Source organism: Actinoplanes cyaneus, from assembly GCF_016862095.1.
GTDB lineage: Bacteria > Actinomycetota > Actinomycetes > Mycobacteriales > Micromonosporaceae > Actinoplanes > Actinoplanes cyaneus.
Map to the genome: position 1 here is coordinate 111,535 of NZ_BOMH01000039.1, position 95,121 is coordinate 206,655.

General features: G+C 71.5%; 79 protein-coding genes (1 of these 79 only partly in view). 26 read left to right on the forward strand and 53 right to left on the reverse strand.

The annotated features are described in order from the left end of the window. Positions 1-1,110: the 5' portion of a bifunctional acetate--CoA ligase family protein/GNAT family N-acetyltransferase gene (locus tag Acy02nite_RS26305; protein ID WP_203745119.1), read on the reverse strand. Its footprint begins 1,437 nt before the window's first position; the window shows 1,110 of its 2,547 coding nt (coding positions 1-1,110); the start codon lies at positions 1,108-1,110; its stop codon lies beyond the left edge, outside the window. A gap of 5 nt (positions 1,111-1,115) precedes the next feature. Further along, positions 1,116-2,300 (reverse strand): acetoin utilization protein AcuC, encoded by a 1,185-nt coding sequence (locus Acy02nite_RS26310; protein ID WP_203745122.1) that lies wholly within the window; start codon positions 2,298-2,300, stop codon positions 1,116-1,118. 128 nt (positions 2,301-2,428) lie between these two features. On the opposite strand from Acy02nite_RS26310, the gene Acy02nite_RS26315 reads away from it, so the two are divergent. Next, a complete protein-coding gene (locus tag Acy02nite_RS26315; protein ID WP_275407301.1) occupies positions 2,429-3,118 on the forward strand; it encodes an iron-dependent transcriptional repressor DtxR in 690 nt (229 codons plus the stop codon). A 29-nt stretch (positions 3,119-3,147) separates the two neighbouring features. Here Acy02nite_RS26315 and Acy02nite_RS26320 read toward each other — a convergent pair whose 3' ends face one another. Then, positions 3,148-3,702 carry a hypothetical protein gene (locus Acy02nite_RS26320; RefSeq protein WP_203745126.1) on the reverse strand — a complete coding sequence of 185 codons (555 nt, stop codon included), beginning with the start codon at positions 3,700-3,702 and terminating at the stop codon, positions 3,148-3,150. Between the two features lie 144 nt (positions 3,703-3,846). Between Acy02nite_RS26320 and Acy02nite_RS26325 the strand changes: the two genes are divergently transcribed. After that, the gene (locus Acy02nite_RS26325) at positions 3,847-4,359 is read left to right on the forward strand and encodes a hypothetical protein (RefSeq protein ID WP_203745128.1); all 513 of its coding nucleotides are present in this window, start codon (positions 3,847-3,849) and stop codon (positions 4,357-4,359) included. Continuing rightward, positions 4,356-5,261, forward strand: coding sequence for an alpha/beta fold hydrolase (locus Acy02nite_RS26330; protein WP_203745130.1), 906 nt, complete (start codon positions 4,356-4,358; stop codon positions 5,259-5,261). Before Acy02nite_RS26325 ends, Acy02nite_RS26330 begins: the two co-directional genes overlap by 4 nt. A gap of 489 nt (positions 5,262-5,750) precedes the next feature. On the opposite strand, the gene Acy02nite_RS26335 is transcribed toward Acy02nite_RS26330, so the two are convergent. Next, entirely contained in the window at positions 5,751-6,929 is a 1,179-nt protein-coding gene (locus Acy02nite_RS26335; protein ID WP_203745132.1) for an MFS transporter, read from the reverse strand. A 158-nt stretch (positions 6,930-7,087) separates the two neighbouring features. Between Acy02nite_RS26335 and Acy02nite_RS26340 the strand changes: the two genes are divergently transcribed. Beyond that, positions 7,088-7,609, forward strand: a complete 522-nt coding sequence (locus Acy02nite_RS26340; protein ID WP_203745134.1) for a hypothetical protein — start codon at positions 7,088-7,090, stop codon at positions 7,607-7,609. A gap of 63 nt (positions 7,610-7,672) precedes the next feature. On the opposite strand, the gene Acy02nite_RS26345 is transcribed toward Acy02nite_RS26340, so the two are convergent. Both Acy02nite_RS26345 and nrdR read right to left on the reverse strand, forming a co-directional pair. Further along, positions 7,673-10,564, reverse strand: coding sequence for a vitamin B12-dependent ribonucleotide reductase (locus Acy02nite_RS26345; RefSeq protein WP_203745281.1), 2,892 nt, complete (start codon positions 10,562-10,564; stop codon positions 7,673-7,675). Positions 10,565-10,620: 56 nt separating this feature from the next. Then, positions 10,621-11,142 (reverse strand): transcriptional regulator NrdR, encoded by a 522-nt coding sequence (nrdR, locus tag Acy02nite_RS26350; RefSeq protein ID WP_203745137.1) that lies wholly within the window; start codon positions 11,140-11,142, stop codon positions 10,621-10,623. A 690-nt stretch (positions 11,143-11,832) separates the two neighbouring features. On the opposite strand from nrdR, the gene lexA reads away from it, so the two are divergent. Then, positions 11,833-12,612 (forward strand): transcriptional repressor LexA, encoded by a 780-nt coding sequence (lexA, locus tag Acy02nite_RS26355; RefSeq protein ID WP_203745139.1) that lies wholly within the window; start codon positions 11,833-11,835, stop codon positions 12,610-12,612. A gap of 488 nt (positions 12,613-13,100) precedes the next feature. On the opposite strand, the gene Acy02nite_RS26360 is transcribed toward lexA, so the two are convergent. Continuing rightward, a complete protein-coding gene (locus Acy02nite_RS26360; RefSeq protein ID WP_203745141.1) occupies positions 13,101-14,990 on the reverse strand; it encodes a hypothetical protein in 1,890 nt (629 codons plus the stop codon). 103 nt (positions 14,991-15,093) lie between these two features. Further along, the gene (gene hflX / locus Acy02nite_RS26365) at positions 15,094-16,506 is read right to left on the reverse strand and encodes a GTPase HflX (RefSeq protein WP_203745143.1); all 1,413 of its coding nucleotides are present in this window, start codon (positions 16,504-16,506) and stop codon (positions 15,094-15,096) included. A gap of 151 nt (positions 16,507-16,657) precedes the next feature. Between hflX and Acy02nite_RS26370 the strand changes: the two genes are divergently transcribed. Next, complete coding sequence (locus tag Acy02nite_RS26370) at positions 16,658-18,118, forward strand: NAD-dependent malic enzyme (protein ID WP_203745145.1); 1,461 nt, start codon at positions 16,658-16,660, stop codon at positions 18,116-18,118. Positions 18,119-18,394: 276 nt separating this feature from the next. Here Acy02nite_RS26370 and dapF read toward each other — a convergent pair whose 3' ends face one another. Beyond that, on the reverse strand, positions 18,395-19,243 hold the full coding sequence (gene dapF / locus Acy02nite_RS26375) for a diaminopimelate epimerase (protein WP_203745147.1): 849 nt from the start codon (positions 19,241-19,243) through the stop codon (positions 18,395-18,397). Between the two features lie 8 nt (positions 19,244-19,251). Further along, the gene (gene miaA, locus Acy02nite_RS26380) at positions 19,252-20,163 is read right to left on the reverse strand and encodes a tRNA (adenosine(37)-N6)-dimethylallyltransferase MiaA (protein ID WP_239175221.1); all 912 of its coding nucleotides are present in this window, start codon (positions 20,161-20,163) and stop codon (positions 19,252-19,254) included. 179 nt (positions 20,164-20,342) lie between these two features. Between miaA and Acy02nite_RS26385 the strand changes: the two genes are divergently transcribed. Continuing rightward, positions 20,343-21,554 carry a DUF349 domain-containing protein gene (locus Acy02nite_RS26385; protein ID WP_203745149.1) on the forward strand — a complete coding sequence of 404 codons (1,212 nt, stop codon included), beginning with the start codon at positions 20,343-20,345 and terminating at the stop codon, positions 21,552-21,554. A gap of 107 nt (positions 21,555-21,661) precedes the next feature. Here the strand turns inward: Acy02nite_RS26385 and Acy02nite_RS26390 are convergent, their stop codons facing one another. From Acy02nite_RS26390 to Acy02nite_RS26400, 3 genes are read right to left on the reverse strand one after another with little or no spacing between them, the layout of a single operon-like run. Continuing rightward, positions 21,662-22,153: a hypothetical protein gene (locus Acy02nite_RS26390; protein WP_203745150.1), complete on the reverse strand. Its 492-nt coding sequence runs from the start codon at positions 22,151-22,153 to the stop codon at positions 21,662-21,664. A 50-nt stretch (positions 22,154-22,203) separates the two neighbouring features. Further along, on the reverse strand, positions 22,204-23,982 hold the full coding sequence (locus Acy02nite_RS26395; protein WP_203745152.1) for an NAD-binding protein: 1,779 nt from the start codon (positions 23,980-23,982) through the stop codon (positions 22,204-22,206). A gap of 47 nt (positions 23,983-24,029) precedes the next feature. Continuing rightward, positions 24,030-24,989, reverse strand: a complete 960-nt coding sequence (locus Acy02nite_RS26400) for a threonine ammonia-lyase (protein ID WP_203745154.1) — start codon at positions 24,987-24,989, stop codon at positions 24,030-24,032. Positions 24,990-25,074: 85 nt separating this feature from the next. On the opposite strand from Acy02nite_RS26400, the gene Acy02nite_RS26405 reads away from it, so the two are divergent. Then, a complete protein-coding gene (locus tag Acy02nite_RS26405) occupies positions 25,075-25,968 on the forward strand; it encodes a LysR family transcriptional regulator (protein ID WP_203745155.1) in 894 nt (297 codons plus the stop codon). 67 nt (positions 25,969-26,035) lie between these two features. Here Acy02nite_RS26405 and miaB read toward each other — a convergent pair whose 3' ends face one another. The 3 genes from miaB to Acy02nite_RS26420 all read right to left on the reverse strand — a co-directional run bounded on the left by miaB (position 26,036) and on the right by Acy02nite_RS26420 (position 30,613). Then, positions 26,036-27,523 (reverse strand): tRNA (N6-isopentenyl adenosine(37)-C2)-methylthiotransferase MiaB, encoded by a 1,488-nt coding sequence (gene miaB / locus Acy02nite_RS26410; protein ID WP_203745157.1) that lies wholly within the window; start codon positions 27,521-27,523, stop codon positions 26,036-26,038. An 84-nt stretch (positions 27,524-27,607) separates the two neighbouring features. Further along, positions 27,608-30,010 carry a carbohydrate binding domain-containing protein gene (locus Acy02nite_RS26415; protein WP_239175222.1) on the reverse strand — a complete coding sequence of 801 codons (2,403 nt, stop codon included), beginning with the start codon at positions 30,008-30,010 and terminating at the stop codon, positions 27,608-27,610. Between the two features lie 135 nt (positions 30,011-30,145). Continuing rightward, positions 30,146-30,613, reverse strand: coding sequence for a hypothetical protein (locus Acy02nite_RS26420; RefSeq protein WP_239175223.1), 468 nt, complete (start codon positions 30,611-30,613; stop codon positions 30,146-30,148). Between the two features lie 135 nt (positions 30,614-30,748). Between Acy02nite_RS26420 and Acy02nite_RS26425 the strand changes: the two genes are divergently transcribed. The 4 genes from Acy02nite_RS26425 to Acy02nite_RS26440 all read left to right on the forward strand — a co-directional run bounded on the left by Acy02nite_RS26425 (position 30,749) and on the right by Acy02nite_RS26440 (position 34,088). Further along, on the forward strand, positions 30,749-31,492 hold the full coding sequence (locus tag Acy02nite_RS26425; RefSeq protein ID WP_425548138.1) for an amino acid ABC transporter ATP-binding protein: 744 nt from the start codon (positions 30,749-30,751) through the stop codon (positions 31,490-31,492). 66 nt (positions 31,493-31,558) lie between these two features. Next, positions 31,559-32,494 (forward strand): glutamate ABC transporter substrate-binding protein, encoded by a 936-nt coding sequence (locus tag Acy02nite_RS26430; RefSeq protein ID WP_203745161.1) that lies wholly within the window; start codon positions 31,559-31,561, stop codon positions 32,492-32,494. Positions 32,495-32,577: 83 nt separating this feature from the next. Further along, positions 32,578-33,234: an amino acid ABC transporter permease gene (locus tag Acy02nite_RS26435; protein ID WP_203745163.1), complete on the forward strand. Its 657-nt coding sequence runs from the start codon at positions 32,578-32,580 to the stop codon at positions 33,232-33,234. Further along, positions 33,231-34,088 carry an amino acid ABC transporter permease gene (locus tag Acy02nite_RS26440; protein WP_203745165.1) on the forward strand — a complete coding sequence of 286 codons (858 nt, stop codon included), beginning with the start codon at positions 33,231-33,233 and terminating at the stop codon, positions 34,086-34,088. The genes Acy02nite_RS26435 and Acy02nite_RS26440 overlap by 4 nt, the downstream gene beginning before the upstream one ends. A gap of 300 nt (positions 34,089-34,388) precedes the next feature. On the opposite strand, the gene rny is transcribed toward Acy02nite_RS26440, so the two are convergent. The 7 genes from rny to Acy02nite_RS26470 all read right to left on the reverse strand — a co-directional run bounded on the left by rny (position 34,389) and on the right by Acy02nite_RS26470 (position 42,140). Next, complete coding sequence (gene rny / locus Acy02nite_RS26445; protein ID WP_203745167.1) at positions 34,389-36,113, reverse strand: ribonuclease Y; 1,725 nt, start codon at positions 36,111-36,113, stop codon at positions 34,389-34,391. A 1,486-nt stretch (positions 36,114-37,599) separates the two neighbouring features. Continuing rightward, positions 37,600-37,728 (reverse strand): hypothetical protein, encoded by a 129-nt coding sequence (locus Acy02nite_RS47270; protein ID WP_264653321.1) that lies wholly within the window; start codon positions 37,726-37,728, stop codon positions 37,600-37,602. Between the two features lie 52 nt (positions 37,729-37,780). Then, positions 37,781-38,455, reverse strand: a complete 675-nt coding sequence (locus tag Acy02nite_RS26450; protein WP_203745169.1) for a regulatory protein RecX — start codon at positions 38,453-38,455, stop codon at positions 37,781-37,783. Positions 38,456-38,469: 14 nt separating this feature from the next. After that, a complete protein-coding gene (gene recA / locus Acy02nite_RS26455) occupies positions 38,470-39,516 on the reverse strand; it encodes a recombinase RecA (protein WP_203745171.1) in 1,047 nt (348 codons plus the stop codon). Between the two features lie 177 nt (positions 39,517-39,693). Further along, a complete protein-coding gene (locus Acy02nite_RS26460; RefSeq protein ID WP_203745173.1) occupies positions 39,694-39,894 on the reverse strand; it encodes a DUF3046 domain-containing protein in 201 nt (66 codons plus the stop codon). A gap of 132 nt (positions 39,895-40,026) precedes the next feature. Further along, positions 40,027-40,692, reverse strand: a complete 666-nt coding sequence (locus tag Acy02nite_RS26465; protein ID WP_203745175.1) for a UdgX family uracil-DNA binding protein — start codon at positions 40,690-40,692, stop codon at positions 40,027-40,029. Positions 40,693-40,796: 104 nt separating this feature from the next. Beyond that, positions 40,797-42,140 carry an aminotransferase class I/II-fold pyridoxal phosphate-dependent enzyme gene (locus Acy02nite_RS26470; RefSeq protein ID WP_203745177.1) on the reverse strand — a complete coding sequence of 448 codons (1,344 nt, stop codon included), beginning with the start codon at positions 42,138-42,140 and terminating at the stop codon, positions 40,797-40,799. 64 nt (positions 42,141-42,204) lie between these two features. Here Acy02nite_RS26470 and Acy02nite_RS26475 point away from each other — a divergent pair, with 64 nt between their 5' ends. Next, positions 42,205-43,446: a bifunctional pyridoxamine 5'-phosphate oxidase family protein/GNAT family N-acetyltransferase gene (locus tag Acy02nite_RS26475; protein WP_203745179.1), complete on the forward strand. Its 1,242-nt coding sequence runs from the start codon at positions 42,205-42,207 to the stop codon at positions 43,444-43,446. A gap of 142 nt (positions 43,447-43,588) precedes the next feature. Here Acy02nite_RS26475 and Acy02nite_RS26480 read toward each other — a convergent pair whose 3' ends face one another. Continuing rightward, positions 43,589-45,916 (reverse strand): serine/threonine-protein kinase, encoded by a 2,328-nt coding sequence (locus Acy02nite_RS26480; protein ID WP_203745181.1) that lies wholly within the window; start codon positions 45,914-45,916, stop codon positions 43,589-43,591. 109 nt (positions 45,917-46,025) lie between these two features. Here Acy02nite_RS26480 and Acy02nite_RS26485 point away from each other — a divergent pair, with 109 nt between their 5' ends. Then, positions 46,026-50,834 (forward strand): Lhr family helicase, encoded by a 4,809-nt coding sequence (locus Acy02nite_RS26485; RefSeq protein WP_203745183.1) that lies wholly within the window; start codon positions 46,026-46,028, stop codon positions 50,832-50,834. Positions 50,835-51,048: 214 nt separating this feature from the next. On the opposite strand, the gene Acy02nite_RS26490 is transcribed toward Acy02nite_RS26485, so the two are convergent. Then, complete coding sequence (locus tag Acy02nite_RS26490; protein WP_203745185.1) at positions 51,049-51,975, reverse strand: LLM class F420-dependent oxidoreductase; 927 nt, start codon at positions 51,973-51,975, stop codon at positions 51,049-51,051. Positions 51,976-52,046: 71 nt separating this feature from the next. Here Acy02nite_RS26490 and Acy02nite_RS26495 point away from each other — a divergent pair, with 71 nt between their 5' ends. Next, a complete protein-coding gene (locus Acy02nite_RS26495) occupies positions 52,047-52,838 on the forward strand; it encodes an SAM hydrolase/SAM-dependent halogenase family protein (protein ID WP_203745187.1) in 792 nt (263 codons plus the stop codon). 481 nt (positions 52,839-53,319) lie between these two features. Further along, a complete protein-coding gene (locus tag Acy02nite_RS26500; protein ID WP_203745189.1) occupies positions 53,320-54,258 on the forward strand; it encodes a DNA-formamidopyrimidine glycosylase family protein in 939 nt (312 codons plus the stop codon). On the opposite strand, the gene pspM is transcribed toward Acy02nite_RS26500, so the two are convergent. The 6 genes from pspM to rimO form a co-directional block, all read right to left on the reverse strand. Continuing rightward, the gene (gene pspM, locus Acy02nite_RS26505; RefSeq protein ID WP_203745191.1) at positions 54,203-55,000 is read right to left on the reverse strand and encodes a phage shock envelope stress response protein PspM; all 798 of its coding nucleotides are present in this window, start codon (positions 54,998-55,000) and stop codon (positions 54,203-54,205) included. The two genes, Acy02nite_RS26500 and pspM, sit on opposite strands and share 56 nt — an antisense overlap. A gap of 16 nt (positions 55,001-55,016) precedes the next feature. Next, on the reverse strand, positions 55,017-55,886 hold the full coding sequence (locus Acy02nite_RS26510) for a PspA/IM30 family protein (RefSeq protein ID WP_203745193.1): 870 nt from the start codon (positions 55,884-55,886) through the stop codon (positions 55,017-55,019). Positions 55,887-56,311: 425 nt separating this feature from the next. Next, positions 56,312-56,710: a helix-turn-helix domain-containing protein gene (locus Acy02nite_RS26515; RefSeq protein ID WP_203745195.1), complete on the reverse strand. Its 399-nt coding sequence runs from the start codon at positions 56,708-56,710 to the stop codon at positions 56,312-56,314. 160 nt (positions 56,711-56,870) lie between these two features. Next, positions 56,871-57,362, reverse strand: a complete 492-nt coding sequence (locus Acy02nite_RS26520; RefSeq protein WP_203745197.1) for a CinA family protein — start codon at positions 57,360-57,362, stop codon at positions 56,871-56,873. 29 nt (positions 57,363-57,391) lie between these two features. Continuing rightward, positions 57,392-57,982 carry a CDP-diacylglycerol--glycerol-3-phosphate 3-phosphatidyltransferase gene (gene pgsA, locus Acy02nite_RS26525; protein WP_203745199.1) on the reverse strand — a complete coding sequence of 197 codons (591 nt, stop codon included), beginning with the start codon at positions 57,980-57,982 and terminating at the stop codon, positions 57,392-57,394. Further along, positions 57,979-59,436, reverse strand: a complete 1,458-nt coding sequence (gene rimO / locus Acy02nite_RS26530) for a 30S ribosomal protein S12 methylthiotransferase RimO (RefSeq protein WP_203745201.1) — start codon at positions 59,434-59,436, stop codon at positions 57,979-57,981. The genes pgsA and rimO overlap by 4 nt, the downstream gene beginning before the upstream one ends. Before the next feature lie 88 nt (positions 59,437-59,524). Between rimO and Acy02nite_RS26535 the strand changes: the two genes are divergently transcribed. Both Acy02nite_RS26535 and Acy02nite_RS26540 read left to right on the forward strand, forming a co-directional pair. Next, positions 59,525-60,187 carry a helix-turn-helix transcriptional regulator gene (locus Acy02nite_RS26535; protein WP_203745203.1) on the forward strand — a complete coding sequence of 221 codons (663 nt, stop codon included), beginning with the start codon at positions 59,525-59,527 and terminating at the stop codon, positions 60,185-60,187. Between the two features lie 32 nt (positions 60,188-60,219). Further along, positions 60,220-60,678 carry a DUF3291 domain-containing protein gene (locus Acy02nite_RS26540; RefSeq protein ID WP_203745205.1) on the forward strand — a complete coding sequence of 153 codons (459 nt, stop codon included), beginning with the start codon at positions 60,220-60,222 and terminating at the stop codon, positions 60,676-60,678. 307 nt (positions 60,679-60,985) lie between these two features. On the opposite strand, the gene Acy02nite_RS26545 is transcribed toward Acy02nite_RS26540, so the two are convergent. Next, entirely contained in the window at positions 60,986-63,490 is a 2,505-nt protein-coding gene (locus Acy02nite_RS26545; RefSeq protein WP_203745207.1) for an FtsK/SpoIIIE family DNA translocase, read from the reverse strand. Between the two features lie 142 nt (positions 63,491-63,632). On the opposite strand from Acy02nite_RS26545, the gene Acy02nite_RS26550 reads away from it, so the two are divergent. Further along, positions 63,633-64,040, forward strand: a complete 408-nt coding sequence (locus Acy02nite_RS26550; protein ID WP_239175224.1) for a type III secretion system chaperone family protein — start codon at positions 63,633-63,635, stop codon at positions 64,038-64,040. Between the two features lie 45 nt (positions 64,041-64,085). On the opposite strand, the gene Acy02nite_RS26555 is transcribed toward Acy02nite_RS26550, so the two are convergent. The 5 genes from Acy02nite_RS26555 to Acy02nite_RS26575 form a co-directional block, all read right to left on the reverse strand. Next, a complete protein-coding gene (locus Acy02nite_RS26555) occupies positions 64,086-65,645 on the reverse strand; it encodes a S1 family peptidase (protein ID WP_203745209.1) in 1,560 nt (519 codons plus the stop codon). Positions 65,646-65,850: 205 nt separating this feature from the next. Then, on the reverse strand, positions 65,851-67,539 hold the full coding sequence (locus tag Acy02nite_RS26560; RefSeq protein ID WP_203745211.1) for a ribonuclease J: 1,689 nt from the start codon (positions 67,537-67,539) through the stop codon (positions 65,851-65,853). A 13-nt stretch (positions 67,540-67,552) separates the two neighbouring features. Beyond that, positions 67,553-68,446, reverse strand: a complete 894-nt coding sequence (gene dapA / locus Acy02nite_RS26565) for a 4-hydroxy-tetrahydrodipicolinate synthase (RefSeq protein ID WP_203745213.1) — start codon at positions 68,444-68,446, stop codon at positions 67,553-67,555. Positions 68,447-68,472: 26 nt separating this feature from the next. Beyond that, on the reverse strand, positions 68,473-69,006 hold the full coding sequence (locus Acy02nite_RS26570; protein WP_203745215.1) for a DUF2752 domain-containing protein: 534 nt from the start codon (positions 69,004-69,006) through the stop codon (positions 68,473-68,475). A 17-nt stretch (positions 69,007-69,023) separates the two neighbouring features. Beyond that, complete coding sequence (locus Acy02nite_RS26575) at positions 69,024-70,241, reverse strand: winged helix-turn-helix domain-containing protein (RefSeq protein WP_203745217.1); 1,218 nt, start codon at positions 70,239-70,241, stop codon at positions 69,024-69,026. A 24-nt stretch (positions 70,242-70,265) separates the two neighbouring features. Between Acy02nite_RS26575 and Acy02nite_RS26580 the strand changes: the two genes are divergently transcribed. Continuing rightward, on the forward strand, positions 70,266-70,775 hold the full coding sequence (locus tag Acy02nite_RS26580) for a GNAT family N-acetyltransferase (protein ID WP_203745219.1): 510 nt from the start codon (positions 70,266-70,268) through the stop codon (positions 70,773-70,775). A 9-nt stretch (positions 70,776-70,784) separates the two neighbouring features. Further along, positions 70,785-71,345 carry a GNAT family N-acetyltransferase gene (locus Acy02nite_RS26585; protein ID WP_203745221.1) on the forward strand — a complete coding sequence of 187 codons (561 nt, stop codon included), beginning with the start codon at positions 70,785-70,787 and terminating at the stop codon, positions 71,343-71,345. 398 nt (positions 71,346-71,743) lie between these two features. On the opposite strand, the gene dapB is transcribed toward Acy02nite_RS26585, so the two are convergent. The 6 genes from dapB to Acy02nite_RS26615 all read right to left on the reverse strand — a co-directional run bounded on the left by dapB (position 71,744) and on the right by Acy02nite_RS26615 (position 78,587). Continuing rightward, on the reverse strand, positions 71,744-72,448 hold the full coding sequence (dapB, locus tag Acy02nite_RS26590) for a 4-hydroxy-tetrahydrodipicolinate reductase (RefSeq protein ID WP_203745296.1): 705 nt from the start codon (positions 72,446-72,448) through the stop codon (positions 71,744-71,746). Positions 72,449-72,485: 37 nt separating this feature from the next. Continuing rightward, complete coding sequence (locus tag Acy02nite_RS26595) at positions 72,486-73,388, reverse strand: phosphatase PAP2 family protein (protein ID WP_203745298.1); 903 nt, start codon at positions 73,386-73,388, stop codon at positions 72,486-72,488. A gap of 68 nt (positions 73,389-73,456) precedes the next feature. Then, on the reverse strand, positions 73,457-74,788 hold the full coding sequence (locus tag Acy02nite_RS26600) for a M16 family metallopeptidase (protein WP_203745223.1): 1,332 nt from the start codon (positions 74,786-74,788) through the stop codon (positions 73,457-73,459). After that, complete coding sequence (locus tag Acy02nite_RS26605; protein WP_203745225.1) at positions 74,789-77,101, reverse strand: polyribonucleotide nucleotidyltransferase; 2,313 nt, start codon at positions 77,099-77,101, stop codon at positions 74,789-74,791. Between the two features lie 190 nt (positions 77,102-77,291). Continuing rightward, a complete protein-coding gene (gene rpsO / locus Acy02nite_RS26610) occupies positions 77,292-77,561 on the reverse strand; it encodes a 30S ribosomal protein S15 (RefSeq protein WP_203745227.1) in 270 nt (89 codons plus the stop codon). A 93-nt stretch (positions 77,562-77,654) separates the two neighbouring features. Further along, a complete protein-coding gene (locus Acy02nite_RS26615; RefSeq protein ID WP_203745229.1) occupies positions 77,655-78,587 on the reverse strand; it encodes a bifunctional riboflavin kinase/FAD synthetase in 933 nt (310 codons plus the stop codon). 90 nt (positions 78,588-78,677) lie between these two features. Here Acy02nite_RS26615 and Acy02nite_RS26620 point away from each other — a divergent pair, with 90 nt between their 5' ends. Both Acy02nite_RS26620 and Acy02nite_RS26625 read left to right on the forward strand, forming a co-directional pair. Further along, positions 78,678-81,434: an ATP-binding response regulator gene (locus tag Acy02nite_RS26620; protein WP_203745231.1), complete on the forward strand. Its 2,757-nt coding sequence runs from the start codon at positions 78,678-78,680 to the stop codon at positions 81,432-81,434. Then, positions 81,431-81,829: a response regulator gene (locus Acy02nite_RS26625; protein ID WP_239175228.1), complete on the forward strand. Its 399-nt coding sequence runs from the start codon at positions 81,431-81,433 to the stop codon at positions 81,827-81,829. Before Acy02nite_RS26620 ends, Acy02nite_RS26625 begins: the two co-directional genes overlap by 4 nt. A 222-nt stretch (positions 81,830-82,051) precedes the next feature. On the opposite strand, the gene truB is transcribed toward Acy02nite_RS26625, so the two are convergent. The 10 genes from truB to rimP form a co-directional block, all read right to left on the reverse strand. Next, on the reverse strand, positions 82,052-82,933 hold the full coding sequence (gene truB, locus Acy02nite_RS26630) for a tRNA pseudouridine(55) synthase TruB (RefSeq protein WP_203745234.1): 882 nt from the start codon (positions 82,931-82,933) through the stop codon (positions 82,052-82,054). Between the two features lie 123 nt (positions 82,934-83,056). Beyond that, the gene (locus Acy02nite_RS26635) at positions 83,057-84,370 is read right to left on the reverse strand and encodes an MATE family efflux transporter (protein WP_203745236.1); all 1,314 of its coding nucleotides are present in this window, start codon (positions 84,368-84,370) and stop codon (positions 83,057-83,059) included. A gap of 457 nt (positions 84,371-84,827) precedes the next feature. After that, entirely contained in the window at positions 84,828-85,847 is a 1,020-nt protein-coding gene (locus Acy02nite_RS26640) for a DHH family phosphoesterase (protein ID WP_203745238.1), read from the reverse strand. Further along, on the reverse strand, positions 85,844-86,311 hold the full coding sequence (gene rbfA / locus Acy02nite_RS26645; RefSeq protein WP_203745240.1) for a 30S ribosome-binding factor RbfA: 468 nt from the start codon (positions 86,309-86,311) through the stop codon (positions 85,844-85,846). Before rbfA ends, Acy02nite_RS26640 begins: the two co-directional genes overlap by 4 nt. A 78-nt stretch (positions 86,312-86,389) precedes the next feature. Then, entirely contained in the window at positions 86,390-86,683 is a 294-nt protein-coding gene (locus tag Acy02nite_RS26650) for a DUF503 domain-containing protein (RefSeq protein WP_203745242.1), read from the reverse strand. A 34-nt stretch (positions 86,684-86,717) separates the two neighbouring features. After that, complete coding sequence (locus Acy02nite_RS26655) at positions 86,718-87,743, reverse strand: TRM11 family SAM-dependent methyltransferase (protein WP_203745244.1); 1,026 nt, start codon at positions 87,741-87,743, stop codon at positions 86,718-86,720. 74 nt (positions 87,744-87,817) lie between these two features. Further along, positions 87,818-90,970: a translation initiation factor IF-2 gene (gene infB, locus Acy02nite_RS26660; RefSeq protein ID WP_203745303.1), complete on the reverse strand. Its 3,153-nt coding sequence runs from the start codon at positions 90,968-90,970 to the stop codon at positions 87,818-87,820. Positions 90,971-91,077: 107 nt separating this feature from the next. Next, the gene (locus Acy02nite_RS26665) at positions 91,078-91,464 is read right to left on the reverse strand and encodes a YlxR family protein (protein ID WP_203745305.1); all 387 of its coding nucleotides are present in this window, start codon (positions 91,462-91,464) and stop codon (positions 91,078-91,080) included. Further along, entirely contained in the window at positions 91,442-92,458 is a 1,017-nt protein-coding gene (gene nusA, locus Acy02nite_RS26670) for a transcription termination factor NusA (protein ID WP_203745246.1), read from the reverse strand. Before nusA ends, Acy02nite_RS26665 begins: the two co-directional genes overlap by 23 nt. Beyond that, a complete protein-coding gene (rimP, locus tag Acy02nite_RS26675; protein WP_203745248.1) occupies positions 92,455-93,093 on the reverse strand; it encodes a ribosome maturation factor RimP in 639 nt (212 codons plus the stop codon). The genes nusA and rimP overlap by 4 nt, the downstream gene beginning before the upstream one ends. Before the next feature lie 196 nt (positions 93,094-93,289). On the opposite strand from rimP, the gene Acy02nite_RS26680 reads away from it, so the two are divergent. From Acy02nite_RS26680 to Acy02nite_RS26690, 3 genes are read left to right on the forward strand one after another with little or no spacing between them, the layout of a single operon-like run. Beyond that, positions 93,290-93,754, forward strand: coding sequence for a hypothetical protein (locus Acy02nite_RS26680; protein WP_239175229.1), 465 nt, complete (start codon positions 93,290-93,292; stop codon positions 93,752-93,754). A gap of 10 nt (positions 93,755-93,764) precedes the next feature. Next, a complete protein-coding gene (locus Acy02nite_RS26685) occupies positions 93,765-94,193 on the forward strand; it encodes a ferritin-like domain-containing protein (protein ID WP_203745252.1) in 429 nt (142 codons plus the stop codon). 17 nt (positions 94,194-94,210) lie between these two features. Continuing rightward, on the forward strand, positions 94,211-94,918 hold the full coding sequence (locus Acy02nite_RS26690) for a nucleotidyltransferase domain-containing protein (RefSeq protein ID WP_307872295.1): 708 nt from the start codon (positions 94,211-94,213) through the stop codon (positions 94,916-94,918). The last annotated feature ends 203 nt before the right edge of the window (positions 94,919-95,121 follow it).

The window sequence follows — 95,121 nt, forward strand, 5'->3', positions numbered from 1 at the left end:
GAAGCTGGACAGGCCCAGGCCGCGCCGGTCCGCCTCGGCGAGCAGCGCCACGCCGAGCGCGCCGCTCTGCGCGAAGAAGCCGACCCGCCCCGCCGCCGGCAGCCGTGGCGCCATCGTCGCGTTCAGCCGGACCTCCGGGTCCGTGTTGGCGATCCCGAAGCTGCTGGGGCCGATCACCCGCAGGCCCGCGGCGTGCGCGGTCTCGATCAGCTGGCGCTGCCGGGCCGCGCCCTCCGCCCCGGCCTCGGCGAACCCGGCCGAGCCGATCACCACACCCCCGGCCCCCGCCGCCGCGGCGTCGGCCAGGGCCTCCGCGACATTCTCCGCGGGCACGGCGATCACGGCCAGGTCGACGGGGGTTCCGGCATCGGACGCTTTCCGGTACGCCGGGAGCCCGGCCACCCGCTCGGCCGACGGGTGCACCGGGACGACCGCGCCGGTGTAGCCGCCGTCACGCAGATTGCCGAGCATCGCCGCGCCGATCCCGTGCCCGCTCGCACTGGCGCCGTAGATGGCGATGCCGCGCGGGGCGAGCAGCCGCGCGATCGAGCGCGACTCGGTCAGGTGCTCCCGGGACTCCTGCACCTCCCGCGACTTCTCGGTGGGCGCGATCGGGAAGCCCAGGTGGACCACGCCGTCGGCGTACCGCCGCTGCACCTGATAGCCGGAGTCGCCGAAGACGCGCAGCATGCCGCCGTTCTCCGGCAGCACCTCGGCGACGAACCGGGTGATGCCGTGCTCGCGGGCGGCGTCGGCCAGGTGCTCCAGCAGCACCGAACCGATCCCGCGGCCCTGCTGGGCGTCCTCCACGACGAACGCGACCTCGGCCTCCGGGGAGTCCAGGCCGAGACGTTCGTAGCGGCCGACGGAGGTGATCCGGCCGTCGGCGGCGACCGTGACGAACGCCTCGCGGTCGCGGTGGTCGACGTTCACGAACCGCTGCAGGTCGCGCTCCGGAATACGCGGATAGGGCGAGAAGTAACGCAGGTAGCGGGTGCGGTCGCTCATCCGGGAGTGGAACTCCACGATGGCCGGGGCATCCTCGGGGCGGATCTGCCGCAGGTGCACGGCACTGCCGTCGGCCAGCAGGACGTCTGCGCTGCGCGCCATCGCTCTCAGTCCCGTGGGTCGTGCGGGTCGAGCCCGTGCAGCGGGAAGACCGCCAGCCGGGTCGCCATGATCGCGCGGTCGACCGCGTCGTTCTCGGTGCCCGGCGACCAGGTCTCCGCTGCCGGCTCGGCGCCGTCGCCCATCGTCTCCGGGACCGCGGCGCCCGGACGGCGGCCGGTCGCCATCCTCCGCCACTTCTCCGGGGTACGGATCGACGGGTCCAACGGCTCGCCGGTCGCCACCGCGAGCAGGTGCGACCACGCCCGCGGCACGACCTCGACCAGCGCGTACCCCCCGCCGCCGAGCGCCACCCAGCGGCCGTCGCAGAGCTCGTCGGCCAGCTCCCGCATCGCCACGTACGCCGCGCGCTGGCAGTCGACCGACAGCATCAGGTCGGCCAGCGGGTCGAGCCGGTGCGCGTCCGCCCCGCACTGGCTCACGATGATCTCCGGTGCGAACGCCCGCACCACCGACGGCACCACCGCGTGGTACGCCTTCAACCAGCCGGCGTCCCCGGTGCCCGGCGGCAGCGGCAGGTTCACCGCGGTGCCCTCCGCGCCCGGGCCGCCCGTCTCGTCGCAGAAACCGGTGCCCGGGAAGAGCGCCAGCGGCGTCTCGTGCACGCTGACCGTCAGCACCCGCGGATCGTCGTAGAACATCGCCTGCACGCCGTCGCCGTGATGCACGTCGACGTCGAGGTACGCCACCCGCTGCGCGCCGTGGTCCAGCAGCCAGGCGATCGCCACCGCCGGGTCGTTGTAGACGCAGAAGCCGGCCGCCCGGGCCGGCATCGCGTGGTGCAGGCCACCGGCCACGTTCACCGCGCGGCGGGCGGTCCCGTGCCAGACCGCCTCGGCCGCCGCGATGCTGGCGCCGCAGATCCGCGCCGACGAGTCGTGCATGCCGTCGAAGACCGGATTGTCCGGCGTGTTCAGCCCCCAGCCCAGGAAGAACGGATCGATCGGCGCCTGCCGCACGGCATCGAGATAGTCCTCCCGGTGCACCCGGGTGAGTTCCGCCTCCGTCGCCGGGCGCGGCGTGATCAACTGCACACCGGGGCGGTCGAGCACGCCCAGCTCGCGGGCGAGCGCCATGGTCAGCTCGACGCGGACCGGGTTGAGCGGGTGATCACCCATGTCGTAGTCGAGCAGGGCCTTGTCCCAGACCACCGCCGTCGTCTCGTCCGCCATGCCGACATGCTCCCACGGGGTGTCGGGAGAAGCACTCGTCACACCGCCTCCGGTAGGGTCTCCTGGCACTTGCTCGGGGCGGATGTCAACCCCCCGCCACGCGGTAACATCGCTGCTGGGAGGACCGCATCGTGAATGACCTTGTCGATACCACCGAGATGTATCTCCGGACCATTCTCGAACTCGAGGAAGAAGGCGTGCCTCCGCTTCGGGCTCGCATCGCCGAGCGCCTGCACCAGAGCGGCCCCACGGTCAGTCAGACGGTCGCCCGCATGGAGCGGGACGGTCTGCTCACCGTCGAGGGCGACCGTCACCTGGTGCTGACCGAGGAGGGGCGCGCCACCGCCGTCTCCGTCATGCGCAAGCACCGTCTTGCGGAGCTGCTGCTGGTCAACGTCATCGGCATGCCGTGGGAGGAAGCCCACGAGGAGGCGTGCCGGTGGGAACACGTGATGAGCGACTCGGTCGAGCGCCGGGTCTACGATCTGCTGAACAAGCCGACCCGCTCGCCGTACGGGAATCCGATCCCCGGCCTGGAGCAGCTCGGCCTGCTCGAGGACGACAGCACCGACCCGCTCGGCCACGGGGAGCGCAACCTGGCGTTCCCCGGTCTGACCGGCAGTGTCGTGGTGTCCCGGATCTGCGAGAGCGTCCAGACGAACGCGGACGTGCTGCGGCAGTTGCACGCGGCGGGGATCGACCCGGGGACGACAGTGACGGTCGCGCAGGAGCGGGACGGGGTCACCATCGACAAGTCGGGCGACAAGATCCGGCTGCCGCGTGAGGTGGCGTCCCGGGTGTTCGTCGCGGCTCGCTAGGGAGTAGGAGCCACCGGCGGCTCGGCCACTCAGCCGTCGGTGGTGTCCAGCGCCTTGGCCAGCTCGAACAGGCCGTTGTTCATCTTGGCCACGGCCGCGTTCGTCGCGCCCTTCGCGAAGGTGAACTTCAGCGTCTGCAACTGCGCGGCCTCGCTCAGCCAGCCGATCTCCACGGAGGGGCCGTGCCCCGAGCCGGCCCCGGTGTTCAGCCGATAACCGGCCTTGCCCAGACCCTTGAGGGTCACCGATTTCTTCGGCGCGCGGGTGGCCATGAAGATCTTGGCGTCCGCCTTCGTCTGATCGACCACGGAGAGTGACAGATCGGGCCACGAGGAATCCACTGTCTGCACCACGCACGTGGACGTGTCGTCGATCTGGCCGGAGGCGGCGACGGAGAAGTCGACGCCGGTCTTCGCCTTGATCAACGGCCAGTCCCAGAGGATGCAGGCGCCGCCCGCGGAGGCCGCGGGAGCCACCGCGATCGTGACCGGGGGCAGCGTGACGGCCGCCTCTTCCTTCTTCTTCTGGCAGCCGGAAACGGCGAGCAACGCGACGACGCCGAGCGCGGCTCCGACTCTACGCACGAGTGCTCCTCCCGGGTTTCGGGCACACCCTATTGCCCGGACGGCGCCTGACGGAAGCCGGAACTTCTGCACGTACGGACGGTGATGGTGACGTCTGCCGCACGCTACTTGACGCGTCGTGTCAAGTGGCGGCAGGATCGGGGCGTGGGAGAGACGGAGGCGCTGGCCGAGCAGCTCGTGCGACTGCTCGACGCTCGCCTGACCGACCCGCTGGACATCCTGCTGGAGGGGCACCGCAGCGTCGACGACGTGCGGCGCCGGCTGCATCGGCGCGCGCTGGACTGGGCGTTCGTCATCTCGCACGGGCCACAGTCCGACGCGGTGCACACCATCGCCCGGCTGATCGCCACGCTCTATCCGGATGATCATGCGTTCGCGCCGCCGGTCCCGTGGTGGCAGACGCCGCTCGGGCAGGCGGTGGCGCGGCGGGTCGGGCATCCGTTCGCCGACTCGGTGTCGCTGGCGACGGCCGGGGCGATGCTCGGGATCAGCCGGCAGGGCGTGCACGATCTGGTCCGGCGGGGAAAGCTGCCGCGGCATCCGGACGGCGGAGTGCCGGTGCACGCGGTGCGGGAAAGGTTGCTCGCCGCCGGCGGCGGCCCGGACGATGGCCTCGCCGCCGGCGGCGGCCCGGACGATGACGAGGAGGGGCAATGATCCACGACAGTCTTGTCGACGTGGGGAACGTGCAGATCGCCGTGCGTGACTTCGGGGGTGACCAGCCCCCGCTGCTGCTCCTGCACGGCGCCGGCGGCAACCTGGCACAGCTGACCACGCTGGCCCGGGCGTTACGACAGCACCACCGGGTGGTCACCGTCGACCTGCGCGGGCACGGCCGCTCCGCCGACGGGCCGTGGACCTGGGACGCCGCGCTCGGCGACCTGGCCGCCGTCTGCGTGAAACTGGAGCTGGACCGTCCGGCCGTCGTCGGGCACTCGCTCGGCGGGATGCTGGCCGCGCACTGGGGCGAACGCCACCCGGAATCCGCGGGCGTGATCAGCCTCGACGGGAACCCTCCGCCCACCGATCCGGCGCAGCTGCCCGGGCTCGACCCGGAGAAGGCCACCGCCGAGCTGGAGCGGCTGACCGGCGCCTTCGACATGATGGAGGCGGCCGCCGGCCAGACCGTCGACTCCGCCGAGCTGGCCGAGCTGATCGACCGTCAACGCGCCGCCGCGCGCGCCCTGGGCGCCGACGAGAAGGTGTGGGTCGAGGGGTTCCGGCGCAACTTGATCCAGGGCCGGGACGGCCGGGCCACGTTCCGTCCGTCGTTCGAGACCACCACCCAGTTGCGCGCTCTGCTGAACTCGCTGGACCTGGCCCCGGTCTACGCCCGGATCACCTGCCCGGCGCTGCTCGTGCTGGCCACGCGCTCACTGCCGGAGCAGGAGCCGTTCGCCGAGTTGTACGCGGCCCACCGCCGCCATCTGCTGGACCAGGCCCGGTCCGTGCCGCACCTGCGTCACCTCGAGCTGGCCGACGCCTCCCACGCCATGGTCGTCGAACGCCCCGCCGAGCTGGCATCCGTGATCACCACCTTCCTGACCGAACACCGCTGACCCACGCCCTCCCCCACCGCACCGCACGCCCCGCCCGAAGGGCTCACAGCCACACAAGGTCAGCCCGACCCATGACACGCCGCCACGCAAGGTCCCAGCGCGAGCCATGACACGCCGCAAGGCTCGCCGCGCTCCAGGCCCAGCCGCGCTCACGCTCTCCGGCTGGTTCTCATGGGCGTTATTCGTCCCGAATAACGCCCATGAGAACCAGCCGGAACACCGCGCCGCGCCGCTACCCCGAACCACGCCGGGGGTCGCGGCATCGGATCCGGAGGGTGGTCGCCGCGCGGGGCTCCCGGCGGGGGTTGATCTTCCGGGGTGACCGTGACCGGCCACGGAGATCGCCCTTGCGGGCTTCGCGTTCTGGGCCGGCCACGGCCCTGCGAAGCCCGCAAGGGTCCCCGCGGGAGCGACGATCCGGACCACAGCGGAGGCAGGCAATGAAGAATTTGATCTGGGGTTGGTGATCAGAAGCGGACGCGGCGGGGGTCAGGGGCGCAGTGGTTTGGCGGCGTGCGAGGCGGCCAGCCCCAGCAGGAGCGCGCCGAAGACGCAGAGCATGCCGTTGAGGATGCCGAAGTGCTCGGAGAGGAAACCGATCAGCGGCGGGCCGGCCAGGAACGCGCCGTAACCGATCGAGCCGGCCACCGAGACGCGCATGGCGGCGTGGACCGGGTCGTCGGCGGCGGCGCTCATGCCGATCGGGAAGCCGAGCGACGCGCCGAGACCCCAGAGGAGTGCTCCGGCCAGGGCGAACTCGATGGATCCGCCGAAGACGACCAGCAGGACGCCGGCGGCGGCGGAGACCGCCGTCAGGCGGAGGACCGGGACGCGGCCCCAGCGGTCGGCGGCCGCGCCGCCGTACATGCGACCGAGAGTCATCGCGGTGACGAAGACGCCGAATCCGATCGCGCCGAGGGTGTCGCCGGTGTGATATCCATCGACGAGGCTGATGGCGAGCCAGTCGTTGGCGCTGCCCTCGGTGAAGCCGAAACCGAGCAGGATCAGGCCGATCAGAATCGTCCGTGGCTCGCGCCAGACCTGACCGGCGCTCATCGCCGGTTTCGCGCCGGGCTCGGGCTCGACGTGCGGGAGGAAGCGGCGGACGACGGCGAGCTGGACGGCCACGACGATCACGGTGGTGACGTAGAGCTGGGCCCAGATCGGCACGCCGGCGGCTGAGGCGGCCGCTCCGACGCCGGCCCCGGCGACCGTGCCGAGGCTGAAGCCGGCGTGGAAGCGCGGCATGATCGTGCGGCCGATGCGGCGTTCGACGTCGGCGGCCTCGACGTTCATGGCGACGTCCCAGGTGCTGGTGCCGAAGCCGCAGAAGAGCAGGGCGAGCCCGGCGAGCGGGACCGAGCTCACCAGCGCCGCGGTGGCCAGCAGTGCCAGGCCGAGAGCTTCGGTCATGCTGGCGATCAGCACCGCGCGGGCCGGGCCGACGCGCTGCACCAGCGGGCCCGCGAGCGGGATCGACGCGACCGAGGTGCCGGACATGCAGAGCAGCAGGAGGCCGAAGCCGGCGACGGAGAGCTCCAGGCCGTCCCGGATCGCGGGGGCGCGGGACAGCCAGCCGGCGAGGGCCAGGCCGTTCATGGCGAACGTGACGCCCACCGCGATCTTGGCCGAGTTCACCCGGGAGGGTACGACGTCAACGCTGCTCACCAGCTCAACTTATACGTTAAAGCGGCTCCGGTCACCGGGCATTCGCCGGAGGGCCGGGGCGGGCGCGGTGCGGGCCCCGTAGGGCCGGGAGCGGGGACGGTCCGGGCACGCCCCACAATGGGCATCGGCGCATCGGCGGAGACCGGAAGGAGAGCGACATGCGGCCCGAGGAACTGCAAGCGGAGGCACGAGACGTGCTCACGCTGCTGGAGCCGCTGGGGCAGGTCGTCCCCACGGGCAGCTACGTGTCCGGGCTGATGGTCTGGCGCGACCTCGACGTGATGCTGCTCGGCGGCCCCGGCTTCACCCCGGCCGATGTCCTCGCACTGCTCGGCAAGGCGGTCGGGATCCCGGGCGTGACCGGTTTCGCCTACCGCGACGAGCGCGGCGGCGAGAAGCGGGACGAGCGCTACCACGTGACGATCACCCTCGGCGAGTGGCGCGTCGACCTCTCCATCTGGCTCAACGACGACCACGCCGACAGCAGCGCATGGCACAGGGAGTTGGCCGAGCGGCTGTCCGACGAGGAGCGGCAGGCGATCCTGGCGATCAAGACGATCTGGCATCAGCGGCCGGAGTACCCGGACGAGGTGAGCGGGTGGGACATCTACCGCGCGGTGCTGGACGACGGGGTGCGGACCGCTGTGGAGTTCGGGGTCTGGCTGCGCGACAAGCACTGACGGATCAGCACAGCGAAACGGGCGGTGCGCCGAGGCGCACCGCCCGTTCCACATCGGTCCTTGTCAGCTGCAGCCGGAGGTCGAGCCGCAGCCCTCGCAGACGTAGCAGCTGCCGGCGCGGCGCATCTTGGTGCCGCAGGTGAAGCAGAGCGGCGCGTCAGCGGCGTGCCCGGTGACCAGCTCCAGGAGCTCGGTCGAGGAGCCCGCCTGCTTGTCCGGGGTGGCAGCGGCCTTGACCTCGGCGACCGTGACCGGTGACGTGGCCGGGGTGGCGGCGGGCGCGGAAACCGCCATGCCGGTCACCGCGACGTCGGTCGCGGCAGCCTCGGCGGCCGCCTCGGCCTGCGCCTGGGCGGTGCGCTCCTTGGCCGTGAAGATCCCCAGCTCGGCGCGGGTGTCGTAGGGCAGGAAGTCCAGCGCCAGGCGACGGAAGATGTAGTCCATCACCGAGGACGCCATGCGCACGTCGGGGTCGTCGGTCATGCCGGCCGGCTCGAAGCGCATGTTGGTGAACTTGCTGACGTACGTCTCCAGCGGGACGCCGTACTGCAGGCCTATCGAGATGGCGACCGAGAAGGCGTCCATCACGCCGGCCAGGGTCGAGCCCTGCTTCGACATCTTGAGGAAGACCTCGCCGAGGCCGTCGTCCGGGTACGACGACGCGGTGAGGTAGCCCTCGGCGCCGCCGACCGAGAAGGAGACCGTCTCGGAGGGGCGCTTCTTCGGCAGGCGCTTGCGGATCGGGCGGTACTCGACCACCTTCTCCACGACCTTCTCGACCGCCTTCTCCTCGACGGTGGGAGCCGCGGCCTTGGCGGTCTTGCCCGCCGACAGCGGCTGGCCGACCTTGCAGTTGTCGCGGTAGATCGCGAGCGCCTTCAGACCCAGCTTCCAGCCCTGGTAGTGGATCTCCTCGATCTCCTCGACGGTCGCCGTCTCCGGCATGTTGACCGTCTTCGAGATCGCGCCGGAGATGAACGGCTGCACCGCGGCCATCATCCGGACGTGGCCGATCGGGGCGATCGACCGCTCGCCCATGGCGCAGTCGAAGACCGCGTAGTGCTCGGTCTTCAGGCCGGGCGCGTCCACCACGTTGCCGTGCTCGCCGATGTGCTCGACGATCGCCTCGACCTGCTCCTCGGGGTAGCCGAGGCTGCGCAGGGCGCGCGGCACGGTCTGGTTGACGATCTGCATCGAGCCGCCGCCGACGAGCTTCTTGAACTTGACCAGCGCCAGGTCGGGCTCGATGCCGGTGGTGTCGCAGTCCATCATCAGGCCGATGGTGCCGGTCGGCGCGAGCACCGACGCCTGGGCGTTGCGCCAGCCGTTCTTCTCACCGATCTTGTTGCCGTTCTTCCACTGCTTGGTGGCCTCACGGAGGATCTCGCCGGCGACCGGGCCCTGCGCGCGGACCTCGTCGTTGGCGGCGGCGTGCTTGCGCATCACGCGCTGGTGCGCGTCGGCGTTGCGGGCATAGCCCTCGTACGCCCCGACGACCCCGGCCAGCTCGGCGGAGCGACGGTACGCCGTGCCGGTCATCAGCGAGGTGATCGCGGCGGCGACGCTGCGGCCGCCGTCGGAGTCGTACGGCAGGCCGGAGGCCATCAGCAGCGCGCCGAGGTTGGCGTAACCGATGCCGAGCTGACGGTACGCCCGGGTGGTGACCCCGATCTTCTCGGTCGGGAAGTCGGCGAAGCAGATCGAGATGTCCATCGCGGTGATGATGAACTCGACGCTCTTGACGAACTTCTCCACCTCGAAGCCGCCGTCGGCCTTGAGGAACTTCATCAGGTTCAGCGAGGCCAGGTTGCAGGACGAGTCGTCCAGCGACATGTACTCCGAGCACGGGTTGGACGCGGTGATCCGGCCCGTCTCGGGGTTGGTGTGCCAGTCGTTGATCGTGTCGTCGTACTGCAGGCCGGGGTCGGCGCACTCCCAGGCGGCCTGGGCGATGTCCCGGAACAGCTTCTTGGCGTCGATGGTCTCGATGACCTCGCCGTTGAGCCGGCTGCGGAGACCGAACGCGGAGCCCTCCTCGTACGCCTTCATGAACTCGTCGCTGACCCGCACCGAGTTGTTGGCGTTCTGGTACTGCACCGAGACGATGTCGGCGCCGCCCAGGTCCATGTCGAAGCCGGCGTCCCGCAGCGCGCGGATCTTGTCCTCCTCGCGCGCCTTCGTCGAGACGAACTCCTCGATGTCCGGGTGGTCCACGTCGAGGATGACCATCTTGGCCGCGCGCCGGGTGGCGCCACCGGACTTGATGGTGCCCGCGCTCGCGTCAGCGCCACGCATGAAGCTGACCGGGCCGCTCGCCGTCCCACCGGACGACAGCAGCTCCTTGGACGACCGGATGCGGGACAGGTTGACGCCCGAGCCGGAGCCGCCCTTGAAGATCAGGCCCTCCTCCTTGTACCACTCGAGGATCGAGTCCATCGAGTCGTCCACGGAGAGGATGAAGCACGCGCTGACCTGCTGCGGCGACTTGGTGCCGACGTTGAACCAGACCGGCGAGTTGAAGCTGAAGACCTGGTGCAGCAGCATCCAGGTGAGCTCGTGGTCGAAGATCTCGGCGTCGTCCGCGCTCGCGAAGTAGCCGTGCTCCTCGCCCGCCTTGCGGTAGGTCCGGACCACCCGGTCGATCAGCTGGCGCAGCGACGTCTCCCGCTCCGGCGTGCCGACCGCACCCCGGAAGTACTTCGTCGTCACGATGTTCGCCGCGTTCACGCTCCAGGACGACGGGAACTCGACGCCGCGCTGCTCGAAGTTGATCGAGCCGTCCCGCCAGTTCGTCATGACGACGTCGCGGCGCTCCCACTCGACCTCGTCGTACGGGTGGACACCCGCCGTCGTCCACACCCGTTCGACGCGCAGCCCCCCGGCCGTCGACCCGTTGTTGCCGTTCGCGCCCGCCCGGCTGCGCTGGCGACCTGCTGTGACGCCGTCTCCGGCCATAAGAATGTGCTCCCCCTCGTAGTACCGCTGACAGGTGTGGCTCAGACAGGTTCGGCTCAAGAAGTGGTCTTGGGAAGGCGCGCTGTCGCGGACCGCGGCGCGACGGCGTGTCGCGTCCCGGCTTCCCGGACCGGCGGCGTGTCGCGGAGCGCGGCAATCTCCTTCTCGAACTCGTCGAGCGAGTCGAAGGACTTGTAGACGCTGGCGAACCGCAGATAGGCGACCTGGTCGAGTTCACGCAGAGGCGTGAGAATCGCCAGGCCGACCTCGTGGCTCGGAATCTCCGCGGCTCCGCGAGCCCGGACGGTCTCCTCCACCCGCTGCGCGAGCAGCGCGATCGAATCCTCGTCGACGGGCCGGCCCTGACAGGCCTTGCGGACCCCACTCATGATCTTCGTCCGGCTGAAGGGCTCGGTGACGCCGCTGCGCTTGACCACCGCGAGCACCGCCTCCTCGACCGTGGTGAAGCGTTTGCCGCACTCGGGACACGACCGACGGCGACGGATCAGCTGACCGTCGTCGGCCTCCCGCGAGTCGACGACCCGCGAGTCGGCGTGCCGGCAATACGGACAACGCACCGCGATCTTCCCCCTCCACCCCACCCCGGCCGAGATCCGGACACGCCGAAACGCAGCCACGCCATGATCTCCATCATCGCGCGGCTGTGAACGAACCTGTGGAAAACCGGGGAGGAGAAACCCAACCTGTGGACGACTTACATCTCTGTAACCACTAGATGTTGGGGAAGACGCTATGCCGCGGCGAACGCCGATGCAAGCTCAGAGACATGCCGACGCGCCCGTGTTTTGCACCTCAACACGCTGGGGTGACGGCACGATCACCGGGCGCGTCGGGAAACCGTTTGCCGCACGGTCAGCCCTGTGAGGCAGTCGCGAACAGGACAATGCTCGCGAGGGCCGCCAGGGCGAAGAAGAGACCGAGAAGGACCACTCGGCCGCGCCGGGTCAGTCGCAGGGGCGGCGCCGTGTGCCGAGCCCCACCAGTGACCACCATGACCCGTTCCCCTCTCTCGGACACGCGTTCTATAGAACGCCCGTACGACGGTCTATCAGAACGGGAGTACGAAAATCCAGTCTTCGGGTACGACACGCCGGTGAAACCTCGTACAGATGTTTGAATATGTCGGACCCGCCTACTACGGTTTGCTGTCAAGAGGGGTCAGCCGGACAAACGCCATCCCCACGGCGCGTCCGGCTCCGCGACGCACCACGTGCCGACACCGGCACTGGCCGACAGGGAGGGCGGACGTGTCGACCGACGACCACACGCGCCGACAGCAGCAACCGATCAGGCAGGACTCCGCCGGCCGCCGCCGCACGACAGGCCGGGCACGGTCCGGCGACGCCCCGCAGCTGCGGTCGGTGACCGCGGTCGGCAGTGTCAGCGAGCCGGTCGCCGCCGACCTCACCGCCCGCCAGCGGAGGATCCTCGAGTTCATCCGCGAATGGGGCGAGAAATACGGTTACCCGCCCAGCGTCCGGGAGATCGGCGAGGCGGTCGGCCTGGTCTCCCCGTCCAGCGTGGCGTACCAGTTGAAGGCCCTCGAGACCAAGGGATACCTGCGCCGCGACCCGAACCGTCCGCGCGCCGTCGACGTCCGCTCCCCCGGTGAGCTCGTCGACGACGACGCCGCGCTGCGGGCCGCCCGGCCGCAGCCGGCCTACGTGCCGCTCGTCGGCCGGATCGCCGCCGGTGGGCCGATCCTCGCCGAGCAGTCGGTGGAGGAGTTCTTCCCGCTGCCGCGCGAGCTGGTCGGCGAGGGCGAGGTCTTCATGCTGGAGGTCAAGGGCGACTCGATGATCGACGCCGCGATCTGCAACGGCGACTGGGTCGTCGTCCGCCAGCAGCCCACCGCCGAGGCCGGCGACATCGTGGCCGCGATGATCGACGGCGAGGCGACCGTCAAGAGCTACCGGCAGCGCGACGGGCACGTCTGGCTGATGCCGGCCAACCCGGCGTTCGACCCCATCCCCGGCGACGACGCCACCATCATGGGCAAGGTGGTCGCGGTCCTGCGCCGCGTCTGACCCCCATCTGCCCGTACGAGTCGGGCACGCGCCCGTCTTCACGCGCCGCGGCGCGGCTGTCCCTCCGGGGCCGGCCCGCGCCGCCGGCGTCGGTGGTCCCTCACCGCGCGCGCCACCCCAGGTCCGGCCCGCGCCGCCGGCGTCGGTAGTCCTTCACCGCGCGAGCCACCCCAGGTCCGGCCCGCGCCGCGTATCCCTGGCCGGCTGTCGTGCTGGTGATCCCGCCCGCACCAGACCCCCGGCTGGGATTCTTGGTCGTAATGCCGGCCCCATAACAACCGTCAGAGCCAGCCGCCGCGCCGCCGCCGCGCCCACCAGCCCAGCCAACGCCCGGCTGGCGCCCACGGTCGTGATCACGGCCCCGGAACAACCACCAGAACCAGCCGGGCCGCCGACGCCGCGGCACCAGGCCGACCCACGCACGGCTGGGGCCGGATGCGAGAAGGCCGGCACCCAGTGGGCACCGGCCTTCCGTTCAGTTCAGACGATCAGCGACGGTCGAAGCCGTTGTCGCCACGCCCCTGGGGCGGACGTCCACCCCCGTAGTTCCCGCCGCCCTGCCGGGGCTGCCCACCACCCTGAGGCGGACGCGGCTGGCCGCCGTAAACCCCGCCGCCGCCACCACGTCCGGGTTGCTGACCTCCGCCCGGGCCACGCTGCGGCTGCTGGGGACCACGCTGCGGCTGCTGCGGATTGCGCGGGGCCTGAGGATTGCGTGGCTGCTGCGGGTTGCGCGGCTGCTGCTGCGGGCTGCGCGGGGGCTGCGGACCACGGGCGGGCTGCGGGCCACGCGGAGGCTGCTGCTGCGGGGCACCGCGCTGCGGCTGCGGGCGCGGAGGCTGGGCCTGCGGCCTGGGCTGCGGGTTCTGCTGCGGGCCGCCGGGGCTTCGCTGCGGACCGCGAGGCGGCTGACCGCCGGAGCCACCGGGGCCACCGGGCTTACCCGAACCGCCTGGCTTACCGGGACCACCAGGCTTACCGGGACCACCAGGGACGCCGGGACCACCGGCAGGCCGCCCGTACTGTCCGCCACCGGGCTTGCCGGGACCGCCGGGCTTACCGGGAACGCCGGAACCGCCGGGACCGGCGGGCTTGCCACCGGGACCGCCGCCGTAGACGCCGGGCCGCGGCTGCCCACCGCTGTTCGCGGCGCCGTACACCGGGCCCTTGCCGCCGCCGTTGTAGGCCGCACCGCTGCCCACGCCGATCAGCTCGGTCTCCGGGTTCTCCTTGTCGATGCCACCGCTGGGCGCCTCGTCCACCGGGAGGCCGGCCGGGTTCCGCTTACGGAACCGGACGATGCCGAAGACGCCGACCGCGACGAGCAGGAGGCCGATGACGCCGACCCCGCCGACGAGCTTCGTGATGTCGCCGATGCTGAGGTTCGAATACCACGAGTCGGACGCGGCCGCGCCGTTCGCCTGGTTCTTGGAGACGACGGCGACTTCGGTGGCCGGCACGTACTGCTGGATCCAGTTCTCGGCGGTGCGCTCACCGTTCATGTCCGACACGGTGTAGAACGTCTTGCCGTCCACGCTGTAGGAGATCGCCTCACCGAACTGCTCGTTCGGCAGGCCCGTGGTGCGCGGCTTGCTCTTCAGCGCGGCCACCACGTCACCGTTCGGCACGTCCCACTCGGAGGCGTCGGTGTACGTCCGCAGCACGACCTTCTTGCCGCCGGGCGCGACCGACCCACCGGTGATCACCCGGTTGAAGATCTTGGCGAAGGCGTTGCTGGTGGTCTCGGTGGCCGGCAGCGCCAGCTCGCCGACCCGCTTGAGCGGGACGGCCGCGTCACCGTTCTTCACCGCGGCGGCAGGCTTGTAGATGTAGGCGTTGCCGAGCTCCTTGGTCACGATGATCGGCGTGCCGTCACCGTCGAGCAGGAGCGCCTCGGCGTCGTGCAGATCCCCCGACGGATAGGTGAACCGGTGCAGGGTAGCGTCCTTGTTACCGGCGAGCGGCATGCTCCAGAGCACGACGGACGTCCGGACGTCGCCGCCCTTGAGCACCTCGTTGTCGCCGGTGTCGGCGATCCACAGGGTCTGCTGGTCGGCCGAGAGCACCATGTCCTCGGTGTCGCGCGGCGCGCTCGCGAAGTTCCGGGTGCTCTTGACGTTGCACTTGTTGTCGAGGATGAAGATCTTCTTCTTGGCGTCCGACGTGCTGCTGTCGTCGATCACGATGAAGCCGGACTTGGTGGCGACCAGGCCGGAGAGCTCGTCGAGCCTCTCATCCTTGATCTGACAGATCTTCTTACCGGGCGTCGCCTTCGCGCTCACCGTCGCCGTCGGCGTCGGGTCAGCGGCAGACGCGCCGGTGCCACCAATCGCCACCAGGCCCACACCCAGCACGATTGAGAACACGAGACGCCGCATCCGCACAGTGTCGCATGCGGCGTCACCCATCGGTGTAACGCGTGGATCAACCCTGGTCAAAGGTGACCGGGTGTCGCTTTTCGCATCCTGCCACAGGTAACTCTCAGCAACGGAACTGCTCCAGATCGGCCGCGAGTCGTTCATCGACCCGGACCTGCAACTCCGTGCCGTCGTCGAGATGACGGGACTGCAGCACCTGACCGGTCCGGTGCACGCGGGCCACCAGATCGGCACGTGAGTAAGGCAACAGGACCCGCAGGTCCACCGCCGGCCGTGGAAGCCGTTCCGCGATGGCCGCGCGCAGCTCCTGGATGCCCGAGCCGCTGCGCGCCGAGACGAACACGGCGTCCGGCCAGGCACGCTTGAGACGCAGAACCGTCTCCTCGTCCGCCGCGTCCATCTTGTTGATGACGAGCAGCTCGGGGACCCGGTCAGCCTCGACCTCGCTGAGCACCTCGCGGACCGCGCTGACCTGACCCTCCGGGTCCGGGTGCGAGCCGTCCACGACGTGCACCACCAGGTCGGCCTCGGCCACCTCCTCGAGCGTCGAGCGGAACGCCTCGACGATCTGGTGCGGCAGGTGCCGGACGAACCCGACGGTGTCGGAGAGCGTGTAGACCCGGCCGTCCTCCGCGGACGTGCGCCGGGTCGTCGGGTCGAGGGTGGCGAACAGCGCGTTCTCCACCAGGACACCGGCCTCGGTCAGACGGTTGAGCAGGCTGGACTTGCCGGCGTTGGTGTAACCCGCGATCGCCACGGCGGGCGTGCCGCTGGCCTGGCGACGGGAGCGCTTGGTCTCCCGTACCGTCCGCATGGCCTTGATCTCGCGGCGCAGCTTCGCGATGCGCTGATTGATCCGCCGCCGGTCCGTCTCCAGCTTGGTCTCACCGGGGCCACGTGTGCCCACCCCGCCGCCGCCGGAACCACCGCCGGCGCCACCGCCCTGCCGGGACAGCGACTCACCCCAGCCGCGAAGTCGCGGCAGAAGGTACTGCAACTGGGCCAGCTCGACCTGAGCCTTACCCTCTTTGCTCTTCGCGTGCTGGGCGAAGATGTCCAGGATCAGCGCGGTCCGGTCGACCACCTTCACCTTGACCTGCTGCTCCAGGTTGCGCAGCTGGGACGGGGAGAGCTCGCCGTCGCAGATGACGGTGTCGGCGCCGCTGGCGATGACGGCGTCACGCAGCTCGTCGACCTTGCCCCGCCCGATGAACGTCGCCGCGTCCGGCTGCCGGCGCCGCTGGATCAGGCCTTCCAGGACCTGGGACCCGGCGGTCTCGGCGAGGGCGGCCAGCTCGGTCAGCGAGTTGTCCGCATCCTCCGCGCTGCCCTCGGTCCAGACACCGACAAGCACGACTCGTTCCAGTCGCAGCTGCCGGTACTCGACCTCGGTGATGTCGGTGAGCTCGGTGGAGAGACCGGCCACCCGCCTGAGCGAGTGCCGCTCCTCGAGCTCGAGATCGCCGGTCGTCAGATCCGGCTCGTCAAGGACGGGTGTCTGGTACGTGTTTCGCAAAAGTGACCTCCTACGCCCGATCGTGGCACGTCACGAGAGCGGGCGCATCTACATATCCCCGGCTAACTCACTAGTAACCACCGCCGGGCGATCGATCATTCCGAGCGAGCGACAATTCCTTTGCTCACCCACCAACGTCGGAGGGAACACCGTGGTGACCACCCGCCTGCCGAGCGCAGGATTCTCGATCACGATCCGCATCGCCGTTACCGCGGACGCGTCGTCCATCGGCCGCCTCACCACCTGTGTCGGCGAGGCCGGAGCGATCGTGACGGCACTGGACGTGGTGGACTCCGACCCCACCCACGTGCTCGTCGACCTCACCTGTGACACCGCGGACTCGGCGCACGCCGACCAGGTCGTCAAGCAGCTCGAGGACCAGGACGGCGTGGATGTGCGCAAGGTCTCCGACCGCACGTTCCTGCTGCACCTGGGCGGCAAGATCGAGGTCAGCTCGAAGGTCGCTCTGCGGAACCGCGACGAGCTCTCCCGGGCGTACACCCCCGGCGTCGCCCGGGTCTGCATGGCGATCGCGGAGAACCCGGCGGACGCCCGCCGGCTGACCATCAAGCGCAACACCGTGGCCGTGGTCAGCGACGGCTCGGCCGTGCTCGGCCTGGGCAACATCGGCCCGGCCGCGGCGATGCCGGTGATGGAGGGCAAGGCCGCGCTGTTCAAGCGGTTCGGCGGCGTCGACGCCTGGCCGGTCGTCCTGGACACCCAGGACACCGACGAGATCGTCCGGATCGTCAAGGCGATCGCCCCGGCCTACGGCGGCATCAACCTGGAGGACATCGCGGCCCCGCGGTGCTTCGAGATCGAGGCGCGGCTCAAGGAGCAGCTCGACATCCCGGTCTTCCACGACGACCAGCACGGCACCGCGATCTGCGTGCTGGCCGCGCTGACCAACGCGCTGCGCGTGGTCGGCAAGCGGATGCAGGACGTCAAGGTCGTCGTCTCCGGCGCGGGCGCGGCCGGCACCGCGATCATGAAGCTGCTGATGCGTCAGGGAGTGGGCGACATCATCGCCTACGACCGGAAGGGCGCCCTGCACCGCGGCATGCCCGACCTGAACGAGTCGATGCAGTGGCTGGCCGAGCACACCAACAAGGCGAACTACTCGGGTGACCTGCCCGGCGCGATCGCCGGCGCCGACGTCTTCATCGGCGTCTCCGCCCCGAACCTGCTCACCGGTGACGACATCGCCAAGATGGCCGACAAGTCGATCGTCTTCGCGATGGCCAACCCGGACCCGGAGGTCGACCCCCGCGAGGCCCGCAAGCACGCCGCGGTCGTCGCCACCGGCCGCTCCGACCAGCCCAACCAAATCAACAACGTGCTGGCCTTCCCCGGCGTGTTCCGCGGCCTGCTGGACGCCGCCGCCGTGGAGTTCACCGAGGAGATGGCGCTGGCCGCGGCCCGTGCGATCGCCGATGTCGTCGGTGAGGACAAGCTCAACCCCACGGTGATCATCCCCAGCGTGTTCGACCCGCGGGTGACCCCGGCGGTCGCGGCGGCGATCCGGGCGGTCGTCCGCGGCGTCCCGGCGCCGGCGAACCCGGCCGCGGTTCCGGAGTCCGAGCTCGACCACGCCCCCGAGGGGATTTTCTGACCCACCGCGAACGAGGGGACCTGAAGATCAAGGTCCAGATCTTCATGTCCCCTCTTCGCTGTGGTCCGGATCGTCGCTCCCGCGGGGACCCTTGCGGGCTTCGCAGGGCCGTGGCCGGCCCAGAACGCGAAACCCTCCAGGGCGATCTCCGCGGATGGGCACGGTCAGGGCAGAACCCCCGGCCACGGCTTCCGCTCGCGGCGCAGTCCCGTCCGCCGGAGCCCGCGACCGATCCGGTGGTCCCGGCGGCAGCGCGCCCCCGCTCCCGGTGCGGTGTCAGAGGGCGAGGGCGGCGACGTCGACCTCGCCGGAGGCGACCAGCACGGCCGGGCCGGCCAGCCACCAGGCGCCCTCGTCGTCGCAGGTGATCACGAGGCGGCCACCGAGCACGTCGACCGCGACGGAACCGCTGGTCAGACCCGCCTCGCGGAGGGCGACGGCGCCGACCGCCAGCGCGCCGGTGCCGCAGGACATCGTCTCGCCGGAGCCCCGTTCGTGGACCCGCATCGTCACGTGCCGGTCGCGCCCCTCCAGGTCGCCGGCGGGCTCGACGAACTCGACGTTCACCCCGGCGCCGAACAGCGCCTTGTCGACCACGGGGGCGGTGGTCAGGTCGAGGCCGCCCAGGGCGACACCGTCGTGCAGGCCGCAGACCAGGTGCGGGTTGCCGCAGTCGACGGCGATGCCGGGGACGGTCAGCGCGCCCACGGTCGCGGTGCTCGCGGCGTACACCCGGGGGGTCGTCATCCGTACCGAGATGATGTCGCCCTGGACCACCGCGTGCATGATCCCGGCGCGGGTCGCCACCGGCAGGCCCGCCGGGCCGGGCGTGGCCAGGCCGTTCTCCACCAGGTAGCGGGCGAAGACGCGCACCCCGTTGCCGCACATCTCGGCGATCGAGCCGTCACTGTTCCAGTAGTCCATGAACCACTCGGCGTCCGCGGCGAGCTCGACCGACGAGGGGTGCTTGGCCGCGCGCACCACCCGCAGCACGCCGTCACCGCCGATGCCACGCCGCCGGTCGCAGAGCGCGGCGACCAGCGCCGGCGTCAGCTCCAGCTCGCCGTCCGGGTCGGGGAGGATGACGAAGTCGTTCGAGGTGCCGTGGCCCTTGGTGTAAAACACGCGGTCCATCATCGCGCAAGAGCCAGGGCGTCGGCCACGAGCGTCGGGGCCGCGCCGTCCAGCCAGGTGATGTGCGGGTCGCGGCGGAACCAGGAACGCTGCCGCCGGACGAATCGCCGGGTGCCGCGGACCGTGTCCTCCTTCGCCTGCGCCTCGGTCAGCTCACCGTCGATCTCGGCGAGCGCCTGCTGGTAGCCGAGCGCGCGGGACGCCGTCCGCCCGTCCCGGATGCCGACCTTGTCCAGGGCGCGCACCTCGTCGAGCAGGCCGGCCGCCCACATCAGGTCGACCCGCTGCGCGATCCGCTCGTCGAGCTCGGCCGCGTCCCGGTCGACGCCGAGCTGCACCGACGCGTAGTGCGGCCTGGGCTCGGGCAGCGCCGCGGTGAACGGCTTGCCGGTCAGCTCGATCACTTCGAGGGCGCGGACGATCCGGCGGCCGTTCGACGGCAGGATCTTCGCGGCGGCGGCCGGGTCGCGCTCGCTCAGCCGGGCGAACAGCGGCGCCGGGCCGGTCTCGGCGAGCTCCGCCTCCAGCCGCGCCCTGATCAGCGGATCGGTGCCGGGGAACTCGAACTCCTCCAGGACCGCCCGCACGTACAGTCCCGATCCGCCGACCAGGAGGGGCACCTTCCCCCGTACGAGGATGTCGTCGATCGCCGCCCGGGCCAGCGCCTGATACTCGGCGACCGCCGCGGTGACCGAGACGTCCCAGATGTCCAGCAGATGGTGGGGCACGCCCGCGCGCTCGGCCACTGTCAGCTTCGCGGTGCCGATGTCCATCCCGCGGTAGAGCTGCATCGAGTCGGCGTTGACCACCTCACCACCCAGTTCCTGGGCGAGGGCGATGCTCAGCGCGGACTTTCCGGCCGCGGTCGGGCCGACGACGGTGACCACGCGGGGACTGGGACTCGACGGCACAAAGCAACCGTAGGACAAGGTTGTGTCACGGTCGTCGGTGGGAGCTTTCCCCTAACCGGGTTGGACCTGTGACAATGCGCGAGAAAGAATGCCACTGAGAAGGTTGGCATTCCACTGCGCTGTGGCGGTGGCCGGGGACCGGAGTGGTCCGGCGGCGCCGGGAGAACGAGGATGAGCTCATGAACACCGACTGGACCGCCTTCGGGCGCGTGGATGCCGACGGCACCGTGTACGTGAAGACCGCCGAGGGCGACCGGGTGGTCGGCTCGTGGCAGGCCGGGACGCCCGAGGAGGGCCTCGCCCACTTCGCCCGGCGTTTCGAGGATCTGGTGACCGAGGTCGACCTCGTCGAGGCTCGCCTCAAATCCGGCGCCGCTGACGCGTCCCACTCGCTGAGCAGCGTCAAGCGACTGCGCACGACGCTGGACGAGGCACACGTGGTGGGTGACATCGACAGCCTCGCCGCCCGGCTGGAGCGGCTCTCCACGCTCGCCGAGGAGAAGGCGGGCGAGGCCAAGGCCGCCCGCGAGGTCGCCCGGACCGAGGCCCTCGCGCGCAAGACGGCCCTGGTCGAGGAGGCGGAGAAGCTCGCCGCCGAGGCCACCGGCTGGAAGTCGGCCGGCGACCGGCTCAAGGAGATCCTCGACGAGTGGAAGACGATCCGCGGCGTCGACAAGAAGACCGACGGTGAGCTGTGGAAGCGGTTCGCCGCCGCGCGGGACGGCTTCACCCGCCGCCGGGGCGCGCACTTCGCCACCCTGGACGGGCAGCGCAAGCAGGCGCAGACCGCCAAGGAGGAGCTCGTCAAGGAGGCCGAGACGATCTCGGGCTCGGACGAGTGGAACACCACGGCGAACCGGCTCAAGGAGCTGATGGCCGAGTGGAAGGCGGCGCCGCGCGCCGCCAAGGAGGCCGAGCAGCGCCTCTGGGAACGCTTCCGCGCCGCTCAGGACGCGTTCTTCACCCGGCGCAGCGAGGTCTTCTCGGCCCGCGACGCGGAGTACCAGGGCAACCTGGAGCGCAAGCAGGCGATCCTCGCCGAGCTCGAGGCGATCGACGTCGACGCGGACGCCCGCGCCGCGCAGAACAAGCTGCGGGACGCGCAGGCCGCGTGGCACGAGGCCGGCCGGGTGCCCCGGGAGGCCGCCGCCGGGCTGGACCGCCGCTGGCGGGCCGCCGAGGACCGGATCCGGGTCGCGATGGACTCGGCGTGGCGCAAGACCAGCCCGAAGGACAACCCGCTGCTGCGTCAGATGCGTGACCAGGTCGCCGAGGCCGAGCAGCGCCTGGCGCGCGCCCAGGCGGCCGGCGACAACCGCCGGATCAAGGAGGCGGAGCAGGCGCTCGCCTCGAAGAAGCAGTTCCTGGCCCTGGCCGAACAGGCTGGCTGACCAGCGTCGGGTCGGCGGTCAGGCCTGTTGCGCCTGGCCGTCGGTCGGCGGCTCGCAGAGGTGCCGCCCGGCGCTGCCGCGAATCAGGCGCCGGCCGGGCTGTCCGCCTAGGCGAAGGCCGGGGTGGACAGGGAGAGCCTGCGGGCGCCGGCCGGCCAGATGCGGCTGACCTGCTTGCCGCGCTCGATGGCGTAGGCGACCGTGTCGGCGGTGCCGCCCTTGGCGCCCATCTTGTCCCCGTCCCAGACGGCGATCAGCAGGTCGCTGCGTTCCACCACCTCGCGGCTGGCCGCTTCGTACGACAACTCGGGCGCCCCGGGCACGGTGATCCGCGTGACGTCGGTGGCCCGCCTGATCAGGTCGCGCAGCACCGGGTCCTCCTCCGGGGCGGCGCTTATCTCCGGCACCGGCAGCACCGCCTCGAACGTGCCGCGACAGGCCTTGATCGCTTCCACGAAGAGCCGGTCGGCGCCGTCGGCCAGGCAGGTCACGCCGTGTACCGGACGATGTCTGCGCAATTCGGCGACCATCACCTTGCGGATCAGGTCGCGGGAGGACGGTTCGAGCCCGATGTGGCCCGTCACCCCGATGCGAATCATCGTTCCCCCTTGCCGCCGTCGGCGTTGTCGTCGTGCTGCTGTCTGTCCGCTCATGCCGGGAACAGTGCCCGGGTCGCTCCAGTCTCCGACAAACGGACGACCTGGAAGCCAGCCTCGCCTAGAATGTCTGGAATGTCACGGATTGCCGCCCGGCACTTCTCCTGGCCGTCGTCCGGCAGGTCCTCCCAGTCGCGCAGGTAGCGGGCCGCCTGCGGGTCCACCGGCACCCCACGCTCGCGCGCCTCCGCCCGGGTCGCCTCGATCCAGCGCCGCGACTCACGCCTCGCCAGCGCCTCGATCTCCTCCTCCCGGAAACGGAAGACGTCGCCCGACCCGTCGCTCGGCACGATCGCGCATCGGACCTGGTGCAGCTTCGGGCCGATGTCGGCGGCCTGCAGCCGGTTCGACCGGCGCAGCGACTCCGGCAGCTCGGACCAGGACGGGACGGCGAGCCGGTCGTCGTCACCCCGGCCGGCGCCGACCATGTACCGCTCGTGGATCAGGCGGGCCAGGCGCTCGGCGAGGTCCTCGGCGATCAGTCCCGGGTCACAGCCCGCGGCGGCCGGGGAGAACAGCTTGAGCCGCCCGTTCAGCGGGTCCAGCAGGGGCGGCGGGTGCTTCGGGCTGAACGCGTCGGCGAGCTCGGCCAGGCCTTCCACGGCCACCACCACGTCGCCGGTGACCCGGTGCCACAGCCGGTACTCGGTCAGGGCGAGCTGCAGCCCGTACTTCTCGTCGGCGAAGAACACGAAGGCGCGGTCGTAGCGCAGGTCGGGACGGTCGGCGAGCAGGTCGGCGACGGTCGTGGCATACGGCGCGATCAGGCAGGCGTCACGCAGTATCGGGTTGCGCCGGGTGATCCGCTCCAGCAGGCGCGTCGCGTCCGGGGCGACGAGGTCCACCTCGATCCTGCGCTCCGGCCGGTCCCGCCGCAGCCGCCAGTGCCGGGCCAGCTCGATCAGCATCGCCCGGACCAGCGGCGAGTCGCCGGCCAGCAGGACCCGAGGCACCTCGCCACCCGGACGGCCGGTCAGCGGCTGCTGGGCGAGCAGCACCTGGACGGCGAGCTGATCGATCTGGAAGAAGTCCAGCCGCTGCGCCCGCGCGTCGGGCACCCCCAGGCGGCGGGCCTGCAGGGTGAGTGCCCAGTCCGGCTCGTGGATCTGGGCGTAGATCGCCAGGTCCCGATGGTCGTGGTCGACCACCCGGGCGGCACTCGCGGCGATCGCCAGATTGATCGCGCTCGACTCGGTGCACGCGTAGACAACCGCGGCACGCCCGGCGGACGCGCCGCGCAACACGTCGGGCTCCCGGGCGTCACCCTGCACGCCGAGCAGGCCGTGCGAGCGCAGCTCGAGCGGGCCGATCGGCCTGGTCCGCACCAGCACGACCCGGCGGCCGGCCAGTTGCAGCCGCTCGGCCAGGGTGCGGGCGACCGCCGTGTCACCGCAGACCACCGCGTGACCGCGGGCGCGGCGGGCCCGCCAGCGACGCATCTCGGTGGCCAGCAGCACCCGGCCCGCCTCGAAGAACGCGTAGAGCGTAACGGCCGGCGCGACGAACCGGGCGATCTGCAGGGCGAGCGGGATGCGCACCGCGTCCTGCAGCGGGTCGGCGCCGAGCACGAAGAGCTGCAGCGTGTTGTAGGTCAGGTTGAGCGGGTCCCGGGTGTGCGGGTCGGGCGCGGACGCCAGGTACTGCTCGAAGCCGACATACCCCAGGACCAGCGCGGTCAGCCCGGCCACGGTGAACAGCAGACGGGTCGCGGTCACCCCCGGCTGGCGCTGCTCGCTCCAGGACGACAGTGGTGTGCGGGGGAAGTTGACCATCGTCACCTCGGCAGCGCGTCGACGGTCTTCAGTGTGTCATGGGTCGATCACCCTCGGCCACCGGCCAATGTGCCCAGTTCGGCGGCGTCGGCGTTGCCACCGGTGCAGACGACCGCGACCGAGCGGCCGGCGAACAGGTCCGGACGGCTCAGCACCGCCGCGACGCCGGCCGCCCCGGCGCCCTCGGCCAGGGTGTGCGCGGTGGTCGCCAGCAGCCGCCGGGCCACGTCGATCTCGTCGTCGCCGACCAGCACGAAGTCGGCCAGCCCGGCGCGCATGATCCGCTGCGGGAGGTCGAAGCCACGGCCGGTGGCGAGCCCGGCAACAGCGGTCCGGTTCGGACGGGAGAGCAGCTCACCGGCGCGCCACGAGTCGTGCGCCGCCGGCGACGCGGCCGCCTGCACGCCGATCACCGCACAGCCCGGGGCCAGCGCCGCGGCGACCAGGCAGGCCGCGGCCGCGCCGGTGCCACTGCCGACCGGGACGACGATCGCGTCCAGATCGGGCGCCTGCTCGAGGATCTCCAGGTAGAGCGTGCCGACCCCGGCCAGCAGCTCCGGGGTGTCGCCCGGGCTGACCAGCCGGGCGCCGGACTCGGCGGCCAGCTTCCCGGCGTGCCGCTGGGCGTCCTCCAGCGTGTCCCCGGTCAGCACGGCGCGGCCGCCCCAGGCCTCGACCGCGGCGGCCTTCGACGGGCTGGCGTGCGAGGGCATGACGACCGTGCACGGCGCGTCGTGCAGGCGGCTGGCGTACGCGATCGACTGCGCGTGATTCCCGGTCGACCAGGTGACCGTGCCACGGGCCCGCTCCCCGGCCGGCATGGCGTCCAGCAGGGTCAGCCCGCCACGCACCTTGAACGCGCCGACCGGTTGCGTGTTCTCGTGCTTGACCAGCACGTTCGCACCCAGCTCCCGGTCCAGCAGCGGATAATTCCACAGTGGCGTGGGCGGCAGGTGGCGGCGGACGACGTCGTGCGCGGCACGGATGTCCGCGAGGGTCAACTCCATGCCGTCGATCGTCGGCCGGGACCGACCCATCGGTCCAATGCCGGATTCCGTACTGACTCATAGGCCGGATTGATAGGTTGCCGTCATGCTCGACGTGACACGTCTGCGGGTGCTGGCCGCGGTGGCCCGGCACGGCTCGGTGACCGCCGCCGCGCAGGCCCTGCACTACGCCCAGCCCTCGGTCAGCCACCACCTCGCCCGGCTCGAGGCCGAGACCGGCAGCCGCCTGGTCCAGCGGGCCGGTCGCGGCATCCGGCTCACCGACGCGGGCCGGATGCTGGCCGAGCGTGCCGAGGAGATCCTGGGCCGGCTCGACGCGGCCGAGATCGAGCTCGCGGCGCACACCGGGCTGCGTTCCGGCCGGGTCCGGCTGGCCGCGTTCCCGTCCGCGCTGGGCACGTTCGTACCGGCCGCCGCCGCCGGTTTCGCGGCCGCCCATCCCGGTGTCGACCTGCGTTTCACCGAGGCCGAGCCGCCCGAGACGGTGCGCCTGCTGCGCAACGGCGAGGTGGAGGTGGCGCTGATGTTCGTCTATCCCGAGGAGCCCGCGCCGGATCTCGACGGGCTGCGCCACGAGCTGCTGCTGCGGGAGCCGTTGCACCTGGTCACGCCGGCCGGGTGGGCCGGGGACGCGCTCGCCGACCATCGGGACCGGCCGTGGATCTCCGGCTGCGAGCGCTGCCGCGGCGAGCTGCTGCGGGTCTGCGCGGCGGCCGGCTTCGCGCCGGACATCCGCTTCACCACCGACGACTACGTCGCCGTTCAGGCGCTGGTCGCGGCCGGCCTGGGGGTCACGGTCCTGCCCGGGCTGGCGCTCGCCGCCCATCACCATCCGGGCGTACGCACGGTGGAGCTGCCCGCGACGAGCCGCCACGTCTACACCGCCGTCTACGGTGACCCGCCCGACCCGCCGGGGACGACGGCGCTGCTGGATCAGCTGCGGACGGTCGCGGGCTCACCGCCGTACCGCAAACCTTGAAGAATGACCGGCAGCGGCCCGGCGGTGGTCAGAGAGCCACAACGGTCCTCAAGAAGCACAGCCGTCCTCAGAGAGCACAGCCGTCCGCGGCCGGAGGCAGCGGCGCGGGGACGCCGATCGTCGGGAGGCCCAGCGAGACGCCCTTGAGTTTCGGCGTGATGCCGGCCTCGAAGGCGTCGCCGGCCCGGGTGCGGCGGTGGCTGAGCGGGGCGCCGTCGGCGTTGAGGTGGTGCGGCGCGGCGTAGGTGACGACCGTCTCGACGACGTCACCCGGGCGCGGCTTGAGAGAGCCGGTGTCGAAGTGGACCAGGCGGCCGTCGCGGGCGCGGCCGCTCATCCGGCCGGTGCGCTCATCCTTGCGGCCCTCGCCGACCGCGACCAGGACCTCGACCTTCTCGCCGACGAGCTTCTTGTTCTCGGCCCAGGTGATCTCCTCGAGCAGGGCGATCAGGCGCTCGTAACGCTCCTGGACGACCTTCTTCGGGACCTGCTCCTCCATCGTCGCGGCCGGGGTGCCCGGGCGCTTCGAGTACTGGAAGGTGAAGGCGCTGGAGAACCGGGCCCGGCGGACGACCTCGAGGGTCTGCTCGAAATCCTCCTCGGTCTCGCCGGGGAAGCCGACGATGATGTCGGTGGTGATCGCGGCGTCCGGCATCGCGGCGCGCACCTTCTCGATGATGCCCAGGTATTTCTCCTGGCGGTAACTGCGGCGCATGGCCTTGAGCACGCGATCGGAGCCGGACTGCAGCGGCATGTGCAGCGAGTGGCACACGTTCGGCGTCTCGGCCATCGCGGCGATCACGTCGTCGGTGAAGTCCTTCGGGTGCGGGCTGGTGAACCGGACCCGCTCCAGCCCCTCCACCTCGCCGCACGCGCGGAGAAGCTTGCCGAAGGCGAGCCGATCACCGAACTCGACGCCGTAGGAGTTCACGTTCTGCCCCAGCAGCGTGACCTCGGAGACACCCTCGGCGACGAGCGCGCGCACCTCGGCCAGGATGTCGCCCGGGCGCCGGTCCTTCTCCTTGCCGCGCAGCGACGGGACGATGCAGAACGTGCAGGTGTTGTTGCAACCGACCGAGATCGAGACCCATCCGGCGTACGTCGATTCGCGCTTGGTGGGCAGCGTCGACGGGAACACCTCGAGCGACTCGAGGATCTCGACCTGCGCCTCCTCGTTGTGCCGCGCACGTTCGAGCATCGTGGGCAGGGAGCCGATGTTGTGCGTGCCGAAGACCACGTCGACCCAGGGCGCCTTCTTGACGATGTCGCCCTTGTCCTTCTGCGCCAGGCAGCCGCCGACCGCGATCTGCATGCCCGGGTTCTTCAGCTTCGTCGGGCGCAGGTGGCCGAGGTTGCCGTAAAGGCGGTTGTCGGCGTTCTCCCGGACCGCGCAGGTGTTGAAGACGACCACGTCGGCCGCGTCGGCGTCAGCGGCGCGCACGTAGCCGGCGTCCTCCATCAGGCCGGAGATCCGCTCGCTGTCGTGCACGTTCATCTGGCAGCCGTAGGTGCGCACATCGTAGGTGCGCGGGGCGCCCTGCATCTCGGTAGTCATGGCAATTGACCAGGGTACTGCCATCGGTGCGGGAAACGGATCGGGCGGGTGGCTCGTGCCACCCGCCCGATCACGCGGAGATGGTCAGTCGACCGTGAAGGCGAACAGGTCGCCGCCGGTCTGGGTGAACCGCAGCCGGATCGGGCCGCTCGGCAGGGTGGTGTTCGCACCCCAGGTGACCTGCGCGCCCGGTGCCCTGGCGTCAGTGGTGATCGGCGTGACGTCCGCCGCGCCGTACCCGGTCAGCACGGTGCCGTCGACGTCGAGCACCTCCACCTTCAGGTTGTCGCCGCCGGCGCCCGGGGCGAAGTTGACCGTCAGGTTGCTGCCGGCCGGGGTCAGCGGGCGGGTGGTGACGGTGCCGGCGCCGTGGAACGAGGCGAACCGGTCGGCCGGCCAGGACACCATGCCGACGTTCGAGTTGCCCGCGCCGTGGTCGCAGTCGCCGGCCGTGACGTTCGCCGCGGAGCAGCTGTGCTCACCGGCGAACGAGCCGTAGTAGAACCGGGTCTCCTGCTGGCCGGCCGCGTTCGTGACGGTGGTCAGCGTGGTGCCGCCGAGCTGGAAGCCGTAGTCCCAGCTGCCCGCGGCGCCCGGGGTGACCAGGTCACCACGGCTCGGCCGGCTCCAGTTGACCAGGTCCTGCGAGGTGGCCAGTTCGAGGTGGCCGCGGCCCTTGTCGGGGCCGTTGTCGCCGTCGTCCCGGTTCGGGCTGTACGTGATGTCGAAGATCCACGGCGTGCCCAGGTACTGGTCGCCGTAACGGATCGCCGGCATGCCGTAGACCTCGCTCCACGGGGTCTGGCCGTGCTTGCCCGCGCCGGTGATCAGCTCGTCGTCCAGGCGGTCGGTCGCGAACGACGGCCGCGGCGTGCTCCACCGCACGAAGTCGGTGCTGGTGGAGACCCAGGTGGTGCGCGGGCCGAGCGGGATGCTCAGGTGGCGTTTGATCTGCGCGACGAAGAGCTTCGTGACCGGGTCCCAGGTCACGTTCGCCACGTCGAAGCCGGCCAGCGGCGTCGAGCCCGGCACCTCGGTCCAGGCGATGCCGTCGGTGGACCGCACCCAGTAGTACTCGTTGCCCGAGGTGGTGCGCCTGGAAAGGCCGAAGTAATGGGGCACCGCGCTGCCACTCGTCCAGGCCGGGTTCGCGACCACCCCGCCCAGGGCCGGCGCGCCGGTGACCAGTGCGACGTGCTGGAAGGTCAGGCCGTCCTCGCTGGTGGCGTAGCCGGCACTGAGACCGTTCTGCGGGCTGCCGGAGAACCACAGCTTCCACTTCGGCTCGCCGGTCCCGCCCGGCAGGACGGTGCAGCTGCACCGGGGGTTCGCGGTGTACGCCGCCGATCCCTTGCCCAGCACGATGCCGGTGGTGTTCGCCTTCGTCCCGGCGAAGACCTTGTGGGTGACCCCGGTGTACGACTCGACCCGCTGGTCACCGGCGAACAGCACCATCCGGCCCGCGCCGAGCGCCGGGGCGTACGACACGTCCGCCCCGGACCGCAGCCGCACGTCGTCCCAGGTGGTGGTGCCCACCGAGCCGAGCAGGCTGTAGAGCCGGACGGTCACGGTCGTGGCCGACGCCGGCGCGGTGGCCGTCACGCCCACCCGCTGCCAGCCGCTCCCCGCGGAACCGGGGGCTGCCGTGGTGGCGCTGAGCCGGTCCCCGTCGGCATCCCGGAACTCCAGGTAGAGGGTCGCGCCGGCACCGCTGAGCGGGTTCGCCCAGGCGGACGCGGTGATCGTCTCGCCGACCCCGACCGGGACCGCCCGGCTCAGCACCGAGACGGCGTCGGTGGTGCTGCCGTCGGTGATCCGGACGGCGGTGTCCCCCTCGAACGCGGCAGCGCCCCGGACCAGGCCGACCCCGGTCTTGTCGGTCGCCCACTGGGTGGGGTAGGAGGTGTCGCGCTGCTCCTCGAAGCCGGCGTTCGGCACCTTGCGCAGCGGCGCCGGCAGCGCGCTGACCGTGGCGTCGTCCCAGTACGTCGTGCCGGAGCCGGCCACGCTGGAGTAGGCCAGCACGTTCACGGTGACCGCGTCGTCCGGCACGTCACCGGTCACGGTCAGCTGCTGCCAGGACGTCGACGAGGCGGCCGCCTCGGACAGCACCGGCGTGGTGCGGGAGCCGTCGGCGCGGCGGAACTCCAGGTAGAGGAAACCGCCGGCGCCGGCCACGGCCTGCTTGACCCAGATGCCGGCGGTGATCCGCTCGCCCGGGACCACGGCGAGGGCCGAGCCGCGGACGCTCACCCCGGCGGTGGTGCTGGAGTCGGCGATCCGCAGGGCTCCTGAGCCGCTGTGAGCCGTGGTGGTCGCGGTCGCCGCGCTGCTGTCGGCGGTCCACGAGGTGAGGCCGGACTCGAAGCCGGGGTTGGCCTGCAGCCGGGTGGCGCTGCTCGCCGCGGCCAGGGCCGGGGTGCTCGGAATGAGAAGAACGGTGCTCAGAAGAGCCACGGATGCCGCGGCCCGTAAGAATGATCTCACGCAGTGACTTATAGCAATGAATGGAAGCGTCTGCGCAGCTCAATCGCGCTTGTGATCGATCAGTTCCCCATCGAGGACGGTTGTTCTCATCCCCTTCATCGGGCGTCTCCCGGCGATTAACCTTTCCTCGCGTTCTCAGGCGGCGGCCGGGCGGCCGGGGCCGGCCACCGGGCGGAAGCGGGACCGGCCGCAGCCCGGTCCGGTCGCACAGGCCGGGTCGGCGCCGGTGCAGGGACGGGCGTGCCGCCGCTCGGCGCCGTCGTCGGTCTCCTCCTCGTCGACGTGCACGGCCCGCAGCGTCCCGTCCGGCTCGGCCAGCACGTACCGCGTGGGGTTGAGCGTGTCGTCGGGAAGCAGCACCGCGGCCTCCAGCCGGACCGCCACGGCGCTGGCAGCCGTCTCCTCGGCGATGTCGTCGGGGGCGAGGAAGACGTCGATCAGTGTCGGGAAGTCACCACCGACGTGATACACGTCGCAGAGCAGGCCGCCCGGCACGCCCGCCGGCAACTCGGTCACCGGCGCCTCCAGAGCTCCCGCCAGGGCATTCCGTACGCGCTCGGGCTGGATCAGCCCGGCGGCGGACCAGTTCCAGAGACCAGCCATACCCGACATCCTTATCGCACCTTCCACCCCGCGACCACTGCGTTACCGCTCCGTGACCAATCTCGTCACCTTCCGATACCGATGGCCCCCTACTGTGTCTGCCAACGACGTACCTGACGAGCGGAGTGGACACGAGTGACGGGCGAGGCGCTGATCGTTCTGGAGAACGTGAACAAGTGGTTCGGCCCACTGCACGTGTTGCAGGACGTCGATCTGACGGTCGAGCGCGGTGAGGTCGTGGTCGTGATCGGACCGTCCGGCTCCGGCAAGTCCACGCTCTGCCGGGCGATCAACCGGCTGGAGCCGATCGACTCCGGCTCGATCACGTTCGACGGCACGCCGCTGCCGGCCGAGGGGCGGCCGCTGGCGCGGCTGCGCAGCGAGGTCGGCATGGTCTTCCAGTCGTTCAACCTGTTCGCCCACAAGACCATCCTGCAGAACGTGATGCTCGGCCCGGTGAAGGTCCGCAAGGAGAAGCCGGCCGCGGCCCGCGAGCGCGCGATGGCGCTGCTCGAGCGGGTCGGCATCGCCAGCCAGGCGGACAAGTTCCCGGCCCAGCTCTCCGGTGGCCAGCAGCAGCGCGTGGCGATCGCCCGGGCGCTCGCGATGCAGCCCAAGGCGCTGCTCTTCGACGAGCCGACCAGCGCGCTCGACCCGGAGATGGTCGGCGAGGTGCTGGACGTGATGACGTCGCTGGCCAAGGAGGGGATGACCATGGTGGTCGTCACCCACGAGATGGGCTTCGCCCGGCACGCGGCGAAGCGGGTGGTCTTCATGGCCGACGGCCAGCTGGTCGAGCAGGCACCCCCGGCCGAGTTCTTCGCGAATCCGAAGAGCGACCGGGCCAAGGACTTCCTTTCCAAGATCTTGACCCACTGAGTAATCCCGATGACCGGCCCCCAAGCCGATTCCAGTTCGTCACTGGAGCAGAGGAGAGAGTTGATCATGGGCATGAAGCGGGCAGCGGTGTTCGCCACCGCTGCGGCATTCGCCTTCACGCTGACCGCGTGCGGCAAAGAGGGGACCCCTACGGCCAGCGGCGACAGCAACGCCAGCGGGGCCGCCGTCTCCGACACCTGCAAGCCGTCCGGGGCGACGTTCACCGCAGACAGCGCCGCGGCGGTCGCGGGCAGCACCACCTTCGACAAGATCAAGTCGGCAAACAAGGTCGTGGTCGGCGTCAAGTTCGACCAGCCGAACCTGGGCTACAAGGACACCTCCGGCAAGCGGTGCGGTTTCGACATCGAGATCGCCCAGTACGTCGCGTCCAAGCTGGGCATCGACCCCGCGAAGATCGAGTACAAGGAGATCCCGTCGGCCAACCGCGAGACGGCGATCAAGGGCGGGGAGGTCGACTACTACGTCGGCACCTACTCGATCACCGACAAGCGCAAGGCTGACATCGCCTTCGCCGGGCCGTACTTCGTGGCCGGCCAGGACCTGCTGGTCCGCAAGGACGAGTCGGCGATCACCGGCAAGGACACCCTCAAGGGCAAGAAGGTCTGCTCGGCCACCGGCTCGACCCCGATCCAGCGGGTCAAGGACGAGAAGCTGACCGAGCCGGAGAACATCGTCGAGTTCAAGACGTACTCCGAGTGTGTCTCGCAGCTGCTCGACAAGAAGGTCGACGCCGTCACCACCGACGACGCGATCCTCAAGGGCTACGCCGCGCAGAACTCCACCGACCTGAAGGTCGTCGGCAAGCCGTTCAGCACCGAGAAGTACGGCATCGGCCTGCCGCACGACGACAAGGCCCTGCGGGACTACGTCAACACCCAGCTGGAGGCCGCGTTCAAGGACGGCACCTGGCAGAAGATCTACGACGGCACGCTGGGCAGGTCGGGTTCGCCGGCCACCGCGCCGGCCGTCGAGCGTTACTGATCCACATCGCTGGAACCGGGGCCGGGCGGAACTTTCCGCTCGGCCCCGGCCGGTGAGTCCTCCGCTGTTTACTGGGACGGGGCATGACGGAGTTCCTGAACGTACTGACAGACCACTGGAGCCTGTTCGGCCAGGGCTTCGGCAACACGGTGAAGCTGTTCCTGATCGCCGGCGTCGGCTGCCTCGTGCTGGGCGTCCTGCTCGGCGCGTTCCGGGTCTCGCCGATCCCGGCGCTGCGCTGGTTCGGCGCGACGTACGTCAACATCGTGCGCAACACACCACTCACGCTGGTCTTCGCGTTCCTGGTCTTCGCCGCCCCGAAGCTCGACGTCAACTTCGACTACTTCACGGCCGCGGCGGTCGCGCTCACCGTGTACACCGCCGCCTTCATCTGTGAGGTGGTCCGCTCCGGCGTCAACACGGTCGCCCCCGGGCAGGCCGAGGCGGCACGGGCGCTGGGCCTCTCGTTCGGGCAGGTGCTCCTCGAGGTGGTGCTGCCGCAGGCGTTGCGGGCCATGGTGCCGCCGCTGATGAGCGTCATGATCGCGATGCTGAAGAACACCACCGTGGCCGCCGGCTTCTCGGTGGTGGAGGCCGGGGCCATCCCCGCCTACATGGCCGAGTTCGGTGAGCCGCAGTTCTACGTGCTGCTCTGGATCGCCATCGGCTTCCTGGTCCTGATCACCCCGCTGGTACTGCTGCAGCGGGTCCTCGAACGCAAGCTGGCGGTGGCGCGATGAGCTCTTCGGTTCTCTACGACCTGCCTGGGCCGCGGGGTCGCCGGCGCAATCTGATCATCGGTGTGCTGGCCAGCCTGGCAATCGTCGGGTTGATCGCCTGGGTGATCTACCGGTTCAACGCGACCGGGCAGTTCGAGCAGCGGCGCTGGGTGCAGTTCGAGTATCAGGCCGTTCAGACGGAGCTGCTCAACGGGCTGCTGGCAACCCTCAAGGCGGCCGGGATCGCGACCGTGCTGGCGCTGCTCTTCGGCGCGGTCTTCGCGGCCGGGCGGCTCAGCGACCACCGGATCCTGCGCGTGCCGTCGAGCGCGGTGGTCGAGCTGTTCCGGGCCATCCCGCTGCTCATCCTGATCTTCTTCGGGTACTACGTGCCCCTGCAGTACGGCTGGTCGATCAGCAACCTGTGGGCGCTGGTCGTCGGTCTGACGCTGTACAACGGCTCGGTGCTCGCCGAGATCTTCCGGGCCGGGGTCAACGCGGTGCCGCGCGGGCAGACCGAGGCTGCGTACGCGATCGGGCTGCGCAAGGGCCAGGTGCTGCGGATGATCCTGCTGCCCCAGGCGATCCGGTCGATGCTGCCGGCCATCGTCAGCCAGCTCGTGGTGCTGCTCAAGGACACCGCGCTCGGGTTCATCATCACGTACCCGGAGCTGCTGACCGTCGGGAAGACGATCGGTGGGCGGCTGGCGTTCGGGTTCCCGTACGTGCCGGCGTACCTCGTGGTGGCGGCCATGTACATCGGGATCTGCGGGCTGCTGTCGGCCTGCGCGTGGTGGCTGCAGCGGCGGTTGACGAGGGTGCGGACCACGGCGGCGAAGCCGATCCCCCTGAACGACGTCGGCCGGCAGGTCTGACACTCGTCGGCTGACACTGGCTTGTCGGCTGACACTCCTCGCCGGGCCGACACTCGGTTGTCGGCTGACACTCGGTTGCCGGCTGGCGCTGACGGCTGGCGGCGCCCGGCTGGCGGTGACGGCTGTAACGGGACTCCGGAACAGCCGTCAGCGCCAGCCGCTCCGGGACAGCGGGGAGCGCCGGGCTGGCGTTGTGAGCCCCCCTGAGCGTCGCGTCATCACGGGAGTGACGGCACGGGCGCGATGGGACGGGGCGCGGGGGCCTGGCACCCGTCGTACAAAATCGGGATCTTCTGGGTCTCAGCGGGCCAACTCGGTGACCCGGGACTCGCGGACGACCGTGACCCGGATCTGGCCGGGGTAGGTCAGCTCCTCCTCGATCTGCTTCGCGACGTCGCGGGCGAGGACCGCCGCGCCGATGTCGTCGATGTCGTCCGGGCGGACCATGACCCGGATCTCGCGGCCGGCCTGCATCGCGAAGACCTTCTCGACGCCGAGCTTGCCGCCGGCGATCTCCTCGATCCGCTCCAGACGCTTGACGTACGCCTCCAGGCTCTCCCGCCGAGCGCCCGGCCGGCCCCCGGAGCAGGCGTCCGACGCCTGGGTCAGAACCGCCTCGATGGTCTGCGGCGGCACCTCGTTGTGATGCGCTTCGATGGCGTGGACGATGTCCTCGTGCTCGCCGTACTTGCGGGCCACGTCGGCGCCGATCAGCGCGTGACTGCCCTCGACCTCGTGGGTCAGCGCCTTGCCGATGTCGTGCAGGAAGGCCGCACGCTTCATCGTCTTGGTGTTCAGCCCCAGCTCAGCGGCCATGATCCCGGCGATGTGCGCGGTCTCGACCAGGTGCTTGAGCACGTTCTGGCCGTAACTCGTCCGGTACCGCAGGCGGCCCAGCAGCTTGGTCAGCTCCGGGTGGATGTCGGTGATGCCGACGTCGACCAGCGCCTCCTCGGCGGCGCGGTCACAGAGCCGCTCCACCTCGTTCTTCGCGCTGTCGAAGACCTCCTCGATCCGGTGCGGGTGAATCCGGCCGTCCAGCACCAGTTTCTCCAGCGTGAGCCGGCCCACCTCGCGGCGGACCGGGTCGAAGCAGGAGAGCAGCACCGCCTCGGGGGTGTCGTCGATGATCAGATTGACGCCGGTGGTCGACTCGAACGCCCGGATGTTGCGGCCCTCGCGGCCGATGATCCGGCCCTTCATCTCGTCGCTCGGCAGGTGCAGCACGCTGACCACGCTCTCCGCGGTCTGCTCGCTGGCGATCCGCTGAATGGCGTCGACCACGATGTGCCGGGCGCGGGTGTCGGCGGTGTTCCGCGCGTCCTGCTCGATGTCCCGGACCAGGATCGCCGCCTCACGCTTGGCCTGGCCCTCGATCGACTCGATCAGCTCCGTCTTCGCCGTGTCCACGGTGAGGCCGGCGATGCGCTCCAGCTCGCGGCGTTTCGCCTCCTCCGCCGCCTCGATCGCGGACTCCCGGCTCTTGAGGCTCGCCTCACGCCTGGCCAGCTCGGACTCCAGAGCACCGAGCCGGCGCTCCCGCTGGACCAGGCGCTCCACCTCCTCCGAGTGCAGCCGCTCCCGCTCGTCGATCCGGGCGGCGCGGCGCTCGACCTCCGCGGACTGCTCCTTCACCGTCGCGTTGAGCAGGGCGATCTCGCGCTCACCGGACCGGCGGGCGGCGGTGCGCACCTGCTCGGCGTCGGCCTCGGCCTGGCGGTGGGCGTGCTCCAGGATCGTGTCGGCCTCGCTGTGCGCGGTCTCCAGCACGCGACGGGCTTCGGCGCGGGCAGCGGCGGCTTCGGCTTTCGCGGCAGCGGCCTCGGCACGCACCGAGGCGGCCTTGGCGTTCGCGTCGGCAACCTTCGCCTGGGCGACGCCGACCTCCTGATCCTGCCGATCCTGGGCGTCCTGCCGGTCGGTCCGGAACTGACGCAGCGCACGGGCGCCCAGCGTCAGGCCGACGATCACCGACACGGCGAGCACGACGATTGCTACTACGAGCACCCAGTACTGGGGGGCCATCTCGCCGCGTCTCCCTTCGCCGCCGGCGCGGTGTGCACGCGCGCGGGCTCTCTGCGGGATGCCCGACCAAGGCAGATGACCGGCTCACACGCTCCGCCCTAACGACTACCAGCTTCGCCTCTCGGAGAGGCCGGTCGCCGCCTGTTCCGGCTTCTCCGACCGGGATTCCGGCACGGCTTGCGCCGCTCCGGCCGGTTCGTCGTTCCTCTGGATCCGTTCACGCAGGTGTCGCCGCGGCATGTTCCGGTGCCACGGCGGCCGGTTCCGGCATGCCTTCAGCGCCGTGCCCCCGAGGGTGGCACGGGCCTGCGTGGCGGCCGACGGTCCGGTCGCCCGGCTTCACGAGGTTCCGCGAAGCTGGGTGGCACGGGCCTGCGGTGGCGACCGGCGGTCCCGGTCGCCCAGCTTCGCGCGGTTCCGCGTCGCCGGCCGGCAGGGGCCGAACCGCCCGGTCCGGCCGGAGCTGAACGGCCGGCGTCGTGAGTTTCCGCGGCTGCCGGTCGTGCCCTTCGCCGTCTTGGCGTCCCTGGAACCTTGCGGCCCGTCACCGGTCGGCTCTCGCTGCGGGCGAGGGCCAGACTGGCTCGCGATCACTGACGGAGGGTGACGAAATCTTGTCCGTCGGGTCCGCCGGAGTTCGCTTCCGGGTCGGCTGCTGATGGCTCGGATCAGAGGGTGTGTGGAGTTGTGGGGTCGACCGCCGGTATGTCTCACCGCCTGCCGCGCGGTCAGCGGTAGGCGACGTCTGCGGCACCCTCCGGCGGGGCGAACCCGTCAAGTGATGCCGTAATGTAATGCGATCTATGTTGTGTGTGTTGCCTGCGATGGTCGAGCAAACCTTGTGTAACGCGAGGCTAGGTCGCGAGTACCGCTTCGGTCAAGGACTCATGATTCGGCAGCGGATAGGACGTAGGGCACAGACGTGCTTACGCCCAGCTCACGATATCGCCCGGATATTTCCGACGTGCCGTAACATCGAGCACTTCCGCCGGGAGGCTTCACACCATTGTTTCCCGCCTCGGCCGCCGGGTGCCCACTCCACCGAGCGTGACCTTCACCGGGTCGGCTGACACCGATCCGGAAGTTCCCGGCGAACGGGTGGATTCGCTCATCTCAGGGACTATATCGGTCCGATGACCTGAGATCGTCACCAATGCCGCGTCGCCGGTTGCGTCGCCGCGGCTCTCCGGGGCCGGTGGGCGGCTCGAGGCGTCGGCTTGACCGGGTCCGAGAGGATCAGGATCGGTTTCGTTCCGCTCATGGGCACTTGTTACAAAGCGCAACCATGGGCAATCTTGGTCCGCTCTCTGCTCAGCAGATGGGAACGTGAACATTGATCCGGGGCCGCGTCCCTCGGGACACCCGTCAGGATCTCGGGATCAACTCGGCCGGCTGCGCGTCGCCAGGCGGCGCTTCGGCGAGTTCACCCGCCGGGGGACGGGCTGGTCACCGCGGGAACAGCCGATCACGGCCGAGGGCAGGTTGGTCACCGCGGGAACGGACCGATCACCGCCAGGGCAGGTTGATGACCGCCAAGGGCGAGCTCGTCATCGCCGAAGGCAGGCAGATCACCGCTGACAGGCAGGCTGATCAGCGCCGAGGGCGGGCTGGTCACCGCCGATTGTCTGCCGACCGTCTGCCGTCTGCCGTCTGCCGGGATCGTGGTGTCAGGCGAGTGGATCGGCCTGGTCGGCCAGCGCGTCGGCGTCCACGTCGTCGGCGAACTCGGCGGCCTCCTCATCCCGGGCGGCCAGAGCGTCCTTCACCGCGCGGATGGCGATGCCCGCCGGATAGCCCTTGCGGGCGAGCATGCCGACGAGTCGCCGGAAGATCGCCTCGGGGGTGCCGGTGGCCGTTCGCAGCTTGCGGTCGACGAGGGCCCGGGCGGTCTCCGCCTCCGACTCGTCGTCGACGGACTCCAGCGCCTCGCTCGCCACCTCCGCATCCACCCCGCGCTGCCGCAGCTCGTTGGCGAGCGCACGGCGGGCGAGACCACGACCGTGATGCCGGCTGGACACCCAGGCCCGGGCGAACGCCGCGTCGTCGATGATGCCGACCTCGTCGTAACGATCCAGGACCTCGGAGATGACCTCCTCGGAGATCTCCTTACGGGCCAGCGCCTTGGCCAGTTCCGCCCTGGTCCGCGGGCGGGTCGCCAGCTGGCGTAGACAGATCTCGCGCGCCCGCTCGGACTCGGTCTGCGCCGGCTGGGCCGGCGCGCCGCGCCGGGACTCTCCCCGGGCGGGCTCGCCCGGGGTCCCGCCATCCGGCTGGTCGGTGCCGGCCCGGGGCGGGATGGCATCCCACCCGCGCCCGGACCGCGCACCACGTCGCCCGGCCATCGCGCTCGACCCGATCAGAAGTCGACCGGCGGCAGCTCGGGGCCACTCGCGGCGTCCCCGGTGGTCTGCCCGACGCCGAGCTTCTCCAGGATCTTCTTCTCGATCTCGGCGGCGACGTCCGGGTTTTCCTTGAGGAACTCCCGCGCCTTCTCCTTGCCCTGGCCGAGCTGGTCGCCGTCATACGTGTACCAGGCGCCGGACTTGCGGATGATGCTCTGCTCGACGCCGACGTCGATCAGCGAGCCCTCACGCGAGATGCCCTTGCCATACATGATGTCGAACTCGGCCTGCTTGAACGGCGCCGCGACCTTGTTCTTCACGACCTTGACGCGGGTGCGGTTGCCGACGACGTCGGTGCCGTCCTTCAGAGCCTCGATGCGGCGGATGTCGAGCCGGACCGACGCGTAGAACTTCAGCGCGCGACCACCGGTCGTCGTCTCCGGCGAGCCGAACATGACGCCGATCTTCTCGCGGAGCTGGTTGATGAAGATCGCGGTCGTGCCGGTGTTGCTGAGCACGCCGGTGATCTTCCGCAGCGCCTGGCTCATCAGCCGGGCCTGCAGACCGACGTGGCTGTCACCCATCTCACCCTCGATCTCGGCGCGCGGCACCAGCGCGGCGACCGAGTCGATGACGATGACGTCGATCGCGCCGGAGCGGATCAGCATGTCCGCGATCTCCAGCGCCTGCTCACCGGTGTCCGGCTGGGAGACCAGCAGGGCGTCGGTGTCGACTCCGAGCGCCCGGGCGTAGTCCGGGTCGAGCGCGTGCTCGGCGTCGATGAACGCCGCGGTGCCGCCGGCCTTCTGCGCGTTGGCCACCGCGTGGAGCGCGACGGTGGTCTTACCGCTGGACTCCGGCCCGTAGACCTCGATGACCCGGCCGCGCGGCAGGCCGCCGACGCCGAGCGCCACGTCGAGCGCGATGGAGCTGGTCGGGATGACGGCGGTCTGCACGACCGGCCGCTCCCCGAGCCGCATCACGGAGCCCTTGCCGAACTGCTTGTCGATCTGTGCCAGCGCCAGTTCGAGCGCCTTTTCCCGGTCCGGTGCTGCCACCATTGCTGCCACCCCTGTATTGGACTTCGCGTTCTTCGCCACGGCCGACACGGTATGCGGTGGGTATGACAAAAATCCTCCGCCCTACCGAGGGCTGTGGATGGCCGAGCCGCTGTGGACAATAGCCGAACACTTGTACGACATCGAGCGACACGCCAGAACAAGCGTACGAAAAATGGCTCAGCGCAGCCGGGACGGCACCCGATCGGGGTAGGCGGCCACCACGGCACGCCAGATCGTAATTGTCTCGACACCGTGCGCGATGGCCTCGTCGATGGTGCGGTCACCCAGCTCGGCGAAGGCGTGATCGGCCGCGATGCTGCGGGCATAGGCAGCCCCGAACGCCTGTTCAAGGCGCCCCCAGAAGTCCGTCAATCGCACGCCACGAGCGTACCCACGCCGGTGCGCATCGGCTCGTTCCGCGAGAGCCGGCCGAATCTGTTTGTGACGTGTGGCACTTCAAGCCAAGGGCGTCGAAAGGACACGATGCGGCCGCGGCTCATCCCGCGAATCTCAGGCCGCAACCGCCTCGGCGGCGATTTTCAGGTCGTCGACCAGACCCTGATAGGCGATGTCCCGGTTGTCCGCCCGCAGCACGGCTGACGGGTGGATCGTGGCCAGCGCCTTGATGTCGGCGACCGGGAAGTCCTCCGGGTGCTGGGCCGACCCCGGCCAGGGCATCAGCTGACCGCGGGACCGGTTGACCCGGAACGAGGGCCCCAGCAGCGCCTTGCCGGCGGTTGCCCCGAGGATCACCACCAGCTCCGGCTTGAGCAGCGAGAACTCGGCGACCAGCCAGGGACGGCAGGCGGTGATGTGCGCCGGGCCGGGCGACTGATGGATCCGCCTCGACCCGCGCAGCTCGAAACGGAAGTGCTTCACCGCATTGGTGATGTAGAGGTCGGAGGGGTCGATTCCGGCGTCGTCCACCGCGTCGCGCAGCAGACGTCCGGCCGGGCCGACGAACGGCAGGCCCTTCTGGTCCTCGACGTCGCCGGGCTGCTCGCCGACGAAAACGATCTTCGCGTTCGGAGCGCCCCGGCCGAAGACCGTCTGCGTCGCAGGCTCGCGCAGCTCACAGCCGTGGCAATCGGCGGCGGCCTGTTTGAGCTCGTCGATGCTGTCCGGGTGCGGCGGCACCCACTGCTGCGCGCCGGGCGGCGCTCCGGTCCTCGGCATTCCTCCGTTCTACCCGCGATGGCGGACGTCACGCCGACCGGCCTCACCCGTCCGGAGGATCACCGCATCACGATGCCGCCGACCGGGCTCACCCGTCCAGAAGGTCACCGCATCACGATGCCGCCGGCCGGACGGGCCGCCGCCGTCACCGCCCGCGCCAGGGCGGGAAGATCCGGCACGTCCAGCGGGCTGACCGTGATCCGGACACCGGGCGGCGAGGCGACCCGGAACCGGGCGCCCGGCGCCACCGCGTAACCCGCGTCACGCAGAGCGGCGACCGCGTGGGTCTCGTCCGGCACCGGGACCCAGACGTTGATGCCGGCCGCGCCGGACGCCGGGACGCCGTGCTCGCGGAGCAGGTCGATCAGGGCGGCCCGGCGAGTCCCGTACGACCGGGCGGCTTCCGCGATCCAGCCGGTGACCCCGGCGTCCCGCCAGAGCCGCAGCAGCAGCCGCTGGGAGACCGTCGACACCCAGCCCGTGCCGATCCGCATCCGGCCGGCGACCCGGGCCACCGACGTCTCGTCGCCGGCCAGCACGGCGATGCGCAGGTCGGGACCGAACGGCTTCGACGCGGACCGGACGAAGGCCCACCATCTGGTCACCGGGCCGATCACGTGCGGCGGCTCGACGGCCAGCTCGGCGGCGTGATCATCCTCCACCAGCAGGACCTCCGGATGCTCGGCGAGCAGCCCCCGCAGCTCACCGGCCCGCGCGGCGCTGACCATCGCGCCGGTCGGGTTCTGCGCGCGCACGGTGATCATCACGGCACGCGCGCCGGCGTGCAGCGCGGCGGCCAGCGACTCCGGCGCCGGCCCCTGATCGTCCATCTCGACGGGCAGCACGCGCATGCCCAGCGCGGCGATCAGATCCAGCATGTTCGCCCAGCCCGGATCCTCGACGGCGACCGCGTCACCCGGCCGGAGGTGGGCGGTGAGCAGGCGCTCGATCGAGTCGAGCGTGCTGCCGGTGACCGTGATCGCCGCCCCCTCGACCGGAACGCCGTGATCGAGCAGACGTGCGCGGGCCGCCTCGACCAGCTCCGGCATGGTCACCGCGGACGTGTAGCCCTGCGGGGGCCCGATGCTGTCGGCGATCGCGTGCAGAGCCGGCCCCAGCGGTGGCAGAAGCCGCAGATCCGGCTCACCGGAAGAGAGATCGAGGACATTTGCCGGAACGGCCAGGTGCAGCGCCGACCGTGACGACGCCACCGGGGGCCGGCCCCGGATCCGGGTGCCGCGTCGGCCCTCGGTCTCCACGACACCGCGATGCCGCAGCTCCTGATACGCCTTGGCGACCGTGGCCGGACTGACGTGCAGGGCGCCGGCAAGCACCCGCACGGGCGGCAGCGCGGCGCCGAAGACCCAGTCGCCCCGGACCACACCCGCCTCGATGCTCGCCGAGATCTCGGCGGCGGTCTCCCCACTGACCTGATATTGTTCTGCCACAGCACAGATTATGTACTAGTACAAGCTTCAGCGCAACGGGAACAGCGCTACCGGGGAGGTCCTGATGACCGATGTCTACGCCGCTACCCACCGCACCACAGCGACCCGCACCCGCGAGCGGATGCACTACGAGCGCGACAAGGCACACGCCATTCTCGACGAGGCGTTCGACTGCGCGGTCGGCTTCGTGGTGGACGGCGAGCCCCGCGTGCTGCCCACTCTGCACGTCCGCGTCGGCGAGACGCTCTATCTGCACGGCTCCACCGGCGGCCGGATGGCGCTGGCCGCCCGGGGCGACGGCATCCCGGTCTGCGTCAGCGTGACCCTGCTCGACGGCCTGGTCTACGGGCGTTCCCAGTTCCACCACAGCGCCAACTACCGTTCGGTGGTCGCCCTCGGCGTCGCCCGCCCGGTCACCGACCCGGCGGAGAAGGCCGAGGCCATGCGGGCGCTGGTGGAGAAGACCGGCGCCGGCCGCACCGCGGAGAGCCGGCCGCCGACGAAGCAGGAGATGGCGCAGACCGGCGTGCTCGCGCTGCCCCTGGCCGAGGTCTCGGTGCGGGCCCGATCCGGCGGGGTGCTCGACGACGAGACCGACCTCGGCCTGCCGCACTGGGCCGGGGTGCTGCCGATCCACCGCGTCGCCGGCCCGCCGGAGACCGCGCCGGGCGTCGCCGTGCCGCCGCCGGCCTACCTGCCGGGCAACCCGGCGACCGAGTGGCAGACCCCGGTCCTGCTGGAGGGCCGGCACGTCCGGCTGGAGCCGCTGTCGCCCGCGCACGCGCCCGGGATGTTCGAGGCGCTGGACGACGAGGAGATCTGGCGGTACATCCCGATGCCGCAGGCCCGCACCGTGGAGGACGTCGCGGCCGACATCGCCGAGGTGATCCGCGGGCAGTGGCGCGGCGACCGCTCGGGCTGGGCGCAGGTCGACCCGGCGACCGGCACCGTGATGGGCATCACGACGTTTCACGACGTCGACCCCGACCGGCGCACGCTCGGGATCGGGCACACCATGCTCGGTCGCAAGTGGTGGCGTTCCGGGGTCAACACCGAGGCGAAGCTGTTGCTGCTGGAGCGCGCCTTCGACGTGCTCGGCGCGGTCAAGGTCTTCTGGTACACGGACATTCGCAACGAGCGGTCGCAGCGCGCGATCGCCCGGCTCGGCGCGAGCCGGGACGGGGTGATCCGCAGCCAGCGGCCGCGGCCCGACGGCAGCCTGCGGGACACCGTGGTGTTCGCGATGACGGCGGACGAGTGGCCGGCCGCGGCTCAGCGTCTGCGTGACCGCCTCGCCGCAAGTTGATCAGGCCGGGAAGAGGCGCGACCCGTGCCGGGCGCGTTGTTCGTCGGCTCCGGCATCGAGCCGGCCACCGCCACCTTGAGCTGACGTCGGTATCGAGTCGGCCACTGCGACTCGAACTGACCTCCGGCCCAGCCTGACGGGGTCAATCGCGGGTGAGGCCGGCGGGCGGGGTGTCGGTGTAGAAGGTGGCGCGAACCATCTCGATCTTGCCGAGCTCGCCGGCCCAGGCCCTCTCGGGAGTGGCCCAGCCCAGGGCATAGGCACGGGCCCCGGCGACGAACCACCTGGTGGTGGCGCGGCGGAGCACTCCCGCTGCGGTGCGGTAGCGGTAGTCCCAGTCGGCGGCCGCGTGCAGGAGGTCCACCGGGGAGATCGTGATCGGTGTGTAGTCGCGGACCCGGCCGGACCGCCGTAACCGGCGCTCCTCGGCCCGGCAGCCCTCCTGCGGGTCGGCCCCGGCGGGACGCGCGACGTCCAGGCTCAGCACCCGGGCGCCGCGCGGGTCACGGAAGCAGTAGGTGGTGCCGATCCGCTGATACGACCAGCCGTCCGGGACCGGGAGGTGGAATCCGGTGCCGTCGGTGAAGTACGACCAGCCGGTCTGCAACTCCCAGCCGTTGACCCCCCGGGCGGCGTCCTCCTTCGGGGCGACCGGGACCCGGGACGGCGGGCGCACGTCACAGACGACCGGCGAGAAACCGGCCGCCAGCGGCGACGCGGGGACCGACCGCGACGGGGAGGCACGGGAGGGCGACGCCCGCGACAGGGACGAGGAGACCGACAGCGACGGGGCCGGCGACTTGACCACCTGCGGCGCGGAGTCCTCGCGGGCGATCAGGCGGGCACCCAGCAGGCCGCCCACGACCAGGACCGTCGCGAGCAGACCGGCGATGACCAGCCGGGTGCGTACCCGGTTCACCGGCCGCTGCCGGCGGGTCCAGCGGCCCGGCGGCGGCTCGTTCGAGTGCAACGGGCCGGAGACCGGGGACCGGGGTGCGGGGATGGCGCGGAGCAGCACCTGATTGCCCCGGCGCGCGGACGCGCTGGTCGCGGGCTGTCCCGCGGCGGCGGGTGGCCGGTTCGGGCGAGGCCCGGACGGGCCGGCGCGACTCGGCCCCTGATTCGCTCCGGCGCCACGGTGCGCCCCGGCCCACGTCAGGACGCCGCTCGTGAACGTGCCTTCGATGTAGCGGCTCCGGATGAGGTCGTCGCCGCTGCGACCCTCGTCCGGGGAATGCCACCACTCGTCGGAGTCGCCGTCCTTCCCCGATTTCGCGTCCTCGGCGCCGGGCACGCCGGAATCAGCGGCATGTGAGCGAGCGGCAGCTGATCCAGGGACACCGAACTCCGGAGTCCCGGAGCCCGCGACATCGGAGCCCGCCGCGCCGGGGCCCGCATCGGAGCCCGCGACGCCGGAGCCGTCATCGGCCGGGCCGGGGCCGGCTTGGACCGGCACGACAGCGGAGGAGATCGCCCGGACGACGGCCGGAACCGGCAGCGCAGCCGCCAGAGGCTGATCAGACTCGGTCAGATTGGGTGTGTCGAGATCAGCCGTACCGGCCAGTTGCTCGGTGGTGTCCGCGGCCGGCTCGGCGAGCGGCCGCCGGGTGACCGGCCGGTCGGGGCCCGGGTCACGGGGCGGCCCGGCCGGCTCCTCCCCCAGCACCAGCCGCAACTGCCGTTCGGCCTCCGCGGCACTCAGTCGCGCTCCCGGCTCGTACCGGAGAAGCCCCTCCAGGATCGGCGCGAGCGGCCCGGCCCGAAGAGGCGGATCAGGATCTTCGGTCGCCAGGGCGGCCAGCGTCGCCATCGCGCTGTCCCGGGCGTACGGCGATTGCCCCTCCACCGTCGCGTACAGCGTCGCCCCGAACGACCACAGGTCGGACTCGACGGTGGAGGCACCGTCGCGGGCGCGCTCCGGTGACACGTACTGCGGGGAGCCGACGATCAGCCCGGGCGTGGTGATCATGCCGTCGTCGACGAACGTGGCCAGGCCGAAATCGGTCAGCAGCACGCGGCCGTCGTTGGCAATCAGTACGTTGTGCGGTTTGACGTCGCGGTGCAGCACCCCGGCGCGGTGGGCCGCGGTCAGCGCGTCCAGCACGGCCAGGCCGATCCGCGCGGCCTCGATCGGCCGGTACGGCCCCTTCGTGGTCAGCACCTGGTAGAGCGACCGGGACGCGACATACTCCATCACGATCCAGGACAGGCCCTCGGCGTGCACCACGTCGTAGACCCGGACCACGTGCGGATGCGTCAGCCGGGCCGCGCTGCGTGCCTCACGCAGGGTCCGGCTGTGCAGCCGGTCCTTCTCGGCATCGGACATCCAGTCGGGCGGGACGATCTCCTTGACGGCGACGTCCCGATCCAGCATCTGATCGCGGGCCAGCCAGACCCGGCCCATTCCCCCGGCGCCGACCGGTTCCAGAAGACGGTACCGGCCTGCGACGAGCATCTGCCTGACCGCCATCGGCAACCACCCATCACGTCGGACATCAGGATAATCAGGTACAGACCACCCGCGGAACGACGATCACCCGGGCGCAGCGTGCGGGTTTTTGTCGTACCCCCGGGGAAGGATGGATGGCGTGCGAGAGGTGCTCGATATCTTCGGTCCGGCCACCCGGGAGTGGTTCACGGCCGCGTTCGCCGCGCCCACCGCAGCTCAGGACGGCGCGTGGCGGGCGATCGGGGCCGGTCGCCACGCGCTCGTGGTCGCCCCCACCGGCTCCGGGAAGACGCTGGCCGCCTTCCTCTGGTCGCTCGACAAGCTGGCCCGGGAGCCGGTGCCCGAGCAGGTCCGGCGCCGCTGCCGGGTGCTCTACGTGAGTCCGCTGAAAGCGCTGGCCGTCGACGTGGAACGCAACCTGCGCGCGCCGCTCACCGGCATCCGGCAGGCCGCGGGCCGGCTCGGCCTTCCGCCTCCGGAGATCACCGTCGGGATGCGGACCGGCGACACGCCCGCCGACGAGCGGCGCGGCTTCGCCCGCACCCCGCCGGACATTCTGATCACCACGCCGGAGTCCCTGTTCCTGCTGCTCACCTCCGCCGCGCGGGAGTCGCTGCGCGGCGTCGAGACGGTGATCATCGACGAGGTGCACGCGGTCGCGGCCACCAAGCGCGGCGCTCACCTGGCACTCTCGCTGGAGCGGCTGGACGCGCTGCTGGAGCGCCCCGCGCAGCGGGTCGGGCTGTCCGCGACCGTGCGGCCGATCGAGGAGACCGCGCGGTTCCTCGGTGGCTCCCAGCACGTGGAGATCGTCCGGCCGCCCAGCGCGAAAACGATCGAGGTGACCGTCCAGGTCCCGGTCGAGGACATGACCCGGCTCGACGAGTCCCCCGCCGACGACCTGGAGGGCGGGCGGCACACGCCGTCGATCTGGCCGGCCGTCGAGGAGCGGGTGCTCGACCTGATCGAGGCACACCGCTCGACGATCGTCTTCACCAACTCCCGGCGCGGGGCGGAACGGCTCTGCGCCCGGCTCAACGAGCTGTCCGCCGAGCGCGCTGAGCTGGCTCTTCTCCAGCAGAGTTCCGCCGGTTCCCCGCCAGGGACAGGACCTGACGGCCTACCCCTCGGGGGTACGACGGAGCCGGGCGGCACCTCGGGCGACCCGCACGGGAATCCGAGTCCCGGCGTGGGCGACGATCTGCATTTCGCGCACGGGCTGGGGCAGGGCGCCGGCGGGGCGGGCCTCTTGCGTACCGGAAACGGGGTTGGGGGAAACGCCGACCTGGTGGCGCCCGGCGGGCCCGGGCCGGGGGGAATGCCGGCGCGACGGCGCACGAGTGGCGACGGCGGCATGCCGGCCGCGGTGATGGCGCAGGCCGGAGCGACCACCGGCGCACCACCGGTCGTCGCCCGCGCGCACCACGGCAGCGTCTCCCGCGAGGAGCGCAAACAGATCGAGGAGGCGCTGAAGTCCGGCCGGCTGCCGGCCGTCGTCGCCACCTCGAGCCTGGAGCTCGGCATCGACATGGGCGCTGTCGACCTGGTCGTGCAGATCGAGGCGCCGCCCACGGTCGCGGCCGGGCTGCAGCGCATCGGCCGGGCCGGGCATCAGGTCGGCGCGGTCTCGCGGGGCGTCGTGTTCCCGAAACACCGCGGTGACCTGCTGTCCTGCGCCGTCGTCGCGGAACGGATGAGTGCGGGCGCGATCGAGGAGCTGCGGTACCCCCGCAATCCGCTCGACGTGCTGGCCCAGCAGGTGGTCGCGATGGTGGCGCTGGACGCGTGGCCGGTCGACGAACTGGCGGCACTGGTCCGGCGGTCCGCGCCCTTCGCCGAGCTGCCCGAGTCGGCGCTGCACGCAGTGCTGGACATGCTCTCCGGGCGCTATCCGTCAACCGCGTTCGCCGAGTTGCGGCCGCGGCTGGTCTGGGATCGCGGCACCGATCTGCTCACCGGCCGCCCGGGGGCGCAGCGGCTGGCGGTCACCAGCGGCGGCACCATTCCGGACCGCGGCATGTTCGGGGTGTTCCTGGCCGGTTCCGAGCGGGCCTCGCGGGTCGGTGAGCTGGACGAGGAGATGGTCTACGAGTCCCGGGTGGGCGACGTCTTCCTGCTCGGCTCGACGTCCTGGCGGATCGAGGACATCACGCCCGACCGGGTGCTGGTCTCCCCCGCGCCCGGCGCCCCGGCGCGGATGCCGTTCTGGAAGGGCGACTCCCCGGGCCGGCCGATCGAGCTGGGCCGGGCGATCGGGGCGCGGCTGCGGGCGCTGGCCAAGGCCGGTGACGAGAAGGCGACGACAGCGCTGCGCGAGTCCGGGCTGGACGAGTGGGCCGCCGGAAACCTGGTGAGCTACCTGCGCGAGCAGCGCGAGGCCACCCGGCACCTGCCCGACGACCGGACGATCGTGGTCGAGCGGTTCCGCGACGAGCTGGGCGACTGGCGGATGACCGTGCACTGTGTGCTCGGCGCCAAGGTCAACGCGCCGTGGGCGCTGGCCATCGGCCGCCGGCTCGGCGAGCGCTACGGGGTGGACGGCCAGGTCATGCCCTCCGACGACGGCATCGTGATCCGCCTGCCGGACACCGCGGAGGAGCCGCCCGGCGCAGACCTGGTCGCCTTCGACCCGGAGGAGATCGCCCAGATCGTCGAGGAGTCGGTGGGCACCTCGGCGCTGTTCGCGTCCCGGTTCCGGGAGTGCGCGGCCCGCTCGTTGCTGCTGCCGCGCCGTGACCCGCGCCGACGCCAGCCGCTCTGGCAGCAGCGGCAGCGCTCGGCGCAACTGCTCGACGTGGCGCGCGAGTTCGCCGACTTCCCGGTCACCCTGGAAGCGGCCCGCGAGTGCCTGCAGGACGTCTTCGACGTGCCCGGCCTCACCGGGCTGATGCGCGAGATCGGCGGCCGCAAGGTGCGCCTGGTCGAGACGGAGACCCCGCGGCCCTCACCGTTCGCACGATCACTGCTCTTCGGCTATGTGGGCGCTTTCCTGTACGAGGGTGACGCGCCCCTGGCCGAGCGCCGCGCCGCCGCGCTCGCCCTGGACGCGACCCTGCTCGGCGAGCTGCTCGGCCGGGTCGACCTGCGGGAGCTGCTCGACCCGGCGGTGGTCACCGAGACCGAGGCGCAACTGCAGTGGCGTACGACGCAGCGCACCCCCCGGGACGCCGAGGACGCCGCCGAGCTGCTCCGGCTGCTCGGCGATCTCTCCGCGGCCGAGCTGGCCGAGCGGGGCGTGCCCGAGGAGTGGGCCCAACAGCTGGAGACGACCCGGCGGGCGATCAGGGTCCGGGTGGCCGGCGAGGAACGCTGGATCGGCATCGACGACGCGGGGCGGTATCGGGACGCGCTCGGCGTCGCGCTGCCTGTCGGTATCGCCGAGGCATATCTGGAGCCGGTCGCCGACCCGCTCGGTGACCTGGTCGCGCGCTACGCCAGGACGCACGGGCCGTTCCTCGCGGCGACCTGCGCGGCCCGGTTCGGGCTGGGCGTCTTCGTGGTCGAGCAGGCACTCAAGCGGCTCGGCTCGACCGGGCGGGTCACCTCCGGCGAGTTCTCGCCCGACGGTGCGGGCACCGAGTGGTGTGACGCCGAGGTGCTGCGCATGCTGCGCCGGCGCTCGCTGGCCGCCCTGCGCCGGGAGATCGAGCCGGTGCCGCCGAAGGCGCTGGCCGCGTTCCTGCCGCGCTGGCACCAGGTGGGCGGCAACGCCCGCGGGGTGGACGCGCTGGCCGCGGCGCTGGAGCAGGTCCAGGGGCTGGCGGTGCCGGCTTCGGCCTGGGAGCGGCTGGTGCTGCCGGCGCGGGTCGCCGACTACGCGCCGCCGCTGCTCGACGAGCTGTGCGGGAGCGGGGAGGTGCTGTGGGCCGGGTCTGGGTCGATCGCCGGTGGCGACGGCTGGGTGACGCTGGCCTATGCCGACAGTGCGCCACTGCTGCTCCCCCCGCCGGACGAGGAGTTCGCGATCACCCCCGCCCACCAGGCCGTGCTGGACGCGCTCGGCGACGGGCAAGCGCTGTTCTTCCGATCACTCTCGGACAGGGCCGGCTCGACCGACGACACCGAACTGGCCGCGGCGGTGTGGGATCTGGTGTGGGCCGGGCACCTGACGAACGACACGTTCGCCCCGCTGCGCGCGCTGCTCGGCGGCAGCGGCGCGCACAAGGCCAAGGCCGCACCGGCCCGCAGCCGGTACCGACGGCCGGGCCGGGCCACCATGCCGTCCCGCACCGGGCCGCTCAACATGGCCGGCCGCTGGTCCCGGCTGCCGGAACGAGACCTCGACCCGACCCGCCGCGCGGCCGCGCTCGCCGACCTGCTGCTGGAACGGCACGGCGTGGTGACCCGGGGCGCGGTCATGTCCGAGGGCGTGACCGGTGGGTTCGCCGCGGTCTATCCGGTGCTCAGCGCCCTGGAGGAGCGCGGGGCGGCCCGCCGCGGCTACTTCGTGGAGGGGCTCGGCGCGGCACAGTTCGCGGTGCCGGGCGCCGTGGACCGGCTGCGCGCCCTGGCGGAGCCCGCCGAACTGGCCAAACGAGCCGGCACGACCGCGCTGGTGCTGGCCGCGGCGGACCCGGCCAACCCCTACGGCGCGGCGCTGCCCTGGCCCGAACGGATCGTGGACAGTGGCGACGGGGAACCGGTCGCCAGAGCCGGGCACCGTGCCGGGCGCAAGGCGGGGGCGCTGGTCGTGCTCGTCGGCGGAGAGCTGGTGCTCTACGTGGAGCGGGGCGGGCGGACGCTGCTGTCCTTCGCCGACGATCCGGAGGCGCTGATCGCGGCCGGGCAGGCCCTCGCGGGCTCGGTGCGGTCCGGGGCGCTCGGGGCGATGTCGGTGGAGCGGGCGGACGGCGAATCGGTGCATGCGTCGCCGCTGCGGGACGCGTTGCAGGCGGCGGGTTTCCGCGCCACCCCTCGCGGCCTGCGGCTCCGAGGATGACCCCGGGCGGGGACAACTCGCCCAGCCCGGCGCCGACGGGTGGCCGGTGTCGAGCGGGGCCACGTTGTCCACACCGGCGGGTTGTCCACAGGGCGCCGGAACGATCTTGCCGGTTCGCGGGACAATCGCCTCGGGGGGCGCCCCTGGCCCTGCCCCCGGTAATGCTCGCGAAGCCGGGCCGGCGGCCGCTCCGACGAGCGGCCGCCGGGGCGGGTCAGACGTGGGGCAGCACGTCCGAGGCCACCAGGTCGATATGATCGATGTCGGACAGGTCCAGCGCCTGCAGGAAGAGCCGCGAAGCTCCCGCCTCCGCATACCGCTTGATCGTCTCGACCGCCTCGGCCGGCGTGCCGACGATCCCGCCGTTCTCCCGCATCTCCTCGACCTCCCGGCCGATCGCCGCGGCCCGGCGACGCACCTCCGCGTCGTCGCGCCCCACGCACAGCACGGCCGCCGCGCTGAACGTCGGCGGCTCGGCGCGACCGGCGGCTGCGCTTGCCGCGCGGACCCGCTCGTACTGCGCGGGAATGTCCTCGATCTTGGAGAACGGCACGTTGAACTCGGCGGCGAAGCGCGCGGCCAGATCCGGCGTGCGCTTCTTGCCGTGCCCGCCGATGATCACGGGCAGCGGCGACTGCACCGGCTTCGGCAGCGCCGGCGAGTCGCTGACCCGGTAGAACTTGCCGTCGAAGTCGAAGGTCGAGCCTTCCGGCGTCTTCCACAGGCCGGTGATGATCTCCAGCTGCTCCTCGAGCCGGTCGAAGCGTTCGCCGACCGCCGGGAACGGGATGCCGTATGCCTTGTGCTCGGCGTCGAACCAGCCGCCGCCGAGGCCGAACTCGATCCGGCCGCCGCTCATCGCGTCGACCTGGGCGACCGCGACGGCCAGCGGCCCGGGCAGCCGGAACGTCGCGGAGCTGACCAGCGTGCCGAGCCGGATCCGGGAGGTCTGCACGGCCAGCGCGGCCAGCGTGATCCAGGCGTCGCTGGGCCCGGGCAGGCCGGCCCCGTCGCCCATCCGGAGGTAGTGGTCGGAGCGGAAGAATCCGTCGAAGCCGCCGTCCTCGGCGGCCTTGGCGACCCGCAGCAGGTCGTCGTGGCTGGCACCCTGCTGGGGTTCGGTGAAGATCACAAGACGCATGACCACAACCCTGCCAGACGCGCGGCGTGCCCGGTCCGCATCCGGCGGCGACTGCCAGTAACGTCGCGTGCATGCCCGGTTATGGATGGATCAGCTTCACCACCGACTACGGCACGTTCGACGGCTTCGTCGCGGCCTGCCACGGGTCGATCGCCCGCATCGCGCCGGATGCCCGCGTGATCGACGTCACCCATCACGTGCCGCCCGCCGATGTGACGCGGGGCGCGGCCGTGCTGGCGCAGACCGCGCCGTTCCTCCCGGCGTCGGTGCACCTCGCGGTGGTCGACCCGGGCGTCGGCACGGCCCGCCGCGGGGTGGTGCTCACCACGCCGAACGGGCTGCTCGTCGGCCCGGACAACGGCCTGCTGATCTGGGCAGCCGAGGCGCTCGGCGGGGTCACCGCGGCGCACGAGCTGAGCAACAAGGACTGGATGCTCGGCGACGTGTCCCGGACGTTCCACGGGCGCGACGTGTTCGCCCCGGCCGCCGCCAGGCTCGCCGCGGGCGCGGAAGCCTCCGAGGCCGGTCCGGCCGTCGAGCCGGCCTCGCTGGTGCGCCTGCCCGACCCGCTGACCAGCATCGGCGACGGCTGGATCGAGGCGGAGGTGCTCACCGTCGACCGTTTCGGCAACGTGCAGCTCGCCGCCGACGGCACCATGCTGACCGGCCTCGGCTCGGAGCTGACCGTCAACGGCACGGTCCGCGCCCGCCGCGGCGCCACCTTCTCCGACGTCAACGCCGGTGAGCTGCTCGTCTACACCGACTCCGCCGACCGGGTGGCCATCGCCGTCAACAACGGCCGCGCGGTCGTGGTCCTCTCGGTCGTCCCCGGCGACCTCATCCGCATCGCCGAGCGCCGCTGACCCCTCCGGCCCTTCGAACCCCTCTTCCCGTACGCCGTGAGCACCCGCCCGCGGCACCCCGGCACGACACCCACACGCCGTGCCCACCCGCCCGCAGCACTCCAGCGCGACGCCCGCCCGCCGTGCGCCGCCGCCCGCGGGACTCCGGCGCGACGCCCACACGCCGTGCGCACCCGCCCCCGGGACTCCGGCGCGATGTCCGCACGCCGTGCGCGCACCCGCCCGCGGCGCCGGCTCCCGGCTGGTCCTCATGGTCGTTATGAGGCACGAATAGCGACCATGAGGACCAGCCGGAGGGGCGACCCGCGTCGCTACCTGGAGCGGGCCGCCAGGCGGCGCCCCGGCCGGTCCGCAAGCTCTTGTGCAGTTCCCGGCGCAGCGCGTCGGCTCCCGGCGCAGCGCGTCGCCCCCGAAGGCGGGAACCGCCGATGGGCTGGGCGGGTCAGGCATGGGCGGGGTCCGAGCGGGGCACGATGGAGCCATGCCGGAAGGGGACACCGTGTGGAACACCGCTCGCGTCGTCGAGCGGGCGCTGACCGGACAGGTGCTGACCGGATCCGACTTCCGCGTGCCGCGACTCGCCACGGCGGACCTCAGCGGCTGGACGGTGGCCGAGTCCGCGAGCCGCGGGAAGCATCTGCTGCTCCGGCTGACCCGGGACGGCGAGGAGCCGCTCACCCTGCATTCGCACCTGCGCATGGAGGGCGCCTGGCGGACCTACGCGCCGGGCGAACGGTGGACCGGGCGCCCCGCGCACCTGATCCGGGTCGTTCTGCGGAGCGCGCGGGCGGTCGCGGTCGGCTACCACCTGCACGACCTGGAACTGGTGCCGACGGCCGAGGAGAAACGCCTGGTCGGGCATCTCGGGCCGGACCTGCTGGGGCCGGACTGGGATCCGGCCGAGGCCGCGCGGCGGATCGGGGCGCAACCGGAGGCCACGATCGCCGAGGCGTTGCTCGACCAGCGGAATCTGGCCGGGGTGGGAAACCTCTACAAGGCCGAGACGCTGTTCCTGCGCGGGTTGTGGCCGTGGACGCGGGTGGCCGCGGTCGCCGACCTCACCGGCACCGTGGAACTGGCCCAGCGGCTGGTGGCGTCGAATCGCGGGCGTTGGACGCAGACCACCACGGGATCGCTGCGACGCGGAGAGACGAGCTACGTGTACGGGCGGCGGGCGCAACCGTGCCGGCGCTGCGGCACGGCGATTCAGAAGGCCGAAAGCTCGCCGCTGCTCACGAGCCGGCAGACCACCCAGCAGGCGGGACGACGGCCGCCGGGTGGAACGGCCGGACGTGCCGGCGGGAACGCCGCACTCTCAAGAACGGCGGGCCGGATCGGGGAGAAGGCCGAACTCGAGGACCGCATCACCTACTGGTGCCCGCGCTGCCAGCCGGAGCCTGCCGCGGCGGCCCGGACGTGAACCGCGCCGTCCGATCACGCAACTCGGCCAGGCCCTCGGCGATCCCGCGCAGCCGCTCAGCGGCCTCGACCAGCCCGAAGTAGGCGGGATGCCGGCTGTCCGCAACCGGGTGCCCGTCCTCGGCGACGTAGCTCGCGGCCGCCGCCACCAGCCCCTCGAAGGCCTCCACACCCTCGACGAACTGCTCGGCCAGCGCGGCATGTGACTGCTCCAGCCGCTGGTCGGGCTGCCCGAGCGGGATGGCCCGCTCGACACTGGCCACCCGCCGGCCGAGGTCGCGCAGCCACTGCTCGGCGGTCGCCGCCTCCAGCGCGGCGGTCTCGCCGGCACCGTCGAGCCGGCCGGCCAGGCCGAGCATGGTGGCCGAGGCCCGGTCGAGCCGGTCCCACGCCCCCGCGATCGCCGAGCCGCGCAGGGCATACCGGTTCTTCTGGCGGCGGACCTCGTGCAGCACCGTCCGGCCGACCTCGGAACGCTCCAGGGCGGCGGCGAACCGCGGGCCGGGCAGAGCGGGCTCCGGTGCGGGCCGCGCCCCCAGCTCGCGGTAGTCGCGCCACCGCCAACGGGCCAGGACCACCGAGGCACCCGCCCCGGCGGCCCAGGCCGCGTCCGCGATCCCGATGCCGGAATACGGAACGAGGACGGCAGCCGCCGCGGTCAGCCCGCCGCCCAGCACGCTCCACCGGCGGGCCGCTCCACGGAGCCGCTTCAGCCGGCGGAAATACTTACCGCGCTCGTCCATGACGATGCCCTGCCGATCAGCCGGCGGCGGTGGTGTCGCCGCGCTTCTGGTTCATGCTGGCGCGCAGCTCGTCGAGCCGTGCGACCCCGGCCGCGTCGGCGGCCGTGGTGGTGCTGTCCTGCTGCTGGCCGACGGCGGGCTGCGCCGCGGCGCCACCCAGCTTCTCCCCCGCCATGCTGGCCCGGATCTGCTCCAGCCGGGACGAGCCGGCCAGGTCCAGGCTGGACTTCTGCACCTCGAGCATGCGCCCCTCGACCGAGTTGGAGGCCAGCTCGGCCCGGCCCATCGCGTTCGCGTAGCGCTGCTCGATCTTGTCGCGCACCTGGTCCAGCGACGGGGTGTTGCCCGGCGCGGCGAGCTGCGACATCGACTCCAGAGACTTGGCCACGGTCTCCTGCATCTTGGCCTGCTCCAGCTGGCTGAGCAGACGGGAACGCTCGGCGATGCGCTGCTGGAGCACCATCGCGTTGTTCTCGACCGCCTTGCGCGCCTGGCCGGCGGCGGCGAGCGCCTGGTCGTGGAGGGTCTTCAGATCCTCCATCGACTGCTCGCCGGAGACCAGCTGGGTGGCGAGCGTCTGCGCGGTCTGCTCATACTTCCCGGCCTCGGCCTCGTCGCCGGCGGCGCGGGCCCGGTCGGCCAGCACGAGCGCCTGACGGGCCATGCCCTGCAGCTTCTCGACCTCGGACATCTGCCGGGACAGCTTCATCTCGAGCTGCCGCTGGTTGCCGATGACGGCGGCAGCCTGCTGAACGAGAGCCTGGTGCTGTCGCTGGGCGTCCTCGATGGCCTGCTGGATCTGCACCTTCGGGTCGGCGTACTCGTCGATCTTCGCGCCGAAGAGCGCCATCATGTAATGCCAGCCCTTGACGAACGGGTTCGCCATCTCGCGGTATCCCCTCAGTGTCGCTCGGTCGGTGGCGTCTTGGCCGAGACGGGGTCTCGTCGCAGACGCGAAACCATCGTGTCAGCCCGGCGCCAGCGGCGTCACGTGACCTACGGGGGATCTCAGGGTCACCCCTAGCGACGAGCTTGCCCACGAGGCTACGCCCCTGAGGGGTCGCTTGCGAGACGCGAGCGGCCCACCGGCCGCGGCCCGCGACGGCCGGTCCGGCCGGGAGACGCGTTCACAGACCACAAGAGGCCCGCCGGGAGACGCGCCACGGACCGCAAGAAGCCCAGCGGAGGACGCAATCCATGGAGTGCGAGAGGCAACACAAGGCACCGACGAGAGAGGCGCCCATGGACAGCAAGAGGCCCGGAACGGCCCCGCTCGGGGTCGCTCTCGGGCCTTGACGAACTCGGGCGGAGCTATGCCGCGTAGACCACGTCGCGCTTCTTGTTGCGGGTCGCGTGCAGGGTCGCCTTCAGCGGGGACTCCTGGCGCACCGAGACCGACACCCTGCCGTCCGTCGCGACCTGGCGCGTGGCCTCGGCGGTCTTGTCGTCGACCGGGACGAGCACGCCCTCCATGTTCTCCGCCAGGGACAGCGTGCTGCTGACCTCGCTGAGAAGCTCGGAGAGACGGGCGCCGAGCGCGTCGCAGATGGCCGCGAGCAGCTCGCTGGAGGCCTCTTTCTGGCCTCGCTCGATCTCGGACAGATAGCCCAGACTGACGTTCGCGGCGGTCGACACCTCGCGCAGCGTGCGGTGCTGTCCCTGCCGGCGCGCACGAAGTGCGTCGCCGATAACCCGGCGTAGCAGGACCATGGCACCTCCTCCTGCGGGCGGCGCCACCGGCAACACGCCGGAGGCTTCCCGCAACCGTACCCGCCGCGAGCGACGGCGACATCCCGCCCCGCCGAATTCCTCGGCGGGCCCGCCCGCGGCACATTCGGACAACCGCCGCGGTATCGGCGATATTCCCAGGTCAGACCTGGACCGGTGTGGTACGGAGAATGTCGGTGAGCAATTGCAGGACGGCCGTCACACTTTCGGTGCGGACTTCGGCCCTGTTACCGGGCAGTTTCAACTCGCTCACCCTGGTGCCGGTGGGTCCGGCGACCGCGACGTAGACGAGCCCGACCGGTTTGCCGTCCTGCGGTTCGGGGCCGGCGACACCGGTGGTGGCCAGGCCCCAGTCCGCGCCGCAGCGCTCCCGGGCGCCCTCCGCCAGTTTCGCCGCCACGTCCGGGTCGACCGGGCCGCGCTCCTCCAGCAGATCCGCCGGCACGCCGGCAAGCGTCCCCTTGAGCTCGGTGGCGTAGACCACGAAACCACCGCGGTAGACCGAGCTCACCCCGGGAATCTCCACGATGGTCGCGGCCACCAGTCCCCCGGTGAGCGACTCCGCGGTCGCCAGGGTCTCCCGGCGCTCCACCAGCACATGGACAGCCGCAGCGGCGGCCACCGCCATCTCCATCGGACTCCTCGACAACTCTCGCTGACACCTCAGGCGCGGACACCTCGCCGCAGCCGCAGCGCCTCGATCACGTAATCCACGCCGGTGACCAGCGTCACGACCAGAGCCGCGTACATCACCCAGGCGCCGACCGCGTCGAAAGGCTCGGGCACGGGCCACAGATACCAGGCGATCGCGAGGGTCTGCAGCCCCGTCTTGAGCTTGCCACCCCGGGAAGCCGGGATCACCCCATACCGGATCACCCAGAAACGCAGCGCGGTGATCCCCCACTCGCGGATCAGGATCGCGAGCGTGATCCACCAGGGCAGCACGTCGTACGCGGAGAGCAGGACGAGCGCGGTGCCGGTCAGCGCCTTGTCCGCGATCGGGTCGGCGATCTTGCCGAACGAGGTGATTAGGTGCCACTTGCGGGCGATCCAGCCGTCGACGAAGTCGGTCGCCGAGGCCACGCAGAACGCCAGACAGGCACCGACCCGCCAGTCGTGGTCGGTCATCTGCGAGGTGACCACCATGGCGAGGAAGACCGGGACGAGGACGAGCCGGAGAACGGTGAGCGCGTTGGCCGCGTTGTAGAGCGACACCACACGTGGTGCGGCCACCGGAACCGGCTCGTCGGTCACCGGTCGACCTGCGCCGCGGAGATCATCTCGGTGGGCACGGCGATCAGGTCGACACCCTCGGTGCCGGTGACCCGCGCGCGGACCAGGTCGCCCGGGCGCAGCGCGGCCACGTCGACGCCCTGCTCGCCGGCGACCAGCGTGGTGGAGCCGTCGACCTCGGGCGCCTGGTGCTCGGCACGGCCCTCGATCTCGCCGTCGTCGATCGTGTCGACCAACACCTCGACGATGCTGCCGAGCCGGTCCTCGGCGCGCTGGGCGCAGAGCTCCTCGGCCAGGGCGACGATCTTGTCGTACCGCCGCTTGATCGTTTCCGGACGGACCTTGCCCGGCAGGTTCGCGGCCTCGGTGCCGTCCTCGTCGCTGTAGTCGAAGATGCCGATCGCGTCGAGCCGGGCCTCGGTCAGGAAACGGGCCAGCTCCTCCACGTCCTGCCGGGTCTCGCCGGGGAAACCGACGATGAAGTTGCTCCGGGCGCCGGCCTCGGGCGACAGCTTGCGGGCCGAGTCGAGCAGCTCCAGGAAACGCTCGGTGGAGCCGAAACGGCGCATCCGCCGCAGCACCGGCTCGCTGGAGTGCTGGAAACTCAGGTCGAAGTAGGCCGCGACGCCGGGCGTGTTCGCGATCGCCTCGACCAGGCCGGGACGGGTCTCGGCGGGCTGCAGGTAGCTCGCGCGCACCCGGACGATGCCGTCGACCGCTGCCAGCTGCGGCAACAGTTTCTCCAGCAGCCGGGGATCACCCAGATCCTTCCCGTACGACGTCGAGTTCTCACTCACCAGCACCAGCTCGCGCACGCCGGTCCCGGCCAGCCACTCCGCCTCGGCGAGCAGCTCCTGCGGGTCACGGGAGACGAACGCGCCCCGGAACGCCGGAATGGCACAGAACGCGCAGCGCCGGTCACAGCCGCTGGCCAGTTTGAGGGACGCGACCGGGCCGGAGTCGAGCCGCCGGCGCAGCACCTTGCGCAGGTGGGCGGGGGTGTGCTCGTCGACCGTGGCGTGCCCGGGCACCACGACCTTGGCGGCGTGCCGCTGGACCGGGGTGATCGGGAGCAGCTCGCGCCTGTCCCGCGGGGTGTGCGCGTCGAACTTCTCCCCGGCCAGCACGCCGTCGAGCCGCGTCGCGATGTCGGTGTAGTCGTCGAAGCCGAGCACCGCGTCGGCCTCGGGCAGGTTCTCCGCGAGCTCCTTGCCATACCGCTCGGCCATGCACCCGGCGGCGACGACCTTGGCGCCGGTGTCGGACGCGGCGAGCAGGGTGTCGATGGAGTCCTGTTTGGCCTTCTCCACGAAGCCGCAGGTGTTGACGAGCACCACGTCCGCTTTTGCCGCGTCGGTGCCCACCTCCCAGCCCTCGGCGTCGAGGCGGGCGGCGAGCTCTTCCGAGTCGACCTCGTTACGGGCACAGCCCAGCGTGAGGAGCGCGACACGGCGAGAAGGAGGAGTTACAGACACCCGGCAAGGTTACCGGGCCGCCGGCGGTTGCCCGTCCCCCGGACAGCCAAGCTCTAGCGCCAAGTCACGTTGACAATACGATTGCGGGGTGACGACTTCCGAAGACCTCGACGACCTCGACGCCCTGACCAGTCTGGCCGACCGGGTACGGCGCCAGGCGTACCGGGTGGTGGCCGGCGGCACCGGGCCGGTCGGGCGCGACGAGGTGGCCGAGGCGCTGGGCGTCGGCCGGACGCTCGCCGCGTTCCACCTGGACAAGCTCGTCGCGGCCGGGCTGCTGGAGACGTCGTACGCGCGGAGGTCGGGAAAGACCGGGCCGGGGGCCGGGCGTCCGGCGAAGCTCTACCGGGTCGCCGCGGCCGAGCACACCGTGAGCGTGCCGCCGCGGGCCTACCGGACCGCGGCCGAGTTGCTCGCCGAGGCCCTCGAGGAGGCCGGTGCGGAGAACGTGCTGAACACGGTGGCTCGGCGGCACGGCCGGCGGGTGGCCGGCGCCGCTGACGACGTGGTCGAGTTGCTGACCGGGCAGGGCTACGCGCCGGCGGCGGACGGGCCGGGGCGCATCGAGCTGCGGAACTGCCCCTTCCACCGGCTGGCCGAGCACTTCCCGCCGGTGATCTGCGGGATGAACCTGGCGATGGTCGACGGGCTGCTGGCCGGCGCCGGGCTCGACGGGGACTGGGAGGCCCGGATGGACGCCGCGCCGGGCCGGTGCTGCGTGTCGCTCGCTTCTAAAAAGCAAACCGATTGACATTAGAGTACGGGGCTGGTCTGCTGGACGACATGACCGACTTCCACCTGGCCCAGATCAACACCGCCCGGCTCCGAGCCCCGCTGGAAGACCCGTCGATGGCCGGCTTCGTGGCCGGGCTCGAGCTGATGAACCAGCTCGCCGATCGTTCAGCCGGCTTCGTGTGGCGGCTGGCCGGGGAGAACGGTGACGGCACGATCGCGGCGCCCACCGACCCCCTGCGGATCTACACGCTCTCGGTCTGGGAGTCACCCGAACACCTGCGGGCGTACGCGTATCAGAGCGACCACCTGGACTATCTGCGCCGCCGCCGCGAATGGTTCCACCCGAACGGGCATCAGGCCGCGCTGGTGCTGTGGTGGCTCCCGGCCGGTCAGCGGCCGACCCTGCGCCAGGGCATCTCCCGGCTGGGCCGGCTGCGCGCCGAGGGGCCGACCGCGGACGCCTTCACCCTGCGCGACCCGTTCCCCGCCCCGGCCCCCGTCGCCTGACCAACCACCCGCGACCGCCTGCCCGCACCGAGCCGCAGCGCGGCCCACGGTCCCGGCTGGTGCTCACGGTCGTTATGAGGCACGAACAACGACCGTGAGCACCAGCCAGAAGAGCGCGTCGCGCTGCTGGCGGAACCGGCGGCGGACGTCGCGTAGGTCCTTGTAACCGTGCCCACCCACGGAGATCGCCCTTGCGGGCTGAGCGTTCTGGGCGCGCCAGCGCCCTGCTCGGCCCGGAAGGGTCCCCGCGGGAGCGACGATCCGGACCACAGCGGACGCAGGCAATGCTGAATTGGATCTTGAGGGTCTAATCGACCTTGAGGGCCGCGAGCGCCTCTTCCAGCTCGTCGGGCTTGATCAGGACGTCGCGCGCTTTGCTGCCCTCGGACGGGCCGACGATGCCGCGCGTCTCCATCAGGTCCATCAGGCGGCCGGCTTTCGCGAAGCCGACCCGCAGTTTGCGCTGCAGCATCGACGTCGAGCCGAACTGGCTGGTCACGACGAGCTCGATGGCCTGGATCAGGAGCGCGAGATCGTCGCCGATCTCCTCGTCGATCTCCTTCTTCTTGCTCGGCGGCGCCTCGGTGACGTCCTCGCGGAACTCCGGCTCGCGCTGGTCCTTGCAGAACTTGACGACGGCGGCGATCTCTTTCTCGTCGACCCAGGCGCCCTGGATGCGCGTCGGTTTCGAGGCGCCCATCGGGAGGAAGAGGCCGTCGCCGCGGCCGAGCAGTTTCTCGGCGCCGGGCTGGTCGAGGATGACCCGGGAGTCGGCGAGCGACGACGTGGCGAAGGCCAGGCGGGACGGCACGTTCGCCTTGATCAGGCCGGTGACGACGTCGACGGACGGGCGCTGGGTGGCGAGGACCAGGTGGATGCCGGCGGCGCGGGCGAGCTGGGTGATGCGGACCACCGAGTCCTCGACGTCGCGCGGGGCGACCATCATCAGGTCGGCGAGCTCGTCGATGATCACGAGCAGGTACGGGTACGGCTTCATCACGCGCTCGCTGCCCGGCGGCGCGACGATCTCGCCGCTGCGGACCTTGCGGTTGAAGTCGTCGATGTGGCGCACGCCGTTCGCGGCCAGGTCGTCGTAGCGCATGTCCATCTCGCGGACCACCCACTCCAGGGCGTCCGCGGCCTTCTTCGGGTTCGTGATGATCGGCGTGACGAGGTGCGGAATCCCCTCGTACGCCGTCATCTCCACCCGTTTCGGGTCGACCAGCATCAGTCGCACCTGATCCGGGGTCGCCCGGCTCAGCAGCGAGACCAGCAGCGAGTTGAGGCAGCTCGACTTGCCCGCGCCGGTCGCGCCGGCGATCAGGATGTGCGGCATCTTCGCGAGGTTCGCCACCACGAAGCCGCCCTCGATGTCCTTGCCGAGAGCGACCACCATCGGGTGGGGATCACGGGTGGCCACCGGGGCGCGCAGCACGTCGCCGAGCGACACGTTCTCCGGGTCGGTGTTCGGGATCTCGACGCCGACCGCGCTCTTGCCCGGGATCGGGGAGAGGATCCGGACATCGGGCGACTTCACCGCGTACGCGATGTTGCGCGACAGCTGCGTGATCCGCTCGACCTTGGTGCCCGGGCCGATCTCCACCTCGTACCGCGTGACGGTCGGGCCGCGGGTGAAGCCGGTGACCATCGCGTCCACGTTGAACTGGTCGAACACGCCGGTGAGGGCCGCCATGATCTCGTCGTTGGCGCGGCTGCGAGCCTTCGCCGGAGGGCCGGTGGCGAGCAGGGTGGCCGGCGGCAGCCGGTAGTCGCCGCTCTCCAGCGAGGAGATGTCCAGTTGCTCGGCCTGCACCGGGGCCGGCGAGTGGTCCGGCGGCGGCTTCTTCCGGGTCGCCGGCACCTTCGGCAGGGCCACCGTGTCGTGCAGGATCAGGTCCTCTTCGGGCTCCTCCGGCTCCATCAGGTCGTCCAGCGAAGCGTCCACGGAGGCCTGCCGGCGGCGGGCCGGGCGGCGCGGCTTGACCGGCGCGTCGACGGGCTCCTCCACCTCGTCGTCCAGCGGCTCGAGGACCGGGCGCGGACGGGTGGCCGCGCCGCGCCCGAGGACCAGGTCGCCGAGCAGCATGAACCGTTCCGGGATCTTGTTGATCGGCGTCGCCGTGATCACCAGGAGACCGAAGACGAAGAGCAGGACCAGCAACGGCACGGCCACCCAGGCGGTCACCGCCCGCTCCAGCACCGAGCCCACCCCGTAGCCGAGCAGGCCGCCGTTGCCGGTCAGCGCGATGTCGTCGCGGGGCTCGTCGGAGATGTAGAGCAGGCTGGTGATGGCGATGAGGACCGCCGACCAGCCGACCGGGTTGCGGCCGCGGTGCTCCGGGTCGACCGGCTCACGCATCAGCCGGATCGCGCCGTAGAAGAACAGCAGCGGCAGGAAGATCCCGAGGCCGCCGAAGAACAGGTGCACCGCGTCCGCCAGGCGCTGACCGACCGGGCCGGCGCTGTGCGCCCAGACGGCGACCGCGGTCAGGATCGAGAAGCCGAGCAGGAGCAGGCCGGCGCCGTCGCGGCGGTGCTCCGGGCCGATGTTGCGAGCGTTGCGGCCGGCGCCGCGGGCCACCCAGCCGACGCTGTGGGCCAGGCCCATCCAGAGCGCGCCGATGCCCCGGGTGACGCCGGGACCGATGGCGGGGGGAGGCGCCGCCCGCTTGGCGGCGGGACGTTTACGCGCCGCCGCGGTGGTCTTCTTCGCCGGGCGCGCGGCCGGTTGACGGGCGCGCGTGGTCGCGGCACCGCGTGTGCTCGACGACGCAGCGCGGCCCCGGCCCGCCGGAGGAGTACGGCCCGCCATGGAAGACACCGTAGCCGGGCGCGGCGAACGCATCGAGACGGCACACCGTGACCAGTCTTCACTTTCTGGACGCGGCACAGGTGACCTGCGGCACCTCACCGCACTTCCCCGTGCGCCGTGCCACAGGCCTTAGCATCACCACGTGCAATCACTCGACAACGAGATGATCAAGGCCGCGATGGACGCGCGCGGGTTCGCGTACTTCGTCGATGCGGACGGCGACATCGCGGGCAACTTCCAGGGCAACCTGATCTACTTCTTCCGGCTCGGCCAGAACAAGGAGATGCTGCAGATCAGGGCGATGATGCAGCACGTCTTCACGGTCGAGGACGTGCCGCGGCTCTACGAGTTCTGCAACACCTGGAACCGTGATCAGCTCTGGCCCAAGGCGTACGTGCAGGTCACCGACGACGGCACGGTCGTCGTGGTGGGCGAGGTCTCCACCGACTGGGAGCACGGCCTGACCATGGAACAGCTCGACCAGGTGCTGCTCTGCGGCATCGCGACCGGGTGCCGGCTCGGCGACGCGCTCGGCGAGCTCAAGAACTGAGAAGGGCCGGGACCTGGTGGTCCCGGCCTCTCTCCTGACGATTCACTACTGGACGTTGAAGCCCAGCGAGTAGTCGCCGCTGCCGGAGCTGTCCACCACGACGTACCGGAAGGTGCCGGACCGCTGGTCGACGCTCAGCGTTTTGTCGCCGCTCCCGGTGGCCTGGGCGACGGTCTTGAAACCGTTGCTGGTCTGCCTCTGCAGGACCAGGTCGAAGTCCGCGCCGTCGGGCACGTTCAGGCAGGCCACGTGCTTGCCGGCGCGGGCCCGGAAGGCCCCGCCGTCCGGCTGGATCTGACCGGTGCCGGACTTGGCGAGCGAACCGCTGCGCTGGACCGGCAGGTCGCCGCAGGCGTTCGCGGCCGGCTCGCTCGGTGCCGCGGTCGCCGAGTCGGTGGGCGCCGCGGTGGCGCCACCCTCCTGCTCCCCGCCGGTGGTCAGCAGGGTCAGGCTGTTCTCCGCCAGGATCTCGTTGACCGGCTGGAAGAACGTCTCGCCGCCGACGGTGCAGTCACCGGAGCCGCCCGAGGTCACGCCCTGGGCCTGGTCGCCGGAGAGCCACGGGCCGCCGGAGTCGCCGCCCTCGGCGCAGACGTCGGTGCGGGTCAGGCCGGTCACGGCGCCCTCCGGGTAGCGGACCGTCTGGTTCTTCGCCAGGATCGTGCCGCAGAACGTCCCGGTGGTCGAGCCGGACCGGCAGACCGCGGCGCCGACCGGGGCCTCCGTGTTGCCGGCGACCGGGAGCTCGTTGCCCTTGAAGTCGTTGACCACCGGACGTGGCGTCCAGTCGCCGTTGACCTCGACGAAGCCCATGTCGGCGTTGCCCGGGAAGACCGAGGCCTTCACGACGCCCTGGGCCTCGTTGTTGAAGCCGGTCGTCGTGGTGCCCGGCGTGCCGCAGTGGCCGGCGGTCACGAAGCCGCCCTCCACCGAGAAGCCGATCGAGCAGCGGGCCGTGCCGCCGTCGACGGAGATGAAGTACGGGTCGGCGCCGCGCACGTCGAAGAGCGGCTTCGGCGCGCGGTTGCTGACCTTCACGGTGACCGCGTTGGCCGGCACACCGACGCTCTTCGCGAACGCCACCGGGTCGGTGGCCGCGCCCGGCTGCGCGACGATGACCAGCTTGTTGGTCGGGGCGTCGACGTACCAGCCGGTCAGGCCGCTCGCCGACTTCACCTTCGCGTCCAGCTTGGACTTGGCCGCGTCGAGGGCCGCCTCGCTGCGCTTGACCATGACCGGCACGGCGCCGGCCTTCTTCACCACCGCCGCCGCGCCCGAGTCGGTGACGGCAACCTTCAGGGTGGTGCCGTCCGAGGCGATCCACGCGCCGCCGAAGCTGTCACCGGTGGCCGCGGCCAGGGTCGCCGAGACCCCGCCGGCCCACTTCGAGCGCTTCAGGCGGGTGGTCGCCTGGTCCGCGTCGAGGCCCAGGTCACGCTTCATCGCCGCCAGCAGGTCCGGGGAAACACCCCCGTTCGCGCTCGCCTTCGTCGTGCCGCTGTCGCTCTCCGGCGTGGTGCCGGCCAGCGACGGCAGAGTGAAGGCGACCGCCGCCGCGGTCGCCGCCACTACCGCCGCAGCTACGGCGATCGATCTGCGCTGCATCTGGAGTACTCCCTCCGCCACAGGTGCCGTGGGGGCGGCACCGTGCCTGGGAATACGCGCCTCGCCCGAAGAAGGTTGAAACGGACGAGGCTTAAATCGACTTTCACAGCTTTCACAGCAACTGCTAAGAAAACCTTAAACCTTGATTTTGTACGGCATCAGGCCCTTTGCCCGGTACGGCATCAGACCTCTTGCCGGTACGCCATCAGACCTCGACGACCGTCGGGACGATCATCGGGCGGCGGCGATAGGCGTCGTTCACCCAGCGTCCGACAGTGCGGCGCACCACCTGCTGCAGCTGGTGGGTGTCGGTGATGCCGTCCGCCGCGGAGCGGTGCAGGGCCGCGGTGAGCAGCGGGATCACCGGGCTGAACGCGTCCGGGTCCTCGGAGAAGCCCTTCGCCGAGACGCTGGGCTCGCCGACCACCTTGCCGGTCACCGAGTCGATCACCACGGTGGCCGCGATGAACCCGCCGTCGCCGAGGATGCGCCGCTCGGTCAGCAGCGACTCGCTGACGTCGCCGACCGCGAGACCGTCCACGTAGACGTAGCGGCTGCGCACCCGGCCGACCACGCGGGCGTGACCCTCGACCAGGTCGACCACGTCACCGTCCTCGCAGAGGACCACCCGGTCCGCCGCGACCCCGGACTCGATGCCGAGCTGGGCGTGCGCGCGCAGGTGCCGCCACTCGCCGTGCACCGGCATCAGGTTGCTCGGGCGGGTCACGTTCAGCAGGAACAGCAGCTCGCCGGCGGGCGCGTGACCGGAGACGTGCACCTTCGCGGTCTCCTTGTGGATGACCGTGGCGCCGGCCCGGGACAGCTGGTTGATCACCCGGTAGACCGAGGTCTCGTTGCCCGGCACCAGTGAGCTGGCCAGCACGACCGTGTCACCGGACTCGATGGTGATGTGCCGGTGGTCGCCGGTGGACATCCGGCCCAGGGCGCTCATCGGCTCGCCCTGCGACCCCGTCGACATGAAGACGATCTCGTCCGGCGGCAGGTGGGTGGCCTCGTCCAGGCCGACCAGCAGACCGTCCGGGATGCGCAGCAGACCCAGGTCACGGGCGATGCCCATGTTGCGGACCATGGAACGGCCGATCAGGGCAACCTTGCGGTCGAACTCCCACGCGGCGTCCATCACCTGCTGGACGCGGTGCACGTGCGAGGCGAAGCTGGCCACGATGATCCGGCCCTTCGCCTTGCCGAAGATCCGGCTGAGCACCGGGCCGATGTCCCGCTCCGGCGCCACGAACCCGGGCACCTCGGCGTTCGTCGAGTCGGAGAGCAGCAGGTCGACACCCTCGGCGCCGAGCCGCGCGAACCCGGCCAGGTCGGTGATCCGCCCGTCCAGTGGGACCTGGTCCATCTTGAAGTCGCCGGTGTGCAGGAGCAGCCCGGCCGGGGTGCGCACGGCCACGGCCAGCGCGTCCGGGATCGAGTGGTTCACCGCGAAGAACTCGCACTCGAACGGGCCCAGCCGCTCGATGCCGCCCTCACGGACCGTCAGCGTGTACGGATCGAGGCGGCGCTCGGCGAGTTTCGCCTCCACCAGCGCGAGCGTGAACTCCGACCCGACCAGCGGGATGTCGGGTTTGTGGGCCAGCAGGTACGGCACGGCGCCGATGTGGTCCTCGTGCCCGTGGGTCAGCACGATCGCCTGAACATCCTCCAGCCGATCCAGGATCGGGGCGAAGTCCGGCAGGATCAGATCAACCCCGGGCTGCTCGACGTCGGGGAAGAGCACCCCGCAGTCGATCACCAGCAGCTTGCCGTCGAACTCCAGAACCGTCATGTTGCGGCCGATGGCGCCGAGCCCACCGAGCGGGATGACGCGCAGGGCGCCCTCCGGCAGCGGTGGTGGCGGACCCAGCTCCACGTGAGCGTTAGTCATTCGCCTCTTCCTGTCAGAGCACGATGCCGGCCGCCGCGGCGTCCTGGCGCAGTTGCTTCAATTCCTCGTCGCTCGCGTCGACCAGCGGCGACCGGACCGGGCCGGCGGGCAGCCCCTTCGCGGTCAGGCCGGCCTTCACCAGAATCGTCCCCGGAGAGCGGAAGATGCCGGTGAACAGCGGCAGAGCCTGCCGGTGCCGGGTCAGCGCGGTGGTCGTGTCGCCCCGCTCGAATGCCTCGATCATCTCCTTGGCGAGCACGCCGGTGAAGTGCGACGACGTGCCCACCAGGCCGACCCCGCCGATTGCGAGCAGCGGCAGCGTGGCGGCGTCGTCGCCGGAGTAGTAGGCCAGATCGGTCCGGCTCAGCACCCACGAGCTGGCGATCAGGTCGCCCTTCGCGTCCTTGACCGCGACGATGCGCTCGTGCTCGGCGACCCGGCACATGGTCTCGGTCGCGATCGCCGTGCCGGCCCGATGCGGGATGTCGTAGAGCATGATCGGCAGGCCGGTCGCGTCGGCCACGGCACGGAAGTGCCGCTCGACGCCCGCCTGCGGCGGCTTGTTGTAGTACGGCGTGACCACGAGCAGCCCGTGCGCGCCGGCCTTCTCCGCGGTGTGCGCGAGCTCGATCGTGTGGGCGGTGTTGTTCGTGCCGACACCGGCGACGACGCGGGCCCGGTCGCCGACCGCCTCCACCACGGCCCGCAGGAGCGTCTCCTTCTCCGCGTCGGTCGTGGTCGGGGACTCACCCGTGGTGCCGCTGACCACGAGCGCGTCGTTGCGCTGCTCGTCGACGAGGTGAACGGCCAGGCGGGCGGCGCCCTCGAGGTCCAGGGAGCCGTCCGGGGTGAACGGAGTCACCATGGCGGTCAGCAGCCGTCCGAAGGGCCGCGGGTCGTGCGTCATACCTGACAACCTATCGGACGCCTTGCTCACACGTAGAAAGCGGTGAACGGAGCCCAGGGCAGGTTACGCAGCACGCTCCAGACCGCCCACACCGCCATGAAGGTGATCATTGCGCCGGGAGTGACGGTCAGCTGCGGAATCCGCCACCGGAACAGCTTGTTCCCGGCCCAGGCCACGTACATGTACAGCAGGAACGGCACGGCGAAGACGAAGATCGCGTGGTGGCGGGCGGCCGCCGGGAGGTTGCCGTGCAGCAGATACCACGCGGCGCGGGTGCCGCCGCACCCGGGACAGACGAAGCCCGTGGTGTACTTCAGCAGGCAGGTCGGGGCGTCGCCGGCCGCCGCGTCCGCCGGGTCGGTGACCAGCGTGTAACCCACGGCGCCGCCCATGCAGGCCAGCACGGCGAGCGGGGCCAGCCAGATCGGCGAACGGGTGGCGAGACGGTCGAAGAAGCGGGTGACCCGGTCGGCCCGAGGAGCCTCATACGCCCTGTACGCCGGCCAGTCCGGCGGCACCGGAGGACCCTGCAACGGCTGAGACTCCAACCCCGCGCTCATGGCCGCCACGCTACACCTCACAGGCTCTTCAGCGCCGCCGCGAGCGGGCCCGCGAAATCACCGGCGGCCGGGGTCGCGATCGCGTCCAGGCCGAGCCAGCCGGCCAGCCTCCGCAGCTCCGCCGCGAGCGCCTGAGCGGTCTCCTCCTGCCCGGCGGACGGCTCCAGCCACGCGGCCGGGACCTCCAGGACACCGGCCTGCCGGTTGGCCTTCAGATCGACCCGCGCGGCGAACCGGTCGCCGAGCAGGAAGGGCAGCACGTAATAGCCGTACAGCCGCTGGGGTCTGGGCACGTAGATCTCGATGCGGTACGTCATGTCGAACAGGCGCTCGGTGCGCTCCCGCTGCCAGATCAACGGGTCGAACGGGCTGATCAGCGTCGCCACGTCGACCCGGCGCGGCAGTTTCGCCTCGGCGTGCAGGTAGGCCACCGGTTTCCACCCGCGGACCGTCACCGGGCGCAGCACCCCGGCCTCGACCAGCTCGGCCACCGCGGTGCGGGCGGCCTGGGTGGGCAGGCGGAAGTAGTCCTTCAGCTCCGCCTCGGCGGCCACGCCCAGCGCGCGGGCCGAGAGCTCGACCAGGGCGCGGAACGCCTCGGCCGGCTCCGGGGTCGGCGCGTTCAGCACGGCCGGGGGCAGGACGCGCTCGGGCAGGTCGTAGCGCCGGGCGAACGAGGTGGTGCGCTCGGCGGCGGTGACCTGGCCGCTCCAGAAGAGCCACTCCAGCGCCTGTTTGACCACCGACCAGTTCCACCCCCAGTGGTCCTTGCGGCGCGGCGCGTCGTGCTCGATCTCGCTCGCCGTGATCGGGCCGCGCCGCCGGACCTCGTCGAGCACCCAGGCGACCAGCTCGGGCTGCTCGGCGACGATCCGGCGCATGCCACCCCACGCATAATCACTCGCGCGGGCCATCCGCCAGCGGAACAGCGGCTGCAGCTCGGTGCGGATCAGCGAGGCCTCGTGACCCCAGAACTCGAACAGCTCCCGGGGCTTGCGATACGCCGCCTTCTCCAGCAACTGGGCCGGGTAGGGACCGAGACGGCTGTAGAGCGGCATGAAATGAGCGCGCTGCAACACGTTCACCGAGTCCATCTGGATCAGGTGCAGGCGGCGCAGCACCCGGCGCAGGTGGCGCAGGTCGGTGGCGCCGCCCGGTTTCGGGTCGGTGAAACCCTGCGCGGCCAGCGTGATCCGGCGGGCCTGCGCGACGGAGAGCGTTTCGGCGGTGGTCATCGATCAGCAGGGTAGAACAGAGGTGTGACAACCACGGCGATCCGGGAGCTGACCCCGGCCGACATCGACCCGGTCGCCGCGGTGCACGTGCGCAGCATCCAGGCGAGCTACGCCGGCCTGCTCCCCGACGGGCACCTGGCGACGCTGGACCCGGCGGTCTTCGCGGGCCGGCGCCGCGCCACGCTCGGGCAGCCCGGCCGGCACACCGTCGTCGCCGACCGCGACGGCGTGCTCGTCGGGCACGCCGGCGTCGGGCCCGATCGGGAGGATCCGGCGGCCGGCGAGCTCTACTCGATCTACGTCGACCCGGGCTCGTGGGGCACCGGCGCGGGCCGGCTGCTCTTCCTCGCGGCACGGCGGATCCTGGCCGCCGACGGGTACTCCGAGATGCGACTCTGGGTGCTGGCCGGCAACGAGCGGGCGCGGCGCTTCTACGAGCGGGCCGGCATGACCACCGACGGGGTGACCGCGACACACCGGCTGATCGACGCCGGGATCGAGCTGCCGAAGCTTCGCTACCGCGGTCCTCTGTAGGCTGCCGCCATGGCTCTCGGCTTCGTCCGCCCCGCGCGTCCCACCGACGCACCGGAGATCGCTCGCATCCAGGTGACCACGTGGCGGTCCGCGTACCGGCGGATGTTCCCGGCTCACATCCTGGCCCAGCTCGACGCCGCGGCGCTGACCGAGGTCTGGGCCACGGCGATCACCGCGCCGCCGTCGCCGCGGCACCGGGTGCTGATCTCCGTCGAGCAGGGCGAGAGCGCGGAGCACGTCGTCGGCTTCGCCGCCGCCGGGCCGGCCGACGAGCAGGCCCTCGCGCCGTCCGAGCCGCCGCTGCCGGACTCCGTCGCGGCCGTCACCGACCTGCTGGTCGAGCCGCGGTGGGGGCGACGCGGGCACGGCAGCCGGCTCCTCGCGGCGGCCGTTGACCTGTGGCGCGAGGACGGGTTCGGGTCGGCGGTGGCCTGGGTCTACGACTCGGACACGGCCATGCGCAAGTTCCTGGGGTCGGCGGGCTGGGAGCCGGACGGGGCGGGGCGTGCCCTGGACGTCGACGACATGCTGGTCCCCCAGCTGCGCCTGCACGTCGCCCTCGACGTCTAGCCTCCGCGCGCCGCCCAGCCCCGCACCACCTCCCCAGAGCCCAGCCCCGCACCACAGCCCGGCGCCCAGCGCACCTCGCGGCCCGGGCTGGCTCCCATGGGCGTTATCCGGGCCGCATAACGCCCATGGGAACCAGCCGGGACGGTGACTCGCCGGGCGGCCGGGACCAGCGGATTCCTCGCGTGTGACCAGGGACGCGACGTGGTCCACACCGGGTCGCTGCTGACCAGGCCGGGGTTGGGGTGAGCTGGACCACCCATGGAGGTCGCCCTTGTGGGTTTCGCGTTCTGGGCCGGCCACGGCCCTGCGAAGCCCGCAAGGGTCCCCGCGGGAGCAGCGGACCTCGACCACGGCGGACGTGGGACATGAAGATCTTGAAGTTGATCTTCAGGGGTGGATCAGGCGAGCAGGTCGTCCAGGCCCAGCGTCAGGCCGGGACGCTTCACGACCTCGCGGACGGCGAGGATGACGCCCGGCATGAACGACGAACGGTCCAGCGAGTCGTGGCGGATCGTGAGCGTCTCGCCGGCCGTGCCGAACAGGACCTCCTGGTGGGCCACGAGACCCGCCGCACGGACCGCGTGGATGTGGACGCCGTCGACGCTCGCGCCGCGGGCGCCGCCGAAGTCCTCCTCCGTGGCGTCGGGCATCGGCGGGCAGTCAGCGGCCTTGCGGGCGTCGGCGATCAAGCGGGCCGTGTGCATCGCGGTGCCGCTGGGGGCGTCCAGTTTGCGCGGGTGGTGCTGCTCGATGATCTCGACCGAGTCGAAGTACCGCGCGGCGCGGGCGGCGAACTGCATCATCAGGACGGCGCCGATGCCGAAGTTCGGGGCGATCACGACACCGGTCCCGGGGCTCTCCGCGAGCAGGGCACGGACCTCGTCCAGGCGCTCCTGCGTGAAACCGGACGTGCCGACGACCACGTGGATGCCCTGGCCGACGGCCCAGCGCAGGTTGTCCATGACGACGCCGGGGTTGGTGAAGTCGACGAGCACCCGGGCGCCGGCCTCCGCCGCGGACGACAGCGGGTCGCCCGCGTCGATCCGCGCGACCAGCTCGAGGCCGGGGGCGGCGTCGACCGCCTTGCAGACTTCGAGGCCCATGCGGCCGCGGGCGCCGAGGACACCGACACGTACGGATTCAGGTTGCGCGAGAGTCACCCGGTGAACCTAACCTAGCCGCCCACCAGCGCTCGGCCCGGCCCACCAGCAGGAATGTCACGGCCACGTAGACCCAGCCGACCAGCACGTCGATCACGTAGTGCTCGCCGGTGTAGACCAGCGTGAAGGTCATCGCCAGCGGGTACGCCAGCAGCAGCGGCCACCACCGCCGGCGCACCACGGGCAGGAAGAACGCGACAGCCATCATCGCCCACGCGGTGTGCAGCGACGGCATCGCGGCGACCGGGTTGGACTGCCCCACCTGCAACGCGTTCATCGTGTTCCCGGCGCCGTGCAGGCCGAGCACGTCCCAGCCGTCGGTGGAGATCCGGGTGACCGGCTCGCTCAGGTAGCCGCGCTCGGCGGCCCACCAGGGTGGCGCGGCCGGGTAGAGGAAGTACGTGACCAGCCCGAGCACGCACAGCGTCAACCAGCGCCGCATGAACCGCGCCCACGGCGCCCGGGCCCGCACCCAGAGGATCACCGCGATCGTCGGCACGGTCAGGAAGTGCGAGACGTAGACGAGCGTCACGACCGCCAGCCACCACGGGGTCCGCCCGGGGTGGTAGAGGTGGTGCTGGAGCCACGTGGTCGGCACCTGCCCACCGGTCAGCCGGCCCCACAGTGCCTCGTCCGCGTGGATCAGCGGGGTCACGTGCGGGGCGAAGAAGTCGTCGGCCCAGCTGCGCGAGATGTTGTAGAGCACCAGCAGCAGCGCGATCGGCAGCCAGTCCCGCAGGAAGAGCAGGTGGGTCCGCCACGGCCGGTCGTTGCGCCACGCGATGGTGGCCAGCCACAGCCAGCCGAACGCGATCAGCGGGTCACTGGTCGGCACCCCGACGAACCGGACGCCGACGGCGAAGACCGCTCCCCAGACCAGCATGCCGACGGTCCGTCGTCGCCGGAGCGACGGGGCTGGAGCGGTCTCCGACGTCGTCACGGAAACCAAGGTTAACCAGGAGGAAAGCCGCCCTCGTCGAACGGACCCACCACTGCCAGGGACGGTTCGCGGGCCAGGAGGTCGGCGGCGATCTTCTCGACATCCACCATCGTCACGGCGTCGACCCGGGTGAGCAGCTCGTCGACACCCATCAGGTCACCGTGCAGAAGTTCGGACTTGGCCAGCCGGCTCATGCGCGAGCTGGTGTCCTCGAGGCCCAGCACGTACGCGCCCTTGACCATGCCCTTCCCCCGGACGAGTTCCTCCGGGGTGATGCCGCTCTCCGCGACCCGGGCCAGTTCGGCGCGGATCAGATCGAGCACCTCGGGGGCCTTGCCGGGGGCGCAGCCGGCGTAGACGCCGAACACGCCGCTGTCGGCGTACTGACTGCCGTAGGAGTACACCGAGTACGCCAGGCCGCGCTTCTCCCGGATCTCCTGGAAGAGCCGGCTCGACATGCCGCCGCCGAGCACGTTGTTCAACACGCCCAAGGCGAACCGGCGCTCGTCGTAACGGCTCAGGCCGACCGTGCCGAGCACGATGTGGGCCTGCTCGGTGTCGCGGTGCACGACGACCGTGTGCGGTTTGCGCACCCGGACCCGCTTGTCACCCGGGCGAGGATCGGCGGGCGCCGCCGCACCGGTGTCCAGCGGGGTGCCGGCCAGAGCCTTGCGCACCAGCTTGACCACTGTGGCGTGGTCCAGGTTCCCGGCGGCCGCGATCACGATCTCCGGCGCCTTGTAGCGCTTGCGGTAGAACGTGTTGATCTGGTCCCGGGTCATCGGGGTGATCGACTCCGGGGTGCCCGAGATCAGCCGGCCCAGCGGGTGGTCACCGTAGATCGCCTCGGTGAAGACGTCGTGCACCTCGTCGCCCGGCTCGTCCTCGTGCATGGCGATCTCCTCGAGGATCACGCCACGCTCGGTCTCGACGTCCGACGGGTCGAGGAGCGAGTCGGCCACCGCGTCCACCAGCACGTCCACCGCGAGCGGCAGATCGGAGTCGAGCACCCGCGCGTAATAGCAGGTGTACTCCTTCGTGGTGAAGGCGTTGGTCTCGCCGCCGACCGCCTCGATCTCCGCGGAGATCTCCATCGCGGTGCGCTTGTGGGTGCCCTTGAAGAGCAGGTGCTCCAGGAAGTGCGAGGCGCCGGACATGACCGGGGTCTCGTCCCGGGAACCGATCCCGACCCAGACGCCGAGAGCGGCGCTGCGGGTGGTCGGGATCGCCTCGGTGATGATGCGCAGGCCGCTGGGCAGGACGGTCTTCTTCACACCGTCCTGCAGGGTCCGGGTAGAAACGCGGGCCGGCCTCTCGGCCGGCCCGCGGTCAGTCGCTGTCACTTAGTCGCGGCGCTCGCCCGCGGGGCGGGAACGACGACGGCGGGGCTCGCCGCCACCCTCACGGTCACCCCGGGGGGCCCGCTCCTCACGCGGCGCGCCCTCGGCGGCGGCAGGCGCGGCCGGCGCCTCCTCACCCTCCGGGCGAACCTTGTCGAGGTAGATCTTGCCGCGCTGGTCGATGTCCGCGATCAGGACCTCGACCTTGTCGCCGACGTTGAGGAAGTCCTCGACCTTCTCGACCCGCTTGCCGTCGCCCACCTTGGAGATGTGCAGCAGGCCGTCGCGGCCGGGAGTCAGCGAGATGAAGGCGCCGAACGGGGCCGTCTTCACCACGGTGCCGAGGAACTTGTCGCCGGCCTTCGGCAGCGTCGGGTTCGCGATCGCGTTGATCCGCTCGACCGCGGCCTCGGCGGCCGGGCCGTTGGTCGCGCCGACGTAGATCGTGCCGTCGTCCTCGATGGAGATGTCGGCGCCGGTCTCGTCCTGGATCGCGTTGATGGTCTGGCCCTTCGGGCCGATCACCATGCCGATCTTGTCGACCGGGATCTTCACGCTGGTGACCCGCGGCGCGTACTCGCTCATCGCGGCCGGGGACTCGATCGCGGCGTTCATCACCTCGAGGATCGTCGCCCGGGCCTCGTGCGCCTGCTGCAGCGCGCCGGCCAGCACGTCCGACGGGATGCCGTCGAGCTTGGTGTCGAGCTGCAGCGCGGTGACGAACTCGCTGGTGCCGGCGACCTTGAAGTCCATGTCACCGAACGCGTCCTCGGCGCCCAGGATGTCGGTCAGCGCGATGTACTGCGTCTTGCCGTCGACCTCGTCCGAGATCAGGCCCATCGCGATGCCGGCGACCGGAGCCTTCAGCGGGACACCGGCGGAGAGCAGGGCCAGCGTCGAGGCGCAGACCGAGCCCATGCTCGTCGAACCGTTGGAGCCCAGAGCCTCGGACACCTGACGGATCGCGTACGGGAACTCCTCGCGCGACGGCAGCACCGGCACGAGCGCCCGCTCGGCGAGCGCGCCGTGACCGATCTCGCGGCGCTTCGGCGAGCCGACCCGGCCGGTCTCACCGGTCGAGTACGGCGGGAAGTTGTAGTTGTGCATGTAGCGCTTGGTCTTCTCGGGAGCGAGAGTGTCCAGCGCCTGCTCCATGCGCAGCATGTTCAGCGTGGTGACGCCCAGGATCTGGGTCTCGCCCCGCTCGAACAGCGCCGAGCCGTGCACCCGCGGCAGCACGCCGATCTGGGCGGTCAGCGGACGGATGTCACGCGGGCCGCGGCCGTCGATGCGGATCTGCTCGCGCAGCACCCGCTGGCGCACCTCGGCCTTGGTGACCGAGCGGAACGCCGCGCTGATCTCCTTCTCCCGGCCCTCGAACCGCTCGTCGAGCAGCTCGTGCGCCTTCGCCTTGACCAGGTCGAGAGCTTCCTCGCGCTCCTGCTTCGCGGCGATCTTCAGGGCCTCGGCGGTCTCGGCGCGCACCGCGTCGCTGACCGCGGCGAACACGTCGTCCTGGTAGTCCAGGAAGACCGGGAACTCGGCGACCGGCTTGGCGGCGACGTCGGCCAGCTCGCTCTGCGCGCGGCAGAGCTCGCGGATGGCCGGCTTCGCGGCTTCGAGGCCGCTGGCCACGATCTCCTCGGTCGGCGCGGTCGCACCGGCGGCGATCAGCTTGACCGCCTGCGGCGTGGCCTCGGCCTCGACCATCATGATCGCGACATCGCCCTCGGCGGTGACGCGACCGGCGACGACCATGTCGAAGGTGGCCCGCTCGAGCTCCTCGATGGTCGGGAAGGCGACCCACTGGCCGTCGATGTGCGCGACGCGGGTCGAGCCGACCGGGCCGCTGAACGGCAGGCCGGAGAGCTTGGTCGACATCGACGCGGCGTTCATGGCGACCACGTCGTACGGGTGGGCGGGGTCGAGCGCGAGGACGGTCTCGACGACCTGGACCTCGTTGCGCAGGCCCTTGGTGAACGACGGGCGCAGCGGCCGGTCGATCAGGCGGCAGGTGAGGATGGCGTCCTCGCTGGGACGACCCTCGCGCCGGAAGAACGAGCCGGGGATGCGGCCCGCCGCGTACATCCGCTCCTCGACGTCGACGGTCAGCGGGAAGAAGTCGAAGTGCTCCTTCGGCGCCTTGCTGGCCGTGGTCGCGGAGAGAACAGTGGTGTCGCCCAGCTGGACGATCACCGAACCGGCGGCCTGCTTGGCCAGCCGGCCGGTGGAGAACACGATCTCGCGGGTGCCGAACGACCCGTTGTCGATGATCGCCGTGCGAGTTTCGGTTCCGAGAGCGGTCTGCTCTGTCAAGTGAGGTACTCCTCTTCGTCGAGGACCCGGCGGTCTACAGCGCGTTTCAACGTGGCCGGTCTTCGATCGAAGTACCCAGGTATGAATGCCTGGGAACCACTACCGGAGACCGGTGCTGCCGGTGTGAGCCGCGCGGGTCCGTGGGGTGGTGAAGCGCGGGGAGCGACCGAAGCCGCTCCCCGATGAAACGTTATCGACGCAGGCCGAGGCGCTCGATGAGCGTCCGGTAGCGGGCGATGTCCTTCTTCTGAACGTAGTTCAGCAGGCGGCGGCGCTGACCGACCAGCAGCAGCAGACCACGACGGCTGTGGTGGTCGTGCTTGTGCACCTTCAGGTGCTCGGTCAGATCGGCGATCCGCTTGGTGAGCATCGCGACCTGGACCTCGGGCGAACCGGTGTCGCCCTCCTTGGTCGCGTACTCACCCATGATCTTGTTCTTGGTGTCCTGGTCGAGCGCCATATTCTCCGAACTTCTGTGTTGCCGCTTCAAGGAATTGTCCGCAACCCGCGGCGTCGGGCAGGCGTGGCGGAACATATGAACCCTACCAGGGGGTCACCGGAGCAACACGCGGGTCTCTTCCACGTCGGCCCTGATCTGAGCGATCAACGGCTCGATCGCGTCGTATTTACGCTGCTCACGAAGGTGCGCCACGAAATCGAGGCTGACCCGCTCGCCGTAGAGGTCACCCGAGAAGCCCAACGCGTACGCCTCCACCCGCCGTTCCCGCCCCTCGAACGTGGGATTGGTACCGATCGACACACTGGCCGGCCAGCGCCCCGCGTCCCCCCCGCCGCGGATCAGCCAGGCGGCGTAGACCCCGTCGGCCGGCACCGCCGCATAGCGGTGAGTCATCAGGTTCGCCGTCGGGAAGCCCAGCTCACGACCGCGCTGGTCGCCGCGGACCACCACACCGGCCAGGCGGTGCGGCCGGCCGAGCGCGGCGGCCGCGGCGCGCACGTCCCCGGCGTCGACACAGCTACGGATGTACGTCGAGGAGAACACCACCCCGTCCGCCGAGACCAGCGGGGCCTCCTCGACGGTGAACCCGAACGTACGCCCGAGGGTCTCCAGCATCGTGACGTCACCGGCCGCCTTGTGCCCGAAGCGGAAGTTGTCGCCGACCACCACGTCCGCCGCGTGCAGCGCCTGCACGAGCACGTCGTGGACGAACTCGTCCGGGCTGAGCCGGGAGAACTCCGGCGTGAACGGCACCACGCAGAGCGCGTCGACCCCGAGCTGCTCGATCAGCTCCGCCTTGCGCACCGACTCGGTCAGCACCGCCGGGTGCGAGCCCGGGCGGACCACCTCGGAGGGGTGCGGGTCGAAGGTCATCACGACCGACTGCAGGCCCATGTCGCGGGCGCGCTTCACCGCGTGCCCGATGATCGCCTGGTGGCCGCGGTGCACGCCGTCGAAGACGCCGATGGTCACCACCGACCGGCCCCAGCCACCGGGAACCGATTCCAATCCCCGCCACCGCTGCATCGAAAAGCTCCTCAGCCTCGTCGTCAGCCATAGCGTATCGACCGCGTATTCCTCCTGCGCCGCGCCCGGATCGGTACGATTGGGCCCGATATGAGCGACGAGTGGACACGCCTGGTCCTGCTCGCCGCGGAGATCACCTTCGCGGTGCTCTTCCTGCGCGCGCTGCTCGGCTACCTCCGGGGGCGCGACCCCCTGCAGGGCGACCTGACCCTGGTCTTCGGGCCGTGCGCGCTGGTCTTCGCGCTCGATCTGCTGTGGCAGACGATCGGCGACAAGCCGGCCTGGACCGGGGCGCTGACCGCCGTGCCACTGATGGCCCAGCCCTACCTGACGCTGCGCCTGGCCGCCCGCCTGCGGCACGTGCCCCGCGCGCTCAGCACCGGCACGCTGCTCGGCTGGATCGGGCTGGCCCTGCTGATCAGCCTGGCGGGACGCCCGATCCCGGACCCGCTGATCGTCACGGCGGTGATCTACTTCCTGGGCGCCGAGGCGACAGCGGCGATCCTGCTCTTCGGCAAGGCCCGCACCCGGACCGGCACCAACCGGGCCCGGCTGATGACCGCGGCGGGCGCCACCCTCGCCTTCGCCGTCATGATCATGCTGATCGGCACGGCCGCCCTCACCGACAGCCAGGAGTGGCGGACGGTCAGCCGGATCATGGCGCTGGCCAGCGGGCTCGGCTACCTCATCGCGTTCGTGCCGCCACGACGCCTGCGCAGGCTGGCCGCGGCCGCCGCCGCGCACTCGATCACCGAACGGCTGCTGCGCGCGCCGGCCGACTCACCGGAGCAGGTCTGGCAGACCTACACCGAGATCATGCGCGTCCAGACCGGCGCGGACGCGGTCGCCGTGCTGCTGCCCCGCGCGGACGGGGCGCTGGAGCAGGCGGGGTACGCCGGCCCGCCGATCGACCTGCCGGACGAGCCGATCCAGGGCGACCCGTCCGCGCTGATCCGGCGGGGCCGCCCGGCGCGGCTGCGGGAGGGCGGACCGGCGCTGCTGCGGCACTTCGGCGACGAGTTGCGCGACGACTTCGTGACCGTGCTGCGGATGCCGGTCCCGCCCGACGTCGAAGGCTGGGTGCTGCTGTTCAACCGGTTCCGCAACCTGTTCAGCGACGACGACCTGGGGTTGCTGGCCGAGCTCGGCGGGCAGGCCGGGATCCTCGCCGGGCGCCAGGCGGTGACCGTGCGCGAACGCCGCCTCGCCACCGAGCTGAGCCGCTCGGTCGAGGCACTGACCAGGGCGAACGAGGCGAAGAGCAACTTTCTCGCGAACATGAGCCACGAGCTGCGCACCCCGCTCAACGCGATCATCGGATTCAGCGACCTGATGCGCCTGGAGGAGCCGGAGGGCGACCGCCGCCGCGTGCCCGCCGACTGGGTCGACCACATCCACGGCAGCGGGCGGCACCTGCTCGGCCTGATCAACGACATCCTGGACCTGGCCAAGGTCGAGGCCGGGCGGATCGACCTGCGGCTGGCCCCGGTGCGGTTGGACACCGCCGTCGAGGAGCTGCTCACCTCGATCACCCCGCTCTTCTCCGAGAAACGGCTGACCGTGCGGACCGACATGGCCGCGGTCACCGCGCTCGCCGATCGGCTCCGCCTGCGCCAGATCGTGGAGAACCTGCTCTCCAACGCGATCAAGTTCACCCCGGACGGCGGCACCATCACGATCACGGTGACCGGGACGGACACCGACGTGTGCATCGTCGTCGCGGACACCGGGGTGGGCATCGCCGACACCGACGCGGAACGGGTCTTCGAGGAGTTCCAGCAGGTCGGCGACCCGGATCGGCGCAAGGCGGGCACCGGTCTCGGGCTGGCGCTGACACGCCGGCTGGTGGAGGCGCACCGCGGCGAGATCACGCTGACCTCGGCGCCGGGTCAGGGCAGCACCTTCGCCGTACGCCTGCCGGCCGCGCCCGTCGCCCGGCCCAGCGCCACCGGGGCGGCCGACGGGCCGTACGTGCTGCTCGTCGAGGACGACCCGCACTCGGCCGAGCTGATGCAGACCCAGCTGACCAACGCCGGCTACCGCGTCGGGGTGGCCGGCACCGGGGAGAGCGGCCTGGCCGTCGCCCGCGCCCACAGACCGGACGCGATCGTGCTCGACGTCGAACTGCCCGGCATCTCCGGCTGGGAGGTGATCCGCCGGCTCAAGGCGGACGCCGCGCTCGCCGGCGTGCCGGTGTTCTTCGCCAGCATCCTCGACGAGGCCGCGGCCGGGCTGGCCCTCGGCGCGCACGACTACTTCATCAAGCCGGTCGACCAGCCGGCCCTGCTCAGCGCCCTCGCCAACGCGATCGCCGCCCGGCCCGCCCCCCGCGTGCTGGTGATCGACCACGACGACGCGGTCCGCCACGCCATCGAGGACGGCCTGCGCGCCGGCGGCGCCGAGGTGGTGGCCTGCGCCGACGGGCGCGACGGACTGGCCCGCAGCCGCGCCGAGAACTTCGACCTGATCGTCTGCGACATGCAGTCGCCGTCCGAGGACGGATTCAGCCTGCTCGCCGCGATCGAACAGGACCCGTCCGGGCGGCACACCCCGGTGCTCGGGCTCAGCGCCGCAGCGCTCGCCGAACGCGCGCCCGGCGACAACGCCCCGCTGATCGCGACCGCGATGGCCGGCGGGGTCGTCGCCGAGGCGATGGCCGGCGGCGCGGGCTGGGACAGCCTCGCCCCGCTGCTCGGGCACCACCCGGCGTCCCAGCACCCGGCGATCCCGCACCACCCGTCGCACCCGGCGGCACGCCGCACCGGCGGTGGCGCGCACCCGCCGGCCGGCACGATCCAGCTGCGCAACCCCGTGCCCGTCCACGCCGAGATCGAGGAGGACCAGTGAGCGATCCCCACCGCATCCTCCTGGTGGAGGACGAGGAACTGAACCGGATGCTGGTCAAGGCGGTGCTCTCCCGTGCCGGCGTCGACGCGGTCCGCAACGCCGAGTTGGTCGACGCGACCACCCTCAGCGAGGCCCGGGAGAACGTGCGGGCCGGCGGGTTCGACCTGATCCTGCTCGACCTCAACCTGCCCGACGGCAACGGGCTGACCCTTGCCCGCGAGCTCGCCGCCGACCCCGCGCCGGACCGCCCCAGACCGGTGGTGGTGGCGGTGACCGCGAGCGTGCTTCCGCAGGACCAGAAGGCGGCGCTCGACGCCGGCTGCGACGACTTCCTGGACAAGCCGTATGCGGCGGCCGACCTGGTGGCCACTGTCGCCCGTCACCTCAAGGGCTGACCCGTCACCTCAAGAGCCGAAAAGCCTTCGCGCGTACGTCGTGAGCCCACGCCCGTGGCGCCGGGCCCGCGAGGCCGCGGGTGGTCCGGGCTGTGGCGCGCCGCCTGGTTCCGGCTGGTCCTCATGGGCGTTATGAGGCACGAATAACGCCCATGAGGACCAGCCGGGGGCGGGGGCGCGCTGTCTGCCCGAGCCGGGATCAGGTCGCGTGGCTGTTCAGGCTCAGGCGGGGGCCAGGACGATCTCCGCGCGGGCACGACCGGCCCGCTCGCTGACGATCGCCAGGACGTCGCCCTCCGGGGAGAAGACCGCGTACGGCCCGTCGATGCCGACCGGGCTCAGCGGACCCCCGTGGCGCAGCGTGCGGGTCTCCTCCTCAGTGGCCGTACGCTGGGGGAACGCGCGCCGGGCCGCCTCCGACATGGGCAGGTCGATCACGTCGGGGGCGCGTTCCTCGAGCTGCTCCAGGGTGGACGCCGCGTCGAGGGTCATGGCGCCCACCGACGTACGCCGCAATGCTGTGAGATGTCCTCCCACCTGCAACGCCGCGCCCAGGTCACGGGCGATCGCCCGGATGTAGGTGCCCGACGAGCAGGAGACGTCGACGTCGATGTCGATCACGTCGTCCTGTGCCCGCACCCGCAGGACGTCCAGGGCGTGGATGGTGACCCGGCGGGCCGGGATGTCCACCGTCTCACCGTCGCGGACCCGTTTGTAGGCACGCTCACCGTTGATCTTGATGGCGCTGACCGCGCTGGGGACCTGGTCGATCTCCCCCACCTGGGTGGCGAGTTGCGCGCGGATCGCCTCCTCGGTCACGCCGTCGGTCGGCGTCGTCGCGGTGACCTCGCCCTCCGCGTCGTCGGTGACCGTCGACTGGCCCAGGCGGATCGTCGCGGTGTAGCTCTTCTGCGCGCCGATCACATACGTGAGCAGGCGCGTCGCTCGGTTCACCCCGATGATCAGGACGCCGGTGGCCATCGGATCCAGGGTGCCGCCGTGACCGACGCGACGCGTCTTCGCCAGGCGCCGGATCCGCGACACGACGTCGTGCGAGGTCATTCCTGCGGGTTTGTCGACCACGATCAGCCCATCCACGTTCACGACCCCACCCTATGGCCCGCGCCCGGCCACCCACCTCCCGGCTGGCTCACCGGGGTCCTTCCGACGTGCCGTACGGCCCCTGACCACGGGGCCGCGGGGGTGCTTCGACGCGGCGAGCGCGGGTCAGCGGGTGGCGCCGACGACGGTCCAGCGGGGTGAGCGCCAGCGGGACACCGTCGCGAGCAGACGCGCCGCGATGAACAGCGCGAGCCCGGCCCACACGCCGCCGAGTCCGAGGTCGAACGCGTACGCCAGCCAGATCATCGGCAGGAAGCCGAGCAGCGCCGCCAGAATCGTGGTCACCCGCAGGTAGGCGACGTCACCCGCGCCGATCAGGACACCGTCGAGCGCGTAGACCACCCCGGCGAACGGCAGCAGCGCGATGAACCACGGCCACACGATCGCCGTCTGATCGATCACCGCCTGGTCGTCGGTGAACCAGCCGGGGATGACCGGTGCCCCGAGCGCGACCAGCGCGGCGAAGCCAATGGCCGCGACACCGCCGGCGATGGTGACCCGGCGGGCCACGTCGCGGGCCTGGTCCGCGTCCCCGGCGCCGAGGGCCGCCCCGACCAGCGACTGCGCGGCGATCGCGACCGCGTCCAGGGCGAGCGCGGCGAAGAACCAGAGTTGCAGCGCGATCTGGTGCGCCCCGACCGCCGCGATCCCGAAGCGGGAGGCCACAGCGGTCGCGGAGAGGAAGCACGCCTGGAACGCGGCGCCCCGGATCAGCAGGTCACGACCGAGCACGACCTGCCCGAGGATGACCGACGGCACCGGGCGCAGCTGCCGGGTCTCGCGGACGAGCGCCAGCAGGAACAGGGCGCCGCCGATGGACTGGGCGGTCACGTTCGCGATCGCCGAGCCGGTCAGGCCCAGCCCGGCCGAGAAGACCAGCACCGGGCAGAGGACCGCGGAGAGCACGTTCGCCCCGAGCACGATGAACAGCGGCCGCCGGGTGTCCTGGACGCCGCGCATCCAGCCGTTGCCGGCGGCGGCGAGCAGCAGCCCGGGGCCGCCGAGCGCGGCGATCCGCAACCAGCCGGCGGCGGCGTCCGCGGTCTGCGGGTTGCCGGCCAGGGCGTGCGCGAGCGGACCGGCGAGGGTCAGGCCGAGCACCGCCAGGATCACGCCCAGCCCCAGCGCGAGCCAGGAGGCCTGGACCCCTTCGGCGACGGCGGCCGGGCGGTCACCCGCGCCGAAGCGGCGGGCGGCGCGTCCGGTCGTCCCGTACGCCATCAGGGCGCCGAACCAGGCGGCGATCGACATCACGGTGCCGCCGACCGCGACCGCGCCGAGCGGGATCGACCCGAGATGGCCGACCACGGCGGTGTCCACCAGCACGTAGAGCGGCTCGGCGGCGAGCACCACGAGGGCCGGCAGGGCCAGCCGGACGATCTGACGGGAACCGGCGCGCGGCTGGGCAGACGGGCTCATGGTGTCCCATGATGCCCGCCCAGCGGTAAGGATTACAACAGGGTGGTGACCCTTACCCTACTGACGCGTGTCCAGTGAGGTCTGCAGCGCACGGCGGGCCTGCTCACGGGCATCTTCGGAGGGCTGAGGCTTCGGCTTGGCAGCCATGAGAGGTTCCTTCCACGGTGTGGTGGGGGCGCCCGCGCCTGCGGGACGCCCGGAAGCGGTCGAGCGGGGCGTCACATGTGCCGGTCCGGGGTCGCCGGACGCCTGGCGGGGTGACGCGGACCCGGGCTGGTGAACCCGGGCGGCTCGCGGTCTCGCGGGAGGCGGAAGGTGTCAGCCGCGCAAAACCAAATCACCGTTCAGGACCCAAACTAACGTTCAATCACCTCAGCGCACGGCGGTTCCCGCGATCCGGGAAGAAACGAAGGGGGCCGCCCGTCCGGACGACCCCCTGTGAACTGGTGAAACGACGTCAACTCAGATAATCGTCAAGTAGCCGACGCACCGTGTCCACCACGTCACCCGGCTCCCCGTACCCGGTGAAGCCGGCAGCGAGCCGGTGGCCCCCGCCACCCTGGGACATCGCGAGGCGGCTCACGTCGACCGCGCCCTTGCTCCGCAGCGACACCGCCCACTCGCGCTCGGCCACCTGCTTCACGAGCAGCGCCACATCGGCCTCGGCTGCCGATCGCACCGGATCGATCAGCGTGTCCAGCACGTACGGCGGCTGATCGTGCCTCTCCAGATCGGCCAGCGTGGCATAGGTCCAGACCAGGCCGCGCCCACCCGCCGCGGACGGCTCGAGCACCGCCCGGCCCAGCACCTCGCCGGTCAGCTTCATCGCCCCGAACGGCCGGGTGTCGAAGATGCGCCGGGAGATGTCACCGGGGCGCAGCCCGGTGGCGATCAGCCGGGCGGCCAGCTCGTGCACCGCGACCGTCGTCGCCTCGAACTTGAACGACCCGGTGTCGGTCGCCAGCGCCACGTAGAAGCACTCGGCGATCTCCGCGTCCAGCGGCACCCCGAGCCGGGTGACGAGCTGCTCGGCGAGCACCGAGGTGGCCGCGGCGCGCGGGTCCACCAGCCGGATCGTGCCGAAACCGGTGTTCGACGCGTGATGGTCGAGCACGACGCTGACCGGCGCCGCCGCGACCAGGCCGGCGAGGCCACCCATCCGCGACTCGGCGGCCACGTCGAAGACCAGGACGAGCGCGGGGTCGGTGAAGGCCTCCGCCTCCGGAACCAGAAGATCGACACCCGGCAGCTCCGCGTACGGCGTGGGCACGCGGAACTCGCCCGGGAACGTCGCCCGCACCCGGGTGAACCCCAGCCGCCGCAGCGCAAGCCCGAAACCGAGCATGCTGCCGAGCGCGTCCCCGTCCGGGCTGACGTGGCAGATCAGCTGGATCCCGGCGTCGCCGCCGAGCGCGCGGACCGCCGCGACGGCGGCCTCCCACTGCTCGGCGGCGGGCCCGGTCGACGGCAGTGTCACCCGAGGTCCTCGCGGGCTCCCACCCGCTCGGACTCGTCCTCGTCCTCGGGCTCCTCGGCCTTGTACGGGTCCGGGTCGCCGGCGTACTGCTTACCGGCGGCGAGCCGCTGGACCTCCTCGTCCCGGTGCCGCGCGGCGGCCAGCAGGTCGTCGATCTCCTTGACGTTCTCCTGCACGTTGTCGGCCTTGAACGCCAGGCTCGGCGAGTGCCGCAGCCCCAGCGCGTGACCGACCCGGCTGCGCAGCATGCCCTTGGCGCTCTCCAGCGCCGCCGCCGTGGACGCCTGCTCGGTCGCATCGCCCAGGACGGTGTAGAACACGGTCGCCTCACGGAGGTCACCGGTGATCCGGGCGTCCGTGACCGTCACCATGCCGAGGCGGGGATCCTTGATCTCCCGCACCAGCGAGGCCACCAGCTCACGAACACGCTCAGCGTGCCGTCGCGTCTTGGCCGGATCCGACATCTCGCCCACCTCCGACTGTGTAACCCGCGGGTCAACGTTGCCCCCGCCCCAACTGCTGAAGCCTACCCACCCCGGTTTTCAGTCGTCGTCGCCGTAAAGGCGGCGCTTGACCGACAACAACTCGATCTCCGGGCGGCCGGCCATCTGGTGCTCGCAGGTGTCGATCACCGACCGGGCCTGCGCGGGATCCGGGGCGACCACCGCCACCCCGATCTGTGCCCTGCCGTGCAGGTCGTGGAACCCGACCTCGGCGGCGCTCACCTCGAACTTCTTCAGCATCGCGATGATCGGGCGGACGTACGAGCGCTTCTGCTTGAGTGATTGCGCGTCACCGGGTAGGAGCAAATCGAAGACTGCAGTCTCGGTATACATCAGCGAAGAAGGCTACGCCGTGTGCCGCCGCCGGTCAGCTCCTTTTCCGCGCGACGATGACGTCACGCTCGATGCCCTGGTCGACGCGGTGCTCCAGATAGCCGTACTCCACCAGGTCGAGGCCGGCGGCCAGCAGGATGTCCTCGGCCTGCTCGCGCCGGGCCACCTTGGTATTCCAGGAGAGCCCGATCGCACCGCCGGGACGCAGCAGCGGCAGCCACTCCGGCACGGCCCGCTCCAGCAGGTCCAGCGGGCGGCGCGAGATGCCGCCGGCGTCGTCGTAGGAGCCGTGCGCCACCCCGTACGGCAGGTCGGTGACCAGCACGTCCGCCACGTTGCCCCGGAGCAGGCCGTCGAGCTGCGTGGTGTCGGCGTGCAGCACCGTCACCTTCTGCACGGCGCCGGCCTTGTGGTCGTCCTTGCTGGCGGCCATCGTGACCTCGAGACGGCGGGCGGCCCGGCGACCCTGGCGGCGCATCGGCACCAGCTCGGCGGTGTGCTTGAGCCGCTTGCGCTTGAGCCAGGTCTGCAGGAACAGCTTGTACGCCTCGACGTCCTTGCCGTCGATCTCCACGCCGAGCGCGTCGTAGCCGTACATCAGGGCCTGGTTGAGGGTCGTCCCCCGGCCGCAGAGCGGGTCGAGCACGGTGAGGTGGCCGTCCAGCATCTTCTCCGCGGACGCCGACGCGAGCAGGGTGAGGTTCAGCACCAGCTTGGTGAACTGCTCGTTGGTCTTGCCCGCGTACTTCGGGATGGTGATCAGATCGCTGTCGTAGCGCGCCAGGGGCGTCAGCGTGTGCGGGCGCAGCAGATCGTCACCGGCCAGCTCGAAAAGCGCGTACGCCGAGGACAGGTTGGACACGTAGGCGATGTCCCGCGGGCTCAGGTCGGCGGTGAACGTCAGGTACTCCACACCGCCGATCGTGGTGGCCCCGATCTCGTCCGGCGCGGCGGAGAGCACCGGGGTGAACGCGGCCAGCTCCGCCTGGGACATGCGGGACGCCTGGTCGGCGTAGACGCGGTTGGCGGACGGGGCGAGCAGCATGGCGTAACGGGACATGCCGCCTATCCTCCCAGCGGCGAATGGGAAAGGCCCCGGCGGGTAACCCGCCGGGGCCTTTCGAAAGCCGGGGATCAGGCCCGCGGCTTCTCGCGCATCTCGAAGGTCTCGATCACGTCGCCGATCTGCGGCGTGCCGAAACCACCGAACGTCAGACCACACTCGAAGCCCTCGCGGACCTCGGTCGCGTCGTCCTTGAACCGCTTGAGCGAGCTGATCGTGACGTTCTCCGCCACGACCGTGCCCTCTCGGATGATCCGCGCCTTGGAGTTGCGGCGGATCAGACCCGTCCGGACGATACAGCCGGCGATCAGACCGATCTTGGACGAGCGGAAGACCTCGCGGATCTCCGCCGTGCCCAGCTCGACCTCTTCGTACTCCGGCTTGAGCAGGCCCTTGAGCGCCGCCTCGATCTCCTCGATGGCCTGGTAGATCACGCTGTAGTAGCGGATCTCCACGCCGGCGCGGTCGGCCATCTCCTTGACCTTGTTCGAGGCCCGGACATTGAAGCCGATGATCGTCGCGGTCTGCTCGGACGAGGCCGACGCCAGGTTGACGTCGCTCTCGGTGATCGCACCGACACCGCGGTGGATGACCTTGAGCTGGATCTCGTCCGGGATCTCGATCTTGAACAGCGCGTCTTCGAGAGCCTCGACCGAACCCGAGCTGTCGCCCTTGATGACCAGCGTGAGCGAGGTCTTCTCGCCCTCCTTCAGCTGGGCCATGAGCGTCTCGAGAGTGGCCTTGGCGCCCGAGTTGGCGAAGGCTGCCGCACGACGGCGGGCCTGACGCTGCTCGGCGATCTGGCGGACCGTGCGGTCGTCCTCGGCGGCCAGGAACGTGTCGCCGGCGCTGGGCACCGACGTCAGACCCAGGACCAGCACCGGACGGGCCGGACCGGCCTCGGCGACCTGCTTGCCGTTCTCGTCGAGCATGGCGCGGACGCGACCGTGCGCGCCACCCGCCACGATCGAGTCGCCGGCCCGCAGCGTGCCCTTCTGCACCAGGACGGTCGCGACGGCGCCGCGGCCCTTGTCGAGGTGAGCCTCGACCGCGACACCCTGAGCGGGGCCGTCGATCGGGGCGGTCAGCTCCAGCGACGCGTCGGCGGTCAGCAGGATGGCCTCGAGGAGGTCGTCGATGCCGATGCCGGGCTTCGCCGCGACGTTGACGAACATGGTGTCGCCGCCGTACTCCTCGGCGAGCAGGCCGTAGTCCGTCAGCTGCTGCCGGACCTTGTCCGGGTTGGCGTCGGGCTTGTCGACCTTGTTCACCGCGACCACGATCGGCACCTCGGCGGCCTTGGCGTGGTTGAGCGCCTCGACCGTCTGCGGCATCACGCCGTCGTCCGCCGCCACCACGAGGATGACGATGTCGGTGACCTGGGCACCACGAGCACGCATGGCGGTGAACGCCTCGTGACCCGGGGTGTCGATGAAGGTGATCGCCCGCTCTTCGCCCTGGTGCGGGACGACAACCTGGTAGGCGCCGATGTGCTGGGTGATGCCACCCGCCTCGCCGGCGACCACGTTGGTCTTGCGGATCGCGTCGAGCAGCTTCGTCTTACCGTGGTCGACGTGACCCATCACCGTCACGACCGGGGGACGGGTGACCAGACGGTCCTCCGCCACCTCGGCGTCGAGGTTGATGTTGAACTGCGCGAGCAGCTCACGGTCCTCGTCCTCGGGGCTGACGATCTTGACGTCGAAGCCGAGGTGCTCACCGAGCAGCAGCAGTGTGTCGTCGGAGACCGACTGCGTCGCCGTGACCATCTCACCCAGGTTGAACATCTCCTGGACGAGCGAGCCCGGGTTCGCGTTGATCTTGTCGGCGAAGTCGGACAGCGAGGCACCACGCGACAGCCGGATCTCCTGACCCTGACCGCGCGGAGCGCCCGAGCTCATCTGCGGAGCCGACAGGTTGTCGAACTCTTGACGCCGCTGCTTCTTCGACTTGCGGCCACGCGTCGGCCGGCCGCCGGGACGCCCGAAGGCACCCGCCGCGCCACCGCCACGACCGCGACCACCGGCGCCACCGGGACGACCCGGAGCACCAGCGCCGACGGGACCGCCGCCACCGCCACCGGGGCCACCGCCACCGGGACGGAAACCGCCACCGCCGCCACCGCCGGGACGGAAACCGCCACCGCCGCCGCCCCCACCGGGACCGCCACGGAAGCCACCGCCACCGCCGCCGCCACCGGGACGGAAGCCGCCACCGCCACCGCCGGGACCGCCACGACCTGCGCCGGGACCGCCGGGACGACCGGCGCCACCACCGGGACCGCCGCGACCTGCGCCGGGACCGGCGGGACGCTGCGACGGCATGGACGCGGGGCTGGGCCGCGGCGGCATCGACGCCGGGCTCGGCCGCGGCGGCATGCCGGGCTGGTTGGGACGCGGCATCGAAGCCGGCGACGGACGACCTGCGCCACCACCGGAGACACCGAACGGGTTGTTGCCCGGGCCACGCGCGGGCGGACGCGGAGCGCCACCGGCGGGACCGGGACGGGGGCCACCGGGGCCACCCTGGCCACCACCGGCGCGGCCGGCGGCCGGGGAACCCGGACGCGGAGCCATGCCACCGGGACCACGCGTGGCGGGACGCGGACCACCCTCGGCCGGAGCCGGCGGGGCCTGCGGGTTGTTCCGGCGCTCGGTCTCGCGGCGCTCGGCATCCCGGGTGCGGGCGGCCTGAGCAGCCTGAGCCGCCTTGACGGAGGCTTCCTGCTCGGCCTTCAGCGCCGAGGCGCGCGCCTCGGCGGCCGCCACCTCGATGTCGTGCGCGCTGGCCGGCTTGCTGACCGGACCCGGACGCGGACCCGGACGACCGGGCATCGGCGTGTTCGGACGAGCGGCCGGCCCGGGGGACGGCATCGAAGCCGGAGCCGCCGGGGAGGTCGGAACGTTACCGGACGGGCCGGGGCCGGGCGTCGGTCCGGGCCGGCGCGGCGGCTGAGGCCGGACGCTCGGCGGACCGGGCCGTGGGGCCCCGGACGGAGCGGCGCCACCGGACGGGGCGGGGCTGGCCGCGGCCGGCGCGGACGGAGCCGCGGGGACGCTGCCGGCCGCCTCGAGGGCGCCACGGAGCCGCCGGGCCACCGGGGCCTCGACGGTGCTGGATGCGGACTTAACGAACTCGCCCATGTCCTTCAATGTGGCGAGCACGGTCTTGCTGTCGACCCCGAGCTCTTTGGCGAGCTCGTGAACGCGGGCCTTGCCTGGCACTGCACTCCTCATCTCGAGGTCGTGCGAGCAGTACCCGCATCGACCTCACTCGTGCACTAGAAGCCTGGTCATTTCAGGGACTTCATCGAGTGCTCATCTGGGTCGTCCTACCTTGCTGGGTCGTGACGGGGCAGCAACGCCTCGTCATCAGTGGTTCCGGACGGCACGGAGACCGTTCGGATGTGCTCGGCAAGCAGTCCGGCGTCAGCAACACCGGTGAGACGCAACGCACGCCCGAAAGCGCGACGTCGCTCCGCCTGCCCGAAGCAGACCGGATCGGGATGCACATGTGCTCCCCGGCCCGGCAGTCGGCGGCTTGGATCGGGCTGAAGCCGGAGGTCTTTCCCGGATCCGGCCGCGACGAACCGCAGCAATGATGCGGCCGGCGCGCGTTTGCGGCAGCCGACGCAGGTTCGCGTCGGGCCGACCGAGAGCAAGTCTACCCCTCGATCGCGGCGACCGCGTATCCGGTCAGTTCCCCGCCTCGGCCGCATCACGGTCCGCGACTTGAGCAGGTTCGTTGTCCGGGCGGATGTCGATGCGCCACCCGGTGAGCCGGGCGGCGAGCCGAGCGTTCTGCCCCTCCCGGCCGATGGCCAGGGACAACTGGAAATCGGGCACCGTCACCCTGGCCGTCCGGGTGGAAAGATCCACGACGTCGACCCGCAGTGCTTTCGCCGGCGAGAGCGCGTTGCCGACGAACTGGGCGGGATCGTCCGACCAGTCGATGATGTCGATTTTCTCACCGTGCAGCTCGCTCATCACCGCGCGGACCCGCTGGCCCATCGGGCCGATGCAGGCACCCTTGGCGTTCACGCCCTGCACGGTCGAGCGCACCGCGATCTTCGTACGGTGACCGGACTCACGCGCGATCGCGGCGATCTCCACGGTGCCGTCGGCGATCTCCGGCACCTCGAGGGCGAACAGCTTCTTCACCAGCGCCGGGTGCGAGCGAGACAGGGTGATCTGCGGGCCGCGGAAACCCTTCGCCACGTGCACCACGATGCAGCGCAGGCGGGACCCGTGCTCGTACGACTCCCCCGGCACCTGCTCGGACTGCGGCAGAACCGCCTCGAGCTTGCCCAGGTCGACGATCACGATGCCCTTCTCGGCGCGGGCGGCGTCGGCCTGCACCACGCCGGTGACCAGGTCACCGTCGCGCCCCGCATACTCCCCGAAGTGCTGCTCGTCGGTGGCCTCCCGGAGCCGCTGCAGGATGACCTGCTTGGCGGTCATCGCGGCGATCCGGCCGAAGTCGTGCGGTGTGTCGTCCCACTCACGGACGACAGTGCCGTCCGCGTCCAGCTCCTGCGCCAGCACGGAGGCGACGCCGCTCTTGCGGTCGATCTCCACCCGGGCGTGGCTCTCCGCGCCGTCCGTGTGCCGGTACGCCGTGAGCAGCGCGGTCTCGATCGCCGCGAGGATCGTGTCGAACGGGATCTCCCGCTCGCGCTCCAGGGCGCGCAGCGCCGCGAGGTCGATGTTCATTCCTCGCCCTCCCCTTCGTCTTCGTCATCGTCTTCGTCGTCATCGTCGCCGTCCTCGTCACCGAAGTCGGCGTCGTCAATCCGCTTGAACTCGATCTGGACCTTGCCCGCGCCCAGGTCGGCCCAGGCCACCGGGCGCTCCTTGCCGTCCACGTCGAGGGTCACGCCGTCGTCGTCGGTGCGCAGCACCCGGCCGGTCACCCCGTTCACCGCGACCAGGCGCCCGACGTTGCGGCGCCAGTGCCGGGGCAGGGTCAGCGGCCGGTCCACCCCGGGCGAGCCGACCTCCAGTTGATACTCCCCCGCGAGGAGCTCGCCGCCCTGCTCATCCGCGGCATCCAGGGCCTCGGAGATCTCCCGGGAGACGGTGGCCACGTCGTCCAGGCCGATCCCGCCGTCGGCGTCGATCATCACCCGCACCACGAACCGGCGACCGGCCCGGGTCAGCGACAGATCCTCCAGGTCGTAACCGGCCTTGGTGACGACCGGCTCGACGACCTCGCGCAGCCGGGCGCGGGCCGCGGTCAGATCGATCCGCGGAGCGACGGGAGTGCTCCGGGTGTCCGGCTCCGGCCGGCTCCGCCGGCCACTCGGGCGACCACCGGGCCGGGCCCCGGCGCGACCACGCTGCGTCATCGGGCTCGACCTCTCCCCTACTTTTGTGCTGCAACGACTATATGCCGCCGGGCAGTCCGTGGCCCCGCGGCTGACGCAGAGCGTAACGTGCCGACCGGCCGGTCGGCGCAGCGCCGCACCAAAACCACCTGATCCGCAGGTCAACCGCCCGGCACTTCATCCTGACGGGGGGATGGTGTTGACTGACGCGGTGCGGATGAGCGATTCACGACACACCCGCCGCCGGGTGCTGGGCGCGGGCGGCGCCCTGACCGGCCTGGTCACGCTGAGCGGTTGCGGGCTCTTCGACGACGATCCGGAGCCGGTCAAGGAGCCGGACGCGCTGCAGCCGGTGCTGGCCGAGGCCCTCGCGCTCGCCTCGGCGTACGACCGGGTGATCCTCACCGACCAGTCGCTGAGCGCGCGACTCACCCCGCTGAGCCAGGCGCACCGGGCGCACGCGGCCGAGCTCGCCAAGGTGATCGGCACGACCCTGCCGAGCGGCGCGGCCGCACCGTCCGGGGCAGCCGCCCCCGCCGGCGATGTGGCCGGCCTGCGCGCCGCCGAGCTGGCCGCGCAGAAGACCGCGGCCGCCGCCTGCAAGGCCGCCCCGGCCGCCCGGGCCGCGCTGACCGGATCGATCGCGGCCGCCCGCGCCACCCACGCCGAGGCGCTGCGCTAGTTTTCGGAACGTGAAAGAAGAACTCTCCTCGGCTCTCGCCGCCGAGGACGCGGCCATCTGGGCGTACGGATTGATCGGCGTCCACCTGACCGAGGGCACCGAGCAGGATCAGGCCCGGGCCGCCGAGGACACCCACCGGGCACGCCGCGACGACCTGGTGGAGCAACTGGCCACGCTCAAGGCGAGCACCGCGCCCACCCCGGCCGGCTACGAGCTGCCGTTCCCGGTGCAGGACCGGGCGACCGCGCTCAAACTCGCCATCCAGATCGAGGACGGCGTCGCCCAGGCGTGGCGGGTCGTGCTGCCGGTCACCGAGAGCACCCAGCGGGTCGACGCGTTGTCGGCGTTGACGGACTCCGCGATTCGCGCGACGAAGTGGCGCAAACTCGCCCAGGTCACCCCGCTGACCCTGGTCTTTCCGGGCCGCCCGGCCGCCTGAGGACCGACAATGGGGTGGTGATCGAGGAGATCGACACCACCTCCCCGCGCGGTGCCCTCGCCCTCCGGCTCGCCGACGCCGTGCAACGCCGGTGGCCGTCCGAGGTGCAGGCGGTCGGGGTGCGCGGCTCACTCGCGCACGGCGACGACACGGACACCAGCGACGTGAACCTGGTGGTCCTCACCCACCGCCCGCGCAGCGGCCCGCGGCCGACGCTGCGCAAGGTCGAGGGGATCCCGGTCGAGCTGGAGGTGCTGGCCGCCGACGAGGCGCTGGTCAAGGCACGGCAGCTGACCCCGCGGTGGCCGTTGCTCGCCGATCGGTACATGACCACGTTCGCGCTGCACGACCCGAAGGACTGCTTCGCCGAGCTGCGCGAGGCCCACCAGAACCTGCTCGGCGAGGCGCGGCCGGCCGAGTTCACCCAGCTCGCCCGGCACGACTGGGCGACCGCGAACGGCGCGCGCCGGCGGGCGATCAGGCTCACCCAGTGGTGTGACACGGAGGCCGCACTCGTCATGATCGCCGACGCCCGGGTGCACGCCGCGCTGGTCGCCGGGCTGCTCACCCGGACCTGGTTCCGCAACGCGGCGGACGCGGTGAAGCGCACCGGCGTCGCCGCTGCGGACATGCGGGAGCTGGGCGCGATCCTCAAGTACCAGGCGGACGAGCTGGCAGCGCGCGGGCGCCCGGTCGACGGCACCGTCGGCGCCCTCTTCGACTGACCAACCGATTCCGCGTACGCCGACGGCCCCTCGATCAAGCAACCAATTCGCGCGTACGCCCATGAGCACGCCCGCGCGCAGGCTACGAGCCGACTCCCGTGCGTGCTCCACGCGAGGTCCGCGCCGCTCCGGGCCGCCGCGCGCGTCCCGCTTCCCGGCTGGTCCTCATGGCTGTTATTCGTGCCTCATAACAGCCATGAGGA

Coding starts and splice junctions, on each gene's coding strand:
- Acy02nite_RS26310 (WP_203745122.1), bottom strand. CDS start 2,300: ATGGCGGACGAGACGACGGCGGTGGTCTGGGACAAGGCCCTGCTCGAC.
- Acy02nite_RS26330 (WP_203745130.1), top strand. CDS start 4,356: ATGATCCACGACAGTCTTGTCGACGTGGGGAACGTGCAGATCGCCGTG.
- Acy02nite_RS26340 (WP_203745134.1), top strand. CDS start 7,088: ATGCGGCCCGAGGAACTGCAAGCGGAGGCACGAGACGTGCTCACGCTG.
- Acy02nite_RS26345 (WP_203745281.1), bottom strand. CDS start 10,564: ATGGCCGGAGACGGCGTCACAGCAGGTCGCCAGCGCAGCCGGGCGGGC.
- Acy02nite_RS26360 (WP_203745141.1), bottom strand. CDS start 14,990: ATGCGGCGTCTCGTGTTCTCAATCGTGCTGGGTGTGGGCCTGGTGGCG.
- Acy02nite_RS26385 (WP_203745149.1), top strand. CDS start 20,343: ATGAACACCGACTGGACCGCCTTCGGGCGCGTGGATGCCGACGGCACC.
- Acy02nite_RS26390 (WP_203745150.1), bottom strand. CDS start 22,153: ATGATTCGCATCGGGGTGACGGGCCACATCGGGCTCGAACCGTCCTCC.
- Acy02nite_RS26395 (WP_203745152.1), bottom strand. CDS start 23,982: ATGGTCAACTTCCCCCGCACACCACTGTCGTCCTGGAGCGAGCAGCGC.
- Acy02nite_RS26400 (WP_203745154.1), bottom strand. CDS start 24,989: ATGGAGTTGACCCTCGCGGACATCCGTGCCGCGCACGACGTCGTCCGC.
- Acy02nite_RS26405 (WP_203745155.1), top strand. CDS start 25,075: ATGCTCGACGTGACACGTCTGCGGGTGCTGGCCGCGGTGGCCCGGCAC.
- miaB (WP_203745157.1), bottom strand. CDS start 27,523: ATGACTACCGAGATGCAGGGCGCCCCGCGCACCTACGATGTGCGCACC.
- Acy02nite_RS26420 (WP_239175223.1), bottom strand. CDS start 30,613: ATGGCTGGTCTCTGGAACTGGTCCGCCGCCGGGCTGATCCAGCCCGAG.
- Acy02nite_RS26430 (WP_203745161.1), top strand. CDS start 31,559: ATGGGCATGAAGCGGGCAGCGGTGTTCGCCACCGCTGCGGCATTCGCC.
- Acy02nite_RS26435 (WP_203745163.1), top strand. CDS start 32,578: ATGACGGAGTTCCTGAACGTACTGACAGACCACTGGAGCCTGTTCGGC.
- Acy02nite_RS26440 (WP_203745165.1), top strand. CDS start 33,231: ATGAGCTCTTCGGTTCTCTACGACCTGCCTGGGCCGCGGGGTCGCCGG.
- rny (WP_203745167.1), bottom strand. CDS start 36,113: ATGGCCCCCCAGTACTGGGTGCTCGTAGTAGCAATCGTCGTGCTCGCC.
- Acy02nite_RS26450 (WP_203745169.1), bottom strand. CDS start 38,455: ATGGCCGGGCGACGTGGTGCGCGGTCCGGGCGCGGGTGGGATGCCATC.
- recA (WP_203745171.1), bottom strand. CDS start 39,516: ATGGTGGCAGCACCGGACCGGGAAAAGGCGCTCGAACTGGCGCTGGCA.
- Acy02nite_RS26465 (WP_203745175.1), bottom strand. CDS start 40,692: ATGCCGAGGACCGGAGCGCCGCCCGGCGCGCAGCAGTGGGTGCCGCCG.
- Acy02nite_RS26475 (WP_203745179.1), top strand. CDS start 42,205: ATGACCGATGTCTACGCCGCTACCCACCGCACCACAGCGACCCGCACC.
- Acy02nite_RS26480 (WP_203745181.1), bottom strand. CDS start 45,916: ATGGCGGTCAGGCAGATGCTCGTCGCAGGCCGGTACCGTCTTCTGGAA.
- Acy02nite_RS26485 (WP_203745183.1), top strand. CDS start 46,026: ATGGATGGCGTGCGAGAGGTGCTCGATATCTTCGGTCCGGCCACCCGG.
- Acy02nite_RS26490 (WP_203745185.1), bottom strand. CDS start 51,975: ATGCGTCTTGTGATCTTCACCGAACCCCAGCAGGGTGCCAGCCACGAC.
- Acy02nite_RS26495 (WP_203745187.1), top strand. CDS start 52,047: ATGCCCGGTTATGGATGGATCAGCTTCACCACCGACTACGGCACGTTC.
- Acy02nite_RS26500 (WP_203745189.1), top strand. CDS start 53,320: ATGCCGGAAGGGGACACCGTGTGGAACACCGCTCGCGTCGTCGAGCGG.
- pspM (WP_203745191.1), bottom strand. CDS start 55,000: ATGGACGAGCGCGGTAAGTATTTCCGCCGGCTGAAGCGGCTCCGTGGA.
- Acy02nite_RS26510 (WP_203745193.1), bottom strand. CDS start 55,886: ATGGCGAACCCGTTCGTCAAGGGCTGGCATTACATGATGGCGCTCTTC.
- Acy02nite_RS26515 (WP_203745195.1), bottom strand. CDS start 56,710: ATGGTCCTGCTACGCCGGGTTATCGGCGACGCACTTCGTGCGCGCCGG.
- Acy02nite_RS26520 (WP_203745197.1), bottom strand. CDS start 57,362: ATGGAGATGGCGGTGGCCGCCGCTGCGGCTGTCCATGTGCTGGTGGAG.
- Acy02nite_RS26540 (WP_203745205.1), top strand. CDS start 60,220: ATGACCGACTTCCACCTGGCCCAGATCAACACCGCCCGGCTCCGAGCC.
- Acy02nite_RS26545 (WP_203745207.1), bottom strand. CDS start 63,490: ATGGCGGGCCGTACTCCTCCGGCGGGCCGGGGCCGCGCTGCGTCGTCG.
- Acy02nite_RS26555 (WP_203745209.1), bottom strand. CDS start 65,645: ATGCAGCGCAGATCGATCGCCGTAGCTGCGGCGGTAGTGGCGGCGACC.
- Acy02nite_RS26560 (WP_203745211.1), bottom strand. CDS start 67,539: ATGACTAACGCTCACGTGGAGCTGGGTCCGCCACCACCGCTGCCGGAG.
- dapA (WP_203745213.1), bottom strand. CDS start 68,446: ATGACGCACGACCCGCGGCCCTTCGGACGGCTGCTGACCGCCATGGTG.
- Acy02nite_RS26570 (WP_203745215.1), bottom strand. CDS start 69,006: ATGAGCGCGGGGTTGGAGTCTCAGCCGTTGCAGGGTCCTCCGGTGCCG.
- Acy02nite_RS26575 (WP_203745217.1), bottom strand. CDS start 70,241: ATGACCACCGCCGAAACGCTCTCCGTCGCGCAGGCCCGCCGGATCACG.
- Acy02nite_RS26585 (WP_203745221.1), top strand. CDS start 70,785: ATGGCTCTCGGCTTCGTCCGCCCCGCGCGTCCCACCGACGCACCGGAG.
- dapB (WP_203745296.1), bottom strand. CDS start 72,448: ATGGGCCTCGAAGTCTGCAAGGCGGTCGACGCCGCCCCCGGCCTCGAG.
- Acy02nite_RS26595 (WP_203745298.1), bottom strand. CDS start 73,388: ATGCTGGTCTGGGGAGCGGTCTTCGCCGTCGGCGTCCGGTTCGTCGGG.
- rpsO (WP_203745227.1), bottom strand. CDS start 77,561: ATGGCGCTCGACCAGGACACCAAGAACAAGATCATGGGTGAGTACGCG.
- Acy02nite_RS26615 (WP_203745229.1), bottom strand. CDS start 78,587: ATGCAGCGGTGGCGGGGATTGGAATCGGTTCCCGGTGGCTGGGGCCGG.
- Acy02nite_RS26620 (WP_203745231.1), top strand. CDS start 78,678: ATGAGCGACGAGTGGACACGCCTGGTCCTGCTCGCCGCGGAGATCACC.
- Acy02nite_RS26635 (WP_203745236.1), bottom strand. CDS start 84,370: ATGAGCCCGTCTGCCCAGCCGCGCGCCGGTTCCCGTCAGATCGTCCGG.
- rbfA (WP_203745240.1), bottom strand. CDS start 86,311: ATGTCGGATCCGGCCAAGACGCGACGGCACGCTGAGCGTGTTCGTGAG.
- Acy02nite_RS26650 (WP_203745242.1), bottom strand. CDS start 86,683: ATGTATACCGAGACTGCAGTCTTCGATTTGCTCCTACCCGGTGACGCG.
- Acy02nite_RS26655 (WP_203745244.1), bottom strand. CDS start 87,743: ATGTCCCGTTACGCCATGCTGCTCGCCCCGTCCGCCAACCGCGTCTAC.
- Acy02nite_RS26665 (WP_203745305.1), bottom strand. CDS start 91,464: ATGCGGCCGAGGCGGGGAACTGACCGGATACGCGGTCGCCGCGATCGA.
- nusA (WP_203745246.1), bottom strand. CDS start 92,458: ATGAACATCGACCTCGCGGCGCTGCGCGCCCTGGAGCGCGAGCGGGAG.
- rimP (WP_203745248.1), bottom strand. CDS start 93,093: ATGACGCAGCGTGGTCGCGCCGGGGCCCGGCCCGGTGGTCGCCCGAGT.
- Acy02nite_RS26680 (WP_239175229.1), top strand. CDS start 93,290: ATGAGCGATTCACGACACACCCGCCGCCGGGTGCTGGGCGCGGGCGGC.